This window comes from Winogradskyella thalassocola (assembly GCF_900099995.1).
GTDB lineage: Bacteria > Bacteroidota > Bacteroidia > Flavobacteriales > Flavobacteriaceae > Winogradskyella > Winogradskyella thalassocola.
The window spans coordinates 1-87,395 of record NZ_FNCZ01000005.1 but is presented as its reverse complement, the minus strand read 5'-3'; the positions used below and the strand labels follow the sequence as shown (position 1 = coordinate 87,395).

Sequence of the window (87,395 nt, the reverse complement as noted above, 5' to 3'; positions counted from 1 at the left end):
AGTGTGCAGTGTGCAGTGTGCAGTGTGCAAAATTAAATTTTAGCTTATCACAAAATATAAGTATGTATTATTTTAAGGCGATGTGACTGCCAACTGAGGACTGAATACTTACAACGTCTCCTTACGTAAAGCCGCCATTTTTATAGCCGCAATAGCAGCTTCGGTACCTTTATTACCATGGATGCCGCCAGAGCGGTCAATAGATTGTTGCTCAGTATTATCTGTAAGTACACAGAAAATAACAGGAATATCCCCTTTTACATTAAGGTCTTTAATACCTTGAGTGACTCCTTCGCAAACAAAATCGAAATGTTTTGTTTCGCCTTGAATAACACAGCCGATTACAATAATAGCATCTAACATTCCGGAGTCGGCATAGATACTTTTACTCATTCTGGCTGCACCATAGGTTAATTCAAAAGCACCAGGTACATTCCAACGGACAATATTTTGCTTAATTGCTCCACAATCTAAAAGTGCATCAAAAGCACCTTGCCATAGGCCTTCGGTAATTTTATCATTCCATTCTGAAACAACAATCCCAAACCGAAAATCTTTCGCGTTTGGGATTGATGCTTTATCGTAAACCGATAAATTATGATTTGCTGTAGCCATAGACTATAAGCTTGCTTCTACTTTTCCGATTAAAACATCTGCATTCTTAGCTTCAGTAGAAGTAGAAAATTCAGACTTAATACGCTTTAAATACCCTAAAGCTTTATCATTTTCACCTAAATCGATAGCAACACGCGCTGCTTTCATTAAGTATAATGGAGTTGTAAAATTATTAACATTAGCTTTAAATGCTTTTTCGTAATACCCTAAAGCATCCGATTTTTGATCTAACTGTACAAATGCATCACCAATACCACCTTTTGCGATTGGGTTTAACATTTTATCATCACTAGAAAAATTTCCTAAATGCTCAACAGCATTCTGGTAATCTTTCAAATTCAAATACGCCATACCAGCATAATAGTTTGCTAAATTAGCTGCAGGACTTCCTCCATACTCACTAATAATATCTAGCATTCCGTATTTACCTTCACCACCATCTAAAGACATTCTATAAAGTGAATCTGAAGACACACCACTTACAGCATCATCAAAATACTTTTTAGCAGTGTACATTTCGTTCATAGCTTCCTTTTGTTGTGGCTCTGCTACTAATTTATTATAACCTAAGTATCCTAGAACAATTAAAGCTACTGCTCCAACTAAACCTAAAATATACTTTTGGTTCTTAACGGCCCACTCTTCTGTTTTGGAAGCACCCTCATCTAAAGTGTTAAACACTTCTGCTGTTGTTGATTCTTCTTCAAAAACCTCTTCCTTCTCTTTTTTCGTTTTTGGTTTGTAGCCTCTTTTCTTATACGTTGCCATAAATTGTCATTTTGTGCGTCCGCAAAAATAAAATTTTTATTGGGATTTAAAAGCCTATTTATTTGTTATTTTTGAATTATTAATTACACCTTGAAAATGCTTGGTTACATCAGTAAAATTAGGCATAATGTTATCTTTTCATGAATCTAAACACACTATCTTTAGTTAATTATAAAAATTTTGAAAGTCAGGTTTTCGATTTCGACGTCAAAATCAACTGTTTTGTTGGAGCCAATGGTATTGGAAAAACGAATGCCTTGGACGCCATTTATCATCTGGCTTTCGGAAAAAGTTACTTTAACCCTATTGCGGTTCAAAATATCAACCACAATGCAGAGTTTTTTGTAGTGGATGGTAATTTCACAAAATATGAACGCACCGAAAAAATCATCGTATCCTTAAAACGTGGCCAGAAAAAAGTCATTAAAAAGAATGGCAAGGCCTACGAAAAGTTTAGTGAGCATATAGGGTTTATACCGCTCGTTATTATTTCACCTGCAGATCGTGATCTCATTATTGAAGGTAGTGATACGAGACGAAAATTTATAGATAGTGTTATTTCGCAAAGTGATAAAAGCTATTTAACGGAACTCATTAATTACAATAAGGTACTATCTCAGCGTAATGCATTGTTGAAGTATTTCGCAGTCAACAATACCTTTAATAATGATACGCTGTCTATATATAATGAACAGCTTCATAATTATGGGACGGAAATATTTAAAAAACGAGATACGTTCTTAAAAACGTTTATTCCTATTTTTAAAGCACGCTACGAAGCCATTAGTCAAAGTAAAGAGACCATCGATTTACAATATAAAAGTGATTTATTTGATGATAAATTAATGGATTTGCTAAAAAAGTCGATTAATAAGGATAGAGCGATTCAATATACGACTGTTGGTACACATAAAGACGATTTGGTCTTTTTGATTGATGACTTTCCGATTAAGAAGTTTGGAAGTCAAGGGCAACAAAAATCATTTTTAATAGCGTTGAAGTTGGCGCAATTCGATTTTATAAAACTACAAAGTGGAGTCTCTCCTATTCTATTATTAGATGATATTTTTGATAAGTTAGATGAAAACCGCGTAGCGCAAATCATCAATCTCGTAGATGACGAGCATTTTGGACAAATATTTATAAGCGATACACATGCCGAACGTACTGAAGATGTGATAAAGCAAACTCACCAATCCTATAAAATTTTCAAATTATGAAAAACTATTTTTGGCTACTCTGCATTTTTATATTTAGCTGTTCTCCAAACCCAGAAATCTACATTGAGCACGTAGAAGGGTATTGGGAAATTGAAGAAGTTACTATGGCTGATGGCAGTAAAAAAGAATATAAGTTCAACGAAACTATAGATTACATAAGTGTCAATGATAGCTTAAAAGGTTTTAGAAAGAAACTTAAACCAGGCATAAATGACACCTATTTTACATCTGATGATGCGGAGACCATTCAATTAAAAATTGAAGACAACAAATTAAACATATACTATACAACTCCTTATGCGAATTGGACTGAGACGGTTTTAGAGGCCACACCATCCCAACTTAAAATCGTTAATGAGGATGAAAATGTGTATCTTTATAAACGTTACACTCCTATAAAATTAGATTTAGAATAATTTCAGTTACTTGAATAATAAAGCGATTATAATACTTAAAGTTAATTAGAAATGGCAAAGCGAAATAACGATAACCAACCCATACAAGACATCCTAAAAGAGTTTGTACAAACCAACAATTTACAGTCTGGTTTAGATAAAGTAGATGTGCGCGAAGCTTGGGCAAATCTTATGGGAAACGGAGTTAATAATTACACAACAGCAATTGAATTAAAACACGATACACTCTATGTGCAACTCAGCTCTAGTGTGCTACGTGAAGAATTGAGTTACGGTACAGATAAAATTGTAAAGATGCTTAATGAATCCTTAAGAAAGGAAGTCGTTAAAAAATTAGTGCTTCGGTAAGAGTTAGCTGTTAGCTGTTAGCTGTTAGCTGTTAGCTGTTAGCTGTTAGCTGTTAGCTGTTAGCTGTTAGCTGTTAGCTGTTAGCTGTTAGCTGTTAGCAAAATAATTTTATACTTTAGAATTCAGTTCCTCAAAAATTCCTTTTCCTTATTTTCTTCTTTTTTCTCTTTACATAGCAATATCATCAGCACAGATGTTGTTTAAAATGTAAAGCACCTCTTCGTGACCTATTATGAATAAGTGATAGTGATAATTCCTGTTTTTCATATCCCACATTAACAATAATTTTCCTATTTTTAAATTCTCTATAATTTAACTTCATGAAGTATTTTAAACTAATTCTATCCTTCGTTCTAACGATAGCCATTTTCTTTGCGCTAAATACTAAGTTCGGATCCATTCCGCCTATTGGTAAATTCCTAAATCCGTACACTGGAGTCTGGCAAAATGAAACCGACGAATCTATTACTGGAGAGGTTTCAATTCCTGATTTAAAAGACAACGTCACCGTGCATTATGATGCCGAATTAATTCCACATGTTTTTGCTCAAAACGATCTCGATTTATACAGAGCACAAGGGTATCTTACGGCAAAGCACAGGTTATGGCAAATGGAATTTCAGACTTTTGCAGCTTCTGGTCGGTTATCTGAAATTATAGGAGACGCCGCCCTTAATTACGACCGGCAAGAACGTAGACGAGGTATGGGTTATGGAGCAGAGCAAACCCTGAACAAAATGGCAGAAGATGAAGCAACCTCAGCCATGGTGCAAGCCTATGCAGATGGCGTAAATAGCTATATTAATCACTTAGAACCAAAAGATTTACCGGTAGAATATAAATTATTGGATTATAAACCCGAAGCATGGACACCCAAGAAAACGGCTTTACTATTAATGTATATGACTAAAATGTTGGCTGGTGGAGACGACGACATGGAAAACACGAATGCCTTACGATTGTTTGGACAAGAACGATTCGATTTATTGTTTCCAGATTTTTTCGACATTACAGATCCAATAATCTCAAAAGATACCGATTGGAGTTTTATTGATGTGCCGCAAACACCAACACCAAATAGCACTCCTGTTTTAGATTCTATTTCCGAAACTATCGACAAACCGAATCCAGATAACGGTAGTAATAACTGGGCTGTTTCTGGCAAAAAATCAACTACCGGAAATGCCATTTTAGCTAACGATCCACATTTAGGTTTAAACCTACCTTCCATTTGGTTTGTTATGCAGTTAAGCACACCAGATTACAATGCCTTTGGTGCAACCTTACCTGGTGCATTAGCTGTTATATCTGGTTTTAATCAACATATTGCTTGGGGAGAAACCAATGCCACAAGGGATGTTATTGATTGGTATAAAATTGAATTTAATGAGGATAGAACACAATATAAATTCGACGATCAATGGAAAGATGTGTCTGTACGCGTTGAAGAGATTAAAATAAAAGGTAAAGAAACCTACAAGGATTCCGTACTCTACACACATCATGGTCCTGTGGTCTATGATAAAAACTTTAAGTCCGACCAAGAATTAGCGGGTTATGCCATGCAGTGGACAGGTCATATTCCTGGGAATGGTCAAAAGACCTTTACCGAGCTAAACAAAGCCAAAAATTATGATGACTATACCGAGGCCTTAAAAAACTGGATTGCCCCTGCTCAGAATTTTGTGTTTGCATCCACCGAAGGAGATATTGCATTATGGATACAAGGCTTATTACCAAATAAATGGGAAGGCCAAGGTAAATTTATTATGGATGGTAGTAAATCTGAAAACGATTGGCAAGGATTTATCCCACAAGAATTTAATGCACACACTAAAAATCCGGAACGTGGTTTTGTAAGTTCTGCGAATCAGCATCCTGTTGACGAAACCTATCCATATTATGTGTTTAATGATGGTTATGAAACCTATAGAAATCGTGTCATTAATGACTTTTTTAATTCTAAAGATAAATTTAGTGTTCAAGATTTCAAGGATTTACACAATAATAACTACAACCTTAAAGCTGCTGAAATTGTACCATACATGTTAGAGCACATGGATAGCTCTGGCTTAACTGAAGAAGAAAAAGCCATCTATGATGAAATAAAGACTTGGCAATTTAATAACGATATTAACGAAGTTGGACCTAGTATTTTTAGACAATGGTATGGAAAACTTTACGATATGGTTTGGGATGAGTTTGATGTAGAAGATACAGCCTTAACACAACCATACACCTACCAAACCATTTATTTATTAAAAAATAAAGGAGATGATGCCTTTATGGATATTGTAGATACCCCTGAAACAGAAACCGCAAAAGACTTATTTTTATTAGCCTTTAAAGCAGCCGCTTCACGTCTTATAGAGATTAAAGCCGAAAAAGGCGACTATACTTGGGTAACTTATAAAGCCACTCATGCAAGTCATTTATTACAAGGCTTACCTGCTTTTTCTGTGTTTGATATTCCTATTGGTGGAGATCGCAGTATTGTCAATGCCACTTCCGAGGATCATGGCCCATCTTGGAGAATGATTGTAGAAATGACCTCACCTCCTACTGCTTTTGGTATTTATCCAGGTGGACAATCTGGAAACCCAGGAAGTAAATATTACGATAATTTTATAGACGATTGGGCTGCCGGAAAATACCATAGTCTAAATTTTCTACAAAGCAATACAGCAACCGACGCTATTATTGGCACACAAACCCTAACACCAACGAACTAATGAGCAAAAATATCATCAATTTTATAGTCACTATAGTCTTAGCATATGTATTATCCTTATTTCTGCCATGGTGGTCTGTAATGACAGCCGCATTGGCAACGGCTTTATTTATACCCTTAAGAAAAGCAGCCGTGTTTTTTATTCCGTTTCTAGCCATTCTTTTATTTTGGTTTGTAATGAGTTATTTTTTAAGTAGCGGAAACGATTTTACGTTAGCCAAACGTATCGCTGTGCTATTACCATTAGGAGGTAATCCTTATGTTTTAATGTTAGTTACAGGTGTTGTTGGAGGCTTGGCTGCAGGAATTGCTGCGATTTTCGGAAAGCAGTTAAGTTTAGTTTTGGTTGGAAGGAAATGAGGTTGAAATTTTGATTATTGCTTAAAAAGGATGGGATGAAGCGTATAATTATATTACTATAACTAGCTGAAAACAAATTAGTAAAATGAAGCATATTAAAAAAAGGTTCTTTTTCGATTATAAAGAAAATGAACTAAAACTTAATGAAAACAGCGTTGATTTCTACAAGTTCGATGGTGAACATGAAAAACGATTAATTGGTAAAAAAGGTTCTGTAGCTTTTCTAGAGCTAGAAGATGAACAATATATTGGAGGTATAGTAAATAAAGTGGACGGGAAAAACTTTATTATACCAATACCAGATCCTACATTGATTTATTTTCATAATGCTCAAACAAGTTTGAAACTCATAAGTAATGACAGGAAAGAATTATTAAAAAAATTGAGTTTCGAGGGGAAAATTCCCGAAACATCAATCAATGAAATTTATAACTATTTTGGCAGAACTAGTGGTTTTGTCATTTTCTTGTTTACAGCAATGGAATCTTTTATCAACCAAATGATTCCAGATGACTTTAGATATGAAAATGAAATGGCCAGAAAAACTGAAATTTACAATAAACTTCAAATTCAAGAAAGTTTAGATTTCAAAACAAAAATCACGAAAGTATTAAAGGCTGTTTCAGATAAAGACTTTTTCCAAAAATCAACACCTTCAAATCAACTTATTTACAGACTCAAGGAGTTTAGAGATGAAATTATACATACTAAAGATGATGGCGAGATAATGAAATATGATAAGCTAATAGATAATGCTTTAAGGTTTCCTTATGAAAAATCACTAATCGCAGTTGCAAAATTTATGAATTTTTATAAGCCTGAATATATTGTAGAATGTGGTTGTAGTGCTGATTTTTAAGCTTTAAAATCAGCTCATAACGTAGTATTTTGTCAAAATAAAAATTCAACAGAGCTACACTAAAGTAGCTTTAAAATTTCCATAACTTATTAATCCCGATTTACCTATAGCCAAAGAAAACCGTAACTCATCACACACAAGCCCCTTACCAACTTAAGTACCTTTATTTCCTTCTTAAATTAAACCTTTAAGAAAACGAAGTGTCAAAGAAAGAAATATATAAAATGAAAAACCACTGGGTTTTAGTACTGCTTTTTTTAGGAACACAACTATTCGCACAAAAAAACAATTCGCCATTAACCGCAACCATAATTGGCTCAGGATCTCCCAAATATAATACAGAACGTTCAGGGCCTTCGGTGTTAATTTCTTATAAAAACACTCAAATCTTAGTAGATATGGGCAATGGCACTCAAGCCAATTTAGATAAAATTGATATAAAAATTAATGACATAGACGGTTTGCTTTTTACACACCATCATTTAGATCATAATGAGGAGTTGGCTCCTATTTTTATTCAATCGCTTCTTGGTGGCAACAACACAATTATAGCAGGACCAGAACAAACCACTTCAATTATAGATCACATCCTTAGCATTTATAAAGAAGACATTGATTATAGATTATCAAAATCAGGAAGAACTCTAAGCGATGTAACCTCTAAGTATGAAGCTAAAAACTTAACCGGAAATAATACCTTTCAAATTGGCGATATTACCGTGTCGTATACTCTCGTAAACCATACTATTGCAACGCTCGCCTATCGTTTTGACGCAGGCGATACGTCTATTGTAATTTCAGGTGATTTAACCTACTCAGAATCTTTACCCATTTTGGCTAAAAATGCGGACTATTTAATAATGGATTCTGGTGGAGCAATAGCGCTTGATTCAAAACGAAAAGGAACTAAAACTAATGGGAAAAATAAGGGTTCAAAAGAAAATGCACACGTTAATTTAGCGGAAAGCTCTCAAATGGCTAAAGTGGCCAATGTTAAGACTTTAGTTTTAACACATTTCAATGTTACAGATATAGATGAAAACGCCACAACTGCAGAGCTTCGAAAAAACTATTTAGGCAATATTATATATGGAGAAGACCTAATGACTTTACCAAGCTCTCAAAATAGTACGTCTAGCGAGAATTCAAATAGAAACGTTAGAAACATAAACGACTTAGAAAAGACTGAGACTACAGAACAATCTGATCCAAATCCCCAGCCTATAAAGAAAAACCAACAAGAATCTAATAGTCAAGATATAAAAAACACAACTCCTTCTTTCCGTAAAATGCTAGAGAATATGGATACCAACAATGACGGTAAAATTTCTAAATCTGAAGCAAGAGGAAAATTAAAGGATAACTTTAATAAGCGTGATCAAAATAAGGACGGCTATATTACAGAAGATGAATTAACTAAAAGAAGTCGTTAAATCGGCGACACACGTTATAACATAGCTTCCTAAATGTTAGTCTAATTATGTTTTACCCTGTTGATCTGAAATATTACCGTTGTTAAGGATAAGCTAAACCAAGTATACTTTAAACCACAAAAAAAGCTCTACCAACTACGGTAGAGCTTTTTTAAAATTTTATAGGTCTTAAATTATTTAATCACTAACTTTTTAGTTGATTTTGCATTTAATCCGTTAAATTCTAATAGATATAAACCTGTATTTAAATCTAGATATAAGTCATTAGAACCTGATTGAAGCGTTTTTTGCATGATAAGTTTTCCATCAATACTATAAACGTTCATTTGGTTAAATAACGTATTATTTGTTAAACTAAATTGACCAGAAGTAGGATTAGGATAAATAGCCATCTCATTATAAGCAAGTTCATCTACACTTAAAAAACCACAATTCACCGGATCGAACGTTACCAACCCTAAAGTTGCAATATCATTTTGGTGTACAATTACAGCTTCAGCATCAGCTAATGTATTTGGAGTGTTTTCTTCATCCCAACAGTTATGCATTGCAGTCAAAGGGTTATCTGTGTTATTATAAACGGCATATATCGTTCCGCCATTACCATTTCCAGAAAACACATTCTGACCAATATTATCAACATCGTCACCTAAGTTAATCATAGACTCGCCTTGAAGTGTAATTCCCCATAAGTTCCTGCGAATTTCATTACCACTAGCCACAATAACATTGCCCTCTACAGAAGCAAGCAATGAAATACCACTTCCACCAAGATTAGGATTTCCTTGGGTATTATTGTCTTCAATGACATTATTTCTAATAAATGCAGAAACATTGTTACTTTGTATTACCATACCATAACGGTTGTCAATTATAACATTGTCATCAATTATAGCATTCACACCTCCTGCACTTAATAAGTCAGAAACAGAAATCCCTCCTACTTGTGTTAAACTACGATCACCTTTAATAGTATTCTGGATGATTTCAGTTGGATCACTTTCCAATGTCGGCCCTAAATTAATCTGAGGACGATTAGAATTGGCTTGGTTATTCCCTTCAATATAATTATTAAATATATAAGGAGAAACTAGGTTTGTGGCTCCAGATCCAATTGCAGTGGTTTGATTAAAAGTAATCGTATTATTAGTAATTTGAGGTTTACCTCTTGAAATCCCAATAGCACCACTTGTAGAAACTCCAGAAACATTATTAGTTATTAAGCAATTATCAATAGTAAATGTTTCTGTAAGCACACGTAAACCACCTCCATATTGTATCGTAGCATTTTGAATAGTAATATCTGAAAATTCTTCAAAACGAAAACCATCATAAGGAAATGTTGTATCGATAGCAGTAAAAACAGCATTATCAGCATCTACATTAAAAATTCCGTAAATGGTTATTCGTATATCTTCGCCAATCTCTAAAGTGACATCCTCACTGATATTAAAAGTGTCACTTGCAGAGATTGTAAGATCTTCTACTAAGGTATAGGTTGTTCCGCTCACCGAAATGGTCGACGGACTCGCCGATACGAGGTCATCTAATGTAAAGGTACTATTTGTATCTGGTGTTGTGTAGCCTTGAGCCGTTACCATACCAATCATACCGATTGTTGCAAAAAAATTGAGTAATAGTTGTTTCATAAATTATATGTTTTGATTTCTCTAAAATTAAATAATTATGTAAGAATTTACTATTAAAAAAGAAGATTTATGGCAAAAGATATATGTGATTCTTATAAAACACCTAAAGATAACCAATTACAATCTTTTATCTGGTGCAGATGTTCAATTAAATTAATGCTATTAAAATTTTAGATTTCATATTGGTCGATTTAATTAAATTTTAATAAGAGCAAAAAAAGCCTCACTATAAGTAAGACTTTTTCTGTTTCATCACTTGGGTTTAATTTACTAAACACAAACAATAACGTTGCCATCCGAAAAAAAACCTTGAATTGGATTACAAAATTAGAAATGTCTTTATGTTATTATTCGGAATTATAGTAACCCTAAAGTTTTACCGTATAAGCACTATGAATTTTTAAAAGCAGATCACTTTAGTTTTCATATTTAGAAGCATTAGCACTCACAAATGCTTTAGCTTGTCTAATCTCATTATTAAAACTTAAAGCCACTTTATAATTCTGATACGCTTGTAAACTATCGCCAATGAACAAATAAGCTTCTGCCAAGCTATCATAGACATTGGCACTATTTGGATGTAGCGCTGCATTTACTTTAAATACCCCAATAGCTTTTTCGTACTCTTTATCTCGAAGGTGCTTATATCCCACCCGATTAAAATCCCATTCCTTTATAAATATACTCGTAGAATCTTGTTTTTTAATTTCCAAGTATCCAGCAAGTGCTTTATCGTAATTACCATCTGCTAAGTGTGCACTTGGTGTTTTATACCCCTTTGGCGCTTTTAAATAATCGTATGTTACCTCAGCGGTGTCTTCTTCTGGTATAACCGATAAATACCATTGTTGCGTTTTTGGGTGCTGAACAAATCTAAATTTCTTATACATATCAGCAACAAAAAACTCGTTTTCTTCTAAAGCTACAGGTTCGATTTTTCCACCTCTCCAATTTAAAAAGAGCTTATTATTTTCATAATAGACCTCAATGACATCATCTTGATTATATAGGTAATTACCAGCTGTTTCATTTTTAAATGTTTCGGAATAGTTAACTGAATTAGAACAACTCCATCCAATCATTGTGATTAATACTATTAAAATTTTAGATTTCATATTGGTTGGTTTAATTACTTAATTAATTACAAATAAGAGCAAAAAAAAGTCTCACTATAAGTGAGACGATTCTTTTTCTATTTTGTTACGTGTGTATCTAATACAATGTAATTATTTTACACCCATTAATTCTACATCAAATATCAATGTTGCGTTAGGTGGAATTACTCCTCCGGCACCAGCAGCACCATAACCTAAATCACTAGGAATTACCAAACGTGCTTTATCTCCTACATTTAAAAGACAAATACCTTCATCCCATCCTGCAATCACCTGACCTACTCCAACTTGAAAATCTAGTGGAGAATTTCTTTTGTAAGACGAATCGAAAACCGTTCCGTCTGCTAATTGACCTTTATAGTGTACAGAAACTGTATTTCCTTTTTCTGCTTTTTTACCATCACCTTTTTGGATGATTTGGTAACGTAAACCCGATTTAGTTTCATCAAAGCCTACAGCTAATTTATCTAATTCTGCTCTTGCAGCTTCACGCTCTTCAGCGATACGCTTTTCACGAGACCCTTCAAATGTTCTAAACGCCTCAATAGCATTAAACTTTTCAGCAGCATCACCTTGTCTTATAATCTCAATAGTTTCAATTTTATCGCCTTGTGCAATAGCATCAACAATATCTTGTCCTTCCACTACGTTTCCAAATACAGTATGCTTATTATCTAACCAATCCGTTGCAATATGTGTAATGTAAAACTGACTTCCGTTAGTACCAGGACCAGAATTTGCCATAGCTAAAACACCAGGACCGTTATGTCTTAAATCTGGATGAAACTCATCATCAAATTTATAACCTGGATCTCCAGTTCCTGTACCTTGTGGACAACCACCTTGTATCATAAAATCTGGAATTACTCTATGGAATTTTAATCCATCGTAGTAAGGGGTTCCTTGTGGCTTCGCTGAATTTTCTAAATTTCCTTCTGCTAAAGCAACAAAATTACCTACTGTACCTGGAGTTTTCTCGAACTCTAAATTCACTAAAATTGCACCTTTTGAAGTGTTGAATTTTGCGTATATACCGTCTTGCATTGTATTTTAATTTGTTTAAGAATGCAAAGATAAGAAAGTTAACTTGAAATCGAATCTGAAATTGAAGTCGAAATAAAAACAACTTCAAATTCGATTTCGGGTTCTGATTCTTTTTTTTAGTTTTGAAAAAAACAAATCACATGGCATTTTCGTTATCTAAACTCTTTGGTTCTAAAAATTCTGAAACAACATCTCAGTCTGGTGACACTATTGAAGCTATCATTAATGATGTTGAAAACAGACCTTTTGGTGTCTCTGAAAAGAATGTTCTGTTCGCCGGCTTAAATGAATTGGGAGGCTATTTCTTTTTTCAAACTGTTATTGTTGGTGCGCTCAATGTAAAATCTAAAACTGGAGCGCAATTATATTTTGTTGGTGATAATTTTAAATTGAAATTAGATGCTGATATGCCAGAATTTGAATCAGAGAACTCAGATACTAAAGGTAGAAATGTAACGAAAATTGATTTTCAGATTGAAGAAAGTGACGTGAAAAATTTAGAAAATGCAACACTTAGGAGTATTCAAATAAAAGTTAAGAAGCACGATATTCTGTTTAGTAAATATGTTGTGATTGATGCATCTGATGAAGAGGAATAAAATTAGAAACTGAATCTTAAAATTTATGATTGTTCAAAATAATACAGCTCTCTCTTAATATTGAATGGTAAATACGTTTTTAATAGTATCAATCTAAATGATTTATCTGAACCATCTGAAATAGACTTTGCGGTAATTTGGTAGTACGTTTTAAATGAATACAGTCTATTTATAAGGTTTTCCTCTAATCTGTGACGTTCATCATTTTTTATTTCCTCACACTTAATAAACTTATAACCATGAGCTTCTAAAAAATCGTTTGCTTCTCCTTCTTTAAAAAATGGAATAAAAAAACAAGCATTTAAAAATCCTGTTATCCAGACAAAAAAAGGAAACAATATAATTAAAAGAACAATTAAAAATGGGTTCACTATACTGTTGTTAAGATTAAAAAAGTTAACCAAAAATTCGGTTCTCTACCAGAAAGCCTAATTCAGAAATTCAATCTTTATATGAAATACAAACTTCTATTCATTGACTACTGAACACTGAACACTGCCCACTTAAAACTGAACACTTAATTAGCCACTTCACTCATAAACTTTATACGATATAAACGTAATTCTTCATCGTCGTAATCACCATCAAATTCTTCAATAGCATCATCTATTTTATCGCTTTCAGATTCCATAAAATACTCATGGATTTCTTCCTGTTGATCTTCATCTAAAAGTTCATCGATCCAGTAATTAATATTCAACTTCGTTCCAGAAAACACAATAGATTCCATTTCCTTAATAAACGTAGGCATTTCCATTCCTTTTGAAGACGCAATATCTGTTAATGGTAATTTTCGATCAACATTTTGAATAATGTATAATTTTATGGCTGAATTAGTACCTGTAGACTTCACCACCATATCTTCTGGTCGTAAAATATCATTGTCTTCCACGTAATCGGCAATTAAACCAACAAAATCATTACCATACTTTTTTGCTTTACTCTCACCTACTCCATGTACATTAGATAATTCCTCTATATTAATAGGATACTTTAAAGACATATCTTCTAATGACGGATCTTGAAAAATCACAAATGGCGGAACTCCTAACTTTTTAGCATTACGCTTACGTAAGTCTTTAAGCATGCTCATTAACTTTTCGTCTGCAACAGCACCTCCTGCTTTAGAATTGGTAACGATACCATCATTTGATTCTTCATCAAACACGTGATCCTCAGCCATCATAAAGGATGTTGGATTTTTTATAAAATCTTTTCCTTCTTCGCTTAATCTTAAAACACCATAGGTTTCAATATCCTTCTTTAAAAAACGTGCCACTAAAACCTGACGGATTAAAGCCATCCAATATCTAGGATCTTTAGCTTTTCCGACTCCAAAGTGTGCTTGTAAATCTGTTTTATGGGAAGAAATAAGTGCATTCGAATTTCCGACAAGTACTTGTACTAAATCTTTAGCTTTATATTTTTCATTCGTTTTAGCAACAGTCTCTAAAAGAATTTTAACATCATCTTGAGCTTCAACCTGCTTTTTAGGATGACGAACATTATCGTCCATATCTCCACCATCACCAGTTTCATTATCAAATTCTTCTCCGAAATAATGAAGAATAAATTTACGTCGAGATACTGATGTTTCAGAAAAGGCAACCACTTCTTGCAGTAAAGCATGGCCAATTTCTTGTTCGGCAACAGGTTTACCTGCCATAAACTTTTCAAGTTTCTCAATATCTTTATAAGCATAATAGGCTAAACAATGACCTTCTCCTCCATCACGACCAGCTCGACCCGTTTCTTGATAATAACTTTCTATACTTTTAGGAATATCATGATGAATTACAAAACGAACATCGGGTTTATCAATCCCCATTCCAAAGGCAATAGTCGCCACAACAACATCAGTATCTTCCATTAAGAACATATCTTGATGTTTTACTCGTGTTTTAGCATCTAAACCGGCATGATATGGCACCGCTTTTATACCATTGACTTGCAGAACTTGCGCTAAACCTTCAACACGTTTTCTACTTAAACAATATATAATACCAGATTTTCCTTCGTTTTGTTTTACAAAACGAATGATATCTGCATCTACATTTTTAGTTTTTGGTCGTACTTCGTAATATAAATTAGGTCTATTAAAAGACGCTTTAAATGTAACGGCATTTGGCATCCCTAAACTCTTCAAAATATCTTCTTGAACCTTAGGAGTTGCTGTTGCTGTAAGTCCAACAATTGGAATATCATCGCCAATACGCTTAATAATCGTCTTCAGATTTCTATATTCTGGTCTAAAATCGTGTCCCCATTCACTAATACAATGGGCTTCATCGACAGCCATAAACGAAATTTTAACGGTCCTTAAAAAGTCAACATATTCTTCTTTTGTCAACGATTCTGGAGCTACATATAGCAACTTGGTAATGCCATTTGTAATGTCATCCTTAACGCGTTTAACTTCCGTTTTATTCAAAGAAGAGTTTAAGACGTGTGCCACACCTTCGTGCTCAGACACGGCCCTTATGGCATCTACTTGGTTCTTCATCAACGCAATAAGCGGAGATACTACAATGGCAGTACCTTCAGCTATTAATGCTGGTAGTTGATAACATAAAGATTTTCCACCACCAGTTGGCATAATAACAAAAGTGTTATTACCAGCTACGACGTTCTTTATTACTTCTTCTTGAAGGCCTTTGAATTCTGAAAATCCAAAGTACTTTTTTAATGCGGAGTGTAAGTCAATTTCTGCAATACTCATTAATCCCTATTGGTATTTTATATACATTTGCAACAAGTTTAAAGATAACAAATTCTTTAAACCTAGAAAACTCAATAAAAAATAAGTTTTGAACACTAAGCAATCCATTTTAAAAACTGCAACAACCACCATCAAAATAGAAAGCAAAGCGATAGCGCATTTGTCCGAATTACTGACAGATGATTTTGCCGATGCGGTAGAATTAATCTACCATTCTAAGGGTCGTGTTATTATAACAGGAATTGGCAAAAGTGCTATTATAGCTAACAAAATCGTTGCTACTTTAAATTCTACTGGCACGCCAGCGGTTTTTATGCACGCTGCAGATGCCATCCATGGAGACCTTGGATTAATTCTTGAGGACGACGTTGTAATTTGTATTTCTAAGAGCGGAAATACTCCTGAAATAAAAGTTTTAGTCCCACTTATTAAGAATGCAAATAATAAAATGATTGCCATTACAGGCAACATCGACTCCTTTTTAGGGCAACAAGCCGATTTTATTTTGAATGCTTATGTCGCACAAGAAGCTTGTCCTAATAATTTAGCACCAACAACAAGTACGACTGCACAACTTGTTATGGGAGATGCTTTAGCGGTTTGTTTATTAGAATTACGAGGATTTTCGAGTAAAGATTTTGCAAAATACCACCCAGGCGGAGCCCTAGGTAAACGTTTATATTTAAGAGTAAATGATTTATCCTCTCAAAATCAAAAACCACAAGTTGGTCTTGAGGCCTCATTAAAAGAAGTAATTGTTGAAATCACTGAAAAAATGCTAGGCGTAACAGCAGTAGTTGAAAATGATGAAATTGTAGGAATTATTACAGATGGGGATTTAAGACGAATGCTGAGCAAAAGTGATGATCTTACCGCTTTAAAAGCCAAAGATATAATGAGTAATAATCCAAGACGTATTTTAGAGGATGCTATGGCAGTTGACGCTAAGGAAGTTATGGAAGAATTTGGTATTTCTCAATTATTGGTAGAGCACGATGGTAAGTATTGTGGTGTGGTTCATCTTCACGATTTAATAAAAGAAGGCATTATATAATGGCGAAAAAGAATGTAGATGAGATGTCTTTTTTAGACCATCTCGAAGAATTACGATGGCATTTAGTTAGAGCTGTAATTAGTATTATGGTTGCGGCCATCTTAGCTTTTATTTTTAAAGATTTTGTTGTTGGAATTATAATGGCTCCTAAGCATATGGATTTTCCAACATATGTTGCACTATGTGAGATGTCTAAATTCTTTGGAATGGATATGTCCTTTTGCGCCAATGAATTGCCATTTGTTATTGAAGTAAGATCTGTTGGTGGTCAGTTTTCTGCACATATCTGGACCTCTATTTATGCTGGTTTAGTTATTGCCTTTCCTTATGTATTATATCAATTATGGAGTTTTATTAGTCCCGGGCTTCAAACTAACGAACGCAAAAGTTCTAGAGGATTTATAATCATCGCCTCACTACTTTTCTTTTTAGGTGTTGCTTTTGGATATTATGTCATTACTCCTTTATCATTAAACTTTTTAACGAACTATACATTTGCAGAAGAAGTTTCAAACGCTTTTGATTTAAGTTCTTATAATTCTATTGTGAGATCATCATCTTTAGCCGCTGGTTTTGTTTTTGAATTACCTATACTTATTTATTTCTTAACTAAAATCGGATTGGTAACACCTCAATTTTTAAGAAAATATAGAAAATATGCCTTAGTTATTGTACTAATTTTATCTGCGGTTATTACTCCACCAGATATTGCGAGTCAGGTTATTGTGGCTATTCCAATATTATTATTGTACCAAATAAGCATTTATATTTCGGCTTTAGTTATTAGAAAACAAAAGCGAAGAGCTGCAAAAGAAAATAAAAAATCAAAAGTTAAGTCCTAAGTTATGTCTGATATTGTAAAGGAATTCAATGATTATCGTTCTAAAATGAATGATAAAATATTAGCTGATAATAATAAAATAGTAAAGCGAATTTTTAATCTAGACACCAATGCCTTTCAAGAAGGAGCTCTAGATAAAAAAACCAAAGAGCTTTTAGGTTTGGTAGCCTCAACCGTACTAAGATGCGACGATTGTGTTAAATACCACTTAGAAGCCTCTTATAATGAAGGTATAACTAAAGAAGAAATTAGTGAAGCGTTAGGTATAGCAACTTTAGTTGGTGGTACTATTGTGATTCCTCATTTGCGACGTGCTCACGAGTATTGGGATGCTATAGAAGAACACAATTCACAAGGTTAAACTTTTAATAAATGATAGCCAAAGCCAATAGAATCTATATGATTTTATTAAATTTAGCGTTCTTACACCATATATGAAGTTACGAGCAGAACATTTAATGAAGTCCTACAGCGGACGAAAAGTAGTAAAGGATGTCTCTTTAGAGGTGAATCAAGGAGAGATTGTTGGCTTATTAGGTCCTAATGGAGCTGGTAAAACCACCTCTTTTTATATGATTGTTGGGATTATTAAACCCAATGGTGGTAATATTTTTTTAGATGATACCAATATCACAAAATTCCCAATGTACAAACGTGCTCAAAACGGAATTGGCTACTTAGCTCAAGAAGCGTCTGTGTTTAGAAAACTGAGTATTGAAGACAATATTTTAAGCGTATTACAACTTACTAAACTAAGTAAGAAAGAACAACACCTTAAAATGGAATCGCTTATTGAAGAGTTTGGTTTAGGTCATATTAGAACTAATAGAGGTGATTTACTTTCAGGTGGAGAACGTCGTAGAACAGAAATTGCTAGAGCGTTAGCAACCGATCCTAATTTCATATTATTAGATGAACCTTTTGCAGGAGTAGATCCGGTAGCGGTAGAAGATATTCAGCGTATTATTGCTAAATTGACAAAAAAGAATATTGGTATTCTTATTACCGACCATAACGTTCAAGAAACTTTAGCGATTACAGACAGAACATATTTAATGTTTGAAGGTACCATTCTTAAAGCCGGTAAACCTGAAGAATTAGCGAGTGATGAAATGGTACGTAAAGTTTACTTGGGTCAAAATTTTGAGTTACGTAAGAAGAAATTAGAATTCTAATTACTTATCGTAAGGAGAACTATCAAGGCTCCTTAAACTTTCATCCATCATAAAATGAACTCCAAATATTTTATTTTAAGCTTATGTTTTCTTCTCAAGCTTAGTCCTATTATTGGGCAAAATGAAACTATTATTACTGTTAGTGATGAATTAACAGCACTACCTATTGCTTATGTAAATATCTCCTTTGGGGATAAAGATGGCATTTACACAGATAACAATGGGCAATTTAACTTAAGACTCATCGCGTCTGATAGCATGCAACTCTCTGCATTAGGCTATGAAACAAAAATCGTTTTTGTTGACTCCATAAAAGAGCAACTTATAGTTTTAAATCCTGTTACAACACAATTAGAGGAAGTGGTTTTATCTGATAAGAAGCGAAAGTTTAAAACAGAAAAGACGAAACCCATTAACGATAAGGATTTCTTAAACTCTTATCGAAATCCTATAGGGAGTGAAATTGCTTGCCTAATTGAAAATAATTTTAGCGATAACGAGGTTCAGATAAAATCTATAATTATCCCAAGCTATAATAAAACAATGGATTTTTCGGGCAAGAAAAAACAAGTTTTAAAGCGGCATCCATTTGCAACCTTGTATAGCATTAGTTTTTATACTAATGAGAATGGATTACCAGGAAAAGAAATCACAACGGAATCAATTGTTATCCTATTCAATGAAAAAACGGATAAATTAAATATAGATTTAGAACAGCATCAAATTTACTTACCAAAAAATGGACTTTACCTAGCATTATTAAACCTAGGCCCAGCAGACGCTGAAGGAAATCTAATTCCAACGTCACCATTTTATGAAAAGGAAACAAAAGAAGGTTTATATAAATTCCCAAAGCATATTAAACCCTATTTCCCTGTAAACTATAGTAAAAATACAAATAGCACCTATAGACGTTCTCGCTTTGATAATGACAAAACATGGACTGTGTTTTATCTAAATGAAGGAAAAAAAGATCGAATTAACAATATCACATTAGGCACAGAAGTGAAAATATATGAAGATTAATCTTAATTTCTAAAAGCATACACTGAGGCTATTCTTGGTATTTACCAACAATAATGGCAAAGATGTTGGAGTCTTCAATTGAGTCTATGTAATTTATCCCTATTCAGAATTATTAATAAGCAAGTGGATTAACTGCGCTGAACCTAAAGGTTTATTTTCCTACGCAGAAATGATAATAGCAGTAAAAATTAGTTAGAATTATTAGTCTTCAATTTGTCTTTATACATCTCATCATTTAATTTCTTATCATAGAAATCTATCTCATTCAACATAAGATTATGAAATTCCTGGTTATGAATCTTAATATCTCCATTTAGACAAATACCTCTGTATTCACCAACACATAGCGTGTCTATATTCCCATCTCTATAATTGATTAATGCAAAAGCTCTACTATTAATAGAAAATTCATCAGAAGGTTTTAATTTTTTTAATTGGTTTTCAAATTCTACTAAAAATGACTTATCAACTAACTTTTTATAACGTACTTCACTTGAGGTGCTAATAAACAAATTGCTACTGCAAAATGTTCGAGATGGAGTTGAGGGACCTGGACTATAATAATAAACCTCTAAAAATTCAATATTGTCGGAATTACAAGAGTATAACATCAACAATGAACATAATATGCTAAATTTTTTTATCATTTTTAGATTTCGTTTTAAAGTTAACATTACACTATGTAACTATTTCTAAAATTAGAAATCTATTAATTTTTAGATAAAATTAAAACGACAACCTAACTTTAATGCTTCACAGTTTTCTTTGGAAGTAATAATTTGACTCCACTCACCAGCAGTAAACAGACAGATCCAACTACAAGTCCCACAATAAAATCTCTTAAAATCGAAGGAATTTGTTCTAAAACATGATGCATAAACTCAATGTTGTGAACAAAAATACCACCTGCAACTAAGAGTAAAGCAATTGTACCAATAACTGATAAACTTCTAATGATGATTGGCAACGCTTTCACTAAAAACGTTCCTAATCCAAATAAAAATCCGCTTTTACCATTGCTTTTGCTAATAAATCTTAAGCCAAGATCGTCCATTCGTACGATTAAAGCTACAATACCATACACACCAATCGTTGCAATTAATGCCACTATGGAAACCACAATTATTTGAGTTACTATTGGCTCATTAACGACCGAACCTAAAGCTATAATTACAATTTCAACCGATAAAATAAAGTCTGTTACTACAGCTGATTTTATTTTAGATTTCTCTAATTCTAATAATTCTTCTTTCGTTAAATCTTTTTTAAGATTAACCGTAACTTCTTTCGGGTGTGGTACTATAAACTCATAGATTTTTTCGGCACCCTCATAAGCTAAGTACAACCCACCAAGTATTAATATCACTATAACAGCCCATGGTATAAATGCACTTAACAAAAATGCCAACGGCAATATGATAATCTTATTAAGCATAGAGCCTTTAGTAATTGCCCATAATACCGGTATTTCACGAGACGACACAAAACCTGAAGCCTTTTCTGCATTCACAGCCAAATCATCTCCTAAAATGCCTGCTGTTTTCTTTGTGGTAATTTTAGTCATTGCAGCGACATCGTCCATTATAGCTGCGATATCATCTAATAGTGCAAAAAATCCTGAAGCCATTAATAAATAGTTAAGTTGGGTGAAATTAAATTTTAGACTGTGTCAATAAAGAAAGAGCAATATATAAACCAATAACAAGAGGAATTGCTGCAAAGTGAAGCACAATTAAAAGGACTACACTCAGTAAAAGAAAAATATAACGTACACTATTGTCTTTAAATCCCCAGTTTTTGAATTTTAAGGCAAATAATTTAATGTTAGAATTTAAAAGATAACAACTCAAAAGCGTTAAACCGATTAGGAACCATTTATTAATAATTATAGAATTCATAAGATCGTTATTCTGATATTCTAGAATTAATGGCAGTGATAAAATCACTAATGTATTTGCAGGAACTGGTAAACCTTTAAAGTAAGATTGTTGATCTTCGTCTATATTAAATTTAGCCAAACGATAAGCAGACGCTAGCGTAATAAACAAACCAATTAACGGTAAAGCAGACATTTTAAAGCCTTGCCAGTGAAAAATAGAATTCCAGCTGTCCGTATAAGCCGAATAATCTGGTGCATCAATGGTCAACGAAATAAGCTTAAACATTATAATACCAGGCACTACTCCACTAGTTACCAAATCTGCTAAAGAATCTAGTTGAATACCTAAAGGACTTTGCACATTGAGTTTACGCGCTAAAAGTCCATCAAAAAAATCAAAAAAGACTCCTAGAAACACGAAAATAGCAGCAACAATAAAGTTACCATTTACAGCGAATATCACAGCAATACAACCCGAAAACAGGTTAAGAAGTGTTACAAAATTAGGAATGTGTCTTTTAAAACTCATGGATGTATTTTTTGTAAAAATATAAAAGAATTTGTCTCTAATCTCATATTATTTTCAATTTACATGAAAAGAAAACAATAAGAACACACATCTAGAGTTAAATAGATAGAAAAATATTATGCATCTTTGTAAAAAAAATTTGCTGTTGAAAAGTTACTATGTAATTCTCTTAACACTTGCTACTCTTACGGTTTCAGCGCAGACAACCCGAAAATATTCAAACGAATTTATGAATATTGGTGTTGATGCTGCCGCTTTGGGTATGAGTAACGCTGTGGTGTCTCAAACTGACGATGTGAATTCTGGCTATTGGAATCCTGCAGGTTTGGTACATCTAGAAGATAATCAGCTTGCCTTAATGCACTCTAGTTACTTTGCTAATATTGCGAATTATAACTATATCGCTTATGCCATGCCTTTAGATGACAAAAGTGCCGTTGGCTTATCGCTTATACGATTTGGCGTGGATGATATCTTAGATACCACTCAATTAATAGACGACCAAGGCAATATTAATTACGATAGAATAAGCACGTTTTCTACCGCTGATTATGGACTAACATTTTCGTATGCCAGAAAATTGCCTTTAGATGGTTTAAATTTTGGAGTGAATGCTAAAATTATCCGAAGAATTATAGGTGATTTTGCATCATCTTGGGGTTTTGGTTTTGATGCAGGTATTCAATTTGAAAGTAAAAATGAGTGGAAGTTTGGAATAATGGCCAGAGATATTACAACCACTTATAATGCGTGGTCTATTGATGAAGATAAATTTGAGCAAATTAGTGGTGCTGTTGATGGCGAAAACCAAGAGTTGCCAGAAACAACTGAAATTACGATTCCTAAGTTACAATTAGGGATGTCTAAAAAGTGGGTTTTCAATTATGATTATTCCTTATTAGCAGCAGCAAACTTAAATATGCGCTTTGCTCAAAATAATGATATTATATCTACCTCTTTTGCGAGTATTAATCCTGCTTTAGGTTTTGAGTTTGGGTATACGGATTTAGTTTTTCTAAGAGCTGGCGTTGGTAATTTTCAAAACGAAATACAGATCGATGATTCCGAACAAATATCATTCCAACCCAATTTTGGAGTTGGTTTTAAATATAGAGGCATTCAAATCGATTATGCCTTTACAGATATCGGAGACCAAAGTGCGGCCTTATATTCTAATGTGTTTTCTTTAAAAATAGATTTTAGCGTCTTTAGATAGTTTTACTTATGAAATTAAAGTTACTCTCGTTTATTTTCCTATTGACTATTGCTTCAACATTTGCTCAGCAATTTCAACTTTCCGAAAACGCAAAAATATCGGTAATAACGATAGGACCTGGTGAATCGCTAAATGATGCTTTCGGACATAATGCTTTCAGAATTAAAGATCAAAATCGCGGAATCGACGTTGTATACGGTTACGGTGAATACGATTTTGGCGCTCCTAATTTTTATTTAAAATTCGCACAAGGAAAACTCAACTATCTCATTAGCAGACATAACTTCGATGGCTTTTATTATGCGTATACCAATGCGAATCGTACGATTGAAGAACAGGTTTTAAACCTTTCTACCCAAGAAAAACAGAATCTATTCAACTACCTAGAAAACAATTACAAACCCGAAAACAGACGGTATTTATACGATTTTTTCTATGATAATTGTGCTACTCGAATTAGAGATGTTGCACAGACCACGACAAATGGTGATATAAACTTTATAAAACCCGAAAATTTAGAGCCAAAAACATTTCGTGAACTTATACATGAGCATGTAGGCTTAAACTCTTGGGGAAGCTTTGGTATTGACATCGCATTAGGAGCTGTTATTGATAAACAGGCTACAGCGCATGAGTTTATGTTTTTACCAAAATACATTCATGCCTTTTTTGAAACCGCAGAAACAAGTACCTCTGAAAGTCTTATTGCAAGTTCAACGGTATTGTATCAAAAAAAAGATACCAATGCAGCATCGCGTGTTCTATTTAGTCCATTGGTGGTAATTGGACTACTAGCCATCATTATTTTATTTATAACGTATAAAGATTATAAAAATAAGGTACGAAGTAAGTGGTTGGATCTTTTGCTTTTTAGTATTACAGGAATTATTGGAATTCTCATTTTGTTTTTATGGTTCGCTACGGATCATTCAGCCACTGCGCAAAACTATAATGTATTATGGGCGTTTCCGCTTAATATTTTTGTAATCGCTCAGCTACTTAAGCCTGAAGTTAAAACGTGGTTTAGAAAATACTTAAAATTCCTAATCATAATGCTTTGTCTATTAACGTCGCATTGGGTTATCGGTGTGCAGGTATTTACAATAGGTTTAATTCCTTTGCTGATTGCTCTATTAATACGATATATCTATTTAGTCAAATTCTTTAATCAGAATTAAGATTAAACAACATGCCATTTAAATCAGCAATCCTCAATTAATATCTAGTTGGATTTGTATTATTTAATTCACCTGATCAATCCTATTTGAATATCAGATTTTGAGAATTTGAAAAGATCAAAAAAAAGTATAATTTTCTCTTTAAGTGATATGTGGTAATCTGATTGTTCGAATAAAGTAATTTCTCAATTCTTCACAACTCTTAACTCTTAACTCTTAACTCAAGAAATTACTGCCCTCGGTAATACAGAATAGTACTTAATGTTTTAATAAAGATATTAAAGTCTAAAAATATACTTCTGTGTTTAATATAAAACAAATCGTATTGAAGTTTAGTTAAGCTATCATCTACAGATGAACCATATCGGGTTTTAACTTGAGCCCAACCCGTTAAACCAGGTTTTATAATATGACGTGTTTCATAGAACGGAATGATACGTGATAATTCATTAACAAAGAATGGACGTTCGGGGCGTGGTCCAATAATACTCATTTCACCTTTTAGGACATTATAAAATTGTGGAATTTCATCCATACGTGAGCGTCTTAAAAACATCCCAAAAGCTGTAATTCGCGTATCATTTTTTTGTGCCCACTTTACGCCGTCAGCCTCAGCATTAACAACCATTGTTCTCAACTTAAGAATATTGAACATTTTACTATTTTTTCCAACACGTTCTTGAGTATAAAACAAGGGGCCTTTATTCCCTATAAAATTTCCTAATAAAATAAAAGGCACTAAAAATACACCTAAAACCAATCCAATAATAGCAAAAACAATATCAAAGGTACGCTGAACGAATATGTAAAGTTTATTCTCGTTACTTCGGCTAAAAGGGAAATACTTATAGAAATCTTTTCCTACGAATTGAATTGGCACTTTATGCAATAACTCTTCATAAACTTGAGTATAATCTCTAATTTTAAACCCACGTTCTAATAAGGAAATTAAATTGTGATACACTTCGGTCATTATGGCTTCCGTGTTAAAACTCGCAACTAAAATTTCAGAAATTTTTTCTTTTTTAATAGTTTCTAAAAAGTCTTTAGCATCATATTCTGGAAGTCCCTTAAATTTCACGGATTCTGTCGATGAAATTTCACTATTAATAAAACCAACTATTTTATAATTAGGGTCAGACGTGTTTAATGCTTTTATTAAGCCATCGATATTAGAAATTTCACCAACTAAGAGCACGCGCTTATAAAATCGTGGAGATTCTACTAGATTAATATAAATGAGGCGCCATAAAAAAAGAGATACAATAAGCGTTATATAAAGATAAACAATCTGCAACCGCTCTACTGGTAAATAAGGAGACAATACAGGAGTTAAAAGATAAAATAAGACAACAGTAGAAACAGTAATCACAATATTTTTAAACGTCGTATCAAACTGACTCGCTTTTTGAAGATCGTACAATTCAAAAATGGTTCCAAAAAGCGCAACATAAACCCCTAGTAAGATTAAGGCAACACTATTCTCTATGCTAAAAACAATGTATTCAAAATCAAAATGATAGCTTAAAGCATAGACGCCTAAAAACACCATTAATAAATCAACAATCCTGAGGAGAATCTTGCGTTCGGAAACTTCGAAATGTATACTTTTTCTCTTAGACATTATGCATATAAACTCTGCTGTAAATATAAGAAGTCTAATGGGTTTTTAACATTTATTTAGAATAAAAGAACTTTCCTTTTTGAGCATTATACCATACCAATCAAGGTTTTCCGCTTTTCATGATCTTTTTTAACATTCAACGTCATTAATATTTTGCTCGTTCACGCAGTAAAATACAGATGTTACAACATCAATGTTTTGTGTAAATTAAAAACCATTTATTATATAAAAATTTAAAAGAATCATCACTTATTTAAGATAGGGTTTATTGAGTAACCTACACCTTAAATAAAAAAAAGCGATTATGCTTTTTTTCTTAACAGCATTGTGAGATGCATACATGGATAGATAGCTGTCCACTTTTTAGCGTTCCAATCCTTATCAATCATTTTTCGAATTTTGTCTTTTTTAAAGTTAGAAGATAAAGGCAAGAAATTTAATAACAAGCCATATTTACTTTGACCAAGAATCCCTCTTTTTTCCACGATAGTAAAATTTGAATCTAATTTTTTTAATGTCGTCTTAGTGAATGGCCACTCCCAGTCTTTATCAGTCTGAAAAGGTCTATATAGCATTCTTACTACCTTTATAGGGAAACTAGTTTCTAAAGGGTCATAAGATATAATGCTACCCTTTTTTGCTAATTTCTCATTTAATTTATTAATTAGTAAATCAAAATCCTCAAAATGATGTAAAACACCATAGGCATATATGACATCAAAGTTAGAATGCTTAAAATCTGCTGATAAAAAATCAACAGCAATTCCTTTTGCATTTGTGCAACCTGCATTAATTAGCTTCTCGTTTAATTCTTCTATGGCCACATCACTGAGATCAATACCAACATATTCTTTTGCGTTTTTGGCCATATATAAAGAAAGATTGTTTCCTCTTAAACAACCTAAGTCAAGCACTTTTTTATCCTCTAAATCCCCTAACCATAATTTATGCTCTGAATACACCTTATTTTTAAGATCTAAGTCATTAGTATATTTATGCAAAGTTCCATTTCTTAACTTTGACCAAAGCTTTGTAGCGAAGTTCTTATGCTTATTAGTGTCGTTGTAGAACTCTTTTTGACGTTTATTAACTTCTAAAGTTTTATTGTGATTATCGTTCATTTTTTTATTTATCAATCAAAATTTAGGCAATGCAATATATTATTAATAAGGGACCTTTTATAATTAAAAAACTAAATAGCGTTTAAAACTTTAACCCAACTTTCTTTTAAAAGCATCCAATCATACTGTTCTACTTTTTCACGAGCCTTAGCCACCATCGTTTCCGTCTCTTTGGGTTGAGATTTTAATTTTAAAATGGCATCCACAAATACTTTTGAATTATTAGGTGGCACCAAAATACCATCAACCCCATCTTCAATTAGAAATGGCATACCACCAACATTAGTAGAGACTATAGGTAAACCTAGGGCCATGGCTTCAATAACACTTACTGGCATATTATCAAAGTTTGTCGTATTAATAAAAACATTGTAATCTTTGGCGAGATCGGTCCATTCTGTTTTAGTGAGCTTTCCAGGTGTAAAAACCTCTACATTTAAAGCCTTAGCGTGTTTTTTTACTTTTTTAAGAGAACCATCTGTATCTGGGCCTGCCATGCATAAACTCACCTTATAACCTTGCTCTTTTAAAGCTTTCAGTACATCAACAGCTAAGCAAGGATTATATATTTTACAAAAAGAACGAAGCCAAAATAAATTAAGGTCTTCTATAGGTCTCGTCTTAAATTTATAATGATTTAGATTCAATGCGTTAGGAATATAGGTAACGTCCAAATAACCATGTTTATGAAAAGCATCCATCAAATACAAGGATGGTGACACTAAGGCTTTAGCAGGCTTAAAAGTAATGGCACATAATTTAGGACTATTCTGTAATCGTGCTGGCAAATTACCACCGTTCAAACTTAAAACATAAGGCAATTTTAAAAGTTGACATAATTGCCCTACAAAGACGGCAAAATAAAAATTGCTTGTACTATATGTATCAATGATGACGTTACTAACGGCTTTTCTATACTTTATACAAGAATAAAGCATATCAAATAGCCTTAAGATCTTATTATTTTTGCTTGAACTATACAACATATCAAACCCTTCACTCTCCAACTGGCCTCCTATAACCTGTATCGAGGAAGGATTAGTTTTATTATTGTACAAGTTGTTTCCTATGTATAATATTTTTCTTCTTAACATTTGTAATATTTAATAAAGCTAATGCATAAAATAACGAAGGTGCAGCAATCCGCATTCCTGTATGATTAATGGTGGCAAACCAAAAAAACAAAAAGGCATAAAAAAAATAACTGCTTGGATGTCTTGCGCGATATGCTAAGGGTTTTATAATTAAAATCAGTAATATAATAATACCAAGCATCCCATGCTCTCCTAATAAACGACCAACTTCATTATGTGTTGGTAACTGTTCTCCTGTTTCTTGTACACGTATATCCTTAGTTCTGCTAGCCCCAATACCAAATATAGGATCTTGTAAAAATCCATCCATTTCTTGCATAAATAATGTACCTCGACCTGTGGTCGCGTCCCCTTTTTCACGTCCTAATGAATCTTCATTGGCATAACGTTTATCTAACATACCTCCCGTTTCAACTGAGGCTATAAGCCATGTAGAACTAATAGCAAATAAAAAAACAAATGTAGAGCCTATAATTTGATTTTTAACTTTGTAATTTGATTTTAGAAATAATATCCCAAGAAATGCTAAGATACAAATTATAGCAGCGAAGACTCCTCCGCGACTAAACGTAACAACAGCTCTAAATGCAATAGCTGCAAAAATCAAAATATTTAAAACTTTCATAAAAAAACTAGGAGATTGCATATAAATACGCACCACCATCACAAACATACCCATACCTAGCGCTGTAGAAACTTGGTTCGGTCCAAATCCCCCTGACGTTGCTGGATTAGATGCCGTATTAGATATGGTATCTCGTATAGAGGGGTTGTACAAAAACAAATACACAGTCATAGAAATGATGGGTAACACTAAATACTGTAAGATCTTTAAAATTTGTTGTTCTGATATTTTTTTATCATAGCAAAACAATGTGGCTATACCTAAAGTTACGGGGCCTGCAAGAACAAATGTTACATTGGTTCTAAAATTAGCATCATAAGTTAATGTTATAGAAGCAACGATAACAGCAGGCACTAATAAAATAAGATATAAAAAATAAGGATAAGCCTTACCAGAGGCCCCTTTATAAAAAATTCCGGCAAGCATCATTAATAATACACAGTACTTCCCTGTTTCATAAAAGAAATAGCCTTTGGTCATCCGTAAAAAAACCTCGCCACCAACGAAATAAGCACACCCTAACAATACAAACATTGTTTTTTCCTTTTCGGGTGAGGTAATTATATGCCACAGAAAATAAAACAATACTCCTAAAAAATAGACACGTGCAATAGGTTCTAAAAAATAAATAGCGATTCCTAGAAATACATGTCCTAAAAGGAGTGGAATAAAGTTATCATCATAACGCTTATGTTTCTTTACTATTCCCATATATTTAATTTAAAATAGCTTGCTTTATATGGTCATTATAGTATGCAAAAGTGAAACGTTTTACGACGTCTTGTCCATTAGAAACTAAACGTAAATAGTCATTTGCAGGCAGATTTGCGAAATCAGTGATAAGTGCGCTTAGCGCGTCTGTATTTATATCTAGCAATACAAAACCTGTTTCGTCAGTTTTAATATATTGCCCTATAGAAGAAATATTAGAGACTATAGGGACACACCCAAAATTCATAGCTTCTGCCAATACTTTTGGAAACCCTTCAGATGCTGTTGTAGGCATTAAAAAGCCATGGCATACTTTATAGATTTCAACAACAGAATGACGTGACAAGAACCCATGAAACTTAAAATTAACTCCGCTTAATGCCGCCTGCGTTTCAAAGTCTTTTCGTTCAGCCCCATCGCCAACCAAATGAATGGTACCTAGTTTTGCTTTGTCTTCACTTTTTAAAGCTGTTACAGCTTCAATGATACGTCCAACCCCTTTTGGTGTTTCTAACCTCCCAACATAACAAAAGTTAATCGGATTCACCATTCTTTTTGTGCTCATAATGGCTTTACCAAAAGCTAAATCTGCTTTAGTTAAACACGGATTTTCAAAAGTCTCACAATGTTGTGGTTGGTCATTCCAAGCACCATTAATAGTTACTTTGCGCGATTGTTTTTTTAAAAACCAACGCTGAAAGGCATACCCTAAAGGTGCAGAGGTTTGCTTCCAATTACCAGCATATTTATACCAACCTGGTGTTCTAGTAAACCAAGTTAAATAGGGAATCAAATAGACTCCAATCCCTGTAGGGGTTCGTAATTGAAAATAATCTGAAGCACTAACATAACGGTTTACTAATTGCATCGTTTTCGGAGCCGCTGTTATAATTTTTAATTTGTTTTTTAATCCAGTACCTCCTACCACTGGGATATTTACAAATTTTATTTTCGAACTCGTATAAGGCAATGCACTTGCTGGCGGTTCTCCAGCGTATAACATCCCTAAATGAACAATGTCATCAAAAATTGCGGTAAGGTGATTAATTTCAGTAACCGTAGGACCCCAACCAACAATACTGCCATCGCTTTTCTGATAGTGTTCAGTATGAGATATGATTACTAATTTCATTGATATTGATTAAGGTATTAAAATAATAGTATCATCTGCATTTTGTGATTTTTTGATACTCCGTGTGCCTTTCACGATTGACAAAAATAAAATTTGTTTTGATAATAAAGGTTTTAGTTTACAAACAATTCCCATTCATCTTTTTAAGGTTCCAAAACCACAAAAAAACTATATCCTTTTAAATTTTTATTATCATATAAATAGCAGTCGTGTGCAACTACTTAGTATTAACGATTGACTTTTCTATTTCTTCTATATAATTTTTAATAATGATATCCCATTGGTGTTCATCTGCCCATTTTTTTGAGGTTTTAGCATACGCTTCTTTAGAGGTCAACAACTGTTCTAAAGCGTCTTCAAAAGCAGATTGATCACCCAAAGTCACTAAAAATCCTGATTCACCATCTCGTATGGCATCCTCAATACCACAGCCTTTAGCTCCAATGGCCGGAATCCCTAATGCATTCGCTTCTAACAATGCAATTCCAAAGCCTTCAACATCTCCCGTGGTTGTTGCGGTGCTTAACATTACAAATACATCACTAGCCTCTAATGCTGTTTTTAAAACGTCATTACTAACGCGACCATGAAAAAAAACGTGTTTCTCAACACCTAATTGTTTCGCTAATAATTCACAAGCCGTTTGTGCTGTTGGTAATCCCACGCAATGGTAAGCAATATTTGGAAAGCGTAATATTAATCGTGGTAAAAGTTTAATCACTTCGTGTTGCCCTTTTCTTTCACTGACGTGACCTACAGTAATCAATTTAGGCGTACCACTTAATTGTATGTCTGTAGTCGTATTAATGTTCCATTTATCAGAATTAAAACCATTGGGAATAACTACCGTTTTCTTCTGAACCTCTAAAGGGATTAATGATTTTGTAAAATGAGATACCGCTATAACTTTAACAAACTGTTGCAAAGCACTATTTATACTAACTTTTAATAGTCTATTGCTAAAATTAACTTCAGACCCATGTATAACGGCCAAACTTACAATCGATCGTCGTCGGCCTAAGATAGCAACACTCCACAACGAAAATTTCCCAGAAGCGATAACAACATCGGCTGATCTAATTGCGTTTCTTAAAAGACTTATCCTATTAAAATACATTTTAAAGCGAGGGTTTGTCATCGGAACCCGCAACATTTTAAACGACAAAGTAGTATCAAAATTAGCTTCTTCATTACCATTTATAGAACGTTGATCTGCGATAACAGAAACATCGTAACCAGCACGACTTAAATAGAGTGCAACGTTATAAGCATGGTCACCAATCCCACCAGGTTGAGGAGGAAATTCAGAAGTAACAATAAGTATTTTCGTAGCGTTCAAGAGTGATTTTTAATAGCGTTTAAAAATAAATATATTATCCTGCATAAGGCAAGTTTTTATAAAGTATTTCCCAAATCCAATCTCAAATTCATATTAAATCCAATTTTCCAGTAATCCAGCTCAGCTCTTCCCCTATTTATAAGGGAAGGTGTATTTGTTTTCCTCAAAAGAAAACAAAGACGGAAGGTTTCAACTAACTTTTTACTTCCCACTTTTCACTTTTAATTTTTAACTTTTCTACAAGAGCCCCTTCATCTAATTTCGCACCAGCCAACCTCCAAGACTTAATCACCTGAAAGACCACCAAAGGCAAAATAAACAAAGAAACCAAGGCACCCAAAAGCATCATCGGTTTCGAGCCTTTAAAGCGGTACGGCATAATCGATAATGGTACCGTTCGCAATAAAGCCCATCGTGCTGCCGTATGTCCCCAATACCGTCTAAAGTAGTAAAGTACACTAGGTATAGGACGCGGTTCAAATAACGAATTGGTTCTAAAAGCATCCCAACTGCCCATATCTCGTAAACCGCCACTTCCTACTTTTAAATGTAAGCGTTTGGCGTAGGGGTGAGAAATATTTAAATAGCCTGCTAAATACGACCGCAAACCAAACTCACCATCACCCATACGTTGTTTTTCAAATTGCCTATCGAAGAGACCAATAGCTTCAAAAACAGCCTTTTTTAACAAAACATTTCCCGTATCTAATTGATCACTAATTTTAAAATATGCATAATGCGCTGGTGTAGGAGCTCCAACTTCAGAAATAGAAACTCCAGAAGTCAGATCTGCTTTAAAAAAATCCAAGCCTTTTAAATGTTCACTTATCCAATTTTTATCGACACGGCTATCATCATCAAACAATAGAATATAATCACCTTTCGCCATTTTTATCGCTCGATTCCTAGCTAACCACAATGCTTTTTCTTCTTGATGGACTACCTGAATCTCTAATTGAAAATCATTATAAAAATCAGATTGAAATGGCGTCGATTGATCGATAACAATAACCTCAAAATGCGTGTAATCTTGTTGCTCCAAATCTTGTAATACATCCTTTAAATATGGATAACGATTTAAAGTTGGGATAATCACACTAATAAAAGGCTTCTGTAGTATCAACTCGGAATTAAAAGCATCATACTCTGAATTTACTAGCGGTATTTCTAAATAAGTGCTGCGCGAAACCTTACGAGTCTTCCACCATCCAAGCACCTCTGTTATGGGATTATAAAAACTAAAAAGACGAACAATTAAAATATACAACACCCAAAACGAACTAAAATACTTCCGTGCAAACCTGTAATTATCTACAACTGGCACGTTTTCAAATTGTGTATAGGTTTCTGCTTTACCAATATACCCTTTCTGAACGGCTTGCCATGACAAATCATATGCTTTAGCTTTATCCGATTTATACTGATGATCTGACTCTAATTGTTCAACGATTTCTGCTGGTAGATTTTTAACTAAGGGAAATACAGAATGCCCGTCATTTTTTTTTAAGACAAAATAATGCGTGGGTTGTAAGTAATTAATAAATTTAAAGATAGGCTTCATTTGGAATACAAAAAACGTTTAATGGAAGTGGATTTGTTTCAGTCAATTCATTTAAATCAATACCTAATATAGTATAATCGAGATTTTTTATATAATCTATAATTTTGATATTTTCATTTGTTTCTACAATTAAAATGGGCTTAAATTGTTTTATTAATTTAACGGCACCTTGCAATATATCTAATTCAATACCATCTACATCAATTTTTAACAAATCACAACGCTTTAATTCAGTTTTATCAATATAGGCATCTAATGTTATCATTTCAATTTTTTGAATGACATCAGAACCTTTTACATCCAAAACATTAGAAGTTGAATTGCTAATAAATAGCTCTACCTCTTTATTCTCATTTCCTACAGCATTATTCTCAACAACTAATCTAGTTTGTAAATTATTTAATTTTATAGATTTATTAATCGTTGATACTAAATTAATGCTTGGCTCAAAAGCAATTGTTTGTCCATTTTTAGCGATTGTGTTTGCCCAGACTAAACTTAAAAACGCAAAATTAGCACCAACATCCAAAACGGTGAGATCATCATGATGAGGCTTAAACTTATTTAATAACACAATAGACCTATTTAAAAGCTTAGTTTCAATTCCGCGATTGGCAGCCTTAGCACTCACCCGAAAAGATGATAAAAGCTTAAATTCAACATCATAGTTTTGATAACTTCTCTTTATGATTGTTTCCACTTCCTTGTAACGTCCTTTGCTCCGGAACAATGAATCTCTTAATGGTTTTAACCATTTAATCTCTCCTAAATAGTTTTTTACGTTTTTTGGGATTGTATTATAAATTATTAATCCTATTTTTTTGATGCTCATATTTATATAAAAAATAATAATTATTTATTATTATTTAGTTGTTTTGCAGGTACACCTATTAACGTTGAATTATTTTCTAAAAAATCATGAATTACGCAAGCAGAGGCACCTATTTTAATATAATCCCCCAGTTCTATTGGTCCTAGTATAGTCGCATTTGCTCCAAGACTGCAATTATCTCCAATTCTAAATTTATTATTGGACGCATCTTCTTTTAGCCCTATTACATTTCCTCCTACTAAAGTTAAGTTTTTACCAATATCAGCTGCCCCAGAAATGACACAGCCAACAGAAGGATGTAATATTAAAAGTCCACCTTTAATAGCTGCTTTATAATGAATATCAATATTAGAATAGGACTGCATTGGTAAAATAAAAGGTAAAAATAAGATTCTAACTATACGATATGATTTTCCCAATGCTAAATACAAACCCCGTTCCATGCGATAAAGAAAAACACCAATAAAACTTCGGCTTAACCAAATGTGCAAAATTCTAATCTTATGCTTTCCCAGCATCCTTTTTACATCTGCTTTAAAATAGGTACATTGATGACTCATATATTTCTTTTTACAACAATCCTTTTAATTGAAGTTTATTTTCCCATAAACATCTATTTCTTTGCTGTAATTGAACAAAGTTATCTTCACTTAATGCTTTATGAAATTCATATACAATAGCCCCTATTTTATGAACTTCATAAGATTCAACCCAAACGACATGTTGTTTCCAATCTATTGCTTCTGTATAAGGCAATATACAATCAGTATTCACAAAAACCGGGATACGTCCCATCGCCAAGGTTTCATACAAACGTACTGAAAAATTTCCTGCTCCTCTTACACAAACCACATAATCAGAATCTTTTATATTGTTAAAAAACTCTGCTGTCGATGTCGCGCGTTGGGTTTCATTTTGCGACCCTGCGCGATACTTTGCTCTATAAATAAAATTTGTAATAAGACCTTGGTGATTCTCCATTCGTTTTAGGATACTATGTCTCCATAGTGCAGCAGCCATTATAGCCTCAGGCTCTTGCGAGCTTAATTTTAAATAATAGCTAAGGTTTTTTAAGCCAATTTTAAATTTCGTCTTTATAGCTAGTACAACCTTTGATGTTGCAAACCCACAAAAACCTATGGTAGGATTTTTAGTATAGGGACGCTCAAAAATAGTACCCTTGTTATATTGAACTTTTAATGGATCAGAAATAAAAACCGGTAAGCCAATATGCCATTTAGGAACTCTAGACCTGTATCCGCTTTGCCTAAATAATTTTACATGAGGAAAATCAGGAAAATCTATGCCTACATCATCTAATAGCACTACCCAAGTGGTTATATTTAATCGCTGGGTCGCTTTTATAAACTGAAGAGCTTTAGATTGCTGCTTGGTCTTTACATAATAATTCCAGGACATCGTTAATATTGCCACATCTGAAGCCTCTAAAACATCGACAAACGCTACGTCTTCTTTTGAAATACTGTACATAGCTTTACGCTCTTCATCGGAAAAATCCTCACCCTTCAAAAAAGGCTTTAATAATGGGAAGGTTTGACCACGAAATGATTTATCGTAATGCCGTTTTGGAAAGTAGAATGTCATTTTTAATTATCTTCAATTATAAAACTCCACAAACTTAGCTTGTTGTTGTTCTAATGTAAATTCTTGTTTAACACGTGCTTTGGCCCGTTCAGAAAATTGGTTTTTAATAACATCATCTAGCTCTATAACGGATTCTAGAGTTTTTGCTAGTAATCTTGGCTGTCGCTTTGGCACAACCCAACCAGTTTCACCATCTATGATATTTTCTGATAACCCTTCTGCATCCGACACTATACATAACAGCCCCATAGCCTGAGCCTCTAAAACCGCATTACAAAAGCCTTCCGAATGACTATATTGCATATAAATATGAGATATTTCCATTAATTCCTTAACCTCCCTTGGTGTTTTTACACCTAGCAAAGAAACCTCATTTTCTAATCCTAACTGATAAATTGCAAACAGAATTTCTTCTTTTTGCTCACCTTCACCTATAATTTGATATTCAAAATCAATTTTTTCTTTTTTTAGAATAGACAATGCTTCCAACATATCGATTACACCTTTTTTCCAAAATAATCTTCCAACAGTCAATATTTTTATAGGCTTAGTCTTGAAATTTTTATTAGCGGCACCTGTATTAAATAACTCCATTGAAATTGCAGGTGTTATTTTAGCTACAGCGTTATTTCTAGATAGCCCTTGATTATAGGCACAAAGTAATAAATCATCTGAAATGGTATGTACTTTATCCACTAGCTGCCATAATCGATCATAACAGCCAGAATGTTTTAACGGATAAATAGCAATATCAAATCCTCTCAAACTTACCGCCATTTTTGCATCTATAGACTTAGCGACATGTTCACTTTGTAAAGCTAAGGTTGCAAAACCAAAATGTAGCCATTCTGCATCTGACTTCAAAATTGTTGCATTTATATAAATATATTTAAAAACCTGTTTAAGTTCTCTCCCGGCTTTAAGCTCTAGTTTCACATAGCGTATTACCCTTTTTAAATAAGGTAGTAAACCAAAAATGACTCCTAGTGTCGCAAAAAATTGACGAATAGGATTAGCATGTACTTTAGGCATTGGAAGAACCTTACAGTCTGTAAACCTAGGGTCATCTTTATAAACAAACAAACTCACCTGATGACCTGCGTCTTGCAAGCCTTTAATTTTTGATTTAAAAAAAGTCTCGGAATAGCCTGGTGGCTGGGATAGTATGAGAGCTATATGCATAAAATGATCATTTTCTTAATTCTACTTCGTAGCAATTACCTTATTGTATAAAATATTATAACTCAACACTTCTTTTTCTATAGAAAAACGATCTTTAACACACTTTTCCCCTTTCACTTTAAAATCATCATAAATTTTTCTATCTGACGATAATCGTTTACATTTTAATACTAAATCATTTACGTCATCAAGGGAAAACAAAGCATCACTCATTGTTTCCTCTAATATAAAACGAGTACCTCCACCAGAATCGGAACTTAATACAGGTAACCCACAAGCCATTGCCTCTAGTAAACATATTGGCAGCCCTTCTTCAAAAGAGGACAGTATTAAAACATCCTGGTAATTTAACATTTTGGGCAAATGATCTTGATTAATAAACCCATGAAAGTGCACACGATGTTTTAAATTATTATTCTGAATAAATAACCCTAACTCTTTTTTATAATTAGAATCACTCTTTCCAAACAAATTTAAATGAATATTATCAGGAAGATTCAACATCGCCTTCAATACAAATAATTGATTTTTATTTCTATTTACATTTCCAACATAACATAAATTAAATGTAGAATTTGTCGTTTTTTCTAATGGAAAAAACTTTAATAAATCCACACCATGTGGAATTAGTTTTATTTTATTCGCATAATGTTTATTCGAAAAAAACCGCTTTTTCATTTCAGGTTGGTCATAGGCAATAAAATGAGAAAATAGACTTTTTAATTGCCAAGAGCGAGACCATGAATTATTTTTTTTTGTGTACAAATATTTTACACCTGACAATCTACAAGCCAAGGGCTCTAAATAATTCGATTTATAATCCCAAGAATGTACTAAATCTATTTGATTCTTTTTAAGAACCTTAATATACTGCTTTAGGAAACTTATTTTAGAAACTTTAAAAAGCTTTGGTAGTTCTACCAAATCACTTTCTGGAATTACTTTTTTTGCTTCATCCCAATGATTCTCAATACCTACTATAACATTAAAATTATGTTTATTTAGCCTAGCGATTAATGCTAATAACACATATTGACTACCAGCCGTCTTAAAATTTGGAATAGTAAACAGAATACGTAAGGGTCTACTCATTTTTAAATCGTTTAAATTGAGCCAAGACCAGCAACATATTCACTTGATGTGCATAAATTAAAGGCGTTTTTGTTTGCAGACCATAATAGGCGTCGTCTACAATGTCTTTCGATATAAAATCACTAAAATTTTTATGTGATAAACAGTCATATAATTTCTTTTCATTACTAACACCCAAAAATTGAAGCTCCCAATTTCGTTCTACATATTTCTTTCCTAAAATTTCCTGGAAGACTCTTTCCATTTTATTGGTAATACGGTATGGCAAATTATAAGGTATCTTATTTTTAGGATAGGTATAGAGATTAAATGGTCTTTGCTCTTGCCATGTAATTTTGGCTAGTTTTGGAGCTCGTTTTTTTATATAAGCGATTTGCAACTCTCGGTTGGCTAAAAAAGCTTCTGGAACTGTACAAATAAACTCGCACATTCGTTGATCGTAATACGGTAAAGTTACGGGATGTTTACTAGCAAACACAGCTAAATTTACGGATGTCCAGCGTGGTGCCCAAAATAAGCTTTTAAATGCTCTAATGCGCGCATTAGCACTGTTAGGAATATCTATAGCGGAAAGCAATGTAGAAATACGACTTTCAAAATAAGAGTCAAAATCGCCTTCTAAATTCCAATGCGTCCAAAGTTGTACGGCTAAATCGCGTCCTCCTTTTTTAATTAGTTTTTTATGAAGGACATTTACCTGTTCCTTTAATGGTAAATCATCTCTAACTCCCATATCATCAAACAACACATCTCCCCAATGGCCTAATGAAAATACCTCACCCATAGTATCAAATTCATCAACTATTGCCATTTGCCGTGGCGCGGTAAAATCAGACTCACATCGATTCAATGTTGCTAAATCATCTATCACATCCCATAAATAACCGTTTGGAATGGAATAGGCTGTAAAATCGAAATCACAAACTTTAGCAATAGCTTTTGCTATCTGAGTTTCTTTATAACCTCCCTGAAAATCATAACTATAACTATTCACAGATGCTTTTAAATGTTGTAAGGCTACAGCCTGTGTTCTACTATCTAAACCACCAGACAAGGGTAAAATCACCTTTTTACCAACCGTTTGTTCTTCTATAATGGATTCGAACAGCGTAGTAAATTCATGTAAAGTCGCGTCAAAATCACGGGTTTTATCAGGCGTATAGTGCCATTCAAACCAAGGAATACTCTCTAAGAGATAACCATCATCTGAAATGGTATATTGACATCCAGGTCGTAACACTACCTCATCTTTCCAATAGGTATCTGTATCTAAAAAAAAACCGATAGCCGCAAAAACACAGATGGCTTCCAAATGCAGTTCATGAGGTGCTTCTACCTTAGCATAAGTGGGTGTAACAGGGATTATTGGTGTGGTGATTGTTTTCATAGTGTAATAGCACGACGAATATAATAATTTCAAAGGAAGGGAAATTTGATTTCATCAAAAAATTCAAAGTCGAAAGGGTTTTCTTCAAATTCAGCTTCAGTTTAAACTTCAACTTCAACTTCAACTTCAACTTCGAGTTCAACTTCAACTTCGAGTTCGAGTTCGAGTTCAGTTTCAACTTCGAGTTCAGTTTCAACCACCCACTACCCCTTCATACAACCTCACAAACTGGGCAATACTATCCTCTGCATTAAATTCACGCTTAACCAACTCATGGGCGCGTTTCGTTATCGCATGCAATTCTAATTCTGACGTTTCACTCAAAGCTATCACAGCATCAGCCATAGCTTCGGAATCTCTTACAGGCACCAACCATCCCGTCTCATTAGGAATCACAACTTCTGCCATACCACCACAATCGGTAGACACCACAGGTAAGCCCACAGCCATAGCTTCTAATACCACATTAGCAATACCCTCTTTTAAACTAGGCAATAACATACCGTGAAATTGTCGTAAAAACGAAATTAGTTCTGTTTGAGGCATAGCTCCAACCAAAGCAACGTTATCTACTAGGTTGAGCTGATGGCATTGAAATAATAAGGCTTCAGTAAACTCATCTGGCCCAACAATAGTATAGTGAATATTATAGCCTTTATTTTTTAATAGCGCTACAGCATCTAGTGCTGTCTCATAACCCTTAACCCAATGAAAACGTCCAACGGAAACCAAGCGTATAGTTTTATCTTGTACTGTTTCGCAAGCCCTATAATGATCAAAAAAGAAAGGCGGAATCGGAGAATGAATAGTATGGATACTAGGGGCTTTAGCTCCATAAAGTTTTACCTCTTCACCAATAGCCTTAGAAACGGCATGAAAAGCTTTTATTTTAGGGAATTCTTGCTTGTAAATTATTGCCGTACTCAAATCTACTATAGGTGTATAATTAATATGAGCTCCACGTAAACTCACTACAATAGGAATACCAAATGCATCCTGTAATACCGTATAAAATGCCACATCTTTAGCCCATTGAATATGAAATACATCAGGTTTGTGCAGTATTATAGGCAAGACTTTAGTAAACCAAACCCATCGCTCATAGCGCTTTTTAAATTGAGATGTATGTCGGTATAATTTTACCGCATCTTTTGGAGATTTAAGAACCAACTGCAGTAATCTATAACTACTTACAACGGCATTCTTTACATGGGATTTTGGTGTATCATAAACCTTAATGTGTTCAGATTCATAAGCTACAGGCTTAGTTTGCACACCAAACAGTAACACCTTATGTGTTTGAGATACTCCTTTTATTAAATGCTCAATAAAAGTAGTGCTCGGAATGGTTCCTGAAAAAACAGCAATTTTAAGACGTTTGCCCATAATTTTGTAATTAGTTCAAATAACTATGACACTGACAAAGGTAAGTTATAAACACAAGAGCACATACACGTATTCCCTAACTCCTATTCCCTATCTCTATTAAATCCTATCATTCTAGATCCTTCCCTTTTTTCAAGTGAAAGTGGATTTGTTTTCCCTTAAAGAAAACAAAGGCGAAAGGGTTCTTCTTCAAATTCAACCTCAAATTCGAGTTCAAATTCAATTTCCCATTTCCCACTTCAAACTTTACACTTTATTCACTTCAACATCACTCCCAACTACCTCATCATAAAGTTGCAGCATCTGTGCAATACTATGTGCTTCATGATAATTAGCATTTACCAAATCATAAGCCTGTTGTATAATTTTACGCTTATCTTCAACGTCAACTTGCATACAATCAATAACAGCATCAGCAAGGGCTTTAGCATCTCTAACAGGTACCAACCATCCTGTTTTGTAGGGAATCACAACCTCGGCCATACCTCCACAATTTGAAGAAATCACAGGCAGACCTATAGCCATGACTTCCAGTACCACATTGGCAATACCTTCACTTAAGCTTGGCAATAGCAAAGCATCATATGTTTGTAAGTGCTCAAACAATGCCTCTTGAGGTAAACCTGGCTTAAAGGTTATATAATCTTGTAATCCCAATTGGTTGACCTGAAATAAAAGATCTTCCGGAATGTTCCCTGCAGCAATTATCGTGTAATTAACGTCTACGCCAGACTGAATAAGCTGATGTACCGCTTGTATCCCATAACGATAACCTTTTACCCAATGATGTCGTCCTACAGATACCAACCGAAATGGTTTAACACCCCGTTTTATAAAAGGCTTATAGTAGGAAAAAGCAGCCGTCGAAATAGGAGTAGAAATCACATGAACGCGCTCTGCACGGACATTAAAATTTGCTGCTTGACGCCCTAAATGTTCAGAAATGGAATGTATAGCATCTACTTTAGGAAGACAGCGTTGATAACGCTTAAACACCTCTGGGTCTATATAAGGTAAAATAGCAGCTTGCGATCCTAACAAACTTACTACAATATGACATGGATATGCCGATTTTAAAAACAACCAACGGTCTATACGGCTTGTCCATTGCAAATGAAATATATCTGGAGCGTGTAATAACACTGGCACAAAACGTGAAAACCGAAGCCATTTGGTATACAATGTAGGATAGGTTTTCGCTTCTTTTATAGCCAATGATAACCGTTTAGGATGCTGAACACCCAACTTTAGGGTTCTCCAAAGTGTCAACGGTATATTTCTGTATAACGACGTGGGCGTATCTATAATTTTAATACGCTTAGAAGGATAACTGGTCTTTTTTTTAACGGTACCAAAAAGTAAAACCTCATGCTCTTTAGCCACTCCAGCAATGAGCGTTTCTATAAACGTCGTATTCGGAATAAGACCTGTGTATATAGCGATTTTAAATGGTGGTTTCAAAAACTAATTTTATAAATTATAAAAAAACAAGAGACATTTACTTTTATGTATTTAAAATAAAGACGCATGAAAATCATTTACGTCACTGGCTACAAATTTCCAATCTAAGGCTTCCCCCTTCATTCTACTTTTTTTACGCATTGTTTCTAATAGACTTTCATTTAAAACAATTTTTATAGTGCGCTCTATTAAATCATCATAATCACCCAATTTTGTTAATACAGCATCTGTGCTTTTTAAGTATCCCGAATTCCCACCAACATCTGTCGTTATAATTGGTAATCCGCAAGCCAAACCTTCTAAAATAGAATTACAAGCAGTACTATCTAGTAAAGGCAAAAATAAAGCAGTAGCTTCTTGGTACTTTTCTAATAGCATATCATCATTAATACCACTAAAGACCTTAATACAGCGATGTGGTCGTATTTTATTCACATAAGCCTTATGAATAACCACATGTACTTTTAAATCCGGAATTGCTTCTGACAATTTAGGCACACAATAATTTAAAGCCTCAAAATCGCGCATGTGCTGTCCGACAAATAATAATATAGGTTGTTTATACGCTTTATGCAATGCAGGTACAAAAAACTGACTATCTACTCCATGAGATATGTACTTTACTTTGGGGATTTTAAAACGCTCTTTTATATAATTGACCTGATTTTCCCCAACACAAACAGCACCATCTAAACGACCTATATAATTAGTATTATGAATTAGAGTGTCTAAAGTTTTTGGTGGTTTATGAAACGTTGCACAAAATCTAGTGTTTTTAAATACGCTTCCATACCGCACAATGTATCGAATATCGCGTTCACCATTTAAATAATGAACAGTCGTAGGCTCTTGTTTATCTCTGTTTTTTAATGATTTATAGAGCGCATATTCTTTAAAAACGCTTCCTGCATCATATAAACCGGCTTGCTTTTTAGCCATTTTAGCCCATTGTTTTGCCGCTATAAATGGTAAATTTTGATCTCCATTTACCGAGGCAGAACCTTTATAGTAATCTACCAATCTACTATAACCCGAGTTTTTAGCATGGTGCTTAGATCTGTGATGTATAAATAGCGTATGACCCAATAGTTAATTTATTTTATGGTTTAACATAAGTTCCAAAATACGCTTTACATTTTTAACAGGGTGTACATGGGTTTCAAAATAAACTCTGGCATTTTTAGAAAGAAGTTTTACTTTTTTTGGATTCTTCAATAATTCCTTACATATTTCAACACAATGTTCTGGAGAATCAAAATAAATTATATTTTTTCCATTCTCTAAAGGCACAGGTAACTCGGTTTCAAATCTTTCTGCGACTATGCATTTTCCTTGTGATAAATATTCTGACAATTTTCGAGCAGGTGAATTTTGAAGTCCTTTGGTATAAATACAGATACTAGATTTCTTGATTTGTGCAATATAGGAGACAGGGTCTGTTGGTAAGGTGGTTAAACAATCTTTGTAATAAGTATTAGAAATTTCTCCTGGCACAATACCTCCCAAATAAAAATCATTTAATTGATTTTTTAATAATCTAATTAATGAGCTTCTCTCTCTATGAATAATTTTAACATTTTCATCATGTATTTGTGGGAAACAACGAACTTGATAAAACACATTCAATTCTGTTGATTCAGGTGTTTTTTCTAATAAATCAATTGACCTTCCGCGGGTAACGTATTCGATATGGCGAGAAGTATGGCTTATAACATTTCGAATTCTTTTAATCAAATTCCTATCTAACTTCAGCTTCAGATTCAAATTAGCAAAAAAATATGATAATTTTAGAAGCCCCCAAAACTTCCGACTTGAACCTTGAACTCCCAAAGTCAAGCCCATTGGGTAAATCTTATTTTTAAATTCAGATTCCAAGCAATCGATATCTTTCGACACATAATTCCTCTTAAAAATAAAATCACAATTTTCTAATGCATATTGTGAAAAAAAATGCGAAATATCATACAAATCCCCTGCAAAAAAAAACTCTTTACTCAAGTAGTGATCAATAAGTTTATAAAAAGACGTTTTTTGTTGTGGGTGATTACTAATTAACGACTTACCCGTTTCTGTACTTATCCGTCCTACCTTCTTGGAAATATCAATTTTTAATTCACACCTTATCAATCCCATATTTTCAAGTTCAAATAAGCCTGTTTGCATATATGACGAATGATTTAAATCTTGTGGAGTATATATTATTACAGTATATCTTGGTTTCATTTAAAATTTTTCTAATGCAAATTTAACTGAATCCTCTAAGCAATGGGCGGTATAATCTAAACTCCAATGCTGCATAACGTCTAACACCGCACTACGACTCATGTCATCTAATACTTTCTTATTTACTAATAAATTATAAACCTGTTGACTATAATTAACGTCCTCGCACAATACTCCTGTAACGTTATTAGTCACAATTTCATCTGGGCCACCTGAGCCTCGAAAAGCTACTACAGGTGTACCACATCCCATAGCTTCGACCATAACCATACCGAAAGACTCATGTTTGCTAGGCATTAAAAGTAATGTGGCGCTTTGATAATAAGGTATTAAATTCTCCTGTTTTAGTGGACCTTTAAAATGTATTTGAGATTCTAATCCTAGGCTTCGTACTTTTTCTTGTAATTCTTTATGATATTCAGTATCACTTATAGGACCTATAATAGTCAAGTTTACTCCCGTTACTCCTTTTTTATTCAGATACACGAGTGAATCTATGGCACACTCTATTTGCTTTAATCGTGAAATACGTCCCACATATAACAAGCTAGATTTTTCTTTTACGTTAAACCGGGGTTTAAACAAGCTCGTATCCACACCTAATGGCATCACTTTTATTTCTAAATCCCTAAATCCATTAGTTTGTTTTAAAATATCTTTTTGAACCTGTGTATGTACAATAATGTGATTGGCATTGTTATAATAATTTAAAACGTCTTTTGAGTTTCCCATGTGCATACCTCCTATCATAGCGATATACGGTTTATTTTGCTTTTTTAATAAAGCTGCTAAATTAAAACAGTAGGCACTGCCGTGTCCTGACATATTTATAATCGTAAGTGTTGAAGGCATAACACTAGTGTATAAATAATTAAATATTGAATGTTGTTTTTTCCAAGCATGTCGCTTTTTTAATATAGGCCAACTGACAGGCCAAAAACGTTTTTTAACACCTTTTATCGTTTTAGCATAAGGAAAAAATGAACTCGTAAAATAATCTATTGCGACACCATAGCCTTTTCTTTGTAAACCACGCAAAGCATTTTCATGTGGCTTACTATGAAAGTAGTATAAATCTGTAGGTTTTAAACCCACGGATTTAGCTGAAAAAGGATGTAGTAGAGAAATGGTTTCTTTCAAACTATTCTAATCTTAAAGGAGTTATTATTTTATATTTTTTATAAGTATTAATCTTTGAAAGTAATTTCAATCTTAATTTTGATGGTTTCTTTAAAATAATATCATCATTATATTGATTTAAAATATTTTTACTTAAAATATACTTTTCATATAATTTTATATCTAGCTGATTGTTTTGTTCTGCTTTATAATATTGTTTTTCAGACAAATCATTAAGATTCAAATAATTTTTATTAAATTTTCTTACATTTTTTTGATTTATACTTCCTATCAATTTTACATGTAATACATCTTGAAGATAATTTAAAGATTTATTATACCTGTTTACATCTCCTATAAATTCGTAATTATCTAAAAGGGTTATAGCATAATTTATGTCTCCATCTACCCCTGATATTTTTTTTGTTATGAAATTACTATAAAAATTTATTTCCAAAAAATCATCAATAGAGGTCACCCATCCTCTCTCTGCCATATGATTATATTGTGATAAATATCGCTCTAAAGGATCTCTAAAAAAAGTTATCCTTTTTGACTGTGGTAAAAAATCAAAATAAGGACGCACACTATGTCCTCCTATACCTTGAGGGCAATAATTCATGATTTTATGATACTGTATACTCGTTAAGTCATTACGTGTTTCATTTCCTCCGTATTTATTTTTGGTTACATGAAAATAACGAGGATAGGTTAAACTTAAAACTTCATTAAAGGAAGTCCCCCCACATTTTTCAATATGTGTAAATAAAAACATATTTAATCTATTCTTAATTTTCGTTTAACTCGTTTTATAAAACTTTTCCTTTTCAGTTTTTTTCGTCTTCTTTTTTCTTTTATCCAATACCCATTAAAAACGTTCTTAAAAATGTTTAAAAAGTGTTGCCATTCAGTATGCAAATGATAATGCAGACCGGTGTACGAAATATAAAAGTTGGTTTGAATACCTTCAAACTGAACATCGTTATATTTTATAGTACGTTTCCAATTAATAAAATGTAAATACATCACTTCATTTACTGGTTGTCCTTTTTTCAGTTTTAATATTGCACCATCCTTCCAAAGCCATTTATCTAAATAATATTCTTGGTGAGAGTCGTGTCCATTTTCTTGATTACAAAGTATGAAAGGCCAATATACTTTTAAGTTCATCGATTTGAACACTTCATCTTCCTTTATAAAATTAGAAAGAACTATTTCATCTGTCCATTTAAATTCAGGAACTTCAAATAGGGTTTTATAATCAGGCAACTGCTTATACAATGCATTTATTTCTGGGGTATTTCTAAATAAATTAAAATGTCCTGAAATAGCCTCTTTTCGACTAGAAATAATATCGTATTGTTCCAATATATCTTGCGTCATAAACTTCCGAATATTACCCCATATAATATCCATATCACAGAAGCCCCAAAAATCGTAATCACTAACTTGCTTCGCAAATATATCTGCATAAGCGGGCTTGAGATCACAAAATTTACGCGGACTTAATGGAACCTTTGCACCTACAACGTCATTAACATGTTTATTTAAGTCTGCTAAAGTCGTAGAAAAAAATGTAATATTTGCCGGATAAGCCTTTGGAAGTACACAATCCGTAGGACAAAACCATTGAATTGTAGGGTTGGCTTCACACGACTTTAAAAATGCATCGAACCAAAGTGGCCAATTGCCGAAATAAGGAATAATTAAGAGGATTGATGTCATTTTATATTCAGAGATGATTTTATCATTTTTTTTAAAAAACTCTTAAACGATTGTTGCTCATAATTTTTTAAATAGTAAGGCAATAAAAACAAATACTCTTTAAGTGTAATGTTTTCTCTGTGCTTAATTTCATTTTCATATTTATGCAAAACCCTAATGGATTGCTTTTTATTAAATATGTCCAATTTATTAGTAATTAAATATTTATAATACTCCAAATTTGCCTTTCTTTTTGCATCAGCGTATAGGGTACTTCCTGTTATACTTTGCGCTGAACATATTACAGACACCACCGCATCATTGATAGAATAAATTGGGCCATTTTCAGTAAACTCAATCCATGCACGGTTATCTGAATGCCATGCTAAAGGGTAGTCAAAAAAGCCGTATTTCTCATAAATTTTTCTCGTAAAAGCATATTCTGATAATGTACTCGTTGTTGCACCAGTTATTCTTCTGTAATACGAGTCTGCAGCGGTTTCCAATTCAGGATTATATTGCACTGCTGCAATACTATTTTGATCATTAAAAATATTCTCTTTAGCAAATCTTACTACATTTGATTTACCACTAAAATTATCAACGTTTTTATAAAAACATGCTATAAGATTAGTACTGTAATAATCATCATCACCCAAAATCATAATCCATTCTTCATCTGCTGATAATTCTATACACCTTTTCCACTGTTGAGTTAGTGAGGTTTTTCCTAGATTATTTTTAAATCTCTTATATTTTATTCTGAACTTATCATTATACTCCTCTATTAAATCTTTAGGATCATCAGGGCTCGCATCATCACCAATATAAACATTAAACCTTTTATCAGTTTGATTAGCTAAAGATTCTAATGCTTTTCTAAAAAACAGTCTTTTATAATAGGGAATAACTATAGCTATCACTTGTATTTAAATTTTAAAAGAATAAATTTCACTCTATGTTCTTCTTTTTCAGGAACGAAATTAACAAATAAATAAAAATTCATATCACGGAACTAAATAATATTTAAGAATTCTAAAAAAACGAAATGTGCAATCTACATTCATCATAGCTTATTGCGTTACACTTTGCTCTTCTCACTTCCAAAACCTCATTACCTAAAAAACCAATATCCTCTACCAAAAAAAGTATAAGACCAAAGTCCTAGATAGCTTTTAATGACACCTATATAATCTCGATTAGCTTTCTGAGTTTGTATTAAATCTTGTGCTAAACTATGCTTAGAAGCATCGTTTCTAGAAAATGCCAATTTCACAAAATGTTTTCGACGGTCTAAAATAAGTTGTTTTAAAACGAGGACACCAGCTGGATAATGTTTGGCTAACAACTCTAAATGTTTATATCGCGTATTAAAATCGGAGGCAATCATGTGTAGATTTAACTTAGCCAATTCTTTTTGCAAGGACTGATTATGAACACGATAGTTTATTTGAGCTTTTTTTAGAAACACAATATTTGGATTTTGATACAACATGCGTAAATTAAAATCCCAATCTTGAATAATGGGTAAATCTTCATCAAATAATAATTCTTGTTGCACTAAAAAACTACGTTTCCAAGTAGGGCCATCGGTGTAAAACGCAACTTCCCCTACTAAATAGGCCGGAATTAGGGGGTCTTTCTCTATAGTATTCATCCCTAAATATTGCTTTGTATCACCATCAAATCTAGCCATCGGACTAATCACAACATCAGTATCAGTTTCAAAAGCAGCACTAATGGTTTTAATGGCATCTGGCAGATACAAATCATCACTATCAAACCAATTCACATATTCACCCTTACTCAATTCAAATCCATAATTGCGACAAGTATTTCCACCCTTAGGTCGATCTTTAGGTCTGTGGTGATATTGAATTCTTGAATCTTGTTGACAATAGTTAGCCAATAGTTGGTCGGTATGATCCGTACTCCCATCATCTACAACAATACACTCCCAATTTTGGTATGTTTGTTCTATAATGGAATCTAATGTTTCTCCGATTATATGAGCCCGATTGAATGTGGGTATGATAATAGAAACAAGTGGTTGTTTTGGCATAATTATAAATTTTTAAAGTACTTTTTCTGTCAGTATATTTATATAAGAAGAACGTATGCCTTCATTCTCTTTTTTCTAGATTAATTTAAAAATTCACTTAAATTAAAAATTATATATAATGTGAACCAGGTAATACATTATTAGTTCTACTTTTAATAATTAAAGGCTTCATTGCCTTTAAAAGCAATAATTCTTTCTTAAAACCATTTGCCTTGGAGAACTTCAATTGTAATTGCAATTTTAGTATTGTTTTTCGTAGTCTATTCTCTCTTGGTTCAATTTGCATATCTGCATTAACATTCGCATATTTTTTTTTATAAAATTTTGCTCTATTATTATAATATGCATCACTAAATTCAAGAGGTTTTATTTGTTTTCGATCTTCACGGTCATGAATAACATAAGACTTAGGTAAAACACCTATTTTTAAACCATGATACAATACTCGCTGACAGTAATTGTCATCTTCTCCATAATGAAAAAACAAAGGATCAAAACCTCCAACAGTTTCTAAACATTCCCGAGAAAGCAACCAAGCTGCTGCATTTACAAAAGGCACATCGTAGGCTTCCGCTAAAGTATTGCCAAGTACAAAATCCGAATAAAACTGATCTGTATATTCTTTGAGCATAAAGTTAGAAAAATTTTTATCTAACTTTTTTTGATTTCCTGCAATATGTATAGGGCTTAACACACCATACTCTGGTTTCTTTTTCTGAAATGCAACCAAATCATCTAAAGCTTTATTTACAATATATGCATCCTGATTCAATAAAAACACATGCTCCGCTCCTTGGTCTAAAGCACAACGAATGCCTAAATTATTTGCTTGCCCAAAGCCTAAATTTTGGTCTTGTTTAAATAAAGTGACATCAGGATAGTTAGTCTCGATAAAGGAAACCGTATCGTCTGTGGAAGCATTATCTACAACAACTACCGCATAGTTAACACAACTATCCAAACACATCTTTAACCATGGCATGCCATTATAAGTGACAATTATAATATATATACTATTTACCATGTAACTTTGATTTTATCTTAAACAGAAAATTAATCAATTTATATTCTTTCTTTAACAACCTTTTGCGAGCGTTAGCATTTAAACACCAAAAATACTCTCGTAAGAGAATTCTATTATATGTCTTATAATCACTAATATTACTATGGCTATTAACATTAGTGGCTTGGTTATGATGTAACCTAAACTTAACTAAATTTTCGTTTATAATAGCTATATCCTGTTTTTTTAATAGACGATAACAAAACTCATAATCTAATATTTGCTTTAAATCCTCTCTATAAAAACCTATTATGTCTGTAATACTTTTCCTAAATAAAACAGCACTCGGTTCTCCTATTTTATTCTTTATCGGTGGTTTTAAAAATTCATTAGATTTAAATAGAGAACGATCTATAATCTGTACATTTTTATTAATTTTAAAATGAAGCCCTCTTTGTAAGTCACCATATTTTTCTATCCATAGTTTTGTTGCATCACTGGTTAAATCTTGTTCAACAATAAACTTCCGTTTAGAAGCAACCATACCCAACTTAGGATTTTGTTCTAGAATATTGACCATCTGCTCTATACAACTAGGTATCAACACATCATCCTGAAATAAAAACTTTATGTAATCTCCCTTTGCTTTTTTTATACAATTATTCCAATTAGCTCCGATACCATTAGGCTCATGATGGTAAACAGAAATGGGAATGCTTGTCTTAAACTTATAAGTTTCTATAATTTTTAATGTTCCATCTATTGAAGCATCATCCGAAACTATAATTTCTAAATTGCCATAAGTTTGACAAATAGCAGAATCCATTGCTTCTGCTATAAATTTAACACCATTATAAGTAGGGATGCAAATGGAAACTTTAGGATTCAAAGTGATTTTAACTTTTTAAAGACTTTTCTAATTACCGATGTTGATAGTTCTCTTTTCAAATATTTATTTTCCAAGTACACTTTTTGATAAGCATGAATATACAATTCAGAATGCTTTTGTTTGATGTAATTTATGTTTTCTAGCGCCATATTGTCGCTAAACGACCTAATCATTGAGCTACCAGATACTCTATAATCAAAAGTGATTTTATTTAAATACATAAATTCAAAATCAGTTTTCATAATACATAACCAAAAATCCCAATCTTCATGACCTTGGTGGGGTAAATTCTCTTCATAACCGCCAATACTATCAAACAGAGATTTCCGGACTACAGCACACGCATCTATAAAATTATGATTCAACATTTTGTAATGGTCAAAAGCACCCACATTCCAAATTCCTGTTTTCTCCCCAAAATACATAGCATTTCCATAGACGACTCCTATTTGGTTTTGGGAATCCAATACATCAATTGCCATGTTCACAAATTCTGGCCGTACCATATTGTCGGAATCTAAAGGTAAAACATAGGTCCCAGATGCTTTTTTTAATCCATAGTTTCTAGCACTACCTAAACCACCGTTTGTTTTTTTATAATATTTAAATCTATCATCTTTTTCTACCCATTCTAAAGCAACCGCTTCTAAATTGTCAGGAGAACCATCATTAACCATAATTGCTTCCCATGCTTCATAATCTTGATCAAAAACAGATTGCAAGGTCTCATTAAGTGTACGTTCACTATTATAACAAGGAATAATTATACTTACTTTAGGATGCATTCTGTCTAAAATTTTAAATGAAGATATCTATTATAAAACTTTTGAAACCAAGGTCTATTTGGAAATTTCAATTTACTTATTCTATAAGTCACTTCTTTTATTTTTAATGATGCTATTTGTTTTTCTTCCGAATTCAATGCTGGGAAAATAGCTTTATAAAAATTCAGATAATTTTGTTGCTTCTTCAATGCACTTATACCAGAATAAACCCCATTATCATGTATTCGATATACACTCATCACTTCATCAATACATTGTATGTCTTTGTCTTCAGAAACCAACTTATAAATCCCCAAATCACCAAATGGTAATTTATGAAACCAGTTTGGAAATTCAAAATGCAACGGTTTTCTAAAAGCAACACTACACGTCGCAATGAAATTATAATGTTTTAAAAGTTCAATATACTTGAAGGAATTATTATAAAATGGCTTTGGAATATCGTGCATACTAAACACTTCATTTTTCAACAATTGTGCTCTTGTAAAACAAATATTAACATCTTGGTTATTTTCTAAAAAATCAACCTGTTTTTGTAACTTTAATGGGTCTGTCCAATAATCGTCGCCTTCGCAGAGGGCTATGTATTTGCCTTTGGCCGAGTACAGATTATATAACATATTAAATCTCCCAGAAGGACGGCCATTTATTGCTATATTATTCATTCTTTTATGCGCTATAAATCTAATTCTATTTGCATACTGTTTCGCATATTTTAAACAAATTTCTGTAGTTCCATCTTTACTATCATCATCTCCTAATATAATTTCAAAGTCAAAATTTGTTTTTTGATTTAAAATTCCCTCTAAGCATTCCTCTATAAATTTTGCGTGCTGATAGGTCTGTACACAAACACTAACTAAAGTATTTGAGCCAACTGCATTGGTATATTTTTTTACCTCCTCTTTTTGATATATAGTTTTAAAACTTTTAAAATCCATAACTTAACCTATCTGGTTTCAAAATATGATTTTAACTCTTTAAAAAGATCATCATTTATTTTTGCAACATCTCCGTTATTGAAAGAACTCTGAGTATTATCTGTATCAATTGCTGCACCTTTTTTATTTAATGTATTAATTAGATCGTTAGGTTTTTTACAAAAATCATTATAACTAATGGTTGTATAGTCTTCAGCATCCATTTTTAATAAATCTGCTTCTATAGATACATTATTTTCAATAACCTGCTCTATAACTTGTTCGGCTGGTTTTAATTTTTTGATGGTTTGATAATTCGGTGTTTTATAAGAATACCAGTCGTCATAATTTCCGAAAAAGCTTTCTCTTGCCAATAGTAATGACTGTGCATTGTAAATTACATCTCTTTTAATATATATAAAGTGGCAATTGGGTATTTTTTCTTTTAACTCATTAAGATTCCAATTTAAGTTCATAGCTTTCATTAAAAGCGGCTTATTTGCTGCAGCTTCTAAGGCATGTAATTCTTGTAAAAAGGTTTTCCAATCCACTTCATCCAATTCGCTTAAACTTAACTTTTGAGTTGCTCCAAACTTAAAAAATCGATTCCAAAAATACCAAAATTCATGTGGTTGCAATGGACCTTTTGTTTTTCCTAAAGTCGATTTAAATGATTTCTCTTCTTTATGTTCTTTAGAAAATATTTCGCCTTTATGATCAAAATCTATTAGAGCTTGTTGTATTCTATAACCTATATATGGTGCATAATAAAACCTTGACAAAAAATTGGTAGGATAACAAAAGTAGCTTGTATTAGCCAAAAATTGATATAATATTGTAGAACCACTTCTGGCACAGCCTACAATTAAATACACCTTCTTTGCTGGAACAGTGTAATCCTTTAATACTTTAGCTTCAGAAAAACCTAAAAGACTCTCTAATTCCGGGAAAATTTGTTCTAAAGATGTATTTTTTTTATGATCTTTTTTTCTTGTTTTATCTTCCATTATTAGTTGACTAAATACATGTTTATTGAATTCTACTTTTTATAGCCTGACTCACTCTTTTCAGGTCTTCTATTGTATATCTATGGTCTATAGGCAAAGGCAATAATTGTGTACTTATTTTTGTTTCGAATTCAAAGTTTAAGCTATCTAATCTTGCTGTAGTATCTAACCAATAATTGGGCAGATAAATTTTTTCATTGTATAATTCTTCTTTTTTAATAGGTCTATCTAACAAAAGTGGATAACAAAAACAATCAATTTCATCATCAGCAATCATTATATTATTAAAAGAATTAAATTCTTCACGAAAAAAATTAAAATTTCTATTTCTAATCGCTCTAATCTCTTTATAATTTAATGTTTGCAATATTTTTTCAGATAGTATAGAAATTCCCTTTATTTCTGAATTCAAAGATTTTTCATATTCTGAAAATTCTGAATAAGCTAGATCTTGAAAACCTAATAAACTATGTGTATTGTGATTAATAGAAACTTTAATATTTCTATTTATAAGTTGATTAATTTTATATTTTTTTGGAATATATAAAAAGGCCCCATCAGGAACTCCAAAATACTTTCTTGCTGTTGTAAATGAAATGCTATTAGCATTTAACTGTTTTTTATAAAAAGAATGCGAATTATCAATTATTAATCTACTGCTATATTTGCTAATTAGTGACGTAGTATATTCGGATTTAACTCCGAAAAAATCACAATAAACAATTATTTCATCCGTATCTAATTCTGGTAAACTCTTTATCTCTAATTGATTATCAATTTCATAAAACTCAAATTCTATATCTAGAAGAGTCATAGGTTCGTATAAAGCATCACAACAATAATAGGGAACATAAACCTTAGAAGGTTTAAGGGCTTGTAATACATAATTTAAACATGCTCTACCCGTTGATAACTTAATGGCATCGTCATGATATAACGAATCTCCTTTCGCTATTTCTAATTCAAAAAATCCCCCTATCCTCTTCATTTCTTTAACTCCTTTAAACCTTCTTCTAACAATTCTGCTAGATTATCTAACTCTACTTTATTTATGTCTTGGTGAATAGGTAAATTAAGTATATTATTAGATAAATAATATGTGTTTGAATATTTATCTTTAGAGATTGGATTTATTAAACGATAATATAATGCAATAAGTGTAATATTTTTTTCAATCATCCAGAAGTATAATTTTTCTCTTAAATTATTATTTACAGTAATTGGATAATTATGAGGAATATCTTCTAAAGCTAAACTCATTAAAGGCTTGATACCTTCAATATTTTTTATTAATTTGTCTAAATATTTATAATTTTCTATACGCTTGTCCGCAATAGCCTTTACGTCATATTTTATAACTTGTGAAGAATAGTTTACATCCAAAGTAATTCCAGAAAACAGCAGGTTAATATTTTCATTATTCTTAATTACCATTCCCCCTTTTTTCATTGGAAAAAATTTATGTAATGAATAAAACACGAAATCACCATAAGTACCACACCTAGAATAACTATATAAATTATAGTTGTATAAATGAGCACAATCCTCAACTATAATTATCTTATTTTCTTTACAGATTTTTACAATTTCTTCAATATTTTTTATTTTGAAACCAAAATAATGAACTAATAAAACTAAACCATATTCACCATTCTCTAATTTAGAAGTAATCTTATCCAAAGGAACTGATAAATCATTATTCAAGTCATAAAAATCATAAGAAACCTTAGAATTAATTATTGGGTCAAATATTCCCGAGCCTTCTCTTTCTGTAACACCAATATATGAAGGTAATAATACCTTATTAGACAAATTTGATGATTCCAAAATAGCATTCCATCCTTCTCTGGCAGAATTAAAATAATATAATTCTTTTTGAAAATTTTTTACATTTTCAGCTGATTTACTTATCATTAATCTATCAGTTTTATTTGAGTTAACATTTCCATTATACTTTTTTTATCAACAAACATTAAAACATCTATTATAGACAAAAATGGTTCAAATTCATTTGAAAATTGTTTGTAAGAAATAGGCTCAATCTCTAAAAACTTAAGAACAACATTATCATTAGTATATTTTTCTTTATTAAAAAAATCTTTACCTCCAATAGGATTGTAATAAGTTTTCGCATCTATGGCTTTGCATATATTTAAAGCCCATTCATCAGGATGGTTTGCTGCTTCAATTTCTACATCCATTTTAGACCAAATTTTTATCGGTGTAGAAATCTCTAGATATTCAGAAATTATAGTTAGTGCCTTAGCATTTAAACTAGTAATATCATAATATTCATCTTCAAATATCCGATCTAACAATAAAATAGTATTATTATAATATGGAGCTTTCTTTTTATAATGTTGTAATTGTGCATAAATCTTCTGCTTCCATTGTAATGAGTTATTTATTAAAATATGATTTATCACCGCATCCCTTTTGTGCTTTACTAAAGGAACTTTAATATAAATAGGCTCTCCTTTTAAGGATAAAATTCTATTTCGTTCAATCCAACCATGTCTAATATATTGTGGCGTATCAAATAAAATAAACAAATCTGTATGCTTAAGTAAAGCAAAATAACCCAAATAAGGCAAAAAATAAGGTTGCATAATAGCTACTTTCACAGTTCTTCTATTACTATAGTTAATATTCTATTTACATCTGAGATAGTTAAACCAGGATACATAGGTAAACATAATACTCTTGGTGCAATCGATTCAGATTCTGGACATTTTACATTGTTTACATACTCTAGTGTATTTAAACTCGGATAAAAATAGCGTCTTGGAAAAATTTGAGCAGAGTTCAAAGCATCTTTTACTCTTAATAACTGTTCTTCACTTTTAAATATTACTGGAAAATAGCTAAAATTCCATTCAGTTTCAGAACGTAATTTCAGCAACTGTAACTCCGTATCTTTAAAAGCTTCATTATAAATCTCACAGATAGTTCTTCGAGCATTAATAATCTTTTTCATATAGGGTAAAACGGCCAGTCCCATTGCCCCTTGTAACTCGCTCATTTTAGCATTAATTCCTATACTTTGAAATGCTTCTGGACCATCATGTCCAAAATTATGCATTGCAAAAAAAGTATTATATAATTCTTTGTCTTTAGTAAAAACAGCACCACCCTCACCTGTATGAAAGACTTTAGTTGCGTGAAAACTACAAGTACTTGCGTCTCCATAGTTAAATAGCGATTGTCCTTTATATGCAACTCCAAAACAATGTGCTGCATCATAAATCACTTTTAAATCATGTTTTTTGGCAATGGCTTCTATGGCTTCTACGTGACACGGGTTCCCAAATACATGAGTCGCTAAAATCGCAGTTGTACTAGAGGTAATTGCTTCTTCTAATTTCGTTTCGTCTATGGTAAGATATTCTGGGTGAATATCTACAAACACAGGTTCACAACGTTCCCATGCTATACTAGATGCAGTAGCAACATAACTAAATGGAGTCGTTATAATTTCACCAGATAAATCCATTGCTTTTATTGCAATTTGTAAAGGTAACGTGCCGTTAGTCATTGCAATAACATTTGGCACGTTCAATAATTCTTTTAACTTATCTTCTAGTTCTTTCACCAAAACCCCACGGTTAGTCATCCATCCTGTATCCCAAGCACGTTTCAAAATTGCTTGATACTCAGATTGCTCTGGTAAAAATGTTTTGGTGACGTTAATCATATAGATTAAAGGGTTTTCTTAAAAAAATTATAGCCAGGTATTTTTCTAAACGTATTCGTAATTTTATCTATTTTTTTAGAAATTTTGATAAGTTCTCTATGCTGCTTTTTTTCCAAATGATTTAATCTTTCCGACAATTGAGCTAAATCTCTAAATAAGATTTTGGTATTCGCATTTAAATCTTCTTTGTTGTACCAATATGCTGATGGTTCTTTAATTTCAAATGACAAATTATCTGACAAATTTAAGTCAGCCATTAATTTCATAAAATTATCAAATCTATGTTTGTATAAATTATTGAATTCAGAATAATCAGCTTGATCAAAAATATCTTGAATAGACAAATTTCCAATATCCTCATATTTTATATAAGGTATTTTATAAAACTCAGCAATCTCTTCTACCCTTACGTCTCTAGCAATCATTACTGCAGGAATCCCTTGTATTAAAGCTGCAACACAGCCATGTAATCTGGCTCCTAAAACAAAATCATGTTTTGCTACTTCTGCATACCATTCGTCAAATGTATGGACAAACATTCCTCTAGATTTAATATGAGTTAAAGCATTTTCCCCATTCTTATGTAATTTATAATTTCCAAGTTCTGCCTTTTTTACAACTTGCTCATTATCCACAGCTTCAACAAACACAACTTCATCTAAAAAATCTTGTCCTAAAATTTTTACATCGTTTAATAAACTCTCATTTAAATCTGCCATTGTTCTGTGATAAACAACTAGGGGATTTTTAAAAGTTTTCTTCTTTTCAATTTTCAAATCTCTATTTAAAGGAGCAAATAAAGTTGGACAACCAAAATTAACAATATTTTCAGGATCAAAGCCTGATTTCAGAAGTACAGAAGCTGTATGCGGACCTCTCACACCTAAATAACCAGAAGATTCCACTACATAATTTAATAAGTCTTTTAAAGAATGGTGGATGTCATTAACCATTGAGCTACCCGCAGAATAATCTTGAATCCCTAACGAAAATGCTACTGTCTTTATTTTTAAATCTTTAACAAAATCAGTATATAAAGATACATCTCTCCAATTAGTGACATGAGTTGCAAAGGCTACTACACATAAATCATATGTATTTCTATAGTCTTCTATTTTTGAAAAATCATCAATATAATCTGCATTAAAAAAATCTATTAAAGTCCTAGAAATCAAACTAGCTCCATGATTACTCGCATATCTTGTATTTTCAGAACTCCATAAAGCATGATTAGAAATATCATAATTATATTCTGGCCCAAGACCTATCACCATTGTTTTCATTATACTTATTTTTTAATAATTTTTATATATTATTTATTGAGCCATTTCATATTTAGACTTCAGCAAGAAAGGAGCCCAAATTTCATCTTTTTGAAGCACTTGAAATACCAGTAAATTATTAACTCTTAATATGGGTTCTTTTCTCTTGTCCGCAAGTACTGTTATATTTATTGAGTATATACCTTTGGATAGGTTTATTCCCTCATGCTCAACAGTAAATAATAAATCTCTTCCTTCCATACTTAATTCATTAGAGTTTCTAACAAACATAGCCACTGGCCTTTGCTCCTTATCCATGATAAAAATTGAAATTTGAGGCACCCCAATTTCCTTTATTGCTTTAAATTTAAAATACAGTTTTAAATTATCACCCCAACTAATTTGTGGGATACCTTCTAGAATACTTTCAGGTTTTAGTAATTCAATTTTTTCTAATATTATAGAGTCATCAGTAAAAACGACCCCACTTTCATTGTTAGCAAAACGGTTATAATATAAATCAATGGCGCGACTTACATCTGGACCTTGAAATTTTACCTCGCCTCTATCCATTAAGATTATTTGACTGCAAATTCGAGACACCATAGGCATACTATGAGATACAAAAATCACAGCCGTATGTGGCAGAATAGTATCAATGGTTTTAAAACATTTTAACACAAACCCTAAGTCCCCAACCGCCAATACTTCATCTATAATTAACACATCAGGTTCCATTTGAGCTGCTATAGCAAACCCCAAACGCACTTTCATACCAGAACTGTAATGTTGTACAGGCATGTCTATAAATTCTTCAAGCTCTGCAAAGGCAATAATTGTTTCTAACTTACTATCTATTTCTTTACGGCTAAAACCTAAAATAGCTCCATTATTATAAATGTTTTCGCGCCCGCTAAGGATAGGGTTAAAACCAGCACCTAATTCTATAAGTGCACCTACTCGCCCTTTTATAGTTACTTTACCTGCATCAGGATTAATAAGTCCGTTAAGTATTTTTAATAAGGTACTCTTACCAGCACCATTATGCCCAATTAAGCCTAAACATTCACCTCGTCTCAACTCAAAACTAATATCTTTAACCGCCCAAAACTCCTTAGGCCGCAATAATCGGTCTTCACTAGAGCCAGAGACTCCACTCACCAAATCTTTTAGTCCATACCAAAGGCTAGTTTTAAGATCTTTGCAAAACTTTTTACTCAAACCCTCTACCTTTACAAGGACAGCATCATCAGCTATTATTTCATTTTTATCAGACATGTAATGTTTTGGTCTTTCTTTCTAAATTCTTTATCTTAAACGCTAAACTTTTTTTACTTCAATAAGCTCTTCCCTTATTTTTAAGGAAAGGTGAATTTGTTTTCCATCAAAGAAAACAAAGACGGAAGGGTTTTCTTCCTACTTCCTACTTTACACTTTTTACTAACGACTCTCAACCAACTACGCACTCAACCGCTCCACAATAATAGGAATTGAAATACGATAAATAATCAACCCTAAAAATAAAAACGGAATACAAATAGCAAGTACCACCAAAAAATAATTGAGATACTCTGGTGTAAACCCTACAACCAAATCTCTAGCCGTTAATAGAATCGGTGTTATAGGATTCCAAGTCATTATTGTTTTCATAATGCCAGTTTTAGGAATCGCATAAACAACAGGAGTCACATACATTAAAAACTGCATGCTAAACGTTATAATTTTACCAATATCTTTATATAATAGCCCTAAAGGAGTTAAAAACAAGCCCACAGTGGTTCCAAAAATAATAGCACCCAAAATAGCTATTGGGAACAACAGTAAACTCCATTGCAAACCAACACCATAAATAATAACAAATACAACTAGTATTAGTATTTTAATAGACGTGTCAAATAACAATTTATAAATACCAGAGAGCAATAAGGCCTCTTTAGGAAAATTAATTTTAGTTAAAATACCCTTCGCCGCTTGTGTACTCGTCATCGGAGAATTGATAGAAGCCACAATTATAGACCAAATTAAGGTTCCAGAAAACGCATACACAGGGTACGGAATCCCAGTATCAGACAATTTAATAGTACCACTACTATTCAAGAAAATCCACACAGCAGCAGTGGTTAACGGCATAATAAAAGCCCAAACAATACCCAAATAAGATTGGCGGTACATGGCTTTGATATCTCGTTCTGCTAATTGCCGTGCTAAAAACCGTGATTGAAACATATCGCTTAAGCTCGCTTTTAAAAGCGTACCAAATTTTATGGTTCTTTGTTTTTGATAAACTCGAGTTTCTAAGGCCATGTATAGTTACAAATATTAAGGAAAACATCCTTTTTTTCAATAGGGCTAATATACTAATTCCATTAAGAATCTAAAACAAGGCCGCTAGAATAAAATATGATTTTAACGTGTTGTGATTTATGATAAAATCAAACCCACCGTCTAAACGGTCTTCGGCGGTTCAGCCACCTCCCTTTGACTAAAAAGAGGAGCACATATAGTAAACTAAGGTGAGTGAGTTAAACGACAAACTCTCTGGTTCAAAATTATAAAGTAAACCACCAACCACAACTCTCCTCTTTTTTGTAAAGAAGTACAAATAATTAAAGAAGCAAAATACAGAAAACAATGTCTAAAAGGACAATTTAAGCCAGCTCCCCTCTTTCCTTCAAAGAGGGGAATGAATTTACCGAAGGAACGAAGGTAAAGAAAAGGGGTGTTCAAAAAGTTAAGTTAAACCTCTGAATAAAATTCCTTATTTTTAATTCATGCCAAAACAAAATACCCATACCAAAAAAGCATTACAAGAATACAGAAGGGCATTAAGAAACAACTTAACACCTTCAGAAGCGCAGTTATGGAAACATTTAAAATCAAGACAACTCAGCAATAGAAAATTTCAAAGACAACACAGCATTGGTTATTACATAGTTGATTTCTACTGTGCTGCTGAAAAGTTAATTATAGAATTGGATGGAGAAATTCACAACAATCCAAAAGCACAAGAATACGATAAAAAAAGAACGCAATACTTAGAAAATTTAGGCTACAAAGTCATTCGTTTTGAAAACAAGATGGTTTTTGATGCGCTTCCATCTGTTTTAGGGGAAATACAAGTTAATTTTAAAACTAAGTAATATGAATATAAAATCAAACCCACCGTCTGAACCTTCTACGGCGGTTCAGCCACCTCCCTTTGACTAAAGGGAGGAGCACATATTGGAGACCAAATTAAATTGTATAAACGACCTAGTTTCTAGTTCAATTTAGAAAAAAAAAGAATTCTAAATAAAACTAAACACTTACCACAACTCTCCCCGCAGTTTTTAATAAAAGTATAATCCCGAAGTCAATGTCAAGAAAAAGTACCTAATCCCGCTCCCCTCTTTTTTTTCAAAGATGTTTAAATAATCAAAAAAGTAAAATCCAGTAAACAATTATAACAGATACCTCCTCAGCCTGCTCCCCTCTTTGAGAAAAGAGGGGTATGAATTCCCGAGGAACGAGATGAAGAAAGGAGTGTTCAACACGCAGAAGAGCGTATATTAAGAATCAAACGAATCCCAAGTAATCTTCAAACCTTCTCTTACGGTATATTTTGGTTCATACCCTAACAAGTTTTGCGCTTTAGAAATATCTGCTAAAGAATCTCTAACATCACCTTGTCTATTAGGTCCGTAAATAGCTTTTAATTCAGAATTGGCGGCAATGCGTAAAGATTCCCATAAGTAGTTAATAGTAATACGCTCACCACAAGCCACATTAAAGACCTCATTCTTAGCCTCTTTTGATGCGAAAAACCCTTTTACATTAGCCTGAACAACATTATCTATAAATGTAAAGTCTCTGGTTTGCTCACCATCACCATTAATTTTAGAAGGCTCATTATCTTTAAGCGCTTGCATAAATAATGGAATTACTGCTGCATAGGCACCATCCGGACTTTGTTTTGGTCCAAACACATTAAAATAGCGTAAGCCAATAACATCAGTATCATAAGTAGTACCAAATACATCAGCATACAATTCGTTTACATATTTTGTAACGGCATAAGGAGATAAAGGTTTCCCTATTGTATCTTCCATTTTAGGTAATGCTTTACTATCTCCATACGTTGAGCTAGACGCCGCATAGACCATACGTTTTACGGTTGAGCTATCTTTCAACGCAATCATCATATTTAAAAACCCAGATATATTAACCTCATTCGTCGTTGCCGGATCGTTAATAGAACGCGGCACAGAACCTAAAGCGGCTTGGTGAGAGACATAATCTATGCCTTCCATAGCGTTTTTACAGGTCTCTAAATCACGAATATCACCTTCTATCAATTCGAAGGCTGGGTTATCCATAAATTCAGTTAAGTTTTCGCGATGACCATTAGAAAAGTTATCTAAAACACGTACTTTTTTAGCCTTGTACTTTAATAAGTATTCCGTAAGGTTAGAGCCAATAAAGCCACCTCCTCCTGTGATTAAAAAACTTAATTTAGAAAGGTCTGTTGTATGATGTGGGTTTGAATACATTATAGTCTAGCGTCTACGGTGTCCAAAGGAAGTAATGATTTTACATCGAAAACAACACCTGTTTGTGATTTTAGTTTTGTAATATCTAATTTTAAGAATTGGTTATGAGAAACCGCTAAAATTACCGCATCGTACTCAGAACTTAATTCAGTGAAATCAGTGATTAAATCTAATTTATACTCATGCTTTACTTCTTCAGCAGAAGCCCAAGGATCATAAACATCGACATTAACATCGTATGTTTCTAACTCTTCAATAATATCAATAACTCTAGAGTTTCTAATGTCCGGACAGTTCTCTTTAAATGTAATACCTAATACAAGAACTTTAGAACCTTTAATAGTCGCTCCTTTCTTAATCATCATTTTTACAGTTTCGGTAGCCACATAGCTTCCCATACTGTCATTCATCTTACGACCTGCTAAAATAATCTCAGGATCGTAACCAGATTCTATCGCTTTTTGAGCCAAATAATAAGGATCGACTCCAATACAATGCCCACCAACTAAACCTGGTGAGAATTTTAAGAAATTCCATTTTGTACCTGCAGCTTCTAATACAGCCTTGGTGTCAATATCCAAAAGTCTAAAGATTTTAGACAATTCATTAACAAAGGCAATATTGATATCACGTTGTGAATTCTCAATCACTTTTGCAGCTTCCGCCACTTTTATTGAAGGCGCCATATGAGTACCTGCAACGATGACCTTTTTATAAAGATTATCAACCTTTACCGCTATTTCTGGAGTAGAACCAGAAGTAACTTTCAATATTTTTGTAACCGTATGCTCCTTATCACCTGGATTAATTCGTTCTGGTGAATAACCAGCATAAAAATCTTTATTATAAACGAGTCCAGAAGTTTTCTCTAATACAGGAATACAAATATCTTCTGTTGCTCCCGGATAAACCGTAGATTCGTAAACCACAATATCATCTTTAGATAACACTTTACCAACTGTTTCACTAGCCTTTATTAAAGGAGTAAATACAGGCTTGTTTAAAGCATCTGTAGGTGTAGGTACGGTAATTATATAGTAATTAGTTACAGCTAATGCTTCGATATCGTCTGTAATATATAAACCTTTACTAGCATTTAAATCCGTCGTTAATACCGATTTTAAATGATCGTTTTCAACTTCTAAGGTTTTATCTAATCCACCATTTAGTTCGCTGATACGTTGTTTGTTAATATCGAAACCAACAACTAAGAATTGTTTTGCAAATTCTACGGCTAGAGGCAAACCGACATAACCTAATCCTATAATGGCAATTTTATCTTCTGAATGAGTCATTTATTTAAAATAGATTTTAAAATGAGTGTCAAATCTAAGTAAAAACTGTAATTCTGAACGTAATTTTTATTGATTTTTACTTTATCTACCCAAATAATCGTTCTGTTGTAGTGTTTTGGGTTATTTTGACGTTCTAAGACACGTTCTTCATGTCGGTATTTTAAGGTTGCCGGACCAGTTATGCCGGGTTTGACCTCTAAAATAATACGATCGTCGCCGATTAATTCATCAGCAAAACCCTGCAAATCAGGTCTCGGACCAACAAAACTCATATCACCTATCAATACGTTATAAAGTTGAGGCAATTCGTTTAATTTAGTTTGTCTTAAAAATTTACCTATAGAAGATGCACTGTTATCTAATTGCCCTAATTGATGCTCTCCATCCCCTAAAGTTCTAATTTTATAAATCCTGAAGAGTTTTCCATACTGACCAACACGACATTGAGAATAGACGCCCCATTTTTTAGTGTCTATAGTAGCAATGAGAACTAATAATAGAATAGGAACAATAAGTAACGGTAAGCACATTAACGCCAAAAGAACATCAAAAATACGTTTGACTTTAAGTTGCGATTTACTAATCATAAGCATACAGTTAAAAACATTCAAAACGTACAGCTCCGTCCCTGACTTCAAGAGAAGACAAATTAAAATGCAAGAATAGACAACAGCCAACAACTAACAGCTAAACGCTAAAAGCCAACATTATATCCGCTTCAAAAACGCTTTTATCTTTTTAAAAATAGACTGGTTATCTTTTTCGTGATACGTATTACCATAAACACCATAGCCGTAACCATAACCATAGCCATAGCCATAACCATAATTACTGTTATTTTTATGCCTATAAAAGTTAAGCACATAACTCACGTTTTTAAGCTCCCCAGTACGGTGCTTAGCATTTACCAACTGAAGCATACCTTTTTTTGTATAGTCTAAACGGACCATAAATATAGTGGCATCTGCATATTGTGTTAATTCTAAGGCATCTGTAACCAAACCTAAAGGAGGAGTATCTAGAATAATGATATCATACTCTTGCTTAAGCATACTAATAAGCTCCTTTAATTTATCACTCATCAATAACTCCGAAGGGTTAGGCGGAATTGGACCTGAAGGAACAACATCCAAATTCTCAATTTGTGTATGGGTCACAATGTTTTCAAAAGAATCATCCCCGATAAGGTAATTAACCACACCTTTCTCATTAGTAATATTAAAATCATCAAAGATTTTTGGCTTACGTAGATCTAAACCTAATAAAATGGTCTTTTTTCCTGAAAGCGCATAAACCGTAGCAATATTAATAGACGTAAATGTTTTCCCTTCACCACTAACAGAAGAGGTTATCATTAATGTATCTGCTCTATGATCTTCCGTTCCCTGATTTTTAAAGATAAATTGTAAACTCGAACGGATAGCTCTAAAAGATTCAGCTACGGCCGACTTTGGTTTTTCAAAAGCCACCAAGTTATTCTTATAGCGGTATTTACCAACTAAACCTAATATAGGAATTTTAGACAATCGGGCAATCTCATCAGAGCCATGAATGGTACTATCCAACAAATAGACAACAAAAATTAATAACATTGGAAGAAAAAAGCCAAGCATTAAGCCCATCATATAATTAAGACTTTTATTAGGCCCTATCAAACCTCCTCCAATATCTTTAGCTTCATCAATAACAGTAATATCCGAAATGTTTGCTGCTTTTACAATAGCAGCTTCACTGCGTTTTGCTAAGTAAATATCATAAGCTTCCTGACTGAGATCTAATTTTCGTTGAATCCTCAAAAACTGTTGCTCATCCTCTGGTAACCCACTCAATTTCGATTCTAAAGCCGAAATGTTACTATTCAAAGTTCGTATTCGCACTCCAATCGTTTCTTTGGTCGCATCTAATGTTTCAAGTAATACATTTTTTTCAGAATCAATACGGCGATCTAATTCTTTAAAAAGCCCTGACCCCTCCTTAGTAGTATATTCTAAATTTTGACGTTCTGCTGCCAAGGCAACAATCTTGGAAACACCACCAAGTACGTTTCCTTCTTCAATACCAACACTCGTAGGGGCTGCAATATTAGTATAATCAGTTTTAGTATTTAAATAAACTTCAAGATTGTTTAAATAATCAAGTTTCGATTCTTCATTTTGCTTTTCCAATTCAAATTGACGCAGCTCCTCCGAAATTTGAGAGATTTCTGAGCTTACATCAAACACCTTGTTATCTCTTCTAAACGTATTCATCTCATCCGTAAAATCTTCAAGATTTACATTTACGGCCGCCAAACTACTATCAATAAATTTTATAGTATTCGTAGCGTATAGGTTTTTCCGTTTCAACTCGGTCTTACTCAAAATTTCAGAAGTAGCATTCAGATAATCTACAATTTTAGCTTTATTATGTCCAGCCAATTGTAAATTTAAAATAGAACCAGCCGAAGTCCCAACCGTGGTAATCATAACATTAGACTTGTAACTATTAACGACACCATCAAAATTACTAAACCGAAGAAAATATTCTGCCCCTGGAGTAATACTACGCTCCGGTTTTACTATAATTTGACCGTTTAAAAAAGGTAAGGCAATAGTCTCACCACTTTTGATTTTTTTTGTAAAGACGCCTGTAGGTACCTCTACTGTAGATTTAGATTTATCTCCATAGGTTTGAGTAGAAACAATTTTGCCTTGAAATGCTGTAAACACCTCAAATTCATTGGCGTTTAAGAAGCGTATCCCAACTGGATAGTTCAATACCTGAGCTTTAGATTTATCTATAACAAATTCAAAAGGCGCACTTTTATAAATATCTATTTTTCGGTATTTACCTTCTTCTAGGTAATCCATATAATACTGAAGGGAATCCACAACAATTTCATTGTGTGTACGCGTTTTTATCGCAGTCATTACTTTACCTACTTTTCCAGAAGTCCCCCCCCAATTAAAGGAGATACTAGTATTAGCGGTAAAAAACGGATTCTGATCGTTCTCTATAGAAATTAAAGAATCTAAGCGGTAAACATTTTGCTTTCTGGCGTTAATAAAGTAAGCGATTAGCATAGCGGCGCCAATACAAATCAACACAAATTTCCATAGATTTAATACTTTAAAAAGATAACCTCTAAAATCAAAACTTATACTTTGCGAATCTTGGTCTTCTAAATCGTCATAATCCTTCATATGTATTATAGTCTTGAATAAAGTAAAACTCCTGTAGTTAGTAAAGAAAGTATGGAAGCTATCGCAGCAATACTAGAGAGTGCTGTCTCACCAGTCCCAAGAGACTTTTGCTTTAAAGGTTCTACATAAATAATATCATTGGGTTGTATATAATAATAGGGTGATTGCATCACCTTTACATCAGTCAAATCCAAACTATGTATTTTCTGTCCTTGTGGGTACTGTCTAATAATTTTAACGGCTTTTTTATTACCTGTTACAGGAATTTCCCCAACATTGGCAATCGCTTCAAATATATTAACACGCTCAGAATATAACACCTGGCTCCCTGGCGAGCCGACTTCTCCATTAGCGGTATAACGTAAACCAGCCAATTTAACAGTTACAAAAATATTAGCGGTTTCTTTAAATTGCTCTTCTAGAAGTTTTTGTTCTATACGTTTTTCTATCTCTTCAGTCGTAAACCCTAAAACATTAAGATAACCTAGAGTTGGAATTCTCACATTACCATGAACATCGACCGTAAATCCATCAAAATAAGCACGCTCAGCACCAGTAGCATTTAAATTCTCGTCTCCTGTTGGGTTTAAAATAGATACCGTTTCTTGATCTAACGCTTTAACACGTATATTCAATATGTCATTAACTTGAACACGATAAGGTTTCTGAATTTCAACAAGATTATTAGGAATAGTATCATTGATAGCATCCTCCTTAACCTGCAAATAAATGGTGTCTTTATGAGGGATACAAGACGACACTATAATACAACTCAAAAAAATAATTAAAAGCTTAATACGCTTCATAAATACAATGGATCTTTGAACACAAATATAATGTATCAACACTAATATCAAAACTAATACGATTCTTTTTGGTTTATTTCCGTTCTTTGCAAAAAAAACACCTTGAATTACCTAAACGTAGAAAATATATCAAAATCTTTTGGAGAGCTTGTGCTCTTTAAAAATTTGTCTTTCAGTATCCATAAAGATCAAAAAATTGCTTTTGTAGCTAAAAATGGAAGCGGAAAAACATCCATTCTTAAAATGTTAGCAGGAAAGGACACACCTGATGATGGACAGATCGTCGCTAGAAAAGGATTGCGTTTAGCCTTTTTAGACCAAGAACCCGATTTAGATCCTAATCTTACGCTCGAAGAAACCATCTTTGCTTCAGACATCCCAGTCTTAAAAATCATTGAAGCTTATGAGCACGCGTTAAAAACCCCAGAAGATGCCGATGCTTACCAAAAAGCATTTGAAGGCATGGATCGCTACAACGCGTGGGAATTTGAAACACAATATCAACAAACTTTATCGCAATTAAAATTAGATGACCTTTCTCTGAAAGTGAACACACTTTCTGGTGGACAGAAAAAGCGTTTAGCATTAGCACAAGCACTTTTAAGCAAACCTGATATTTTAATTCTCGATGAGCCTACCAACCACCTTGATCTAGAAATGATCGAATGGTTAGAAGAGTATTTCGCTAAAACACAGCAAACACTATTCATGGTAACGCATGACCGTTACTTCCTAGAACGTGTTTGTAATGAAATTATAGAGTTAGATCATGGTGAATTACACACCTACAAAGGAAATTATTCATACTATTTAGAAAAGAAAGAAGCTCGAATAGAGAATCAAGCTACTGAAGTTGGTAAAGCCAAACAACTCTTTAAAAAAGAACTGGAATGGATGCGTCGCCAACCTAAAGCGCGTACTACAAAATCTAAAAGTAGAATTGATGATTTCTCTGAAATAAAAACCAAAGCACACCAACGTCGTAACGATCATACCATCGAATTGGATATCAACATGGAACGTCTGGGGAGTAAAATCATAGAATTTCATAAGGTCTCAAAAGCATTTAAAGACAAAACGATTTTAAATGATTTTGAATACACCTTCAAAAAAGGTGAACGTATTGGTATTATTGGCAAAAACGGAACAGGAAAATCAACGTTTTTAAACCTTCTAACACAAACAGCACAGCCAGATAGCGGTAAAGTTGTTTTAGGTGAAACCGTTAAGATTGGTTATTACACTCAGGGAGGTATTAAAGCCAAACCCAACCAAAAAGTTATCGATGTTATTAAAGAATTTGGCGAGTATATTCCATTAGCCAAAGGCCGACAAATTAGCGCACAACAATTACTAGAAAAGTTTTTATTCGACAGAAAAAAGCAATGGGATTTTGTTGAGAAACTAAGTGGTGGTGAACAAAAACGATTGTACTTATGTACTGTTTTAATTCAGAATCCGAATGTGTTAATTTTAGATGAGCCTACCAACGATTTAGATATTGTAACGTTAAATGTTCTTGAAGATTTCTTAATGGATTTCCCAGGAGTATTATTAGTGGTATCTCACGACCGTTACTTTATGGATAAAATTGTAGACCATATGTTTGTTTTTAGAGGTCAAGGAGTTGTTGATGATTTCCCAGGTAATTATTCCGATTTTAGAGCTTATGATGAAAGTCAACCCAAACAAATTGAAGTCGCAGAAAAAGTTGTTGATACCAAAGCGGAAAAGCAAAACGACGCCAATAAATTAGATTACAACGAACAAAAAGAATACAAGAATTTAACGTCTAAAATAAGATCTTTAGAATTAGATAAAACCGAATTAGAAGCCAAGTTTCATAATCCTGAATTAACCCAAGATCAAATCAGTAAACTTTCAGAAAAATTACAAGTGATTATTGATACCATTGAAGAAAAAGAAATGCGTTGGTTTGAATTGGCAGAAAAATTGGAAGGCTAGAAGCCTCTCGCAAAGACGCAGAGATGCAAAGCATTAAGATAAGTAGTGTTTTTTTCTTTGCGTCTTAGCGCCTTTGCGAGAAAAAGAAACTAATAAAGTGTACCAAATAAAAGCATACATAAAATTCCTTTCAAAAGCCACCAATCAACATGGTGTCCACTCCCCTTTTGTATATAATTTTGTAACCAAATGCCTTTACGACAAAACCAACCATGACGCCTACGCTAAACTCAAACTTTATAAAAAAACCTTAGAAAACGCAGACACCATTTTAGATATTACAGATTTAGGTGAAGGTTCTAAAGTTCTAAATGCTAAACAACGAAAGGTTAGTAAAATGGTAAAAACGTCCAGCAGTTCTAAAAAAGATTCGAAACTCTTATACAGACTTTCAAAATACTTCGGGTTTCAGCGTATTTTGGAATTAGGAACGTCATTAGGAATGGGAACCTATGCACTAGCATTAGCAAATAAGTCTTCAAAGATCACGACCATAGAAGGCTGTTTAAACACCTCAACTTTTGCACAATCTCAACTCACAAAGCTCAACATAAACAATATTGACTTTGAAGTCGGAAATTTCACTGATAAAATCCCTGATTTAAAACACAACAGCTTCGACTTCATCTTCTTTGATGGCCATCATAACAAAGAAGCCACCATTCAATATTTTGAAGCCTTACTACCGACCGCTCATAATGATTCTGTTTTTGTTTTTGATGATATTTATTGGTCCAAAGGCATGACTGAAGCATGGGACTATATTAAAAATCACAATGCCGTAACGGTCACAGTAGATTGTTTCAATTTGGGTTTTGTGTTTTTCAGAAATGAACAAGCAGAAGAACATTTTAAAATTAGACTGTAACAAGTCAACAAGTTTTGCGTCTTATTTAGCGAACTGAATTTCAAATTCCTTTATCTTGCAAAAGATTTAAACCACAATAGCTTTTACATATGAGCGGTAACGTCATCGAAATTAGAAACATTATTAGAGATTTTAAATTAGGACAAGAAATTGTTCATGTTTTAAAAGGTATCGATTTAGACATCAAACGTGGCGAATATGTGGCGATTATGGGACCATCTGGTTCTGGAAAATCGACATTAATGAATTTATTAGGTTGCTTAGACACACCAACGGCAGGCTCTTACAACCTCAATGGAAATGACGTGAGTCAAATGTCAGATGACGAACTCGCAGACATTAGAAATACAGAAATCGGATTCGTTTTTCAAACCTTCAACCTACTACCAAGAACTACGGCATTAGATAATGTGGCTTTACCTATGGTTTATGCCGGATTTTCAAAAAAAGACCGTATCGCACGTGCTACAGAAGTTTTAACTAATGTTGGACTAGCAGATCGAATGGATCACAAACCCAACCAACTTTCAGGTGGACAACGGCAACGGGTTGCTGTAGGAAGAGCTTTAGTTAATAAACCATCAATCATCCTAGCCGATGAGCCAACAGGTAACTTAGATTCTAAAACAGGAATTGAAATCATGAAACTCTTTGGTGATATTCACGCCGCAGGAAACACAGTTATCATGGTAACTCACGAAGAAGACATTGCGGCTCACGCTAAACGCGTTATTCGTTTACGAGATGGTGTTATTGAGAGTGATACGTTTAATCAGTAGGTAGTATTCAGTAGGCAGTGGTCAGTAAGCAGTTACTCTTAGCCTTTAGCCTTTAGCCTTTAGCCTTTAGCCTTTAGGTCAACATAATCATTTCTTAACCAAAAGCTCTATTATCTATTCTTTTTAATCTTGGTTCTTGCATCTTGATTCTTGCATCCAGTCTCTTTCCTACCAACCAACAACCATCAACTCTTAGTTCTTGGTTCTTAACTCTTGACACTTCAGTTTTAGACTTTAGGTCAACATAGTCATTTCTCAACTAAAGCTCTAAACTCGTTAATCTTGGTTCTGGCCCCCTGTCTCTTTCTTATCGACCAACCACCACCAACACCTCTTAACTCTTAACTCTTAACTCTTAACTCTTAACTCTTAACTCTTAACTCTTAACTCAAATTCGTCATTTCTTAACTAAAAACTCTATTCTCTTTAATCTATTTTCTTTAATCTTGACTCTTGGTTCTTGCATCTTGTATCTTCACTCTTCACTCTTCATTCTCAAATCTCAAATCTCAACACTCTCCACTTTCCACTTTTCACTTTTCACTTTTCACTTATAACTTTTCACTTCACACTTTCCACTTTCCACATAAAACATATAATTTTTAACTCATAATTCTCAACATTTCACTCATAACTCTTAACTTTGTTTACATGAAAGTATACACAAAAACAGGAGACAAAGGCACAACCGCACTTTTCGGTGGCACAAGAGTTCCAAAACATCATATAAGAATAGAAAGTTACGGTACCATTGATGAGCTTAACTCACATATTGGTTTAATTAGAGATCAAGACATCGATCAATTGTATAAAAACACCTTAATGGATATTCAAGATCGGTTGTTTACAGTTGGGGCTATTTTAGCGACAGATCCTGAAAAAGCACAATTAAAAAACGGCAAAGCACGATTAAACATTCCGAAGATCTCTAACGAAGACATTGAGAAGTTAGAAAAAGAAATCGATCTTATGGAAGACAGTCTTCCGCCAATGACACACTTCGTTTTACCAGGTGGGCACACAACCGTGTCATTCTGTCACATTGCGCGTACCGTATGCCGTAGAGCGGAACGTTTGGCGTCGCATCTAAATGACTTAGAACCATTTCAACCCGAAACTTTAATGTACATTAATAGACTATCTGACTACCTTTTTGTGTTGGCACGGAAGTTGTCACATGACTTACACGCTGAAGAGATAAAGTGGATTCCTAAAAAAGAATCATAACATATATTCAAAATCAGTATAGGATTAAAACAGCAAAATTTAATCCGAAATTAAAAGTTGACCATTACACGTTCTTTTTATTAATGATAAAACATTTATAAGTGAAATTTGAATGATTCAAACCACATAAATATAAATGTTCAGCGAGACCAATAAATTAATTTATATAAGTTAACAGTTAATTAATTTGATTTTTTCTTGGATTGTTCAACTAAAAAATTATTTTTGCAAAAAATTAAATTACAACGCAATTATGTATTGGACATTAGAATTAGCATCTTATTTAAGTGATGCACCTTGGCCAGCAACCAAAGACGAGCTTATTGACTACGCAATTAGAACAGGAGCACCTTTAGAAGTTGTTGAAAATTTACAAGCAATAGAAGATGAAGGAGATTCTTACGACTCTATTGAAGAAATTTGGCCAGATTATCCTACTGACGAAGATTACCTCTGGAATGAGGATGAATATTAACATATAAAATTATCACAAAAAAGTCTCTTGCGTTATCTTAACTAAGAGACTTTTTTTATTTTCGGAAGGTTTTTCCGAAACACACTATACGCTCTAAAGCTTTAAAATAGATTTTAGAACAACGAACTGAAATTAACAAAAAAAGATTGATACAAATCAATCCGTTACAAACATCATACTATGACCTTTTTAGATAAAGTACTTAAAGTTTTTGTTGGAGATAAATCCAAACAAGACGTTAGTGCCATTAAACCTATTGTTGAAAAAATAAAAACGTTTGAACAAGCTTTAGAAGCTTTATCTCATGACGAACTTAGGGCAAAAACAGCTGAATTTAAAGCAAAAATTGCAGAAGCAAGACAACCACTTCAAACTAAAAAAGAAGACCTTTTAGCTAAAGCTCAAGTCACTGAAGATATTGACGAACGTGAAGACATGTATCTAGAAGTCGACAAAATAGATGATGACATCTACGACGTAACTGAAGGTGTGTTAAACGACATTCTTCCAGAAGCATTCGCTGTTGTAAAAGAAACGGCTAAACGTTTTGTTCACAATACACAGATTCCGGTTACTGCAAATGCATTTGATCGTGAAATTTCTGGTGATAACGATTATGTAACTCTAGATGGTGACCAAGCAATTTGGGCCAACTCTTGGGATGCTGCAGGTAAGCCTATTACCTGGGACATGATTCATTATGATGTTCAACTTATTGGTGGTATTGCGATGCATCAAGGTAAAATTGCAGAAATGCAAACTGGTGAAGGTAAAACGCTTGTGGCGACACTTCCTGTATATTTAAATGCATTAGCAGGTAAAGGCGTACACTTAGTAACGGTTAACGATTACTTAGCAAAACGAGATAGCGCTTGGATGGCACCAATCTTTCAGTTTCATGGTATGAGTATCGATTGTATTGATTATCATCAACCAAACTCTGATGCACGTCGTAAAGCGTATAACGCAGATATTACATACGGAACCAACAATGAATTCGGTTTCGATTATTTACGTGATAACATGGCACATTCGCCAAACGATTTAGTACAACGTCCACACCACTATGCTATTGTCGATGAGGTCGATTCTGTATTAGTCGATGATGCACGTACACCACTAATTATTTCGGGTCCAGTACCTAGAGGTGAAGAGCACGAATTTGATGCCCTGAAACCAAAAGTTCAGCAAATAGAAGAAGTACAACGTAAATATTTAGTAGGGGTTTTAGCAGAAGCTAAGAAGTTAATCGCTGCTGGTGATACTAAAGAAGGTGGTTTTCAATTATTGAGAGCTTACAGAGGTATTCCAAAAAACAAAGCTTTAATTAAGTATTTAAGTGAGGAAGGTGTAAAGCAGTTACTTCAAAAAACTGAAAATCATTACATGCAAGATAACAATAGAGAAATGCCTTTAGTAGATGCAGAACTCTATTATGTTATTGACGAAAAAAATAATCAGGTTGAGCTATCTGATAAAGGAGTTGAATTCCTTTCTGGTGAAGATGATCCTAATTTCTTCGTCATGCCAGAAATAGGTCTTGAAATCGCTAAGATTGAAAGCAAAGGCTTATCTTCTGAAGAAGAGGCAAATCTTAAAGAAGAATTATTTAGAGACTTCGGAATTAAGTCAGAACGTATTCATACTTTAAATCAGCTTTTAAAAGCTTACGCGCTTTTCGAAAAAGACAATCAGTATGTTGTTATGGAAAACAAAGTAATGATTGTTGATGAGCAAACTGGTCGTATTATGGATGGTCGTCGATATTCTGATGGATTACACCAAGCGATTGAAGCTAAGGAAAATGTAAAAATTGAAGCGGCTACGCAAACTTTTGCAACAGTAACGCTTCAAAATTACTTTAGAATGTACCGTAAACTGTCTGGTATGACAGGTACTGCGGTTACAGAAGCTGGTGAACTTTGGGAAATCTATAAATTAGATGTTGTTGAAATTCCAACAAACAGACCAATTGCAAGAGATGATAGAGACGATTTAGTTTACAAAACGAAACGTGAAAAATACAATGCGGTTATCGATGAAGTTGTAAACCTAGCTAATGCAGGTCGTCCTGTGCTTATTGGTACAACTAACGTTGAGATTTCTGAGCTTTTAGGTAAGATGTTAAGCATTCGCAAAATTGAACATAACGTCTTAAACGCGAAACAACATAAAAAAGAAGCTGAGATTGTAGCACAAGCGGGTAATGCCGGACAAGTAACCATTGCTACTAACATGGCTGGTCGTGGTACCGATATTAAGTTAAGTGATGAAGTTAAAAAAGCAGGTGGTTTAGCCATTGTAGGTACGGAACGTCACGATTCGCGTCGTGTAGACAGACAGTTACGTGGTAGAGCTGGTCGTCAGGGAGATCCAGGAAGTTCACAGTTTTATGTGTCTTTAGAAGATAACTTAATGCGTTTATTTGGTTCTGAACGTATCGCTAAGATGATGGATAGAATGGGCTTAAAAGAAGGAGAAGTGATACAACATGGTATGATTTCTAAATCTATTGAGCGCGCACAGAAAAAAGTGGAAGAGAATAACTTTGGTGTTCGTAAGCGTTTATTAGAATATGATGACGTTATGAACGCGCAACGTGAAGTCATTTACAAACGTCGTCGTAATGCCTTACATGGTGAGCGATTAAGAGTCGATTTAGCCAACATGATTTTTGATACGTCTGAAGGTATTGCTGAAACTAATAAAGACGCTAACGACTTTAAGAACTTTGAGTTCGAATTGATTCGTTATTTCTCAATGGCATCCCCTATTTCTGAATCTGAATTCGGAAAAATGAACGCCACTGATATTGCTGGTACTATTTACAAAGCAGCCTTTAAGCACTACAGAGAAAAAATGCAACGTGCTGCAGATTTAGCATTTCCTGTAATTGAAAATGTATATGACACACAACGCGATAAGTTTAAACGTATCGTTGTTCCATTTACAGATGGTGTTAAGAATTTACAAGTTGTAACAGACCTACAGAAAGCTTACGAAACTAAGGGTAAACAGTTAATTAATGATTTTGAAAAGAACATTACTTTAGCTATTGTTGATGATGCTTGGAAAGTACATTTACGTAAAATGGACGAATTAAAGCAATCGGTTCAGTTAGCGGTTCACGAGCAAAAAGATCCGTTGTTAATTTATAAATTTGAGTCTTTTGAGTTGTTTAAAGCGATGATTGATCAAGTGAATAAAGATGTAATTTCATTCTTATTTAAAGGTGAAATTCCTCAAGAAACAGCAAATACGATTCAAGAAGCAAGAACGCGTAAGCAAGAAAAATTAGAAACTCAAAAAGATGAGATTCAAAATTTAGATGAACGTGCTTCTCAAAGCAGACAAGCTGGTGAAGGTGCATCGCGCCAACAACAAGTGGTTGAAACTATCGTTAGAGAACATGCAAAAATTGGTCGTAATGATAAAGTGACTATTAAGCACGTGATGAGCGGTGAAGCAAAAGAAGTAAAATACAAGCAAGCCATTCCTTTGATTGAAAAAGGAGAATGGGTACTTGTTGAATAATACAAATTCCTGCGGACGCAGAAATCTCATGACAGAGACATCTAAATATTATATTCAATTCTGCCCTCAAAGGAGATTCTAAGAAAAATCCTGATGTTAACCCATCAGGATTTTTTTTATTAGTCATTACAAATTTGACTTTTTCTCAATTTTAGAATCTAACATTTCTTACTTTTTAATTTTAAAAAAAATAATACATCCATCTACTTAAGAAACTTCGCTAAGTATTCCTTAATTTTATGATTAAGTTAATTAATTTTAAAATGCTCAATAATAAGAATAACCATAGGCTTCTTAATATGAAGAATTAATTTCTACACTTTTAACACGCTAAACACTAGCAAGGCAAATTTATGATGCAAATTATCATTATTTTAGCGCAGCTTCACCTTACAAAATCAAGCCTTAAAGAGTAAACTCAAAAGTACAATATGTATCAATTAAATTACCATTCAATAGCAAACTCAGGTTTAGAACTTGATGATTTGGACAATATTCTTGAAACAGCCATTGCCTGCAACTCTGAAAATAATATATCAGGATGCCTCATCTATCACAATGGAAGTTTTGTTCAAATCTTGGAAGGGCTTGAAAAAGATGTGCTAAACGTATTTGAAAACATTAGTGCAGATAAAAGACACCACAGCATAAAAGTATTGTGGGAGGCGCCAGTTACCCAGAGATATTTTTCGGAATGGAGTATGGCTTTCTATCGTCCATTAGACAAAGACCTTCAACACTATGTTAATAACCTATTAATCCTTACAGAACTGTCTGACAGGTCTACTGGTTCCTTATTGAGTTTTTGGGCATCAGTACGTAAAATAATACGTGGTGGGACATTAAGTCAATACGAAAAAGCTTATTAAATAAAGATATAAATTGGCTAATCACATTTCTTTAAACTTATAAAATCCTGATGTTAACCTATCAGGATTTTTTTTTAATACATGCAACATCAAATCGAGTGTTTCGACTTTTTTGTCGGAACGTATCGAGAAGCTTCCAAACACAAAAAATCATATAGACTCTAATTCCTTAATCTCATCAGATTTTAGTAACTTTAAAAACAACAATTCAATCCAACAATCCAACAATCTAACAATCTAACAATCCAACAATCTAACAATCTAACAATCTAACAATCTAACAATCTAACAATCTAAAAATCTAACAATCTAAAAATCTAACAATCTAACAATCCAACAATCCAACAATCCAACAATCCAACAATCCAACAATCCAACAATCCAACAATCCAACAATCCAACAATCCAACAATCCAACAATCCAACAATCCAACAATCCAACAATCCAACAATCCAACAATCCAACAATCCAACAATCCAACAATCCAACAATCCAACAATCCAACAATCCAACAATCTAAAAATCTAAAAATCCAACATGAAACACATCATCACAGCATTCGTTTTTGCAGGACTTTTAATGTCTTGTAATTCTTCAGATAAAACAAAAACGACCCTACAAGAATCTGACACAGCGGAGACCACAACAGAAGCCACACCAGCCAAAACCAATAAAGCCTTACAAGCTATTGATTCTGATGACGCTTTAATTGCAACCGCATTAATGGCAGCTCCAGAATCCAGTAGAGCAAATTGTAAAGTGATTGGCTATAATATGGCTGGCGAATTCGTAACTTTAAAAGAAGGTGATAATGAATTTATTGTACTTGCAGACGACCCTAATAAAAATGGATTTAGTGCTGCCTGTTACCATAAAGATCTCGAACCATTTATGGCAAGAGGACGCGCTTTAAAAGCCGAAGGAAAGAAGCATCAAGAAATATTTGATATACGTGAAGAAGAAATGAAAGCCGGTAAATTTAATATCACTTCAGGAGCAACGTTGCATATTTACTCTGGACCAAAAGCCGAATACGATCCAGAAACCGCAAAAGTAGATGGAGCAAAACTACGTTATGTGGTGTATTTACCTTGGGCTACCGCAGCATCTACAGGTTTACCAGAAGCACCAGTAGCTTCAAACCATCCTTGGATTATGAATCCTGGGACACACAGAGCACACATTATGATTTCGCCTTTGTCTGATGAAAGTCATTAGTTTAGAAAAACACAAAAATTAATTAAAATCGAAGTCTAAATAAAACTCTATAAGTCCAAACAATAAGTACAGCTTTAATTAAATCAATGCTATTAATGATTATAAAGTGATGCGATTCATTTCGATATTTATTCATTAAATTCGTCCTTTCACTATGCTAGAAGAAGTCAACGTTACTGTTCTATTTATGCGAATCAAAAAGTGAACTATTTTAGACTAAAAAATGATTTTTAACTCCATTGATTTTGCTATATTTTTACCAATCATTTTTATTATTTATTGGTTTGTCGCGAATAAAAATCTAAAGTTCCAAAATTTAATAATTGTAATTGCCAGCTATATCTTTTATGCGTGGTGGGATTGGCGCTTTTTATCTTTGATTCTTTTTAGTAGCCTCGTTGATTATTTGGTTGGACTTAGCCTATCCAAACAAAAAAGCGAAACAAAACGAAAACAGCTGCTATGGATTAGCATTTTGGTTAATCTTGGTTTCCTAGGATTCTTTAAATACTTTAATTTTTTTATTGACAATTTCACGAGTGCCTTTTCATTATTTGGCACTGAAATTAGTTCAAGTTCCTTAAATATTATTCTACCTGTTGGCATTAGTTTTTATACATTTCAAACCTTAAGCTATTCTATAGATGTATATAAACGAAAGCTTGAACCCACTAAAGACATTATTGCATTCTTTGCTTTTGTAAGCTTTTTTCCACAGCTAGTCGCCGGACCAATTGAACGTGCCACAAATCTATTGCCTCAATTTTATAAAAAACGTCATTTCGATTACACCAAAGCTATTGATGGGATGCGACAAATACTTTGGGGACTATTCAAAAAAATAGTGATTGCAGATAATTGTGCCGAATATGCCAATCAAATTTTTAATAATTCTTCAGACTATTCAGGAAGCACTTTGGTTTTAGGGGCTATCTTTTTTACATTTCAAATTTATGGTGATTTTTCTGGGTATTCAGACATTGCCATTGGTACGTCTCGCCTCTTTGGTTTTAATTTAAAACAAAATTTTGCAACTCCGTATTTTTCACGAGACATTGCTGAATTTTGGAGACGTTGGCATATGTCACTTTCTACATGGTTTAGAGATTATCTTTATATCCCTTTAGGTGGAAGTCGAGGTAGTCATTTAAATAAAATTAGAAATGTCCTCATCATATTTCTTGTCAGTGGATTTTGGCATGGTGCAAATTGGACCTATATCGTTTGGGGAGCTTTAAACGCATTATACTTTTTGCCCATACTTCTCACCAAAAAAAACAGAAATCATTTAGAGGTAGTTGCTAAAGACAAACGCTTACCAAGTCTTAAAGATTTTTGGCTAATGTCATTTACTTTTGGGTTAACCGTTTTTGCCTGGATATTTTTTAGGGCAGAATCGCTTCAACATGCCATAGCCTATATAAAAGGGATCTTTTCAGGATCTTTATTCAACATACCGCAATCACTAACCAATGATACATTGTTAACGCTATTTCTCATCTGTTTTTTTATCGTTATAGAATGGTTGGGACGCGAAGGGCAACACACCTTATCACAATTTTATAAAATAGAAAAACGCTTTTACAGATGGTGTTTTTATATCATCATATGCTTATTGATTTTTATGCATCAAGGACAACAACAAGAATTTATATATTTTCAATTTTAGTTATGAGCGTATTTATTAAACGTATTTTACTTTTTACGGTCCTTTTATTAGGCTTAATTGTTTTGACTTTAATGGGCGCATCATCTTTAGATAGGAAATCTACTAGCTTTAAACTTCAAAACAATCCTAAACACATCGTATTAGGCCATTCTCAACCCGAATGTGCGTTTAACGATAGTCTCATTCCTAGCTTAAAAAACCTATCGCAATCTGGCGATTCTTATTTTTACATTTACTTTAAAACGAAAGAGGTTATTAAACAAAATCCAGCGCTAGAAGTTGTTTTTATTGAGTTCACAGACAATCAATTAAACATGAATGAAAATATTTGGAGTAACAAATACATACCCTACAAATACCCTAAGTATTCTTCTTTTATGAGTATGACTGACAAACTCGTATTATTTAAAAATAATCCATCGGCATTCATAAATGTACAGTCCCTTTCTCTGAAAATGAAACTTACAAGAAGCATTAAAAATGAATTGTATTTCTCTAACGACTATGGTGATTACTTCTATTTAGAAAGAGACAAAACAGATTCTTTAGTAAAGAATTTATCTGGTGTCGAAGACATTCCTTTTACAGTAGATAATGAGGTTTCAGAAGTCAATTTATCATATCTCGATGCTATAATTAAACTCTGTGAGGAAAACGGTAAAAAGGTTATTTTGATAAGAAGTCCGCTTCACAAAAAATACCACGAGTCTGTTAATGAAGAAAACTATTATGAAATTCTGAAAACACGATACGGAACTATGGATTATATGGACTTTTCAAATTTTCCACTCTCTAATTCTCAGTATGGCGATCTTCAGCATGTAAATCATAAAGGAGCTAAGGTGTTTTCTGAATGGTTTGCGATGTTATTACAGAATGGATTATTAGAAAAAGAAAACAAACAAGATTTTATAAATGATATGATGCTAGATAAAATTAAAGAATAAACCCTAAAATAAATATGAAATTTTCTTAGTTAATTAGAGGCTAACGAAACGTAATAACTTTTAAAATTCTTACATAATTAAATCTATTTATTATTTTTAGGCATCTGTAAATAATTATCAATCCTAAAGACAGCAAGTCGATAGTATTGCCAAAACCCTAAATTGAAGCATGCCTAAACCTTTACAATTTATTTTATTCGGTATATTATGCTTTGTCTATAACGTTCAATCTTTTGCGCAAATTACGTTAACACATAATGTAGGTACCACTCCTATTGCAACAGACATGTTCTCTTGCGAAAGAGACGAGAGCTGGTCTAAAATATTTGTTTTAGAGGATTTTGGAATCAGCCCCAATGAGCAGTTTAAAATAACGTCCGGACAAGTTGCACTGAGTCAGTCTAATGACGGAGCGCTTTTACAATTTAATGTGTATAGTATTGATGCTAACTTCCCCGTGTTTTTTTACTCGCTTTATCCGCCAGTAGTACTCGGATCTCGTGGCATCGGACAATCTCCAATTATAAATGGCACACCCGAAATTATAAATGTAGAATTTGACGAACCCATAATTGTCCCTGCTGGTGTTGAAAGAATTTTGGTTACGGTACAAAAGCACGACGATTTTTACAACCCTGCATCATCTCAGGTATTTATTGCGGGTACTGCAGAAGACACAGGAGAATCTTGGTATGAAGGCTGTGATGAAAACTATGGCTTAACACAAACTACCGATTTGGTAAACCCTGTTCCAGATGCTAATTTTTATATTAATGTTACCGGAGAGACGATTGATATACAAAGCACAGGATCCACCACGAGATTATCTCATAATGGTTGTGACGATATCATAAAAACAGACATCCATTCTTGCTCATCATCCTACATATATTGGGCTAGAACGTTTGACTTAGATGAATTTGGAATTTCAACCGATGAAGAGTATGTCATTAATTCGGGGCAAGTAGGTATTAATAATGTTGGATGGTTACCCGAAATTAGTTTTAATATTTATGAAATAGACGACAATTTCCCAGACTCATTTTCAACATCAAATCTCATAGGAAGTAGCCAATACCAAGAACTCTCACCGGCTATTGGAGATAGCCCTCAGATTGTTGAGGTCGTTTTTGATACTCCCATAGTTATTCCGGCTGGAGTTGAGAAAATTTTAGTTGAAGTTCATAAAGGTATTGAATACGGAAGCGGACTCGCCTTTATTGCGGGTTCTACTCAAAGTAGCGAATTATCTTGGCAAAGAGGCTGTACCAATTTTGGAGGCGGACCTGCAGGTAATAATCAATATGTTTCTACTGCATCTTTTGGAAGGCCAAATGCTAATTTTTACATTAATGTAACAGGAGATGTTAATCATACATCCAATACGCTTTCAATGAACATTTCTAATATCTGTTCAGAATTTCTTAAAGAGTTTAGCATCGAAGAAGCTTCAAATGTAGCTTCTGTACAATGGGATTTTGGAGATGTAGCTTCTGGTACAAATAATACGTCCGTAGATTTATATCCGTTTCATGATTTTTCAGCAGACGGTACATTTACGGTAAGTGCTACAGTGACTACAACTAGTGGAACTATTGAAGTTATTACCGAAACTATCAATGTCATAGAACCACCTACTGCTTACGGCATTAATAACATCTATGCGTGCGAAGATAGTTTTGGAACAGGTTTATCATCATCCATTGATATTTCAACAATTACAGCACAAGTCTTAGGTGGACAAACCAATAGAATTGTGACCTTTGTTGATGGTAGCGGTGCTGAGCATAACACGTTACCTAACCCCTTTTCAAATACGGTTAGAGATCTAGAAACCATAAAAGTAAGAGTTTCTAATCAGGGGAGTCTGTGTTGCTATTCTGAAACCTCTTTTGATATCATAGTAACGGCAGCTCCAGAAATTAATACCATTGCTGATTTATTTTTCTGTGATGATGATAGTGATGGTTTTACCACATTTGATTTAAGCAACATACCAAGCGATTTAATTAATGGGCAACCAAATCTCAATGTAGAATTAATTGACAGTAACAATGCTACAATTCTACCTTCTGACTATTCCAATTATACAAACCTTACAAGTAATGAAGATAAAATAACGGCTAGAGTTACGAGTACCACTACAAATTGCGTGTCTGATAGTGTAATTAATTTGTCCGTAAATATAAATCCTGTTGCCAATGACATTCAAAATGTATTAGGCTGTGACGACAATAATGATGGTATTTCTGAATATTTTGATACGTCTACTATAGATAGCCAATTGCTCAATGGTCAATCGGGTTTAAGCATCAGCTATTTTGATGAAAACAATAATCAACTACCAAGTCCATTACCAAATCCATTTACTAACACAAGTCCGTTTAATCAAACTATAACAGCGAGAGTTACAAATACGTCCTCAACATGTTATGACGAAACCACTTTTCAGTTACAAACAATTACCCAACCACATATTAATCATCCTGGTAATTTATACGCTTGTGACCAAGGTGATGGGTATTCGGAATTTGATACCTCATCAATTGAACAGGCTATAATTGGTAATCAAACGGGATTAGTAATATCTTATTATGACGCTAATGGAAGTCCGCTTCCAAGCCCATTACCAAGCACTTTCGAAAATACAGAACCATTTTCTCAAACCATCAATGTAAAAGTTGAAGATGCTTCTAATCCTATCTGTTATTCTGAAACATCTTTTAATTTAATTGTAAACCCTTTGCCAGAAGTTAACTTAGACGATGACTATACTATTTGTTACTTAGAACCTTCACTCTCATTATCTGTAGACACTGGCTTTTACACTTACGCTTGGTACTTTGAAAATGGGACGTTATTATCTTCTACGCGTCATGTTACTATAGAAAACGAAGGAACATATACATTATCAATAACACAACTCGAAAATAATATGGAGTGCGAACAATCATTTTCGTTCCGTTTAACACGCTCTATGTCAATCGCAATAGAAGATGTAAATTATGGAGAGTTAGGCCATAACTTTATAGAAATCATTGCATCCGGAGATGGAGATTTCGAATACTCCATAGATGGCATCCACTATCAAAACAGTAATTTCTTTTCTGATGTAAAAGGTGGTGTTTATGAGGTGTATGTAAGAGATAAAAATGATTGTGGTGAAGCATCTAAAGAAGTTATTATAATTGACTATCCAAAATTCTTTACACCAAACAACGATGGTGACAATGATTTTTGGAGAATTGACGGCATTAATAAGTTTCCAAACTCAAATATATTAATCTATGATAGGTACGGTAAATTAGTGAAACAACTATCTGCAAATGACTTTGGCTGGGACGGGTTTTATAATGGAACAGAGATGGTACCAAACGATTATTGGTTTACTGCTAACCTTGGTAACGGAAAAACCTTTGAGGGGCATTTCTCATTAAAGCGATAATATTTTTATAGCTTAAAAATGATATTCTTAAAAGATTGTAAGATTATTACATAGAGGTTATACCTAGTACAAATACTCTAGTACCTTATTGACTTATACAGTTTAAACATTTGCAATGCAAACCATACAACTATCTAAAACTATAACGAAAATCCCTCTTCATTTTACAAATTGTAGCAATTATAAAGTAAATGATATAAAAAACATTTAGGTCTACAGTTACATGGTTTAATGTGCTTAACGTTTAAAGGTTGATCGCTATACCATCTTATAAAAGACTGATTATTATAAAATTATATTAGATTTGTAATTAACCTTATAGATTGGATATAGACTATGGCGTATATCCAATTGTTGTACAACATTTGAGAGAAACATTCGACATAGAATTAGCTGAAAGGAAAAAAGTGAATAAAATCGGAAGTGAAATAGCGAACTTCGGATTTTTTTTCGCGCTTGTTTTTTGTCTTTTTTTATTGCCAGCAAAGTACTTACCATCTGAAATAGCTATTATCTATCTTATTGAATTTGTAAATCGGAATGTTTACATTTTTATCTCAATTTCAATCGCAATTTTCTTGTTTGGAGAATGGCTTAAAGGGATGCGGAATTACGAAAAAGCGGAATTGGAATTAAAAGAAAACGGAATATTACTCTTTTCAAAAACACGGACAATTGAATTGAAATATGATGAAATTAAAAAATTTCACGGAGTAATGAATTTAATACACGGACTATCAAATATGCATAGACTGAATTTTGTAATTAAGACAAATGATAGTGGAAAATATGAAATACGTTCTCATAAAGACGTTTTCAATGGTTTAACTGACCATTTTCCTGATAAAACATAAAAACGTTGTACAACAATGTGTATAATTAATTGCTTGTGACTTGCCTACGTGGAAATTCCTGCGGAATTTCCTCTGGTTCGTTTCATTTTTGCTAAATTAGTTGCTTAACCACGCAACTAACCATACACAAAACCGTTG

At 33.2% G+C, this 87,395-nt stretch carries 77 protein-coding genes; 28 read left to right on the top strand and 49 right to left on the bottom strand.

The window, feature by feature from the left end; genetic code table 11:
• Positions 1–108 precede the first annotated feature (108 nt).
• Together ribH and BLT80_RS12935 are read right to left on the bottom strand one after the other, a co-directional pair.
• Positions 109–615 (bottom strand): 6,7-dimethyl-8-ribityllumazine synthase, encoded by a 507-nt coding sequence (ribH, locus tag BLT80_RS12940; protein WP_092468663.1) that lies wholly within the window; start codon positions 613–615, stop codon positions 109–111.
• A 3-nt stretch (positions 616–618) separates the two neighbouring features.
• Positions 619–1,383: a tetratricopeptide repeat protein gene (locus BLT80_RS12935; protein WP_092468661.1), complete on the bottom strand. Its 765-nt coding sequence runs from the start codon at positions 1,381–1,383 to the stop codon at positions 619–621.
• A gap of 140 nt (positions 1,384–1,523) precedes the next feature.
• Here BLT80_RS12935 and recF point away from each other — a divergent pair, with 140 nt between their 5' ends.
• The 7 genes from recF (at position 1,524) to BLT80_RS12900 (ending at position 8,750) form a co-directional block, all read left to right on the top strand.
• A complete protein-coding gene (gene recF / locus BLT80_RS12930; RefSeq protein WP_092468659.1) occupies positions 1,524–2,603 on the top strand; it encodes a DNA replication/repair protein RecF in 1,080 nt (359 codons plus the stop codon).
• The gene (locus BLT80_RS12925; RefSeq protein ID WP_092468658.1) at positions 2,600–3,019 is read left to right on the top strand and encodes a lipocalin family protein; all 420 of its coding nucleotides are present in this window, start codon (positions 2,600–2,602) and stop codon (positions 3,017–3,019) included. Before recF ends, BLT80_RS12925 begins: the two co-directional genes overlap by 4 nt.
• Positions 3,020–3,070: 51 nt before the next feature.
• The gene (locus BLT80_RS12920) at positions 3,071–3,367 is read left to right on the top strand and encodes a DciA family protein (RefSeq protein ID WP_092468656.1); all 297 of its coding nucleotides are present in this window, start codon (positions 3,071–3,073) and stop codon (positions 3,365–3,367) included.
• 320 nt (positions 3,368–3,687) lie between these two features.
• Entirely contained in the window at positions 3,688–6,099 is a 2,412-nt protein-coding gene (locus BLT80_RS12915) for a penicillin acylase family protein (RefSeq protein ID WP_092468654.1), read from the top strand.
• Complete coding sequence (locus BLT80_RS12910) at positions 6,099–6,458, top strand: hypothetical protein (RefSeq protein ID WP_092468652.1); 360 nt, start codon at positions 6,099–6,101, stop codon at positions 6,456–6,458. The genes BLT80_RS12915 and BLT80_RS12910 overlap by 1 nt, the downstream gene beginning before the upstream one ends.
• An 85-nt stretch (positions 6,459–6,543) precedes the next feature.
• On the top strand, positions 6,544–7,317 hold the full coding sequence (locus BLT80_RS12905) for a hypothetical protein (protein WP_092468650.1): 774 nt from the start codon (positions 6,544–6,546) through the stop codon (positions 7,315–7,317).
• Positions 7,318–7,541: 224 nt separating this feature from the next.
• Positions 7,542–8,750 (top strand): MBL fold metallo-hydrolase, encoded by a 1,209-nt coding sequence (locus tag BLT80_RS12900; RefSeq protein WP_217630761.1) that lies wholly within the window; start codon positions 7,542–7,544, stop codon positions 8,748–8,750.
• A gap of 173 nt (positions 8,751–8,923) precedes the next feature.
• On the opposite strand, the gene BLT80_RS12895 is transcribed toward BLT80_RS12900, so the two are convergent.
• From BLT80_RS12895 to BLT80_RS12885, 3 genes are all read right to left on the bottom strand, one after another.
• Entirely contained in the window at positions 8,924–10,399 is a 1,476-nt protein-coding gene (locus BLT80_RS12895) for a T9SS type A sorting domain-containing protein (protein ID WP_092468646.1), read from the bottom strand.
• A gap of 416 nt (positions 10,400–10,815) precedes the next feature.
• The gene (locus BLT80_RS12890; RefSeq protein ID WP_092468644.1) at positions 10,816–11,514 is read right to left on the bottom strand and encodes a tetratricopeptide repeat protein; all 699 of its coding nucleotides are present in this window, start codon (positions 11,512–11,514) and stop codon (positions 10,816–10,818) included.
• A gap of 111 nt (positions 11,515–11,625) precedes the next feature.
• Positions 11,626–12,558, bottom strand: coding sequence for a peptidylprolyl isomerase (locus tag BLT80_RS12885; RefSeq protein ID WP_092468642.1), 933 nt, complete (start codon positions 12,556–12,558; stop codon positions 11,626–11,628).
• Positions 12,559–12,698: 140 nt separating this feature from the next.
• On the opposite strand from BLT80_RS12885, the gene BLT80_RS12880 reads away from it, so the two are divergent.
• Positions 12,699–13,157, top strand: coding sequence for a hypothetical protein (locus tag BLT80_RS12880; protein WP_092468640.1), 459 nt, complete (start codon positions 12,699–12,701; stop codon positions 13,155–13,157).
• A 23-nt stretch (positions 13,158–13,180) separates the two neighbouring features.
• Here BLT80_RS12880 and BLT80_RS12875 read toward each other — a convergent pair whose 3' ends face one another.
• A complete protein-coding gene (locus BLT80_RS12875) occupies positions 13,181–13,528 on the bottom strand; it encodes a hypothetical protein (protein ID WP_092468638.1) in 348 nt (115 codons plus the stop codon).
• Between the two features lie 146 nt (positions 13,529–13,674).
• On the bottom strand, positions 13,675–15,876 hold the full coding sequence (locus tag BLT80_RS12870; RefSeq protein WP_092468636.1) for a RecQ family ATP-dependent DNA helicase: 2,202 nt from the start codon (positions 15,874–15,876) through the stop codon (positions 13,675–13,677).
• 88 nt (positions 15,877–15,964) lie between these two features.
• Here BLT80_RS12870 and BLT80_RS12865 point away from each other — a divergent pair, with 88 nt between their 5' ends.
• From BLT80_RS12865 to BLT80_RS12845, 5 genes are all read left to right on the top strand, one after another.
• On the top strand, positions 15,965–16,930 hold the full coding sequence (locus tag BLT80_RS12865) for a KpsF/GutQ family sugar-phosphate isomerase (protein WP_092468634.1): 966 nt from the start codon (positions 15,965–15,967) through the stop codon (positions 16,928–16,930).
• Entirely contained in the window at positions 16,930–17,772 is an 843-nt protein-coding gene (gene tatC / locus BLT80_RS12860) for a twin-arginine translocase subunit TatC (protein WP_092468632.1), read from the top strand. Before BLT80_RS12865 ends, tatC begins: the two co-directional genes overlap by 1 nt.
• 3 nt (positions 17,773–17,775) lie before the next feature.
• On the top strand, positions 17,776–18,132 hold the full coding sequence (locus tag BLT80_RS12855) for a carboxymuconolactone decarboxylase family protein (protein ID WP_092468630.1): 357 nt from the start codon (positions 17,776–17,778) through the stop codon (positions 18,130–18,132).
• 73 nt (positions 18,133–18,205) lie between these two features.
• Positions 18,206–18,946: an LPS export ABC transporter ATP-binding protein gene (lptB, locus tag BLT80_RS12850; protein WP_092468628.1), complete on the top strand. Its 741-nt coding sequence runs from the start codon at positions 18,206–18,208 to the stop codon at positions 18,944–18,946.
• Between the two features lie 54 nt (positions 18,947–19,000).
• Positions 19,001–19,972 (top strand): carboxypeptidase-like regulatory domain-containing protein, encoded by a 972-nt coding sequence (locus tag BLT80_RS12845; protein ID WP_092468626.1) that lies wholly within the window; start codon positions 19,001–19,003, stop codon positions 19,970–19,972.
• 188 nt (positions 19,973–20,160) lie between these two features.
• Here the strand turns inward: BLT80_RS12845 and BLT80_RS12840 are convergent, their stop codons facing one another.
• The 3 genes from BLT80_RS12840 to BLT80_RS12830 form a co-directional block, all read right to left on the bottom strand.
• Complete coding sequence (locus tag BLT80_RS12840) at positions 20,161–20,619, bottom strand: hypothetical protein (protein WP_139181069.1); 459 nt, start codon at positions 20,617–20,619, stop codon at positions 20,161–20,163.
• Between the two features lie 98 nt (positions 20,620–20,717).
• Positions 20,718–21,599, bottom strand: a complete 882-nt coding sequence (locus BLT80_RS12835; RefSeq protein WP_092468623.1) for a DUF808 domain-containing protein — start codon at positions 21,597–21,599, stop codon at positions 20,718–20,720.
• A gap of 25 nt (positions 21,600–21,624) precedes the next feature.
• Positions 21,625–22,380, bottom strand: a complete 756-nt coding sequence (locus BLT80_RS12830; RefSeq protein WP_092468621.1) for a CDP-alcohol phosphatidyltransferase family protein — start codon at positions 22,378–22,380, stop codon at positions 21,625–21,627.
• A 145-nt stretch (positions 22,381–22,525) separates the two neighbouring features.
• Between BLT80_RS12830 and BLT80_RS12825 the strand changes: the two genes are divergently transcribed.
• A complete protein-coding gene (locus BLT80_RS12825) occupies positions 22,526–23,596 on the top strand; it encodes a putative type IX sorting system protein PorV2 (protein WP_092468619.1) in 1,071 nt (356 codons plus the stop codon).
• A gap of 8 nt (positions 23,597–23,604) precedes the next feature.
• The gene (locus BLT80_RS12820; protein WP_092468617.1) at positions 23,605–24,774 is read left to right on the top strand and encodes a lipoprotein N-acyltransferase Lnb domain-containing protein; all 1,170 of its coding nucleotides are present in this window, start codon (positions 23,605–23,607) and stop codon (positions 24,772–24,774) included.
• 229 nt (positions 24,775–25,003) lie between these two features.
• Here the strand turns inward: BLT80_RS12820 and BLT80_RS12815 are convergent, their stop codons facing one another.
• The 34 genes from BLT80_RS12815 to BLT80_RS12645 all read right to left on the bottom strand — a co-directional run bounded on the left by BLT80_RS12815 (position 25,004) and on the right by BLT80_RS12645 (position 61,898).
• Positions 25,004–26,398 (bottom strand): exopolysaccharide biosynthesis polyprenyl glycosylphosphotransferase, encoded by a 1,395-nt coding sequence (locus BLT80_RS12815; protein ID WP_092468615.1) that lies wholly within the window; start codon positions 26,396–26,398, stop codon positions 25,004–25,006.
• A gap of 302 nt (positions 26,399–26,700) precedes the next feature.
• Entirely contained in the window at positions 26,701–27,519 is an 819-nt protein-coding gene (locus BLT80_RS12810; RefSeq protein ID WP_092468613.1) for a class I SAM-dependent methyltransferase, read from the bottom strand.
• A 71-nt stretch (positions 27,520–27,590) separates the two neighbouring features.
• The gene (locus BLT80_RS12805; protein ID WP_092468896.1) at positions 27,591–28,457 is read right to left on the bottom strand and encodes a glycosyltransferase family 4 protein; all 867 of its coding nucleotides are present in this window, start codon (positions 28,455–28,457) and stop codon (positions 27,591–27,593) included.
• Between the two features lie 109 nt (positions 28,458–28,566).
• Positions 28,567–29,949: an O-antigen ligase family protein gene (locus BLT80_RS12800; RefSeq protein ID WP_092468611.1), complete on the bottom strand. Its 1,383-nt coding sequence runs from the start codon at positions 29,947–29,949 to the stop codon at positions 28,567–28,569.
• 4 nt (positions 29,950–29,953) lie between these two features.
• Entirely contained in the window at positions 29,954–31,081 is a 1,128-nt protein-coding gene (locus tag BLT80_RS12795; protein ID WP_092468609.1) for a glycosyltransferase, read from the bottom strand.
• Positions 31,082–31,298: 217 nt separating this feature from the next.
• Complete coding sequence (locus tag BLT80_RS12790) at positions 31,299–32,420, bottom strand: glycosyltransferase family 4 protein (protein ID WP_092468607.1); 1,122 nt, start codon at positions 32,418–32,420, stop codon at positions 31,299–31,301.
• A gap of 193 nt (positions 32,421–32,613) precedes the next feature.
• Positions 32,614–33,981 carry a glycosyltransferase family 2 protein gene (locus BLT80_RS12785; RefSeq protein ID WP_092468605.1) on the bottom strand — a complete coding sequence of 456 codons (1,368 nt, stop codon included), beginning with the start codon at positions 33,979–33,981 and terminating at the stop codon, positions 32,614–32,616.
• A complete protein-coding gene (locus BLT80_RS12780) occupies positions 33,965–34,813 on the bottom strand; it encodes an FkbM family methyltransferase (protein WP_092468603.1) in 849 nt (282 codons plus the stop codon). Before BLT80_RS12780 ends, BLT80_RS12785 begins: the two co-directional genes overlap by 17 nt.
• A gap of 20 nt (positions 34,814–34,833) precedes the next feature.
• Entirely contained in the window at positions 34,834–35,373 is a 540-nt protein-coding gene (locus tag BLT80_RS12775) for a DapH/DapD/GlmU-related protein (RefSeq protein WP_092468601.1), read from the bottom strand.
• A 10-nt stretch (positions 35,374–35,383) separates the two neighbouring features.
• Positions 35,384–36,418, bottom strand: a complete 1,035-nt coding sequence (locus tag BLT80_RS12770) for an exostosin domain-containing protein (RefSeq protein WP_092468599.1) — start codon at positions 36,416–36,418, stop codon at positions 35,384–35,386.
• Between the two features lie 12 nt (positions 36,419–36,430).
• Positions 36,431–37,528 carry a glycosyltransferase family 4 protein gene (locus BLT80_RS12765; RefSeq protein WP_245710251.1) on the bottom strand — a complete coding sequence of 366 codons (1,098 nt, stop codon included), beginning with the start codon at positions 37,526–37,528 and terminating at the stop codon, positions 36,431–36,433.
• A gap of 93 nt (positions 37,529–37,621) precedes the next feature.
• Positions 37,622–38,692 carry a glycosyltransferase family 4 protein gene (locus BLT80_RS12760; protein WP_092468596.1) on the bottom strand — a complete coding sequence of 357 codons (1,071 nt, stop codon included), beginning with the start codon at positions 38,690–38,692 and terminating at the stop codon, positions 37,622–37,624.
• Positions 38,685–40,079: an asparagine synthase-related protein gene (locus tag BLT80_RS12755; RefSeq protein WP_092468594.1), complete on the bottom strand. Its 1,395-nt coding sequence runs from the start codon at positions 40,077–40,079 to the stop codon at positions 38,685–38,687. The genes BLT80_RS12760 and BLT80_RS12755 overlap by 8 nt, the downstream gene beginning before the upstream one ends.
• Positions 40,080–40,271: 192 nt before the next feature.
• On the bottom strand, positions 40,272–41,465 hold the full coding sequence (locus BLT80_RS12745) for a glycosyltransferase family 4 protein (protein WP_092468592.1): 1,194 nt from the start codon (positions 41,463–41,465) through the stop codon (positions 40,272–40,274).
• Positions 41,466–41,711: 246 nt separating this feature from the next.
• Positions 41,712–42,926: a glycosyltransferase gene (locus tag BLT80_RS12740; protein ID WP_092468590.1), complete on the bottom strand. Its 1,215-nt coding sequence runs from the start codon at positions 42,924–42,926 to the stop codon at positions 41,712–41,714.
• A gap of 51 nt (positions 42,927–42,977) precedes the next feature.
• Positions 42,978–44,012, bottom strand: a complete 1,035-nt coding sequence (locus tag BLT80_RS12735; protein WP_139181068.1) for a glycosyltransferase family 4 protein — start codon at positions 44,010–44,012, stop codon at positions 42,978–42,980.
• 3 nt (positions 44,013–44,015) lie between these two features.
• Positions 44,016–45,149 (bottom strand): glycosyltransferase, encoded by a 1,134-nt coding sequence (locus tag BLT80_RS12730; RefSeq protein WP_092468586.1) that lies wholly within the window; start codon positions 45,147–45,149, stop codon positions 44,016–44,018.
• Positions 45,150–46,289, bottom strand: a complete 1,140-nt coding sequence (locus BLT80_RS12725) for a glycosyltransferase family 4 protein (protein ID WP_092468584.1) — start codon at positions 46,287–46,289, stop codon at positions 45,150–45,152.
• Between the two features lies 1 nt (position 46,290).
• Positions 46,291–47,043, bottom strand: coding sequence for a sulfotransferase family 2 domain-containing protein (locus BLT80_RS12720; RefSeq protein ID WP_092468582.1), 753 nt, complete (start codon positions 47,041–47,043; stop codon positions 46,291–46,293).
• A gap of 2 nt (positions 47,044–47,045) precedes the next feature.
• Entirely contained in the window at positions 47,046–47,993 is a 948-nt protein-coding gene (locus BLT80_RS12715) for a DUF6625 family protein (RefSeq protein ID WP_092468580.1), read from the bottom strand.
• A complete protein-coding gene (locus BLT80_RS12710) occupies positions 47,990–48,895 on the bottom strand; it encodes a glycosyltransferase family 2 protein (protein WP_175455610.1) in 906 nt (301 codons plus the stop codon). The genes BLT80_RS12715 and BLT80_RS12710 overlap by 4 nt, the downstream gene beginning before the upstream one ends.
• Before the next feature lie 191 nt (positions 48,896–49,086).
• Positions 49,087–50,034 (bottom strand): glycosyltransferase family 2 protein, encoded by a 948-nt coding sequence (locus tag BLT80_RS12705; protein ID WP_092468576.1) that lies wholly within the window; start codon positions 50,032–50,034, stop codon positions 49,087–49,089.
• 109 nt (positions 50,035–50,143) lie between these two features.
• A complete protein-coding gene (locus tag BLT80_RS12700; RefSeq protein ID WP_092468574.1) occupies positions 50,144–51,058 on the bottom strand; it encodes a glycosyltransferase family 2 protein in 915 nt (304 codons plus the stop codon).
• Positions 51,048–51,926, bottom strand: a complete 879-nt coding sequence (locus BLT80_RS12695) for a glycosyltransferase family 2 protein (protein ID WP_175455609.1) — start codon at positions 51,924–51,926, stop codon at positions 51,048–51,050. Before BLT80_RS12695 ends, BLT80_RS12700 begins: the two co-directional genes overlap by 11 nt.
• Positions 51,923–52,711, bottom strand: a complete 789-nt coding sequence (locus tag BLT80_RS12690; RefSeq protein ID WP_092468570.1) for a glycosyltransferase family 2 protein — start codon at positions 52,709–52,711, stop codon at positions 51,923–51,925. The genes BLT80_RS12695 and BLT80_RS12690 overlap by 4 nt, the downstream gene beginning before the upstream one ends.
• A gap of 5 nt (positions 52,712–52,716) precedes the next feature.
• A complete protein-coding gene (locus BLT80_RS12685; protein WP_092468568.1) occupies positions 52,717–53,652 on the bottom strand; it encodes a glycosyltransferase family 2 protein in 936 nt (311 codons plus the stop codon).
• 8 nt (positions 53,653–53,660) lie between these two features.
• Positions 53,661–54,638 carry a sulfotransferase gene (locus BLT80_RS12680; RefSeq protein WP_092468566.1) on the bottom strand — a complete coding sequence of 326 codons (978 nt, stop codon included), beginning with the start codon at positions 54,636–54,638 and terminating at the stop codon, positions 53,661–53,663.
• 22 nt (positions 54,639–54,660) lie between these two features.
• Positions 54,661–55,626, bottom strand: a complete 966-nt coding sequence (locus tag BLT80_RS12675; protein WP_092468564.1) for a hypothetical protein — start codon at positions 55,624–55,626, stop codon at positions 54,661–54,663.
• Positions 55,623–56,552, bottom strand: coding sequence for a DegT/DnrJ/EryC1/StrS family aminotransferase (locus BLT80_RS12670; RefSeq protein ID WP_092468562.1), 930 nt, complete (start codon positions 56,550–56,552; stop codon positions 55,623–55,625). The genes BLT80_RS12675 and BLT80_RS12670 overlap by 4 nt, the downstream gene beginning before the upstream one ends.
• Complete coding sequence (locus BLT80_RS12665) at positions 56,552–57,247, bottom strand: WbqC family protein (RefSeq protein WP_218845030.1); 696 nt, start codon at positions 57,245–57,247, stop codon at positions 56,552–56,554. Before BLT80_RS12665 ends, BLT80_RS12670 begins: the two co-directional genes overlap by 1 nt.
• An 11-nt stretch (positions 57,248–57,258) precedes the next feature.
• A complete protein-coding gene (locus BLT80_RS12660; protein WP_092468559.1) occupies positions 57,259–58,332 on the bottom strand; it encodes a DegT/DnrJ/EryC1/StrS family aminotransferase in 1,074 nt (357 codons plus the stop codon).
• A 5-nt stretch (positions 58,333–58,337) separates the two neighbouring features.
• Complete coding sequence (locus BLT80_RS12655) at positions 58,338–59,615, bottom strand: polysaccharide pyruvyl transferase family protein (protein WP_092468557.1); 1,278 nt, start codon at positions 59,613–59,615, stop codon at positions 58,338–58,340.
• A 33-nt stretch (positions 59,616–59,648) separates the two neighbouring features.
• A complete protein-coding gene (locus tag BLT80_RS12650) occupies positions 59,649–60,872 on the bottom strand; it encodes an ABC transporter ATP-binding protein (RefSeq protein ID WP_092468555.1) in 1,224 nt (407 codons plus the stop codon).
• 180 nt (positions 60,873–61,052) lie between these two features.
• Positions 61,053–61,898 carry an ABC transporter permease gene (locus BLT80_RS12645; RefSeq protein WP_092468553.1) on the bottom strand — a complete coding sequence of 282 codons (846 nt, stop codon included), beginning with the start codon at positions 61,896–61,898 and terminating at the stop codon, positions 61,053–61,055.
• Between the two features lie 467 nt (positions 61,899–62,365).
• Between BLT80_RS12645 and BLT80_RS12640 the strand changes: the two genes are divergently transcribed.
• Entirely contained in the window at positions 62,366–62,734 is a 369-nt protein-coding gene (locus BLT80_RS12640) for an endonuclease domain-containing protein (protein WP_092468551.1), read from the top strand.
• Positions 62,735–63,142: 408 nt separating this feature from the next.
• Here the strand turns inward: BLT80_RS12640 and BLT80_RS12635 are convergent, their stop codons facing one another.
• The 5 genes from BLT80_RS12635 to BLT80_RS12615 form a co-directional block, all read right to left on the bottom strand.
• Entirely contained in the window at positions 63,143–64,123 is a 981-nt protein-coding gene (locus BLT80_RS12635; RefSeq protein WP_092468549.1) for an SDR family oxidoreductase, read from the bottom strand.
• Complete coding sequence (locus BLT80_RS12630; RefSeq protein WP_092468547.1) at positions 64,123–65,418, bottom strand: nucleotide sugar dehydrogenase; 1,296 nt, start codon at positions 65,416–65,418, stop codon at positions 64,123–64,125. The genes BLT80_RS12635 and BLT80_RS12630 overlap by 1 nt, the downstream gene beginning before the upstream one ends.
• Entirely contained in the window at positions 65,415–66,005 is a 591-nt protein-coding gene (locus BLT80_RS12625; protein ID WP_092468544.1) for a sugar transferase, read from the bottom strand. The genes BLT80_RS12630 and BLT80_RS12625 overlap by 4 nt, the downstream gene beginning before the upstream one ends.
• A 120-nt stretch (positions 66,006–66,125) precedes the next feature.
• Positions 66,126–68,600, bottom strand: a complete 2,475-nt coding sequence (locus tag BLT80_RS12620) for a polysaccharide biosynthesis tyrosine autokinase (RefSeq protein ID WP_092468542.1) — start codon at positions 68,598–68,600, stop codon at positions 66,126–66,128.
• A gap of 5 nt (positions 68,601–68,605) precedes the next feature.
• Entirely contained in the window at positions 68,606–69,406 is an 801-nt protein-coding gene (locus BLT80_RS12615; protein ID WP_092468540.1) for a polysaccharide biosynthesis/export family protein, read from the bottom strand.
• Positions 69,407–69,508: 102 nt separating this feature from the next.
• Here BLT80_RS12615 and BLT80_RS12610 point away from each other — a divergent pair, with 102 nt between their 5' ends.
• The 12 genes from BLT80_RS12610 to BLT80_RS12550 all read left to right on the top strand — a co-directional run bounded on the left by BLT80_RS12610 (position 69,509) and on the right by BLT80_RS12550 (position 87,257).
• Entirely contained in the window at positions 69,509–71,371 is a 1,863-nt protein-coding gene (locus tag BLT80_RS12610) for an ABC-F family ATP-binding cassette domain-containing protein (protein WP_092468538.1), read from the top strand.
• Between the two features lie 73 nt (positions 71,372–71,444).
• The gene (locus tag BLT80_RS12605) at positions 71,445–72,239 is read left to right on the top strand and encodes an O-methyltransferase (protein WP_245710249.1); all 795 of its coding nucleotides are present in this window, start codon (positions 71,445–71,447) and stop codon (positions 72,237–72,239) included.
• An 89-nt stretch (positions 72,240–72,328) separates the two neighbouring features.
• Positions 72,329–73,018 carry an ABC transporter ATP-binding protein gene (locus tag BLT80_RS12600; RefSeq protein ID WP_092468536.1) on the top strand — a complete coding sequence of 230 codons (690 nt, stop codon included), beginning with the start codon at positions 72,329–72,331 and terminating at the stop codon, positions 73,016–73,018.
• Positions 73,019–73,669: 651 nt separating this feature from the next.
• Complete coding sequence (locus BLT80_RS12595; protein ID WP_092468534.1) at positions 73,670–74,245, top strand: cob(I)yrinic acid a,c-diamide adenosyltransferase; 576 nt, start codon at positions 73,670–73,672, stop codon at positions 74,243–74,245.
• A 253-nt stretch (positions 74,246–74,498) separates the two neighbouring features.
• Positions 74,499–74,720, top strand: coding sequence for a DUF2795 domain-containing protein (locus BLT80_RS12590; protein WP_008272287.1), 222 nt, complete (start codon positions 74,499–74,501; stop codon positions 74,718–74,720).
• Between the two features lie 180 nt (positions 74,721–74,900).
• Positions 74,901–78,254: a preprotein translocase subunit SecA gene (secA, locus tag BLT80_RS12585; protein ID WP_092468532.1), complete on the top strand. Its 3,354-nt coding sequence runs from the start codon at positions 74,901–74,903 to the stop codon at positions 78,252–78,254.
• A 431-nt stretch (positions 78,255–78,685) separates the two neighbouring features.
• Entirely contained in the window at positions 78,686–79,123 is a 438-nt protein-coding gene (locus tag BLT80_RS12580; protein ID WP_092468530.1) for a BLUF domain-containing protein, read from the top strand.
• A 538-nt stretch (positions 79,124–79,661) separates the two neighbouring features.
• Positions 79,662–80,342, top strand: coding sequence for a hypothetical protein (locus BLT80_RS12570; RefSeq protein WP_092468528.1), 681 nt, complete (start codon positions 79,662–79,664; stop codon positions 80,340–80,342).
• Positions 80,343–80,565: 223 nt separating this feature from the next.
• Positions 80,566–82,011: an MBOAT family O-acyltransferase gene (locus BLT80_RS12565; RefSeq protein ID WP_092468526.1), complete on the top strand. Its 1,446-nt coding sequence runs from the start codon at positions 80,566–80,568 to the stop codon at positions 82,009–82,011.
• Positions 82,012–82,013: 2 nt separating this feature from the next.
• On the top strand, positions 82,014–82,958 hold the full coding sequence (locus BLT80_RS12560) for a hypothetical protein (protein WP_139181067.1): 945 nt from the start codon (positions 82,014–82,016) through the stop codon (positions 82,956–82,958).
• A gap of 169 nt (positions 82,959–83,127) precedes the next feature.
• On the top strand, positions 83,128–86,403 hold the full coding sequence (locus BLT80_RS12555) for a T9SS type B sorting domain-containing protein (RefSeq protein ID WP_245710248.1): 3,276 nt from the start codon (positions 83,128–83,130) through the stop codon (positions 86,401–86,403).
• Positions 86,404–86,726: 323 nt separating this feature from the next.
• Positions 86,727–87,257: a hypothetical protein gene (locus BLT80_RS12550; protein ID WP_092468522.1), complete on the top strand. Its 531-nt coding sequence runs from the start codon at positions 86,727–86,729 to the stop codon at positions 87,255–87,257.
• Positions 87,258–87,395: the final 138 nt, after the last annotated feature.

Excerpts from the sequence above, each read along its gene's own strand:
- BLT80_RS12660 (WP_092468559.1), bottom strand. The coding sequence starts at position 58,332 with ATGATTAACGTCACCAAAACATTTTTACCAGAGCAATCTGAGTATCAA.
- BLT80_RS12890 (WP_092468644.1), bottom strand. The coding sequence starts at position 11,514 with ATGAAATCTAAAATTTTAATAGTATTAATCACAATGATTGGATGGAGT.
- lptB (WP_092468628.1), top strand. The coding sequence starts at position 18,206 with ATGAAGTTACGAGCAGAACATTTAATGAAGTCCTACAGCGGACGAAAA.
- BLT80_RS12580 (WP_092468530.1), top strand. The coding sequence starts at position 78,686 with ATGTATCAATTAAATTACCATTCAATAGCAAACTCAGGTTTAGAACTT.
- BLT80_RS12595 (WP_092468534.1), top strand. The coding sequence starts at position 73,670 with ATGAAAGTATACACAAAAACAGGAGACAAAGGCACAACCGCACTTTTC.
- BLT80_RS12935 (WP_092468661.1), bottom strand. The coding sequence starts at position 1,383 with ATGGCAACGTATAAGAAAAGAGGCTACAAACCAAAAACGAAAAAAGAG.
- BLT80_RS12800 (WP_092468611.1), bottom strand. The coding sequence starts at position 29,949 with ATGGGAATAGTAAAGAAACATAAGCGTTATGATGATAACTTTATTCCA.
- BLT80_RS12630 (WP_092468547.1), bottom strand. The coding sequence starts at position 65,418 with ATGACTCATTCAGAAGATAAAATTGCCATTATAGGATTAGGTTATGTC.
- BLT80_RS12590 (WP_008272287.1), top strand. The coding sequence starts at position 74,499 with ATGTATTGGACATTAGAATTAGCATCTTATTTAAGTGATGCACCTTGG.
- BLT80_RS12655 (WP_092468557.1), bottom strand. The coding sequence starts at position 59,615 with ATGAAAACAATGGTGATAGGTCTTGGGCCAGAATATAATTATGATATT.
- BLT80_RS12665 (WP_218845030.1), bottom strand. The coding sequence starts at position 57,247 with ATGCAACCTTATTTTTTGCCTTATTTGGGTTATTTTGCTTTACTTAAG.
- BLT80_RS12685 (WP_092468568.1), bottom strand. The coding sequence starts at position 53,652 with ATGGATTTTAAAAGTTTTAAAACTATATATCAAAAAGAGGAGGTAAAA.
- BLT80_RS12775 (WP_092468601.1), bottom strand. The coding sequence starts at position 35,373 with ATGAGTCATCAATGTACCTATTTTAAAGCAGATGTAAAAAGGATGCTG.
- tatC (WP_092468632.1), top strand. The coding sequence starts at position 16,930 with ATGGCGAAAAAGAATGTAGATGAGATGTCTTTTTTAGACCATCTCGAA.
- BLT80_RS12855 (WP_092468630.1), top strand. The coding sequence starts at position 17,776 with ATGTCTGATATTGTAAAGGAATTCAATGATTATCGTTCTAAAATGAAT.
- ribH (WP_092468663.1), bottom strand. The coding sequence starts at position 615 with ATGGCTACAGCAAATCATAATTTATCGGTTTACGATAAAGCATCAATC.
- BLT80_RS12675 (WP_092468564.1), bottom strand. The coding sequence starts at position 55,626 with ATGAAGAGGATAGGGGGATTTTTTGAATTAGAAATAGCGAAAGGAGAT.
- BLT80_RS12810 (WP_092468613.1), bottom strand. The coding sequence starts at position 27,519 with ATGAACGATAATCACAATAAAACTTTAGAAGTTAATAAACGTCAAAAA.
- BLT80_RS12805 (WP_092468896.1), bottom strand. The coding sequence starts at position 28,457 with ATGCTTTATTCTTGTATAAAGTATAGAAAAGCCGTTAGTAACGTCATC.
- BLT80_RS12780 (WP_092468603.1), bottom strand. The coding sequence starts at position 34,813 with ATGAGCATCAAAAAAATAGGATTAATAATTTATAATACAATCCCAAAA.
- BLT80_RS12645 (WP_092468553.1), bottom strand. The coding sequence starts at position 61,898 with ATGGCCTTAGAAACTCGAGTTTATCAAAAACAAAGAACCATAAAATTT.
- BLT80_RS12845 (WP_092468626.1), top strand. The coding sequence starts at position 19,001 with ATGAACTCCAAATATTTTATTTTAAGCTTATGTTTTCTTCTCAAGCTT.
- BLT80_RS12570 (WP_092468528.1), top strand. The coding sequence starts at position 79,662 with ATGAAACACATCATCACAGCATTCGTTTTTGCAGGACTTTTAATGTCT.
- BLT80_RS12835 (WP_092468623.1), bottom strand. The coding sequence starts at position 21,599 with ATGGCTTCAGGATTTTTTGCACTATTAGATGATATCGCAGCTATAATG.
- BLT80_RS12745 (WP_092468592.1), bottom strand. The coding sequence starts at position 41,465 with ATGGGCAAACGTCTTAAAATTGCTGTTTTTTCAGGAACCATTCCGAGC.
- BLT80_RS12755 (WP_092468594.1), bottom strand. The coding sequence starts at position 40,079 with ATGAAAACAATCACCACACCAATAATCCCTGTTACACCCACTTATGCT.
- BLT80_RS12555 (WP_245710248.1), top strand. The coding sequence starts at position 83,128 with ATGCCTAAACCTTTACAATTTATTTTATTCGGTATATTATGCTTTGTC.
- BLT80_RS12730 (WP_092468586.1), bottom strand. The coding sequence starts at position 45,149 with ATGAAACCAAGATATACTGTAATAATATATACTCCACAAGATTTAAAT.
- secA (WP_092468532.1), top strand. The coding sequence starts at position 74,901 with ATGACCTTTTTAGATAAAGTACTTAAAGTTTTTGTTGGAGATAAATCC.
- BLT80_RS12760 (WP_092468596.1), bottom strand. The coding sequence starts at position 38,692 with ATGAGTAGACCCTTACGTATTCTGTTTACTATTCCAAATTTTAAGACG.
- BLT80_RS12680 (WP_092468566.1), bottom strand. The coding sequence starts at position 54,638 with ATGGAAGATAAAACAAGAAAAAAAGATCATAAAAAAAATACATCTTTA.
- BLT80_RS12705 (WP_092468576.1), bottom strand. The coding sequence starts at position 50,034 with ATGCCAAAACAACCACTTGTTTCTATTATCATACCCACATTCAATCGG.
- BLT80_RS12910 (WP_092468652.1), top strand. The coding sequence starts at position 6,099 with ATGAGCAAAAATATCATCAATTTTATAGTCACTATAGTCTTAGCATAT.
- BLT80_RS12670 (WP_092468562.1), bottom strand. The coding sequence starts at position 56,552 with ATGATAAGTAAATCAGCTGAAAATGTAAAAAATTTTCAAAAAGAATTA.
- BLT80_RS12820 (WP_092468617.1), top strand. The coding sequence starts at position 23,605 with ATGAAATTAAAGTTACTCTCGTTTATTTTCCTATTGACTATTGCTTCA.
- BLT80_RS12615 (WP_092468540.1), bottom strand. The coding sequence starts at position 69,406 with ATGAAGCGTATTAAGCTTTTAATTATTTTTTTGAGTTGTATTATAGTG.
- BLT80_RS12565 (WP_092468526.1), top strand. The coding sequence starts at position 80,566 with ATGATTTTTAACTCCATTGATTTTGCTATATTTTTACCAATCATTTTT.
- BLT80_RS12905 (WP_092468650.1), top strand. The coding sequence starts at position 6,544 with ATGAAGCATATTAAAAAAAGGTTCTTTTTCGATTATAAAGAAAATGAA.
- BLT80_RS12700 (WP_092468574.1), bottom strand. The coding sequence starts at position 51,058 with ATGGTAAATAGTATATATATTATAATTGTCACTTATAATGGCATGCCA.
- BLT80_RS12620 (WP_092468542.1), bottom strand. The coding sequence starts at position 68,600 with ATGAAGGATTATGACGATTTAGAAGACCAAGATTCGCAAAGTATAAGT.
- BLT80_RS12915 (WP_092468654.1), top strand. The coding sequence starts at position 3,688 with ATGAAGTATTTTAAACTAATTCTATCCTTCGTTCTAACGATAGCCATT.
- BLT80_RS12640 (WP_092468551.1), top strand. The coding sequence starts at position 62,366 with ATGCCAAAACAAAATACCCATACCAAAAAAGCATTACAAGAATACAGA.
- BLT80_RS12690 (WP_092468570.1), bottom strand. The coding sequence starts at position 52,711 with ATGCATCCTAAAGTAAGTATAATTATTCCTTGTTATAATAGTGAACGT.
- BLT80_RS12925 (WP_092468658.1), top strand. The coding sequence starts at position 2,600 with ATGAAAAACTATTTTTGGCTACTCTGCATTTTTATATTTAGCTGTTCT.
- BLT80_RS12560 (WP_139181067.1), top strand. The coding sequence starts at position 82,014 with ATGAGCGTATTTATTAAACGTATTTTACTTTTTACGGTCCTTTTATTA.
- BLT80_RS12870 (WP_092468636.1), bottom strand. The coding sequence starts at position 15,876 with ATGAGTATTGCAGAAATTGACTTACACTCCGCATTAAAAAAGTACTTT.
- BLT80_RS12785 (WP_092468605.1), bottom strand. The coding sequence starts at position 33,981 with ATGAAGCCTATCTTTAAATTTATTAATTACTTACAACCCACGCATTAT.
- BLT80_RS12920 (WP_092468656.1), top strand. The coding sequence starts at position 3,071 with ATGGCAAAGCGAAATAACGATAACCAACCCATACAAGACATCCTAAAA.
- BLT80_RS12895 (WP_092468646.1), bottom strand. The coding sequence starts at position 10,399 with ATGAAACAACTATTACTCAATTTTTTTGCAACAATCGGTATGATTGGT.
- BLT80_RS12625 (WP_092468544.1), bottom strand. The coding sequence starts at position 66,005 with ATGATTAGTAAATCGCAACTTAAAGTCAAACGTATTTTTGATGTTCTT.
- BLT80_RS12880 (WP_092468640.1), top strand. The coding sequence starts at position 12,699 with ATGGCATTTTCGTTATCTAAACTCTTTGGTTCTAAAAATTCTGAAACA.
- BLT80_RS12795 (WP_092468609.1), bottom strand. The coding sequence starts at position 31,081 with ATGAAATTAGTAATCATATCTCATACTGAACACTATCAGAAAAGCGAT.
- BLT80_RS12770 (WP_092468599.1), bottom strand. The coding sequence starts at position 36,418 with ATGACATTCTACTTTCCAAAACGGCATTACGATAAATCATTTCGTGGT.
- BLT80_RS12900 (WP_217630761.1), top strand. The coding sequence starts at position 7,542 with ATGAAAAACCACTGGGTTTTAGTACTGCTTTTTTTAGGAACACAACTA.
- BLT80_RS12635 (WP_092468549.1), bottom strand. The coding sequence starts at position 64,123 with ATGTATTCAAACCCACATCATACAACAGACCTTTCTAAATTAAGTTTT.
- BLT80_RS12885 (WP_092468642.1), bottom strand. The coding sequence starts at position 12,558 with ATGCAAGACGGTATATACGCAAAATTCAACACTTCAAAAGGTGCAATT.
- BLT80_RS12600 (WP_092468536.1), top strand. The coding sequence starts at position 72,329 with ATGAGCGGTAACGTCATCGAAATTAGAAACATTATTAGAGATTTTAAA.
- BLT80_RS12830 (WP_092468621.1), bottom strand. The coding sequence starts at position 22,380 with ATGAGTTTTAAAAGACACATTCCTAATTTTGTAACACTTCTTAACCTG.
- BLT80_RS12840 (WP_139181069.1), bottom strand. The coding sequence starts at position 20,619 with ATGATAAAAAAATTTAGCATATTATGTTCATTGTTGATGTTATACTCT.
- BLT80_RS12715 (WP_092468580.1), bottom strand. The coding sequence starts at position 47,993 with ATGACATCAATCCTCTTAATTATTCCTTATTTCGGCAATTGGCCACTT.
- BLT80_RS12815 (WP_092468615.1), bottom strand. The coding sequence starts at position 26,398 with ATGTCTAAGAGAAAAAGTATACATTTCGAAGTTTCCGAACGCAAGATT.
- BLT80_RS12720 (WP_092468582.1), bottom strand. The coding sequence starts at position 47,043 with ATGTTTTTATTTACACATATTGAAAAATGTGGGGGGACTTCCTTTAAT.
- BLT80_RS12650 (WP_092468555.1), bottom strand. The coding sequence starts at position 60,872 with ATGTCTGATAAAAATGAAATAATAGCTGATGATGCTGTCCTTGTAAAG.
- recF (WP_092468659.1), top strand. The coding sequence starts at position 1,524 with ATGAATCTAAACACACTATCTTTAGTTAATTATAAAAATTTTGAAAGT.